Origin of the sequence: Streptomyces sp. NPDC046712 (assembly GCF_040645695.1) — a bacterium.
In the GTDB taxonomy this organism is placed as follows: domain Bacteria; phylum Actinomycetota; class Actinomycetes; order Streptomycetales; family Streptomycetaceae; genus Streptomyces.
In genome coordinates, this window is record NZ_JBEYYW010000002.1 from 343,136 (window position 1) to 453,972 (window position 110,837).

Sequence of the window (110,837 nt, forward strand, 5' to 3'; positions counted from 1 at the left end):
GCGCGGTTCCTGGGGCACGAGCCCCACCTGCCGGATCAGCTCGCGCGGATCGGTCCGGTGCGGGACCCGGCCGCCGACGAGGACGGTGCCGGAGGTGGGCGCGATCATGCCGACGAGGGTGTTGAGCAGGGTGGACTTGCCGGCGCCGTTGCGTCCCATGAGCGCGACGGTCTCGCCGGGGGCGAGGTGGAGGTCGACGCGCCGGAGCGCCTCGACGCGACCACGACGGACGCCGAGGGCGCGGACGTCGACGAGGGCGGTGGGGGCGGGGGCGGGGGCCTGGGCGCGGCTGGGCTGCCGCCGGAAGCGGAGGATTCCCCCACCCCACCCCTTCCCGAAACCCTGCCGGGGGCTGGGGACTGGTTGATCTCCGGGGGCTTCCGCCCCCGCCCCCCGCCGAGCGGCAGCTTCGCGCCGCAGGGGGTGGGCATCCGGCCCGGTGGGTGCGGCGGCTTCGCGCCGCTGTGGCTGGGCTTCCGGCGTGGTGGGGTCGGTAGCTTCGTGCCGCTGCGGCTGGTCATCCGGCTTCGCGGGCTCGGCCGCTTCGTGCCGCAGGGCAGTCGGTGCCGCCGGTGCGCCTGGGGCTTCGTGCTCCGTCGGGTGGTGGTGGGGGGCGGGTGAAGTCAGCCCCGGCGGCGTTTGAGGCGTGGGGGGCTGGGGGTGGAGGCACCGGTTGGCGTTCCTCGGTGCCGCGGTCTCCAGGGCGGTGCGCAACGTGCTCGCTCGGCGGCGGGCGTCGCGGACTGTCAGGGGGAGGGGGGTCCAGCCCGCCAGGCGGCCCAGGGCCACCACCGGGGGGTGGACCGGCGAGACGGACATGATGTCGGCGGGCGGGCCCATGACCCCGTCCGGCAGCAGAAGAACCTGGTCCGCGTACTGGACCACCCGCTCCAGGCGGTGCTCGGCCATCAGGACCGTCGTGCCCAGGTCGTGCACCAGGCGCTGCAGCACCGCCAGGACGTCCTCCGCCGCCGCCGGGTCCAGCGCGGACGTCGGCTCGTCGAGGACCAGGACCTTGGGGTGCGGGGTCAGCACCGAGCCGATCGCCACCCGCTGCTGCTGGCCGCCGGAGAGCGTGGCGATCGGCCGGTCGCGGAGCTCCGCCAGGCCCAGCAGGTCCAGGGTCTCCTCCACCCGGCGTCGCATCACCTCCGGCGCGAGGCCCAGGGACTCCATCCCGTACGCCAGCTCGTCCTCGACCGTGTCCGTGACGAAGTGCGCGAGCGGGTCCTGGCCCACCGTGCCGACCACGTCCGCCAGTTCACGCGGCTGGTGCGTCCGGGTGTCCCGGCCCGCGACCGTGACCCGCCCGCTCAGCGTGCCGCCCGTGAAGTGCGGGACGAGCCCCGACACCGCGCCGAGCAGCGTCGACTTGCCGACCCCCGACGGACCGACCAGCAGGACCAGTTCGCCCTCCGGGACCGTCAGGCTCAGGTCCTTCAGGGTGGGCGCGCCGGCGTCCCCGTACGTCACCGAGACGTTCTCGAACCGGATCACGAAGACTCCTTGGGTACAGGGGCGACGAACGCGGGCACCAGGCCCACCAGCAACGACACGGCGGGCCACAGCGGAAGCTCCGGTGCGACGAGCGGGACGACGCCGGGGTGCAGCGCCTCGTACGCGTAGCCGTTCGCCCAGATCATCAGCGCCGCCACCGCAACGCCCGAGCCGGCGACCAGCCATGCCCGCACCCCCCACCGGTCGGGCCGGTACCGGGTCCGTACGGCCCGGCGCCCGCCCAGCCGGAGCCCCGCCATGGCCGCGACGAGACCGGCGACGACCAGCGGCAGCCCGTACGCCGCGCCCTGCGCCGCCAGCAATCCGTACGACCCGGCACACACCCCGAGCAGTCCGCCGAGCGTCAGCACGTTCGTCGTCCGCCGCACGGCCGCCGGCACCTGGGCCGTACGCCCGTACCCGCGGGCGTCCATCGACGCCGCCACCGCGATCGACCGCTCCAGCGCGCCCTCCAGGACGGGCAGGCCGATCTGGAGCACCGCCCGGATCCCGCCCGTGGGCCGCCCCCGCAGCCGACGGGCCGTGCGCAGCCGCACCACGTCCGCGACCATGTTCGGCGCGAACGTCATCGCCACGACGACGGCGACCCCGGCCTCGTACAGCGCGCCCGGCAGCGACTTGAGCAGCCGCGCCGGATTGGCGAGCGCGTTCGCGGCGCCCACGCAGATCAGCAGGGCCGCCAGCTTGGCCCCGTCGTACACCGCGAACACCACCTGCTCGGCGGTGACCCTGCCACCGATCCGTACCCCCTGGGCCCACTCCGGCAGCGGCACCTCCGGCAGTGCGAACAGCTCGGTCGTCCCCGGGATCGACGAGCCGAGGGCGACCGAGAAGACCACCCGCAGGAACACCACGAACAGACCGAGCTTCACGAACGCCCCGTACGAGCGCGCCCAGGGGGCGTCCGTACGGCGGGCCGCGACGACATAGCCCGCGACCGCGACGATCATTCCGAGGAGGAGCGGGTTGGTGGTACGGGAGGCGGCCACGGCCAGTCCGAGCGCCCACAGCCACCAGGCGCCGGCGTGCAAGGCGTTGGAGCGGTTCGCCTCGGGGGCACGGATCATGCGCGGCGGCGCGCCTTCCAGACCGCGGCGCCACCGAGCGCGAGCACGGCCGCCCCGCCCACGACGATCCCGGCGGAGGGACCGCCGTCCCCGTCATCCGCCTTCTGGGTGGCCGACAGCGTGGGATTCGTGGCGGGCGTCGCCGCCGGTGCCGACGGCTTCGACTCCGCCACCTGCTCGCCGCAGCCCTTCGCCGGATACCCGGCGATCCCGCAGAGCAGGGCCGCGCTGTCGTACCGCAGAGGCTTCACCACCGCGGCCAGCGCCTCCGCGCCCGTCGCGTCCTCGCGGACCTGCGCGCAGCCGGTCTTCAGCGCCGGAGCGGGCGGCGTCTCGCCCTCGGGGGCGTCCGCCGCCGAACCGAAGTCGACGACGACCGCGATCCGCTTGGTCTCCGCCTTCTTCTCCACGCCGCCGCAGATAGTCGTGAAGGCGGGAGCGGCGGAGGGCCGGGACGCGTCGGCGGAGTCGTTGCTGAGCGCGAAGCGGAAGCCGATCGCATCCCCGTCCGCGGGCCGGGCGGTCGCCGGGCCCTGCGTCGCGTACGCCCAGGTCCCGCTGCCGTCGCTCTCCCAGAACGACCAGTACCGGTAACCCGCGGCCTGCGCGGGAGCGGCGACGGCCAGCGTCAGGACGACGGAGCCGGCGGCGCCCAGGAGCCTGGCCGCGATCCTCACTTCTTGCGCCCGCTCAGCAGGAAGCCGATCCCGACGCCGACGACCATGCCGATGCCGATGATCCACCACAGGTCGAAGGAGCCGGAGTCCCCGTTCCCCTCGCTCGCCGACGGGGTCGCGGACGGGACGGTCTGCGGCGCGGGGCCGGTGGCGTTCAGCTCCTTGACGAGGTCGACGGAGCCGAAGGCGCGCGGGTCGGTGCGCATCGCGTTCGCGGCGAGGACCAGCTGGGCGTAGGCGGCGGGGCCGCTCTCCTTCGCCCAGGCGGCGGAGTTCTGCTGCAGCCAGGTCAGCGCCCCCTCCGCCTCCTTCGTGGCACCGCTCGCGGCGAGCGCGACGACGGCGTCGGCGGTGTTGCCGTAGTCGGGCAGCTCGGTCGGGTCGGTGGCGCCGGGCATCGGCGGCGTGTTCAGGTGACCGGTCCCGGCGAGCGCTCCGGCCAGGTAGGACGCGCCGTTCCGGGCGGCCCGCTCGACGGTCGGCTTGGCCAGGTCCGTGCAGGTGGGCGCCTGCGCGGGCGTCACGGAGCGGGCGGCGACGCTCTTGCCGATGCCGGCGAGCGCGGCGGCCGCGGTGGCGTCGGCGTTGGCGAGGAGCTTGCCGTTCTTCTCGGGCTGGTACGCGAAGGCACCCGCCCCGTCCTGTGTCGCGCACGGGATGGCGAAGGAGAGCAGCGCGTCGTACGGCGTCCTGCCCTCGGCGGACTTCACCTCGCCCGGCTTCTGGCCGAGCGCGGCGAGCGCGCCGATCACGATGGAGGTGGAGTTGGCGTCGCTCGGGCTGCCGGGGTTGTAGCCCCAGCCGCCGTCCTTGTTCTGTACGCCCTTCAGCCAGCCCGCGGCGGCGTCGACGGCCTTGCCGATCTTCTCCTGGTCCGTGCTGCCGGGCTTGACCGCGGAGAGGGCCTGGACGGCGACGGCGGTGGCGTTGGTGTCCAGCATCGTCGCCGGGTCACAGGGCTTGGCCGGGTCCGGGCGGTACGAGGCGAAGGCGCCGCTCTCGCACTGCTGGCCGCTCAGCCAGGCCACCGCCTGCTCGGCCGGCTGCACCCCTTGGGTCCGCTGCGCGATGAAGGCGAGCGACTGGCGCCAGACACCGTCGTACGTCGGGTCCTTCGTGCCGTAGAGACCTGCGGGTATCACGGGCGCGGGAGTGGGCGTGGGCGACGGTGCGGCGGTCGCGGCGGGAGCCACGACGGTGCAGAGCACCGCGGCGGCTGCGAACGCGGCGGCGCCGCGGCGGACGGTGGTCATGCGTGCTGGCCTCTCCTGGGGCCGGGCACCGGCACGCTCAAGGCACCAGGCTCGGCTCCGTATTCCTCGACGGTGCCGGCGGTCACGTCCCGCGCGGGGCATTCCGACTGACCACCAGGGGTGGCTCACGGTTGCGGGTCAGTGCCGGATTTGCACCGGCTTCCCCCCGTACGGGCATGATGACGACTCGCACACTCTACCGGCCCGTACCCCGCCCGCCCGGTGGGTGAGCGGCTTCACACGCTCCCGTCCCGGGGGCGGTGCCGCTGTGCCATGCTGACTGACGCTCACGTGACGGGCGTTCACGTGGGGGACGACGTGGATGGCGTCTCACGGGGGTGTGGCATGCAGCCGTTGACCACGACCGATCCGCGCCGGGTGGGCGCGTACCGGCTGCTGTACCGCCTGGGGGAGGGCGGCATGGGCCGCGTCTACCTCGGCCGGTCGCCTGGCGGCCGGACGGTCGCCCTCAAGGTGGTGCACGGGACGATCGCCGGCGACCCGGGCTTCCGTCGGCGCTTCGCCCGCGAGGTCAGGGCCGCCCAGTCGCTCCGAGGGGCCGGGACCGTGCCGGTCCTGGACGCCGACCCGGAGGCGGAGGTGCCCTGGCTCGCCACGGCGTACGTACCGGGGCCCGCGCTCTCCGACGCCGTCATCGGCCACGGGCCGCTGCCCCAGGAGGCCCTGTGGCGGCTGCTCTCCGGACTCGCGAAGGCGCTGGAGGGAGTGCACGGGGCGGGTCTCGTGCACCGGGACGTCAAACCGTCCAATGTGCTGCTCTCCCAGTCGGGGCCGCTGCTCATCGACTTCGGCATCGCCCGGTCCGCCGACGAGACCGCGCTGACCGGGACCGGTCTGGTCGTGGGGTCGCCCGGCTACATGTCGCCGGAACAGGCGGAGGGCCGGACCGTCGGCCCCGCGGCGGACGTGTTCTCCCTGGGAGCGGTCCTGGCTTTCGCGGCGACCGGGCGCGGGCCGTTCGGCGGCGGGTCGGTGGCCGAACTGCTGTACCGGCTCGTGCACCACGAACCGGACCTCGACGGGGTCGGGGGCCGGTTCGGGGAACTGGCCCGGCACTGCCTGGCCAAGCGGCCCGAGGACCGTCCGACGGTCACGGAGCTCGCCGCCGGGACCGAGGAGCGGGCGGGCACGGGCCCCTGGCTGCCGGCGCCCGTGGTCGCCGCCATCGCGCAGAAGGCGGAGGAGCTGCTCAACGCGGAGGCGGAGGAGCTGGAGGAGGAAGCGGAGCACGTCGTACGGCAGCGGGCGTCCGGGGCGGTGTCCGGACCGGCTCACCAGTCCGCGTCTGGACCGGCTCACCAGTCCGCGTCCGGGGCGGCGTCCGGACCGGCTCACCAGTCCGCGGCGGGGGCGGTGGCCGGGTCGGCGCACCAGCCGGCCTCCGGGCCGGACGCGGTGGCCACCACCGCGCTTCCCCCGCACACCCCGCCGCCGACAGCGGTCCTTCCCGGCCGGCCGCCGGCCGGGCCGGCCCGCGCTCGTGCCGCGTCGTCGGCCGCGTCCTCCCGGCGGAAGGTCGCGATCAGGGCCCTGACCATGGGTCTCGGCAGACCCCTCTACGGGCTGTTCTTCCTGATCCCGGTCGTCGTCCTTCTCATCGGAGGCTTCGACCTGCTGGACCGGGCGGCGCAGTACCCCTCCGAATCGGAGCAGCAGAGCGGCGCGCACCAGTGGGCCATGAACGACGACTGGTGGCGCTTCCCCGTGACGCTCGTGCTGTTCGGCGCGATGGCCTGGCTCCACGTCTACCGGAAGCGGCTGATGACCGTGCCGCCCGTCAGGGTCCGGCTGTGGTCGGCCGGGATCGGCCTGTACTGGATCGCCCTGATCGCGGGCACGACCCTGCACCTGACATGGTTCATGATCGTGCACGAGGGCATGTCCTACGAGGCCGGTGAGCACCCCTTCATCTGGGTGGCCATGCCGATGATCATCATCGGGGCGGGGGTCTCGCCCGTCCTGCTGATCGCGTCCGTGCTCCGGATCGTGAGGGCCTGAGCCGCCCGTCGTCACGGCGCGCGTGCCGTCGTCGGGCCGGGGGCTCACACCGCCACGTACGCCACCGGATCCGTGCCCTGCGCCACCTCCGCGCGGCCCAGCTTCACCAGCCGTCGCACATGGGCCTCGGCCTCGCTGACCGCGATGTTCCTGGAGCCGTACGGGATCTGCTCCCAGGGCCTGTTCCACTCCATGCGCTCGGCGAGCTGCCACGGTGTGAGCGGGGTCGCCAGCAGGCCGAGGAGGCCGGTCAGCCGTTCCTCGTGGTGGTCGAGCAGTTCCCGCACCCGGCCGGCCGCGTCCGCGAAGGCGTACTGGTGGGCGGGGAGCACCTCGGCGACGCCGAGCCGCCCGATCCGCTCCAGCGAGTCCAGGTAGTCGCCCAGGGGGTCGGTGACGGTGGAGTCGTCCGGGTCCTCGTAGAGGCCGATGTGCGGGGAGATGCCGGGCAGCAGATGGTCGCCGGAGAAGAGCCGGCCGTGGCCGGGCAACCGCGCGGGGTGCTCCTCCTCCAGATGGAGGCAGACGTGGCCGGGTGTGTGACCGGGCGTCCAGATCGCGCGCAGCCGCCGCCCGGCGAGGTCGAGCAGCTCGCCGGGAACGATCTCGCGGTCGGGGAGGGCCGAGCGGAGCCCGGGCAGGGTCCGGGTCCGGCCGGCCGAGCGGGCGGCGAGGAGCGGGGCGATGTGCTCCTCGGGCGCGCCGACCGTGGCCAGTTTGCGGGCGAGGTAGCCGAGCCAGGTGCCGGGCTCGGACTCGCGGGTGCGGCGGACGACGGCGGTGTCGGCGGCGTGCATCGCGATCCACGCGCCGGACTCCTCGCGGACCTTGCCCGACAGGCCGTGGTGGTCGGGGTGGTGATGGGTGATGACGACGCCGTGGACGTCCCGTACGGATGTGCCCAACGCGGCGAGCCCGTCGGAGAGTTCGGTCCAGGAGGCCGGATCGTCCCAGCCGGTGTCGATCAGAACGGGGCCGCGGTCGGTGTCGAGCACGTGGACCAGGGTGTGGCCGAGCGGGTTGTCGGGGATGGGGACCTGGATCGACCAGACGCCTCCGCCGTGTTCGGTCACCTGCGTCATCGACTCCCCGATCCCGCTGCTCGAACCCACGATTACTGGAACGCGTTCCAATAGTCGCCCAAGTCTACTTCCTTGCAAAGAGGTTGGGCCCCGACACCGACCAGGTCGGCGCCGGGGCCCCGGGGGCCGGTACGGCTCAGGCGCCGTTCACGGTGTTGATGACGCCCACGGCGTTGGCGTCGTGCGTGGCGGAGAACAGGTCGTCGGTGACGCGCTCCCCGGTGGTCGCGTCCTCGTGGACGTGGCTGTTGGAGCCGATGATCTGCGGGTTGTAGGCCAGCAGGCCGATGAACATCGGGCCGCCGCTGGCGCCCTTGCCCATGTCGCAGTCGATCTTCAGCCGGTCGTCCGTGGGCCACCACGGGTCGGCGTCCTCGGTGTTGCCGCGGCAGTACATCATCCGCTCGGCGTCCATGTCCGTGCGGTGGTAGCCCTCGCCCGGGTAGCCGACGGAGAAGACGTCGTCGTAGTCGGTGACGTTGCCGAACTGGTAGCCCAGCGCGCCGATCGCGTCCTGGATGTTGCCGTACAGGGAGTCGGGCTTCAGCACGACGGCCGCCATGTCGCCCTCCTGGTAGTCCCGGTAGGCCGTCCAGTCGTTCGGGGCGTACAGGTGGTCGTAGTACCAGGTGCCCCAGGGGCGCTGGCCCTCCGCGGTGCCGTCACCCTTGTAGCCGGGGACGAACTCGATGTTGGTGAACCAATTGGTGCCGCCGCCCCCGGTGCCCAGGTGCACGCAGTGGCCCGCGGTCCAGAGGGTGTTCTTGTTGTTCGAGACGATGACCGAGGCGGTGCACGTCCCGTTGGTGCCGTCGGGCTTCGTGAAGAACAGCTTGCCGACCACCACGTTGGGGATCGAGGTGGAGTACGGCACGTCCTGCGCGACGGCGACCTCGGTCGCGGCGGCGGAGGCGGTGGAGGAGGTCTCCGCGGTGGAGGTCGTCGAAGACGTCGCCGCGACCGGGGAGATCTGCGGGCTCGTCGCGGGCCGCGCCGCGTCGGCGACCGCGGTGACGGCCGCGAGGTTCGCGCCGGAGGGCGTCGCGGGGAGGCGGTCGGCCTTCTCGCGCTTCGGGCCGGCCTTGAGCATCGGCTCCGGGTTCGCGAGGGCTTCCCTGGTCCGCTCGGGCGTCCAGTAGGCCTTGATCTCCTTCACCGACTGGGTGCTGACGTGCTTGTCGACCCGGGAGTTCGTGGGGGCCGGGGGCTTCGCGGCGCCGTCCTGGGCGGTCGCCGAGGGGGTGAGCAGGCCTCCGAGGAGGGCTGCGGAGCACGCCGCCACGGCGGCTGCGCGGTGCAGTCTCATGTGTTTCTTTCCGTCGGTCACGCACAGAATGGCGTGAGCATGTCACTCGATGGCCGGGCGGGTGAGGGCGCGCCCGGGTGGGGGTTCAGGGGGGCGGAGGGGAGGGAGGGGCTACCAGCAGTCGGGGTCGAAGAGCCCGGACTTCCAGGAGGCGCATGCGCTCACGCCCATGTCGTCGGCCGCCGGGTCCGCGAACCTGATGCGGTCCCGGGACCATCCGCGCTCGATCTCCTGGGTGCTCATCGCCGTGGTGTCGGGGCGGTTCTCGCCGTGCGCGGCGAGAAGCTCGCCCCAGGCGTGGATCATCTCGTCCCTGGTCGGCGGCGCCGCGGTGTGGGTGTCCACCGCCGCGTCCATCTCCTCGGCCGACACCGCGAAGCCCAGGCATCCGCAGGCGACGAGGGCCAGCACCGCCGCGAGGACCACTCCGCGCCTGCTTGCCATGCCCCACCTGTCGTCTGTCCGATTCCGCCCTGGAGTCGATCAAGCTATCCCGGGCATGTCGAGGTTCTGTGGCCGTTCCGTGCGGGCGAAGTCGATCTTCGGGGTGGACCTTGCCGTGGACTCCTGGGACTGGAACTGGTATCAGTTCTGATGCGGCGTCAGATAATGCCGCCGGGCCGGATATCGCGACGCGCGGGAGGCAGCAGGCATGACCGAGCTTGTGGAGCACGGAAAGCTGTTCATCGGCGGGAAGTTGGCCGATCCGCTCGGCGGCGACGTCATCGAGGTGATCTCGCCGCACACCGAGCAGGTCATCGGCCGCGTGCCGCACGCCTCCGAGGCCGATGTCGACCGGGCCGTCGCCGCCGCCCGCGAGGCCTTCGACCACGGCCCCTGGCCACGGATGACCGTCGAGGAGCGGATCGAGGTCGTCACCCGGATCAAGGACGCCATCGCCGTACGCCACGAGGAGATCGCCCGCTCGATCAGTGCGCAGAACGGCTCCCCGTACTCCTGGAGCGTCCTCGCGCAGGCGCTCGGCGCGATGATGGTCTGGGACGCGGCGATCACCGTCGCGCGCGACTTCCCGTACGAGGGGCAGCGCGCCGGTGTCCTCGGACCGATCCTGGTGCGGCGCGAGCCGGTGGGCGTGGTCGCGGCGGTCGTGCCGTGGAACGTCCCGCAGTTCACCGCCGCCGCCAAGCTCGGCCCCGCGCTCCTCGCGGGCTGCACGGTGGTCCTCAAGCCGTCCCCGGAGTCCCCGCTCGACTCGTACATCCTCGGTGAGATCGCGACCGAGGCCGGGCTGCCCGAGGGCGTGCTGTCCATCCTGCCCGCCGACCGGGAGGTCAGCGAGTACCTGGTGGGGCACCCGGGCGTCGACAAGGTCTCCTTCACCGGTTCGGTCGCGGCCGGAAAGCGCGTGATGGAGGTGGCCTCCCGCAACCTCACCCGCGTCACGCTCGAACTCGGCGGCAAGTCCGCCGCCGTCATCCTGCCCGACGCCGACGTGGCCACGGCCGTCGCGGGCATCGCCCCGGCCGCCTGGATGAACAACGGCCAGGCGTGCGTCGCCCAGACCCGCATCCTCGCCCCGCGCAGCCGGTACGACGAGATCGCCGAGGCGTTCGCCGCGGCCGCGGGCGCCCTCGTGGTCGGCGACCCGCTCGACCCGGCGACCCAGGTGGGCCCGCTGGTGGCGAAGCGGCAGCAGCAGCGCTCGCTCGACTACATCGGGATCGGCCAGCAGGAAGGCGCCAAGATCCTTGCGGGCGGCGGCCGTCCGGCCGGCCTCGACCGCGGCTGGTACGTCGAGCCGACCCTCTTCGGGGGCGTCGACAACACGATGCGGATCGCCCGCGAGGAGATCTTCGGGCCGGTCATCTGTCTCCTTCCGTACGGGGAGGAGAGCGAGGCGCTCCGGATCGCCAACGACTCCGACTACGGGCTCAGCGGCAGTGTCTGGACCGGGGACGTGGAGCACGGCATCGACTTCGCGCGGCAGGTGCGGACGGGCACGTTCAATGTGAACACCTTCAGCCTGGACATGCTGGGGCCGTTCGGCGGCTACAAGAACTCCGGTCTGGGAAGGGAGTTCGGCCCCGAGGGCTTCGGCGAGTACCTGGAGCACAAGATGATCCACCTGCCGGCCGGGTACGAGGGGCAGGCTGGTGCCTGATGGGCGACCGCTGGCACGTGGAGGTCGACCGCGGGGTGTGCATCGGCTCCGGCATGTGCGTGAACCACGCCCCGGACGGCTTCCGCCTCGACACGGCCCGTCAGTCGCACCCGCGCGAACCGGAGTCCGACGCGAACGAGAAGGTGCTCGCGGCGGCCGAGGGATGCCCCGTGGAGGCCATCTCGATCACGCTCCTCGACGGCGGGGAGCCGGTCTTCCCGCCCGAGGAGTGATGTCCCCGGATTCCCAGGCCTGTGTGACACTCCTGCGGCATACGGACAACAGGGGTGGGACACATGCGAAGGACGTGGCGGGCGACCGTCTGCGGGGCGGCGACGGCTCTGGCGCTGTCGATGACGGGCTGTGGCGCGGAGGAGGAGGCCGGGCCACCCGCGTCCACTGCCTCATCCGCGCCGGGCAAGGAGAAGGGGTTCGGCAGGGCAGCGGCGCAGGCCGACATCGACGCGGCCACCTCCGCCGCCGGTCTGCCGGCCTCCGGGCGGCCCGAGCCGCTGCCGTCCTCCACCCCGGCCGGGGCCACGGAGAAGGACAGGCTCAAGGCGCGCGCCGCGGCGTGCTCGGCCCACTGGATGGGCGCGGGGCCGGAGGTGGGCGAAGGCGGCGATCCCCGGGCGAAGTTCGACGCGACCGTCGCCGCACTGGGGGAGCGCGGCTGGCGGGTGACGACGAAACAGCGCGAGGACAAGCTCGGGAAGGAGGGCACCATGGTCAGCCTCACGCTCAAGAAGTCCGGCTGGTCGCTGATGGGCCGTCACACCGCGGGAGCGCTGGACATGGTGTCCTTCCAGGCGACGGAGGACGCCTGCATGAACGGGTTCACCGAAGCGGAGTGGAAGCTGATGCTGAGCGCCGACAGGTAGCGGTGCGGGCCGGAGGTGCTTCGGCCGACCGTTCTCACGTGCAAAAATCTTCACCTGATCACGGGGGCAACAGGCCCGCGTGCACCCAGGATTGGGAGAGTTGTGCGCAAGGCGATGTGCGTGGCCGCGGCCGCCGGTGTGGTGCTGCTGGTCGCGGGTTGCGGTGGCGAGGGCGGCTCGGGCAAGAACAAGGGCGGCTCGTCCTCCAGCACCTCCGGTTCCACCACCGGGGGTTCGGAGGCGGGCGGCGGCGACAGCCCGGACGCGGCCGCGGTGGAGAAGGAGATCGAGACCGCCGCCACGGCCGCGGGCTTCGTCCAGGACGCCTCGGGCGAGGACGTCCCGGAGGGGCTGAAGGGCTGCATGGTGTCCTGGACGGCCGACGCGGAGAAGGCGGCCGACCCGAAGAAGTCCTACGACGCCACGGTGAAGACGCTGTCCGGCGGCGGCTGGAAGGAAGGCCAGGGCACGGAGCAGGGCGGGTCCACCATCAAGACGCTGAACAAGGGCACCTGGTCGCTCAAGGCCAGCAACCACGGCGCCGCCGGCTTCTCGATCGTGATGTTCATCGGCACGGACAACACCCCGCAGTGCGAGGCCCTGTTCAAGGCCGACCTGGAGAAGAACAAGAAGCCGTAACGGCTCGCTCACACCGTCCCGCGGCCCTCCGGGGCCGCGGAGGCGGTCGCCGGCGCGTTCGGTGCGGTCAGGTCGATCAGCCGGCAGACCGTCTCGATGTCGATCTTCACCTGTGCGATCGAGGCCCGCCCCGACAGCCAGGTGATCAGGGCCGAGTGCCAGGTGTGCTCGATCACCCGGACCGCCGACAGCTGCTGCGGCGTCGGGTTCTCCAGCCCCATCGCGTCCAGGATGATCGCCGTCGTCAGCCGCGAGACCGTGTCCACCTCGGGGCTCACGCTCCGGTCCGCGAACGTCAGGGCCCGCACCATCGCGTCCGCCAGCTGCGGCTCCCGCTGCAGCGCCCGGAACGCCCGCATCAGCGTCTCCGCCACCCGCTCCGCCGAGCTCTCGCCCGCCGGCGGACGCTTCCGCAGCGTCGTGTGCATGTGCTGGAGCTGGTCCTGCATCGTCGCGACCAGCAGATGGATCTTGGACGGGAAGTAGCGGTACAGCGTGCCCAGTGCCACCCCGGCCGCCTCGGCGACCTCCCGCATCTGTACGGCGTCGAAACCACCCCGCCCGGCGAGCTGCGCGCTGGCGTGCAGGATGCGGCGGCGGCGCGCCTCCTGGCGCTCTGTCAGGGGTGGCGAGGCAGGTCTGTCTTCCGACGTCATGAGGTCCCGTTCCGTGCGGTGGGGAAGCGACAGTATGGCGGGGCTCCGGCCGTGGCGCGAATCACCTGATCCGGCTCTTACAGCGGGGCTACCTGCCGGTAGATTCTGTGCTCCTTGAACGATCAAGAACGATCAAGTCTGAAACTTGTTCTAGATTAGCGCGAGCGGTTACGCTCCCGCGAAACGCAAGCTCGAAGGGGGCCGCGAGTGACCGCTGAGGCCATAGAAGCAGGCCCCCGCCGGGGCGCCGCTCCAGGCGCCCCCGCCGACGGTGACCGTCCGTTGCGGATCGCTCTCCTCACGTACAAGGGGAATCCCTTCTGCGGTGGTCAGGGTGTCTATGTCCGGCACCTGTCCCGCGAGCTCGCCCGCCTCGGCCACCACGTCGAGGTCATCGGCTCGCAGCCGTACCCCACCCTCGACGAGGGCGTCCCGCTCACCGAGATCGCCAGCCTCGACCTCTACCGCTCGCCGGACCCGTTCCGTACGCCGAAGCGGAACGAGTACCGCGACTGGATCGACGCCCTCGAGGTCGCCACCATGTGGACCGGCGGCTTCCCCGAGCCCCTCACCTTCTCCCTGCGCGCCCGGCGGATGCTCGCCGCCCGCCGCGGAGACTTCGACGTCGTCCACGACAACCAGACGCTCGGATACGGACTGCTCGGCGGCCCCAAGGCCCTCGGCGCCCCGCTCGTCACCACGATCCACCACCCCATCACCGTCGACCGGCAGCTCGAACTCGACGCCGCCGCCGACTGGAAGCGCCGCGCCTCCGTCCGCCGCTGGTACGCCTTCACACGCATGCAGAAGCGGGTCGCCCGCCGCCTGCCGTCCGTGCTGACCGTCTCCGGCACCTCCCGGCAGGAGATCGTCGACCACCTCGGCGTACGGGACGACCGCATCCAGGTCGTCCACATCGGCGCCGACACCGACCTGTGGTCCCCCGACCCGTCCGTCGCCGAGATCCCCGGCCGGATCGTCACCACCTCCAGCGCCGACGTCCCGCTCAAGGGCCTGGTCCACCTCGTCGAGGCCCTCGCCAAGCTCCGCACCGAGAACCCGGCCGCCCACCTCGTCGTCGTCGGCAAGCGCGCCGAGGACGGGCCGGTCGCGCAGGCCATCGAACGGTACGGACTCGAGGACGCCGTCGAGTTCGTCAAGGGGATCACGGACGCCGAGCTCGTGGACCTCGTGCGCTCCGCCCAGATCGCCTGCGTGCCCTCCCTGTACGAAGGCTTCTCGCTGCCGGCCGCCGAGGCCATGGCCACCGGGACCCCGCTCGTCGCCACCACCGGCGGCGCGATCCCCGAGGTCGCAGGGCCCGACGGCGAGACCTGCCTGGCCGTGCCCACCGGCGACGCGGGCGCCCTGGCGGCGGCCCTCGCCCGGCTGCTCGGCGACGCGGACCTGCGGGCCCGGCTCGGCGCCGCGGGGCGCGACCGCGTGCTCGCCAACTTCACCTGGGCGCGCGCGGCCCAGGGCACCGCGGACCTCTACCGCGAGGCCATCGCCGCACAGCGGAGAACCGCCCGCGACGGTGCCCTCCGGTGACCGCCGCCCCCCGTCTTCGCCGCCTCCACCCCCGCACCGCCACCCCTCCGGAAGGGCAGACCCCGTGCTGACCGTCGACTTCACCCGCTTCCCGCTCGCCCCCGGCGACCGCGTGCTCGACCTGGGCTGCGGTGCGGGCCGGCACGCCTTCGAGTGCTACCGGCGCGGCGCCCAGGTCGTGGCCCTCGACCAGAACGGCGAGGAGATCCGCGAGGTCGCCAAGTGGTTCGCGGCGATGAAGGAAGCCGGCGAGGCCCCGGCCGGAGCGACCGCCACCGCGATGGAGGGCGACGCGCTCAACCTGCCGTTCCCGGACGAGTCCTTCGACGTCGTGATCATCTCCGAGGTCATGGAGCACATCCCCGACGACAAGGGCGTGCTCGCCGAGATGGTCCGGGTCCTCAAGCCCGGCGGCCGGATCGCGATCACCGTCCCCCGCTACGGCCCGGAGAAGATCTGCTGGGCGCTCTCCGACGAGTACCACGAGGTCGAGGGCGGCCACATCCGCATCTACAAGGCGGACGAGCTCCTCGCCAAGATCCGCCAGGCCGGCCTCAAGCCGTACGGCACCCACCACGCCCACGCGCTGCACTCGCCGTACTGGTGGCTGAAGTGCGCCTTCGGCGTGGACAACGACAAGGCGCTGCCGGTGCGGGCGTACCACAAGCTCCTGGTCTGGGACATCATGAAGAAGCCCGCCCTGACCCGGGTCGCCGAGCAGCTGCTCAACCCGGTCGTCGGCAAGAGCTTCGTGGCGTATGCGACCAAGCCGCATCTGCCGAAGGCCGACGCCGCGGAGGCCGGCGCCGCTGAGACCGACGCCGCAGAGGCCGGCGCCAAGTGACCTCTCCCGAGCGGATCGCGGAGCACCTGCTCCTGCCCGGGGTCCTCACCGCCGAGCAGGCCGCCGAGACCGTCGCAGGGATACTCGCCGTCCAGCGCGAGGACGGGGCGATCCCGTGGTTCCGGGGCCACCACCTCGACCCGTGGGACCACACCGAGGCCGCCATGGCGCTGGACACGGCCGGCGAGCACGCCGCAGCCGCCCGCGCCTACGCGTGGCTGGCGCGCCACCAGAACCCCGACGGCTCCTGGTACGCGGCCTACCACGACGGCGACCCCGCGAACGTCACCGACCGGGGCCGTGAGACCAACTTCGTCGCGTACATAGCCGTCGGCGTCTGGCACCACTACCTCGCGACCGGCGACGACGCCTTCCTCGACCGGATGTGGCCGGTCGTCTACGCCGCCGTCGAGTTCGTCCTCGCTCTCCAGCAGCCCGGCGGGCAGATCGGCTGGAAGCGCGAGGAGGACGGCACGCCGGTGAACGACGCGCTCCTCACCGGGAGTTCCTCCATCCACCAGGCGCTGCGCTGCGCGCTCGCCATCGCCGAGGCACGCGAGGAGCCCCAGCCCGACTGGGAGCTGGCGGCCGGCGCGCTCGGCCACGCGATACGCAGCCACCCCGAGCGCTTCCTCGACAAGTCCCGCTACTCGATGGACTGGTACTACCCGGTCCTCGGCGGCGCGCTGACCGGCTCGGCGGCCAAGGCCCGTATCGACGCGCACTGGGACGAGTTCGTCGTCCCCGGGCTCGGTGTGCGGTGCGTGCTGCCCAATCCGTGGGTCACCGGCGGCGAGAGCTGCGAACTCGCCCTCACCCTCTGGGCGATGGGGGAGTCCGACCGGGCCCTGGAGATCCTCCAGTCCATCCAGCACCTGCGCGCCGAGGGCGGCATGTACTGGACGGGGTACGTCTTCGAGGGCAGCCGGGCCGTGTGGCCCGAGGAGCTCACGACCTGGACCGCGGGCTCCCTGCTGCTCGCCGTGGCGGCGCTCGGCGGCGACGAGGCGACGGTGGCGGTCTTCGGCGGAGAACGGCTGCCGAGCGGTCTGGAGCCCGACTGCTGCGGGTGAACTTCCGGGCCGCCCCGAGCCCACGGGCTCGGGGCGGCCCCTGAGGCTCTTGGGGCGCGTAGGAAGGTCAGTGGCGGCGCAGCAGGCGCCCCGCCACCATGTGACCGACGACGAGGTACACCACGGCGGCAAGACCGTAGCCCGCCACCACCCGCGCCCAGGCCTCGTCGAAGGTGAACAGGTCGTGCGACCAGCCCGCCAGCCAGCGGGCCACGTCCTGGACGAACTCCACGAGGCCGTTGCCCCGGTTGGCGCCCAGCAGGTACATCAGGATCCAGAGGCCGATGATCGCGGCCATGACATCGGCGACGACGCTGATCACCCTCGCCGCTTGCGTGGTGTTACTCCGTCCGGAAGTCATACGACTCGCCTTGCCGCGCGTTGCCGTCCGAAACCCGTTCGGACTCGCCCGGGTGACCGAGCGTCGGGCCGGGGCGAGTCCGGCGCCGAACCCGCAGACGTGCGGCCCGGGGCCATCCCCCCTGGACGGCCCCGAAGCCGCACGCGCGCGTGCGTCAGCCGGCGGACGGTGTCCAGTCATCCTCGCCGAACACACCGAGGACACCGCCGTAGGCCATGGACCCTGCGGTGGCCAGAGCCAGCGGAACGCCCACCCACAGCGTCGTCGTCCTGCGTCTGCGGTGCCGTGCCTTGTCGCGGTTGTTGCTCACGTTGCTTCCGTTTCGCGTGGGGGATCGGTTCGCACGTGAGTCGCCGTCGAGGACGGAAAGGTCGCCGCGCACCGGGCGAGACTCCCGGACGCTCCCTAGGAGTTGAGTTCCGCGAGCAGCCGCAGGGTGGCGAGGTCGGGAGCCGTGACCAGAAGGTCCGTGACCGGTCCCTTCCGCCAGACCTCCAGCCGTTCGGCGATCCGCTCCCGGGGCCCGACGAGCGAGATCTCGTCCGCGAAGGCGTCCGGGACGGCGAGCACGGCCTCCTCCCGGCGCCCGGCCGCGAACAGCTCCTGGATGTGCCGGGCCTCGGACTCGTACCCCATGCGCGCCATCAGATCGGCGTGGAAGTTCCGGGCCGCGTGCCCCATGCCGCCGATGTAGAAGCCGAGCATCGCCTTGACGGGCAGCAGCCCTTCGGCCGGATCGTCGCAGAGCTGGGCGCGGACCATGGGGGCGACGAGGAAGGACTCCGGGAGCCGCTCCGGGAGCGCGTACACCTCTCCGTACCGCGTCGGCGACCAGTACAGCGGCAGCCAGCCGTCGGCGATCCGGAGCGTCTGGGCGATGTTCTTGGGCCCCTCGGCGCCGAGGAGGACGGGGAGGTCCGCCCGGAGGGGGTGGGTGATGGGCTTGAGGGCCTTCCCGAGCCCCGTGCCGTCCTCGCCTGCGTACGGATGGGAGTGGAAGCGCCCGTCGAGCCTCACGGGCCCCTCGCGCCGCAGGGCCTGGCGGATCACGTCCACGTACTCCCGCGTCGCGGTCAGCGGACTGCGTGGGAACGGCCGGCCGTACCAGCCCTCGACGACCTGCGGCCCGGAGAGCCCGAGCCCGAGCATCATCCGGCCGCCGGAGAGATGGTCGAGCGTGAGCGCGTGCATGGCGGTGGCGGTGGGCGTCCGGGCGGCCATCTGCGCGACGGCGGTCCCGAGCCGGATGCGCGAGGTGTGGGCGGCGATCCAGGTCAGCGCGGTGAACGCGTCGGACCCCCACGCCTCGGCGGTCCAGACGGAGTCGTACCCGAGTCGCTCGGCCTCGCGCGCGAGTTCGAGATGGGCGGGCGAGGGGCCGCGTCCCCAGTAGCCGAGGGCGAGTCCGAGACGCATGGCACGGTGCCTTCCTGACGATCCGTCAGTTCACTTCCCGGGGACTGTACGACAACGGCCCCCCGCCCGGAAGGGCGAGGGGCCGCTGGGGTGGAACGCTCAGCCGCGCTGGATGCCGGTCGTGTCCTGGAGGACGCCGCGGCGGCCGTCCTGGGTCTGCGCGATCAGGCCGGGGCCACGCTGCTCGACCGCCAGGTACCAGGTACCCGGGGCCAGCTCGGCGATCGGGGTCGGCGAGCCGTCCTCCGCGTACAGCGGGCGGGCCACCGGGACCGCGAACCAGAACGGCGCGAAGTCGCCGGCGGGCTGCTGCGCCTGGGCCTGCGTCGGCTGCGGGGCCGGGGCGCCGGCCTGGGCCTGCGGGTCGGGCTGCTGCTGGCCGGGGTACGGCTGGGGCTGCCCGCCGTACGGCTGCTGCTGGGCGCCCGGGTAGCCGTAGCCGCCGGGAGCGCCCGGCTGGCCGGGCTGACCCGGCTGGACGCCGTACGGCTGCGGGGTCTGCGGCCTCGGGGCGGGCATCAGCGGGGCCTTGAGCGCGGGGACCAGCGGGGCGGCGACGGCGGCACCGGCGAGGACCAGGGAGGCGATCAGGCCGAGGACGAGGCCGGCGCCGGCGTTCACCGACTCGAAGATCCACATCAGCATGTTCCAGGCCGCGGCCACCGTGAACGCGGCACCGACCTGACCCAGCTCGAGGCCGGCGACCTTGCGGGGCTGCGGAAGCGCGTGCGAGACCACGACCAGGGCGGCGCCCGCGATACCGAGGAGGAAGGCACCCCAGCCGAGGGGGGAGAACTCCCAGGAGAACGGGGAGTCGACGTTGTCGCAGAAACTGCCTTCACAGCCGGAGTAGCCGAGGAACGAGGCGATGAACAGCACCACCGCTGCACCGATCACCACGCCATCGCCTCGAGTGAGGGAGCGGATATTCACGTAAGAGTCCTTCGTCGGGTCGTCTCGTCGGGGTGGCGCGAAGCACGGGGGCGGCCCCATCGTACGGAGCGAATCTATCGCCCGTCGGTTCTACCCCTTGAGGTAGGTCCCGATGCCGTCCGCGATTCCCTGCGCCGCCTTCTGGCGCCACGCCGCATCGGTGAGGAGTGCGGCATCCTTCGGATCACGCATATTGCCGCATTCGACGAACACCTTGGGGACGGTTGAGAGATTGAGTCCCCCGAGGTCCCCGCGTACGTCCAACCCGGTGCCGGAGCCGAGGTAGTTGGCGGGCGCCGTGCCGGTCGCGCGGGCGAAGTGGCGGGCGACGGCCTCGCCGAGCGTACGGGACGGGCCGACGATCTTCGAGGTGTCGGCGCCGCCGGAGCCGACGCGGGCGGGCAGGATCACGTGGAAACCGCGGTGGCCGGTGGCGGAGCCGTCGGCGTGCACGGAGACGACGGCGTCGGCGTGCGCCTCGTTGCCCTTCCGTGCGCGTTCGTCGATGCAGGGCCCGTAGGGGCGGTCGGCATCGTGGGTGAGGACGACCTTCGCGCCCTGGGCCTCGAGGAGATCGCGCAGACGATGTGAAACATCGAGGGTGAACGCGGCTTCCGTGTAGCCGGCGTCGGTGGAGGTGCCCGTGGTGTCGCATTCCTTGCGACCTGTCCCGATATCGACCTTCTGGTTGATTTCCCGGGAATGACGGAAGTTGCCGGGATTGTGGCCGGGGTCGATGGCGACGGTCCGTCCGGCCAGCGGGCGGGCCTGGGGCCGGGCCCGGGCGGGGGCCGGCGTCTGGGTGGAAGAGCCCGACGACCGGGCGTCCGTCGCCTTGGCGTCCGCGGTCTTCGGGGGCTGTGACTCTCCGCCGCATCCGGCGAGGACGGCGCAGGCGGCGAGGGCGCTCGCGAGGGCGCTGATCTTCCGGTGGTCGTACGGCACCTTGCGACTCTAACGGGAGGCGCCGCCGGACAGTCCTTCGACGCGGGGCGACTGTGAAGGGACTGTGGCGGGTATGGGGAAGGTGAGTGCGGCGGTGAGGGGCATCACGCACGGACCACGGGGGGCACTGTGGCGGGGGAAGAGCCGAACGACGCACGTCCGTCGAACGAACCGGGGGTCTCCGAGACGCCTTGGGCGTACGGGGCGCCCGGAACGCCGGGGGCACCGGGAACGCCGGGGGTGCCGGCGGCACCGGGATCGCCAGGAACACCGGGAATGCCGGGGGCGCCCGGGGCGGGGGCTTGGGCGGGGGCGGCGATACCGCCACCGCCCGCGCAGCCGCCGGGAGTGCCGGCACCAGGAGGCCCGGCGCCCGACCCCGGACCGCCCGCACCACCGCCCGAGTCGAACCCGGCGCAGGCCGTCCTGGTCGGGCTGCTCAACCTGTCCTGCCTGGGGCTCGGGTACGCGCTGCTCAAGCAGTGGGTCCTCGCCGCCGTCTGCTGGGCGGCCACGGCCGTCCTTCTGCTGGTCGCGCTGCCCGCCGACGTGGACGGGGTGCCCACGGGCCTCCTCGCCGGGTACGGCGTGTTCCTGCTGGCCGCGGCCGCCGACGGCGCCCGGCGCGGCCTGCGTGCCCCGCTCGCCCTCGGTCCCGGAACGAGCGCCGCGCCCCGGCGCCTCGCGCTCCCGGTGGCCCTGGCGCTCGTCCTGCTCGCCGTGCCGGTGGGCGGTTCGGTGGCCTACGGCGTGGCGCGCGACGAGGCCGTGGAGCAGTCGCTCCTGGACCGCCTCGCCGCGGCCGACGCGCAGGTGAAGTCCGTGGCGGGCCAGAGCTTCAACGGAGCCGAGCACACCTACCGCAAGGCGCTCGCCGTGTACCAGGACCTCGGCACGAAGCACGCCGGCTCGCGGGCGGGGAAGCTCGTCCCCGACCGGATCGGGGACTACTACACGGCGGTCTCGGCGCCGTACGAGCAGAAGAAGTACTGCGAGGCCGTCCCGGGCCTGAAGCATCTGCGCGCACTGCCGGAGACGGTGGACCGCAGCCTGCTCGACGGCCTGACCGGCAAGGCCGACGACCCGCTCGCCCACTCCTGGTACGCGTGCGGAATCGCCGGACTCGGCGTCGCGGGCGTCGAGGCGACGGCCGGCGAGCACCTGAACGCGCTCCTCTCGACCTTCCCCGAGTCCTCGTACGCCCGGCAGGTAGAGCCCAAGGTCGCGGAGGGCATCAGGACCCGCTCCGCCGCGATCGCGGGCGGCACCACCGACCCGTGCGCCGCGGTCGCCGAACTGCGGCGCTACGGCACCACCGTCGACCTGCTGCCCCGCGCGACCTTCGCCGGCGTCTCGCGGCAGCACGGCGAGGCGGTGCGGAACGGCGACTTCGCCTGCGGGGTCGAGCAGTTCAAGGACAAGGAGTACACGCGGGCCGTCGAGACGATGACGCAGTACGCCAAGGACCACCCGGACAGCCCGCAGGCCGGACAGGCGCGGAACATAGCGATCGCGGCCGAGATCGCCCAGGAAGCCCCGGCGGCCGGGAAGCAGCTGCCTCCGGCCAAGGCCCCCGGCGGCTCCCGGATGGTCATGGTCGTGAGCAACGACGGCCCGGGAGAGGTCGAACTCCTCTACACGGGACCGGTCACCGGCCGCGTCACGCTCAAGGCGTGCGGCACGTGCACGGCGTACCAGGGCAGCCTCAGGCTCGGTGCCGCGAAGCCCAAGGTGTGCACCGGGCCGTCGTCGAAGTACCCGAAGGCGACGCTCCTGCTGCCCGCCGGCGACTACCACTTCCTCCAGAAGCGGCCGCGGTCGTCCGGCTCGCTGTCCGCCGGGGACAAGGCGAGCACGGCCAAGATCGAACCGGGGTACAGCTACACGAACTGCCTGTACGTGACCTCCGGGTACGGCATCTAGGGCCTGTCCGACCCTGATCCGCCGGACAGGCCCTAGCGGCGGCGCAGGACGCGGAGGGAGTCCGTGACGGAGATCTCCTCGAAGTCGCCGGACTCCAGGGCCCGGAGGTAGATGCGGTACGGCGCCTGGCCGCCGTCCTCCGGGTTCGGGAAGACGTCGTGGATGACGAGGAGGCCGCCGACGGCGACCTTCGGCGCCCACCCCTCGTAGTCCGCCGTCGCGTGCTCGTCCGTGTGCCCGCCGTCGATGAAGACGAGGCCGAGCTCGCCCGCCCACACCTTCGCCACCTGCGGGGACCGCCCGACGACCGCGATCACGTGCTCCTCCAGACCCGCCTTGCGCAGCGTCCGGCGGAAGGTGGGCAGGGTGTCCATCACGCCGACCTCGGGGTCCACGACGGTCGGGTCGTGGTACTCCCACCCCGGCTGCTGCTCCTCGCTGCCCCGGTGGTGGTCCACGGTCACCGCGACCGTCCCGGCCTCCCGGGCCACGTCCGCGAGCAGGATGGTGGAGCGCCCGCAGTACGTGCCGACCTCGAGCAGCGGCAGCCCGAGCTTCGCGGCCTCCTCGGCGGCGGCGTACAGCGCACGCCCCTCGTCGAGGGGCATGAAGCCCTTGGCGGCCTCGAAGGCGGCGAGGATCTCGGGCGCGGGCATGGGTGCTCCTACTGGTCGGTACGCGGCTCTGGGCAGCCATGGTGCCCTACGCGCCGCACGTGAACCACACCCGCTTCCCGCCTCCGCGCACCGGGTGTGGGGCGGGTCTCCGCGAAAGCTCAGTATCTGACCTTCCGTCAGAATGAAACGTGTTCTAGTGTGCCGCGCATGGGCATCGGAATCACGCAAGAGCAGCGGGAGTTGGCCCGGTCCGTGCGCGGATGGCTCGCCCGGGCCGTGCCGTCCGAGGACATACGCAAGCTTCTCGACGCGCCCGTCGACACCGTCACCGGGCGCCCCGCCCACTGGGGCGGCCTCGCCGAGCAGGGGCTCCTCGGGATCCATCTGCCCGAGGAGTACGGGGGAGGGGGCGGCGATCTCGTCGATCTGGCCGTCGTCCTGGAGGAGGCCGCGAGGGCCCTGCTCCCCGGGCCGTACCTGCCCTCCGTCCTCGCCGGCGAGATCCTGGCCCGGACAGGGCAGGGGGGACTGGCCGCCGCCCTCGCCGCCGGGGAGCGCATCGGGGCCGTCGCCCTCGCGCCCGGTGGACTGACCGCGGTCGAGACCGAGGGCGGGCTGCTCCTCGACGGGGCAGCGCCACCCGTCCTCGGCGCCGCCCACGCCGACCTGCTGCTCCTCGCGGCGACCACGGCGCGAGGCACCGTGTGGGCCGCCGTGGACGCCGACACCCTCGCCGTACGCCCGCACGAGAGCGCCGACCCCACCCGGCCCACCGCCGAGGTCACCGCGGCCGGTGCGCACGTGCCCGCCCACCGGGTCCTGACCGTCGACTCCGCCCTCGTCACGGATCTCGCCGCCGTGCTGTACGCCGCCGACGCCTGCGGGAACGCCGCCCGGGCGCTGGAGACGGCCGCGGAGTACGCGAAGGTGCGCGAGCAGTTCGGGCGGCCCATCGGACAGTTCCAGGGGGTCAAGCACCTCTGCGCGGAGATGCTCGTACGGGTCGAGCAGGCCCGTGCCCTCACCTGGGACGCGGCTCGCTCCACCCGGGAGGAGTCGCGCTCCCTGACCGCCGCGCTCGCCGCCGCCACCGCCCTCGACGCCGCCTACGACTGCGCCAAGGACTGCATCCAGATCCTCGGCGGCATCGGCTTCACCTGGGAGCACGACGCCCATCTCTCGCTCCGCCGGGCCCTCGTCGCCCGCCAGCTCCTCGGCCCGGGCGACACCCACCGCGCACAGGCCGTTCGCCTGGCGGCCGGCGGGGCCCGGCGCGAGCTCCGGCTCGAACTGCCACCCGAGGCCGACGTGTTCCGCGCGGAGGCCCGGGACGCGATCGCTCCCGCCGTCGGCCTCGACCCCGGCGGCGCCCGCCGCGCCCTCGCCGCCACCGGCTATGCCGCCCCGCACCTTCCGCCGCCGTACGGCCTCGGCGCGGGGCCCCTCCAGCAGCTCGCCGTCCAGCGGGAGCTGGCCGACGCCGGCATCACGCTCAGCGGGCTCGGGATCGCCACCTGGGTCGTCCCGTCCCTCCTCGCGTACGGGACCGCGGACCAGCGGGAGCGCTACCTCGCTCCCACCCTGCGCGGCGAGCTCCTGTGGTGCCAGCTGTTCTCCGAGCCCGGCGCCGGGTCCGATCTCGCCTCCCTCCGTACCAGGGCGGAACGCACCGACGACGGCGGCTGGCGGATCAACGGACAGAAGGTGTGGACGAGCGCCGCCCAGTGGGCCGACCACGGCATCCTGCTCGCCCGGACCGACCCGGACGCCCCCAAGCACCGCGGACTCACGTACTTCCTCGTCGACATGAAGAACACACCGGGGATCGACATCCGGCCGCTGAAGGAGATCACCGGCGACTCGCTCTTCAACGAGGTGTACTTCGACGACGTGCTGCTGCCGGTGGACGCCGTCGTCGGCGAGGTGAACGACGGCTGGAAGGTCGCCCGCAACACCCTCGGCAACGAACGCGTCCACATGGCCGACCAGGTCGCCTTCGACTCCGGCCTTGAGGCGCTGATCGACCGGGCCACCGAGGCCGACAGCACCGTACGCGTACGGATCGGGGCGCTCGCCGCCGAGGCGCACGCGCTCGCCTGCATCGGACTGCGGACCACGATGCTCCAGGTCTCGGGCCTGGAACCGGGTGCGGGCGCGTCCGTCCGCAAGCTCGTCCAGACCGTCCACCAGCAGAAGGTCGCCGAGCTCACGCTCGAACTGCTCGGCCCCGAGGGCGCGGTGCGGGAAGGGGCGGGGGAGCGGGCCGTCCACGGGCTGCTGATGTCCCGCTGCCTGACCATCGCGGGCGGCACCACGCAGGTCCAGCTCAATGTCGTCGCCGAGCGACTGCTCGGCCTGCCCAGAGACTGAGGGGAACCGAAGATGGGGAAGGCGTACATCGTCGGCGTCGGGATGACGAAGTTCGAGAAGCCCGAGACGCGGGACTGGCAGTACTGGGACATGGCGCGCGAGGCGGGGACGGCGGCGCTCGCCGACGCCGGGATCTCGTACGCGCAGGTGGAGCAGGTGCCCGTCGGCTACTGCTTCCAGGCGTCGACGGCCGGGCAGCGCGCCGCGTACGAACTCGGCCTGACCGGTGTCCCCGTCTACAACGTCAACAACAACTGCGCGACGGCCTCCACGGCGCTGATGATGGCCCGGCAGTTCGTGGAGGGCGGGGTCAGCGACTGCGTCCTGGCGCTGGGCTTCGAGAAGATGGCGCGGGGGGCGCTGGGCGGAGGGTCCGACGGGAACGACTTCAAGACGTCACCGGTGGCCCGGCACTACGGGATCATGGCCGCGGGCCACGGCTTCGAGATGAGTCCTCCCACCGCGCAGATCTTCGGGAACGCGGCCCGGGAACACATGGAGCGGTACGGGACGACGGAGGTGCAGCTCGCCGCCGTCGGCGCCAAGAACCACCGGCACTCGGCCGACAACCCCAACGCCCAGTTCCAGGACGTGTACTCGGTCGACGAGATCCTCGCGGCCAAGACCATCCACCGGCCGCTGACCAAGCTCCAGTGCTCACCCACCTCGGACGGCTCGGCGGCGGCGGTCGTGGTGTCGGAGCGGTTCGTCGTGGCACATGGGCTGCACGACAAGGCGGTCGAGATCGCGGCCCAGGCGATGACGACGGACACGGAGGACTCCTTCTCCTCCGGCTCCTGCATCGACGTGGTCGGCCGCCCCATGTCCCGCGCGGCGGCCCGGCAGGTGTACGAGCGGTCCGGCCTCGGTATCGAGGACGTGGACGTGGTGGAGCTGCACGACTGCTTCTCCATCAACGAGCTCCTGACCTACGAGGCCCTGGGCATGTGCGAGGACGGCGCGTCCGGCAAGCTCGTCGAGTCGGGGGCGACGACGTACGGCGGGCGGTGGGTGGTGAACCCGTCCGGCGGGCTGATCTCCAAGGGCCACCCCTTGGGCGCCACCGGCCTCGCCCAGGCCGCCGAACTGGTCTGGCAGCTACGGGGCGAGGCGGGCGCACGACAGGTCGAGGGCGCCCGGGTCGGCCTCGCGCACAACATCGGGCTCGGCGGCGCGGCGGTCGTGACGATGCTCCGGAGGTCGTAGGGCTCCGGGGGCGCAGGATTCGCGGCGGCCCGGGCGTAGCAATCCGTGCCCCGGCCGTCCCGGGAGCGCAGGGCCTGACCCGCTCAGAGCCAGCCCTGCTGCCGGGCCGCCCGCACCGCCTCCATGCGGTTGCGGGTGCCCGTCTTGCCGATGGCCGACGAGAGGTAGTTGCGGACGGTCGACTCGGACAGGTGCAGCGTGGTGGCGATGTCGGCGATCGTCGCGCCGTCCACGGACGCTCCCAGGGCGTCCCGTTCGCGGGCGGTCAGCGGGTTCGGGCCCGCGCTGAGCGCGGCCGCGGCGAGGGCCGGATCGACGACCGTCTCACCCCGCAGGACCTGGCGGATCGCCACGGCCAGCTCCTCGACCGGGCCGTCCTTCACGAGAAAGCCGGCCGCCCCGGCCTCCATCGCACGGCGCAGGTAGCCCGGGCGCCCGAAGGTGGTGAGGATCAGAACCCGGCAGTCGGGGACCTCGTCGCGCAGGTCCGCGGCCGCGTCGAGACCGGAGCGGCCGGGGAGTTCGATGTCGAGCAGAGCCACCTCCGGCCGACTGTTCAGCGCCGCGTCCACGATCTCGTCGCCCCGGCCCACCTGGGCGACGACCTCGATGTCGGGCTCCATCCCGAGCAGCAGCGCCAGCGCGCCCCGCATCATGCCCTGGTCCTCGGCGAGCAGCACTCTGATCATCCCGTGGGCTCCCACTCCTGCGACGCCTGGACCTCCACGGGGAGTTCCGCGGTGACCCGGAACCCTCCGCGCGGGGCGGGTCCCGAGTCAAGGGTGCCGCCTGCGGCCGCGACCCGCTCGCGCAGACCCTTCAGACCGCTGCCCGTGGTGGCGACGTCGGCGCCCCTGCCGTTGTCCGTGACGGTCAGCCGGACCCGTTCGGGGGTGCCGCCGACCTCGATCTCGCAGCGGGTCGCCCCGCTGTGCCGGAGGGCGTTCGTGGCCGACTCCCGGACGACCCAGCTCAGCAGCGCCTCCGTCTGAGGCTCCAGGGGAGGGCCGGACTGGCGGACCACCGGCTCGATCCCGCCCGAGGACAGGGCGTCGCGGGCCCGGTCCAGCTCGGTGGCCAGGCTGCCCTCGCGGTAGCCGGTGACGGCTTCCCGGATCTCCGTCAGGGCCTGACGGCCGACGGACTCGATGTCGGCGACCTGCCCGAGCGCGGCGTCGATGTCACGTGGCGCGAGTCGGCGGGCGGCCTCCGACTTCACCACGATGACGGACAGGGTGTGTCCGAGCAGATCGTGCAGATCGCGGGAGAACCGCAGCCGCTCCTTCTCCACCGCCGTCCTGGCCAGCTCCTGCCGCGTCTCGCGCAGCTCCCGGACGGTCTCCGACAGGGCGAAGATGGCGGCCGTGACCATGGCCGAGATGAACGTGCCGTAGGCCACGTTGATCGCACCCCAACCGTCCCGTATCCCCGAGACCACGGCCGCGGTGACACAGAGCGGGAAGACCACCTGGGGCAGCCGCCGGCCCCGTATGACCGAACCGGCGGCAAGGCCGAGCAGCGGGAAGTACAGCAGGTACGGCCCGCCGTAGACGATGCCGAGCGCCAGGGTGACGACGGCCATCGCGGCCAGCAGCCACCAGGTGACGGCCGCCTCGCGCTTGCGCCGGTCGAAGGCCCGGAAGACGACCGCGATGTAGAGGGAGTTGAAGGCGAGCAGCCCGAGGCCGGTGAACAACGGGTTGGACGACTTGCCCTGGAAGAGGTGGGACACCGCTCCCATGCCCATCAGCAGCCAGGGCAGCATCGACAGTCCGTTGGGCGGGCCCATCCCCTCCGGTGCCCACTGCCTCTTTCCCCTCCCGCGCATGGTCCCCCTCCTCACGCCGTCCTCGCGGAGCGACGGTACGAGACGACCGCGTACGCAGCGAAGAGCAGGGCCCATGTCCCGATCACGGCGATCGCCGCGAGCCCGGGAGCCGTGCCCTCCGTCATCGTCCGGCCGAGTTCGGCGAATCGGTTGGTCGGCGTGTACGAGGAGAGCGTGCGCAGCCAGTCCGGGAACAGCTGCGCGGGGAACCAGAGGCCGCCGACGACCGCCAGGCCGAGGTTGCATGCGAGGTTCACGACACCGGTGGTCTGGGCGGTGAGCCGGTAGCCGTTGCCCATGCCGAGGAGGGTGAAGGGGAGCGCGCCGAGCCAGAGGGCGAGGACCACGGCGCACCACTGCCAGGGGGCCTCCATCCGGACGCCGTTGACGAGCGCGCCGGCGAGGAGGACGGCGGCGATGGAGGGCAGCACGATCACCGAGCCCGTCAGCGCGCGACCGATGACCACCTGGCGCGGTGTCATCGGTGTGACGCGCAACTGGCGCAGCCAGCCCAGGGACTTGTCCTCGGCGACCCCGGTGCCGACCGAGAGGGCCGCGCCGAGGGCTCCGTACGCCGCCATGCCGACCATGGACGCGGTGCTCCACTCGGCCTCGTTCGTCCCGAGGTTGGTGAACAGGAGGTACATCAGGACCGGCATCCCGATCCCGAAGACCACGAATCCGGTGTCGCGCAGGGTGCGGCGGACTTCCAGCCGTATGTACTCGGTGATCATCGGACCGTCTCCAGGGTGTGCTGGGTGAGGGTGAGGAACGCGTCGTCGAGCGAGACCGGGGCGACCTCCAGGCCCCGGATCGCGTCCATCGCGGCCAGAGCGCGCACGGTGGCGTCGGGCTCGTCCGTGCGCAGCCGGGCGCGGCCGCCGCGTATCTCGACGCCGGTGACGCCGGGCAGGAGCGTGAGCCCCTCCGTGGGGCCACCGGCCAGGTCGAAGGAGACCAGGCTGCCGCCGGCCGCCCGCTTGAGCTCCGCGCTCGTGCCGTCGGCGAGCACGCGTCCGCGGTCGATGACGACGATCCGGTCGGCATGGGCGTCGGCCTCCTCCAGATAGTGCGTGGAGAACAGGACCGTGTTGCCCCGGCGGGCGTAGCCGCGCATCGAGTCCCAGAACGCCTGGCGGGCCTCGACGTCGAGCGCGGCGGTCGGCTCGTCGAGGACGATCAACTCCGGGTTTCCGGCGAGTGCGAGGGCGAAGCGGACGCGCTGCACCTGGCCGCCGGAGAGCCGGTCGACGCGCCGGCCGGCCAGCTCGGTCAGACCGGCCAGTGCCAGGGCCTCCGCGACCGGCAGCGGGGCGGGGTAGGTGCGGGCGACGAAGGAGACCAGCTCGCGGACGGTGACCCGGGGGACCGGCCGGCCCTCCTGGAGCATCGCGCCCACCCGCCCGGCCGCGACGGCACGGGCCGGGGCCGCGCCGAAGAGGGAGACCCGGCCGCCGTCGGGCTCGTCGAGCCCGAGCAGCAATCCGATCGTGGTGGACTTGCCCGCGCCGTTGCGGCCGAGCAGCGCGACGGTCTCGCCGCGCCGGACGGTCAGGTCGATGCCGTCCACGGCGCGGACTCCGCCGAATGTCTTGGTCGTGGCCTCGAAGACCACCGCGGGCTCGTTCCTCATGCCTTCGAAGCTACGGATCGGGGCCCGTCCCGCGGCAGGAGTGAATGTACCGACCTCCCAGGGACAAATGTCCTGGGCCTCCTGCCGGCGGGCCGCCCGCCGACCGGGAGGCCGCTCACCGGCCGAGCAGCCCGAACTGACGTACCGTCAGACATGCTCGTCGGAGGGGTTCTCAACTCATCCGCGCTCGGCTATACATGAGGATCACCGACCTAGAACGCGTTCTAGAACGGGCGCGTACGGGACGGTCCCGCACGGCCTCGGTGCGGCCGACGGTGCGGACGGTCGCACCGAGGTCTTCCCTCTTCACGGATCCTCCGGGATCTCCAAGGAGCAGCATCCCGATGCCCATTGACGCCGCCAAGGCCGTGGCCGCCGAGCCCCGCAGCGCCGAGATCGCCTGGGACCACAAGGACGTCCAGCTCTACCACCTCGGCCTCGGCGCCGGCACCCCCGCCACCGACCCCGACGAGCTCCGCTACACCCTCGAATCCCGGCTGCACGTCCTGCCCAGCTTCGCCACCGTCGCCGGCGCCGGCATGGGGGTCGTCGGCGGGCTGTCCGCGCCCGGCATCGAGGTCGACCTCGCCGCCGTCCTGCACGGCGGACAGTCGATCACCCTCCACCGGCCCATCCCCGTCAAGGGCAGGGCCGTCACCACCTCCCGCGTCGCCGCCGTCCACGACAAGGGCAAGGCCGCCGTCCTCGTGCTCCGCTCCGAGGTCGCCGACGACGACGGACCGCTGTGGACCAGCGACGCCCAGATCTTCGTACGGGGAGAGGGCGGCTGGGGCGGCGACCGCGGGCCCTCCGAGCGCCTCGAACTCCCCGACCGCGAGCCCGACAAGATCGTCGAGCGGGCGGTCCGCGAGGACCAGGCGCTGCTCTACCGGCTCTCCGGGGACTGGAACCCGCTGCACGCGGACCCCGAGTTCGCCAAGCTGGCCGGGTTCGACCGCCCCATCCTGCACGGGCTCTGCACCTACGGAATGACCCTCAAGGCGGTGGTCGACACGGCGATCGGCGGGGACGTCGCCCGGGTCCGCTCGTACCGCACCCGCTTCGCCGGGATCGTCTTCCCCGGCGAGACCCTGCGCATCCGGATGTGGCGTCAGCAGGACAACGAGATCCAGGTGTCGGTCACGGCCGTGGAGCGGGACGACGCCCCCGTACTCGCCGACACCGTCGTCAATCATTCGTGAGGGGAGCCGCACCATGCGCGCAGCCGTACTGCACGAGATAGGCCAGGACAAACTCGAAGTCCTCGACGACGTCGAGGCGGTGGGCTTCGGCCCCGGCAAGGTGAAGATCCGGGTCAGGGCGACCGGCCTGTGCCACTCCGACGTCTCCGCCATGAGCGGCGTGCTCCCGCAGCCCGCGCCGTTCATTCCCGGCCACGAAGGCGCGGGCGAGATCCTCGACGTCGGCGACGGCGTCACCGGGCTGAGCGAAGGGCAGCGCGTACTGCTGTGCTGGCTGCCCGCCTGCGGGACCTGTCCGGCCTGCAAGCGCGGCCAGACCCAGCTGTGCCTGGCCGGATTCATGAACGCCGGCACACCCAACTTCCGCAGGCCCGGAGGGGAGGTCTTCGGCTTCGCGGGGACCGGCACGTTCACCGAGGAGGTCGTCGTCGACGCCGGCTGCGCCGTCCCGATCCCCGACGACGTGCCCTTCGACATCGCCGCCCTGATCGGCTGCGGCGTCACCACCGGACTGGGCGCCGCCATCAACACGGCGCAGGTGGAGGCCGGTTCCTCGGTCGCCGTGATCGGCTGCGGCGGCGTCGGCATCTCCGCGATCCAGGGCGCCAAGCTCCAGGGCGCCGCCCAGATCGTCGCCGTCGACCCCGTCGAGTCCCGGCGCGAGGCGGCCCTGCGCTTCGGCGCCACGGAGGCCGTCGCCCCCGACGCGCTCGCCGACGCCAAGCAGCGGATCACCGCGGGCGAGGGCTTCGACTACGTCTTCGAGGTCGTCGGCAAGTCCGCCACCGCCCGCACCGCGTACGAGACGACCCGGCGCGGCGGCACGCTCTGCGTGGTCGGCGCGGGCGCGCTCGACGACTTCCTGCAGCTCAACATGTTCGAGCTGTTCTTCGACGAGAAGAAGATCCTGCCGTCGATGTACGGGGGCGGTGACGTGCTGCGCTCGTACGAGCGGGCCATCGCGCTCTGGCGGGCGGGCCGGATCGACCTGGAGTCGCTGATCACCCACCGGGTGCCGCTCTCCGGGATCAACGAGGCGATCGAGCAGATGCGTACGGGTGTCGCGCTGCGTACCTGCATCGAGATCTGAGAGGACCACGACACATGTCACTCCCCCTTGAGGGTCTGTCCGCGATCGTCACGGGCGCGGGCCGTGGTCTCGGCCGGGCCGAGGCGCTGGAACTCGCCCGCCTGGGTGCGTCCGTCGTCGTCAACGACTACGGACAGCCGGGGCGGGACGGCTCCGGCGAGGCGTCGGCCGCCCCCGCCGAGGAGGTCGCCGCGGAGATCCGCGCGGCGGGCGGCCGGGCGATGGCGCACCTGGGCGACGTCGCCGACTTCGAGACCGCACGGGGTCTTGTCGACCTGGCGGTCGGCGAGTTCGGGAAGCTGGACGTCCTGGTCAACAACGCGGGCATCCTGCGGGACCGGATGGTCTTCTCGATGAGCGAGGAGGAGTGGGACTCGGTGATCCGGGTCCACCTCAAGGGCCACTTCAACACCACCCACTTCGCGGCGGTGCACTGGCGGGGGCGGGCGAAGGCGGGGGAGTCCGGCGTCTACGGCCGGATCGTCAACACCTCCTCCGAGGCGTTCCTCGCGGGCTCGGCGGGCCAGCCCAACTACGCGGCGGCCAAGGGCGGGATCGTGGGCCTGACGACGTCGACGGCGCTGGCGCTGGCGAAGTACGGGGTCACGGCGAACGCGATCTGCCCGCGGGCGCGGACGAGGATGACGGAGGACGTCTTCGCCGGCTTCTCGGAGCCGGCGGCGGGGGAGCTGGACGCCTTGGCGCCGGAGCACGTGGCGCCGCTGGTCGGCTATCTGGCCTCGCCGGCCGCGGCGGCGGTGAACGGCCAGCTGCTGGTCGTCCACGGCGGGATGGTCGCGATCGTGGACCGGCCGAGGGTGGCGGCGAAGTTCGACACGGCGAAGGACGCGTTCACGTACGAGGAGCTGGACGGGCTGCTGTCACCGCACTACGCGTCACGTCCGGCGGGTGAGACCTTCGCCGCTGCCGAGGTCCTGGGCCTGAAGAAGGGCTGAGGAGGGGGCGGGAAACAGCCGGCCCCGGGGGGATCCCCCCGGGGCCGGCCGTTTCAACTGCCTCTACTGCGCTTCCGCGTCGCGGCGGTGGCGGCCGTGGGGAGAGGACTGCGAGTCCTCCGACGGCGCCGCCTCGCCGCGATGCTTTCCGGAGCCGTGCGGCTCCGTCCCGTCCGTACGTGCTTCCGACATGGTGGAACTCACCCCGTAATGATCGCTGTTTTCGTGCGGCCGAGAGTCTAGCCAGCGGCTTTACGGTCGGCGAGGGGTGCCTGCTGAAGTGGGACGGGGCGGCAGACTCGCGGCTCCACGGTGACCGTGACCGGCTCCGGATCCGGCGGGACCTCCAGGCCGACGAGCCCGCAGGGAGTCTCCTCCGTCGCGTACGGGAGTCGTAGCACGGCGTCCGCCGTCCAGACCCCCGATCCGGCCAGCCACCCCGCCGGGGCGGCCAGTTGGTGCATCCGGCGATCCGCCGGGCGCCACATCCCGACCCAGCTCCCCGCCGCCGCGTCGATCCGCAGCGCGACCTCGCAGCTCTCCGGCAGCAGCACCTGCCCCGGCTGCACGGCGAACGGGGTCACCGCCGCGTCGTCGAGCCGCAGGCAGTCGGGGAAACGGATCGGCAGCAGACTGCCGAGGACGCCCCAGCCCAGCCTCTCGTGCCCCGGTGACGGAGCGTCCGAGCGGATCAGCAGCAGCCCGCTGTCCGGGTCGGCCATCAGCAGCCGGTCGTCGCTCTCCTCGGTGATCTGCAGCAGCGGCGTCACCTCACCGCCGCGCTCCAGGTCGACCGCCACCGCCTTGACCGGGCCGTCGTCCAGCCGCCGGTCGAGGGCGAGCATCCGTCCCGTACGGTCCAGCCAGACCCCGCCCGTGCAGCGGCCCTTGACCTCGGCGACCTGCTCGGGGCCGAACGCCCCGCCCGCCACCAGCCAGATCGTGGTGGTGTCCGCCCCGACGCACATCGCGTACCCGCAGATGCCGTCCGGCGAGGGCGGCAGCAGGGTGAGGTTCTCGGACTCGACGGCTCCCAGGGAGAGTTCCCCCGTCCCGGGCCCTGTGGGGTACAGCAGCGAGAACGTGTGCCGGTCGCCGTCCACCCGGCGTCCGGTCAGCACCCGCCCGTCCGCCAGCGGCAGCAGCTGGGTGTGGGGATCCTCGGGCTGGTCGAGAGGAAGGGGTACGGCATACGGCTCCGGCCCGTCCAGGGTCCACCGCTCCGCGTACAGGGCGTCCCCCGCGCCGGTGAGCCGTGCCGCGTACGCCCCGTTCGCCGTGATCGTGAACCGCGCCGGCCACACCGCGCCGCCGCCGTCCTCCGCCGCTGTCTCGATGGCACAGGCTGTCATCGACTCGTCACCTCCGGCCACCGAAGCTAGTTTTCGCACTTCCTGCCGAACAACACGAGCCCGGTCACTTCACACATAAGGGTGGCCGTGAATCGATTCTGCTGAGGGGAGGGGGGCGGTTGTGCTGGAGAGAAGGGAGGGGCATAGGGTAAGGCGACCCTAAGTGGAGTCTGTGACTCCGGGTGCGGGGCCGGGTGGGGGACCCGATCCGTACCGGTTTCCGAGCCGCCGTCCCCGTACTCGTACAGGAGAACCCCTCATGTCCTTCCGCCGCCGCGGCACCGCCGCAGCCCTCGCCCTCGCCGCCGCGGTCTCCCTCGCGGCATGCGGAAGCGGCGACGGCACATCGGGCGCCACCTCGGAAAAGAAGGAAGGCGCCGCCAAGAAGGACGTCGCCACGGGCGGCAAGGACTTCGGTGACGCGGCGGCCAAGACGGCGGCCATGGGGACGGACGCCAAGGCCGGCCAGTTCCCGCGCACCCTCACCCACGCGCTCGGCACGACCGAGATCAAGTCCGCCCCGAAGCGGGTCGTCGTCCTCGACGTCGGCGAGCTCGACAACGTCGTCTCGCTCGGCATCAAGCCCGTCGGCTACGCCCCCGCAGAGGGGGACGATGGCATTCCCACGTATCTGCAGAAGGACGCCGGCAGCCCCAAGTCCGTCGGCACCATCAACAATCTCAACCTCGAGGCGATCGCCAACCTGGAGCCCGACCTGATCCTCGGCAGCCAGCTGCGCGCCGCGGACAAGTACGACGAGCTCTCGAAGATCGCCCCCACCGTCTTCTCCATCCGCCCCGGCTTCACCTGGAAGGAGAACTACCTCCTCAACGCCGCGGCCCTGGACAAGACCGCCGACGCGAAGTCGAAGCTCGCCGCCTACGAGACCAAGGCGAAGCAGCTCGGTACGGACATAGGCCCGAACAAGCCGACCATCTCCATGGTCCGTTACCTCCCGGGCAAGATCCGCCTCTACGCCAAGGCGTCCTTCATCGGCACCATCCTCCAGGACGCGGGCCTGCCCCGGCCCAAGAACCAGCAGATCGACGACCTCGCCGCCGAGGTCAGCCCCGAGAAGATCGACCAGGCCGACGCCGACTGGATCTTCACCGGCGTCTACGGCGACCCGAAGGCCACCAAGCGCGACACCGCCCAGGCCAACCCGCTGTGGAAGAACCTCCAGGCGGTCAAGGCCGGCCAGGCCAAGGACGTCCCGGACGAGACCTGGTACCTGGGCCTCGGCGTGACGGCGGCCGACAGCGTCCTGGACGACCTGCACGGCTACCTCGTGAAGTAGGCGGCGAAACCCCTGGCGCCGACCGGCGGCGCCAGGGCTCCGCTCGGCGACGATCACCGCGACCGACGATGGAGCAACCCCGACGGCGGCCGGCCACCTCCGCGAGAGCGGCGCCGGTTCAGGCGCAAAGGGGAGCCAGGTAGCCTTGCCCTCGTGCCCCGTCTGTCTGAAGTCATCGCCGCGCTCGACGCTCTCTGGCCGCCCGAGCGGGCGGAGGAGTGGGACGCCGTCGGCACGGTCTGCGGCGACCCCGACGCCGAGGTCACCCGTGTCCTGTTCGCCGTCGACCCCGTCCAGGAGATCGCCGACGAGGCGATCGCGCTCGGCGCCGACCTGATCGTCACCCACCACCCGCTCTATCTGCGCGGTACGACGACGGTCGCGGCCTCCCACTTCAAGGGCCGGGTAGTGCACACGCTGATCAAGCACGACATCGCCCTGCACGTGGCGCACACCAACGCCGACACCGCCGACCCCGGGGTCTCCGACGCCCTCGCCGGCGCCCTCGACCTGCGGATCATCGGGCCCCTGGTCCCCGAGAACAACCTCGGCCGGATCTGCGAGCTGGACCACCCCGAGACGCTGGCCGAGTTCGCGGCCCGCGCCGCGAAGCGGCTGCCCGCGACCGCGCAGGGGATCCGGGTCGCCGGAGACCCGCAGATGACGGTCCGTCGGGTCGCGGTCAGCGGCGGCTCCGGCGACAGCCTCTTCGGCGCCGTACGGGCCGCGGGCGTGGACGCCTTCCTCACCGCCGACCTGCGCCACCACCCGGTCTCCGAGGCTACCCAGGCCGCACTCACCTCCTCTGGGCCGATCGGCCTGATCGACGCCGCCCACTGGGCCACCGAATGGCCCTGGTGCGAGCAGGCCGCCGCCCAGCTCGACGAGATTTCCGACCGCCACGGCTGGGACCTGCGCGTCCACGTCTCGAAGACGGTCACCGACCCCTGGTCCTCCCATCACACCTCCCCTGGAGCCCCCAACTGAACGCCGCGCCCGCCGACCAGATCCGACTCCTCGACGTCCAAGCCCTGGACGTCCGTCTCCAGCAGCTCGCCCACAAGCGCAAGTCCCTGCCCGAGCACGCCGAGATCGAGTCGCTGACCAAGGACCTCACCCAGCTGCGCGACCTGCTCGTCGCCGCGCAGACGGAGGAGAGCGACTGCGCCCGCGAGCAGACCAAGGCCGAGCAGGACGTCGACCAGGTGCGCCAGCGCGCCGTACGGGACCAGCAGCGTCTGGACTCCGGTGCCGTCTCCTCCCCGAAGGACCTGGAGAACCTCCAGCGGGAGATCACCTCGCTCGCCAAGCGCCAGGGCGACCTGGAGGACATCGTCCTCGAGGTCATGGAGCGCCGTGAGTCCGCCCAGGAGCGGGTGGCCGAGCTGACCGAGCGGGCCTCCGCCGTCCAGGCCAAGGCCGACGACGCGACCGCCCGCCGCGACGCGGCGCAGGCCGAGCTGGACGGCGAGGCGGCGTCGGTCGGCAAGGAGCGGGCGCTCGTGGCCGCTTCCGTCCCGGCCGACCTGCTGAAGCTCTACGAGAAGCTGCGCGAGCAGCAGGGCGGGATCGGCGCCGCGCGGCTGTACCAGCGCAAGTGCGAGGGCTGCCACATCGAGCTGAACATCACCGAGCTGAACGAGGTCCGGGCGGCTGCGGCGGACGCGGTCGTGCGGTGCGAGAACTGCCGTCGGATCCTGGTCCGCACCTCGGAGTCCGGCCTGTAATGACGGCCATCAGGGAAGTCGTCGTCGAAGCCGACGGAGGCTCCCGGGGCAACCCGGGGCCCGCCGGGTACGGGGCGGTGGTCCTGGACCCGGTGACCGGTGAGACGCTCGCGGAGCGGGCCGAGTACATCGGCGTCGCGACGAACAACGTCGCCGAGTACAAGGGCCTGGTGGCCGGTCTGAAGGCGGCGCGTGAGCTGTTCCCGGACGCCAGGGTCCATGTCCGGATGGACTCCAAGCTGGTCGTCGAGCAGATGTCCGGCCGCTGGAAGATCAAGCACCCGGACATGAAGCCGTTGGCGGCGGAGGCGGCCCGGGTCTTCCCGGCGCACCAGGTCCGCTACGAGTGGATCCCGCGCGAGCGGAACAAGCACGCGGACCGCCTCGCGAACGAGGCGATGGACGCGGGCAAGCGGGGCAGGCAGTGGGAGCCCTCGGCCTCCTCCGCGGCCCTGGACGCCTCGGCGGCGCGCAACGCGGCGACGGCACCCTCGGCGCCCCCAGGCGACGCGACGGCGGGCGCGGCCCGCGCGCGAGCGGCGCTTGCGGGTGCGGCTTCCGGTACGGGTACGGGCGCCACTGCGGGGCGCTCGGCTGCCGCCGGGGTCACCGCCGCGAGCACCGGAGCCGGGCCCGACGACGGCCTCTTCCCCGCCGACGAGACGATCGCGGCCCAGGCCCGTGCCTCGCTGGCCGCGGCCGGCGCGGCCGAGCGCGAGTCCGCGGCGAGCGGTGACTTCGAGGCCGAGGCGGGCCTCCTCGGACACGTCGGCCGCGCGGCCCACGGCCGCGCGGCGGAGCCCGGCCTCGCCGGGGCGCAGCCCGCACAGGGAGGTGCGCAGGCCCCGGCCGGTGCTGCCCACGGCCGTACCGCCGAGCCCGGCCTTGCCGGGGCGCAGGCCCCGTCGGCCGGTGGGTCGGCGGCCGGGCCGGGGCTGGTTCCGGCGCCTGCCACGGCCGACGGCGGTTCCGTCGCGGCCGGTGCCGAAGGCGCCACCCGTACCAGTGGTGCCGCCGCACCGGGTTGGGGGGCGCCCGACATGGGGGCTCCTGCCACGTTCGTGCTGCTTCGGCACGGGGAGACCGCGCTCACGCCCGAGAAGCGCTTCTCGGGGAGCGGGGGCACCGACCCCGAGCTGTCCGCCGCCGGGATGCGGCAGGCAGAGGCCGTCGCCGCCGCGCTCGCCGCGCGCGGGACGATCCAGGAGATCGTCAGCTCGCCGCTCAGGCGCTGCCGCCAGACCGCCGAGACCGTCGCCGCTCGCCTCGGCCTCGACGTGCGCATCGAGCAAGGACTGCGCGAGACGGACTTCGGTGCCTGGGAAGGGCTGACCTTCGCCGAGGTACGGGAGCGGTACGCCGAGGACCTCGACGCCTGGCTCGCCTCGCCCAAGGTCGCGCCGACCGGCGGCGGCGAGAGCTTCGCGACCGTCGCGCGCCGCGTCTCCGCGACCCGGGACCGGCTGACCGCCGCGTACGCCGGCCGCACCGTCCTCCTCGTCACCCACGTCACGCCCATCAAGACCCTGCTGCGGCTGGCCCTCGGCGCCCCGCCGGAGTCGCTGTTCCGGATGGAGCTCTCGGCGGCCTCGCTGTCGGCGGTGGCGTACTACGCGGACGGCAACGCCTCCGTACGGCTCCTGAACGACACCTCGCACCTGAGGTGACCCGCAACGGCGGCGGAGGGGCGGGGTCACGGAAATCCGTGGCCCCGCCCCTCGTTCCGTAGCACCATCGGCGCCATGACGTGGCACATCACCGAGGACGCCGACGCCTTCCGCGCCGCCGCGCACGAGCACTTCGCCGCCGACCCGGCGCGCAACACCGTGCTGCTCACCCTCAGCGAAGGCGCCCGTCGGCGGCCCATCGAGTCCGCGCGGTACGGCTGGTGGACCGAGCCGGGCGGGAAGGTCACCGGTGCCTTCCTGTTCACGTTGCCCCACGAGCCCGCGCTCGGACCGATGCCGGTGGAGGCGGCCCGCGCCCTCGTCCACGTGCTGCCCGACGCGGCCGAGGTGACCGGCGTGCGCGGCGAGCGGGAAACGGCCGAGGCGTTCGCCGCGGAGCTGTGCGGGGGATCGGGCGGCCGAGGGTGGACGACCACGCGCCGGATGCGGCTGTACCGGCTCGGCGAGCTCACCCCGCCGGACCCCGCCCCGCCGGGCCGGGCACGGACGGCGTCCGCCGAGGACGTCCCCCTGGCCGTGGCGTGGATGCGGAACTTCGCCCGCGACATCGGGGAGGACGCGGATGTCGACTACACCCCGAACATCGAGCCCCGCGTCGCCGACGGCCGCCTCCACCTCTGGGAGACGGAGGACGGCCCGGTGTCGATGGCGAGCATCTCGCCGATCGTCGCGGGCCAGGCCCGGGTCTCACCGGTGTACACACCGGCCGGACTCCGTGGTCGCGGGTACGCGGGCGCCGTCACCGGCGCGGTCAGCCGGGCCGCCCTGGACGCGGGCGCGGAGCAGGTGCTGCTCTTCACGGACCTGTCCAACCCCACCAGTAACGCGCTCTACCAGCGGCTCGGGTACCGCCCCGTGACCGACCACGTGGGCCTGACCGTCTCCTGACGGGCTGTCAGCCTGTTCGCCTGCTCTCCTGTCCGCCTGTCAACGAGTCCGCAGCTCCGCCGCCTCGCGCGCCAGCGACTCGATCCGCGCCCAGTCGCGGGCCGCGAGCGCGTCGGCGGGAAGCATCCATGTGCCGCCGACACAGCCGACGTTCGGGAGTGAGAGGTACGAGGGGGCGGAAGCCAGGGAGACGCCGCCGGTCGGGCAGAACCGGGCATGGGGGAGAGGGCCGGAGAGGGACTTCAGATACGGGACGCCGCCCGCGGCCTCTGCGGGGAAGAACTTCATCTCGCGCACCCCGCGCTCCAGGAGCGCAACGACCTCCGAGGTGGTCGAGACGCCCGGCAGGAACGGCACGCCCGAGGACGTCATGGCGTCCAGCAGGCTCTCCGTCCAGCCGGGGCTCACCAGGAAGCGCGCGCCTGCTCCGACCGCGTCCGCGACCCCGGCCGCCGAGATGACCGTGCCCGCGCCGACGACCGCGTCGGGGACCTCGGCGGCGATCGCGCGGATGGCGTCCAGCGCCGCCGGGGTCCGCAGGGTCACCTCGATCGCGGGCAGTCCGCCCGCTACCAGTGCGCGGGCCAGGGGTACGGCATCGGCGGCGCTCTCGATGACGACCACCGGGACGACGGGGGCGAGGTCGAGGACGGAGGGCAACGCGGAGGTCATGGCCTCATCCTGCCCCCGCCCGGCAACACGCGCAACGAGCGTTGCGCACTGTGCAACGCACGCCCTGTTCCGTCTCTAGTGGATCTCCTCCACCAGCACGTCCAGCACCCCCGCCTTGCCCTCCTCCACCACGTACTTCAGATCCCGCAGCGCCTCCACCAGCTCCACCGGATCCTTCGGGGCCGCGCCCGCCTCCAGCAGGCTCCGGACGATCCGCCCCTTCGTCGCCTTGTTGAAGTGGCTGACCACCTTCCGGGTCGGCGCGTGCAGCACCCGCACCGTCGCCGTCCGGGCCGCCACCTCCCCCTTCGGCTTCCACGCCGAGGCGTACGCCGAGGACCGCAGGTCCAGGACAAGCCCGTCCCCGGCGGCCTCCGGCATGACGGTCGCCATCGCACCCCGCCAGTGCGCGCCCAGCGCCCCGAGCCCCGGCAGCTTCACGCCCATGGAGCAGCGGTACGACGGAATCCGGTCGTCCACGCGCACCGCGCCCCACAGCCCCGAGAACACCAGGAGCGACGCCCGCGCCCGCTTCCGCGCCGCCGCGTCCAGCGTGGCCAGACCCAGCGCGTCGTACAGCACTCCCGTGTAGATCTCGCCGGCCGGTCGCGCCCCCGCCGTCCGCAGTTCCGTGTTCTTGGCGATCTCGCCGCGCAGCCCCTCGCTCAGACCGAGCACCTCGCGCGCCTTCTCCTCGTCGGCGGCGCACAGCTCGACCAGCTCGTCCAGGACGGCCGCCCGCGCCTCGGCCAGGCCCGGCAGCGACAGGGACTCCGGCTTGAGCGGCGTCCCACGCCCCGATGCGGCCTTACCCTCCGACGGCGGCAACAGCACGAGCACGGTGGTTCTCCTTCGTACGTACGGGGCTGAACATGCGGCCCCAGAGGACTGGGGGTGCGGCCCCAGAGCGTTCAGCCTACAAAGTGCCGGGCCCGGCTCCCCGGCCTACGCTCGGTCCATGCCACGTCGTCGCATTCACGTGACCGGCGCAGCCGAGGACCTGCGGGCCGCGCTGCGCGCACTCAGGACCCGGCTGCAGGTTCCGACGAAATTCCCGCCGGAGGTCGTCGCCGAGGCGGAGGCGGCCGCGGCGAACCCGCGGCTGCCGGACTACGACGCCACCGACATCCCCTTCTTCACCATCGACCCGCCGGGCTCCCGTGACCTCGACCAGGCCATGCACCTCGCCCGTCGGGAGGGCGGCGGCTACCGCGTCCACTACGCCATCGCCGATGTCGCCGCGTTCGTCACCCCTGGCGGCGCCGTCGACAAGGAGGCCCACCAGCGCGTCGAGACCCTCTACTTCCCCGACGAGAAGATCCCGCTGCACCCGCCCGTCCTGTCCGAGAACGCCGCCAGTCTGCTGCCCGACCAGATCGTGCCCGCCCTGCTCTGGCGCTTCGACCTGGACGCCGACGGCCGCCAGGTCGCCGTCGACGTACGCCGTGCGCGGGTCCGCAGCCGTCTGAGGCTCGACTACGCCGGCGCCCAGCAGCTGATCGACTCGGGCAAGGCGGAGGAACCGCTCGCCCTGCTCAAGACCGTGGGCACGCTCCGCGAGGCCCAGGAGGCGAAACGCGGCGGGGTCTCCCTCGATCTCCCCGACCAGGAGGTCGTCGAGACAGGCGACTCGTACACCCTCGTCTATCACGCCCCGCTCCATGTCGACGGCTGGAACGAGCAGATCTCCCTGCTCGCGGGCATGGCCGCGGCCGATCTGATGATCGGCGCGGGCACGGGGATCCTGCGCACCCTCGGCGCCGCCCCTGACGGGGTCGAGAAGCTGCGCCGCTCCGCGGAGGGGCTGGAGATCGACTGGCCGCACCACATGTCGTACGCGGAACTCATCCGCATGCTCGATCCGGACAATCCCCGGCACGCCGCCTTCCTCTGGGACGCCACCGGCCTCTTCCAGAACGCTGACTACATCCAGTTCAAGAACGGCACTCTTCCTGACTCCGTGGTCCATGCCGCCATCGCCGACGAGTACACCAACTGCACCGCGCCCCTGCGCCGCCTGGTCGACCGCTATGTGGGCGAGCTCTGTCTGGCAGCCGTCGACGGCCAGGCGCCACCCGCGTGGGTGAAGGACGCACTGACGGATCTGCCGGACGACATGGAGAAGGGGCGCGGCAAGGAGGTCGACAGGGAGAGCATGAACGTCGTCGAGGCGGCGCTTCTGAAGGACCGGGTCGGCCACGTCTTCGACGGATTCGTGATCGACGTGAGGGACAGCGCGAAGAAGAACGGTCTCGTGCATCTGAAGGATCCGGCCGTGGTGGGCACGGTGAAGAGCCCGCAAGGGCTGCTGAAGGAAGGGACGCGGGTGAAGGTGAAGCTGACGAAGGCGAACCCCGAGGACCCGGACAGGGACAAGGTCCTCTTCAAGCACGTGCCGCAGTGAGTCACGCCGTAGCCGGTGAGTCACGCCGGAGTGAGTGACTCACTCGCCCGTCACGGCGGGAGTGGATGACGTGCGAGTGCGTCACGCGTCCGCGACGGCCCGCGTCAGCGCCCGGTGCAGCGCGCGGGCGTCGTCGGCGTGACAGCGCACGATCCGTACGGGCCGGGGCCCGCCCAGGAACCGGGGCGCGTCGACCGGCTCGGTCAGCTCGATGGTGAGAGAGGTCTGCGAGGCGACGGCCAGGTCGAGTTCCCCTTCCGTCTTCTCGTGCGAGAAGAGCAGCTCGTGCCGGACCGTGGCGATCCGGTCGAGCGGAATGCGGAGATCGAGGTGCGCGGCCTTCCGCAGGCGGAGCGTGTCGGCGGTGAGGACATGAGGCCGGGTCACGGAGGCGGCGTGCACCCCGAGGACGAACAGCACCCCCGAGTACACGTCCAGGACCAGCACGATCGCGTGGACCACGGGCCAGTCGGCGAGCAGGTACGACATGCCGACGGTCTCGACGAGACAGACGAACGCGAAGCCGTACATGAGGGCGGCCTGATCGCGGGCGTGGCCGAAGGCCATATCGCCCGCGCGGATGCCGTGCCGACGGCGCGCCACCCACAGCGCGAGGCTCGCCATCAGCCGCAGCTCGTGCCCCACGAGTCGCCGTACGGGCGTGGGCACGAGCTCGCCGAGGGCTTCCCGCGCGGAGAGTCCGTTCCGCCGGAGCCGTAGGAACACGGCGCCGCTCACGACGAGGAGCAGCAGGCAGGCGAGCTCGGCGGCGGCGACGGCGGGCGCGGGTATCCGTACGCCGGCGACGAGACAGGCCAGGAGTACGACCTCGGCGGGAAGGGAGGCGTAGGCGAGCCCGCGCAGAAGCCGGATCGCGGCGGTCATCGGGCACGCTCCTGGACCAGGACGAGGGCGTGGTGGACGGCGGCGGTCTGGGCGGGGGAGAACTCACCGAAGAAGGTCTCGGTGAACCGCCCCTGCGGCAGACCCGGCCCGTCGAGCCGCGCCACCACCTCGTCCGGCAGCAGGTCGGCGAGCGCCTGCCCCGCCTCCGCCACCCGCGGGTCGGCCGGGTCGGCGTCGGCGAGGGCGTCGAGCCGGGCGTACACGTCGTGAGCGCGCGCGACGGCCTCCGGATCCTCCGTCATGGTGCGCATCGCGCTCATGAGCTTCGCCCGCTCCTCGTCCGGCGCCACGGTGTCGAGCAGGGCGAGCACCTCCCGGTCCTTGGCGGCCATGGGGGACTCCGGGACCTCTCCCAGACCCGCGAACACGTCGGCCAGCTCGGCCGACACGGGCCCCTCGGCGGTCAGCCGACCGGCCCGCGCCTCCCCGAGCAGCTCGGCGAGGCGCGCCCGCCGCTCGCGGATCACCGCCTCCTGTCGCCCGAGATCGGTGTCCAGCTCCTCGAGGACCTCCACCAGCTCCCGTCCCTCGTCGTCGACGAGGACGTCCCGCACCTCGTCGAGCCCGAGGCCGAGTTCGGTCAGCCGCCGGATCCGGGCGAGCAGGACGGCGTCGCGGATGCTGTACTCGCGGTAGCCGTTGGCCCGCCGTACGGGCTCGGGCAGCAGCCCGAGATGGTGGTAGTGCCGCACGGCCCGCGGGGTGACCCCGACGAGGGCGGCGATCTCGCCGATTCGCATGAGCCCAGTACAAACCCTGACGCTGCGACAAGGTCAAGCGGACGCGACACGGCGGGTAGCATGGTCGGCACGGCAGACGAGCCGGGCGGGCGGCCGCGTGGGGATCTTCGGATCCTCCCGAGGAACGTCCGGGCTCCACAGGGCAGGGTGGTGGCTAACGGCCACCCGGGGTGACCCGCGGGACAGTGCCACAGAAAACAGACCGCCGGGGACCTCGGTCCTCGGTAAGGGTGAAACGGTGGTGTAAGAGACCACCAGCGCCTGAGGTGACTCAGGCGGCTAGGTAAACCCCACCCGGAGCAAGGTCAAGAGGGGTCGTCCTCGGACGACTCTGCGCGAACGCTCGAGGGCTGCCCGCCCGAGTTCGCGGGTAGACCGCACGAGGCCGGCGGCAACGCCGGTCCTAGATGGATGGCCGTCACCCCGACGACCGCGAGGTCCCGGGGCACAGAACCCGGCGTACAGCCCGGCTCGTCTGCCTCACATCCTTCGACACGTAGGCCCCCACCGGAGAAGACGGTGGGGGCCTACGTGTCGACCGGCTAGCTGTCGCAGGCCACTCCGTCGCCGTCCCGGTCCAGGTCTCGGAGGCAGGGCCGCCGGTGCCGGGCCTTGAGCGATCGGGCCGGGGCGGACCCGGTGATCATGCCTCCAGCGAGCGTTCCGCCACCCGGCGCACGTGACCCGCGAAGACCTCGGCCGCGTCCGGAGTCAGTGTCCGGAGCGCCACCATCGCCGTGATGATCACGTCGCACAGCTCGGACTCGACGTCCTGCCAGGTGTGCGACGCGCCCTTGCGGGGGTTCTGGCCCGTCGCGCCGATGACGGCCTCGGCCACTTCGCCGACCTCCTCCGAGAGCTTCAGGACGCGCAGCAGGACGTCCTGTTCGGGCGGGAGGGTGTGGTGCGCGGAGATCCAGGCCGTCAGTCGGTCGATGGTGTTCCAGGTGTCGGTCATGAGGCCGAAGCCTGCCAGTCCGCTCGCCCAGGTGGCCGACTCCGGCCACCGCCGCGCGCCACACTCCCGGCCCGGGTCCGCGGGGATCGGGGCGGCGCGGTGTACGGGTAGTGCCATGACCATCCCCGTGGACAAGCTCAGCGACCCGGCCGTGCGTGCCTTCGTCGCGGCCCTCAACGCCAACGACCGTGACGCCTTCCAGGCCGCCCTGGCCCCCGGCGCCTCCATGTCCGACGACGGTTCGGACCGCAACCTCGACGAGTGGACCGAGAAGGAGATCTTCTCCTCCCGCGGCCACATGGAGATCGAGTCCGTCAAGGACGACGGGCACTCCCTCGTCGCCCGTTTCCGCAACGACACCTGGGGCGAGATGCGGACCCGCTGGCGCTTCGTCGTCGAGGGCGGGAAGATCGCCCGCTTCGAGACCGGACAGGCCTGAGGGTCGACTTGTCCTTCACCGACGACGAGATCGCCTATCTGCGGTCGCAGCCCCTCGCCCGGCTGGCTACGCTGTCCCCCGACGGCCGGCAGCCCGATGTGGTCCCGGTCGCCTTCGAGTACGACGGCGGCGCCTTCTGGGTCGGCGGGACCGGGCCCGCCATCGGCAGGACCCGTAAGTTCCGCAACATCCGCGCGGGTCACCGCGAGGTGGCCCTCGTCGTCGACGATCTCGTCTCCTTCGACCCGTTCGTCGCCCGTTCCGTACGGGTCTACGGCCGGGCCGAGGACCCGGTCGAGCGCGTGGGGCTGGTGGGTCCCGGCCTCTATGCGCGCATCATGCCGACCGTCTCCTGGAGCTGGAACATCGAGGGGCGCGCCAAGGGCGAGGACGAGGTCTGGTACCCGGCGCGGCGGACGGTCCATCAGGTCCCGCCGAGCGCCTAAGCCTCGGGACGCACCCGGCCCTACCCGCGGCGGTTGTCGGGGTGCATCCGGCCCGCTACCCCGTCCGGTGTCGGGGCGCACCCCGCCCCGCTACCCCCGTCCGATGTACGGCATGGTCGTCGCCATGACCGTCGCGAACTGGATGTTCGCCTCCAGCGGCAGGCCCGCCATGTGCACCACCGTCGCCGCCACGTCCGCCGCGTCCATCACCGGCTCCACCGCCAGCTCGCCGTTGGCCTGCAGAATCCCGGTCTGCATCCGTGCCGTCATCTCCGTCGCCGCGTTCCCGATGTCGATCTGACCGCAGGCGATCCGGTACGGGCGCCCGTCGAGCGACAGCGACTTCGTCAGACCCGTCATCGCGTGCTTCGTCGCCGTGTACGCGATCGAGTGCGGGCGCGGCACATGCGCCGAGATCGAGCCGTTGTTGATGATCCGGCCGCCCTGCGGGGACTGTGCCTTCATCGCCCGGAACGCCGCCTGGGCGCACAGGAACGAGCCCGTCAGGTTCACGTCGACCACCGAGCGCCAGGTCTCGTGGTCAAGGTCCTCGACCGGGACCCCGCCGCCCGCGAACGTCCCCGCGTTGTTGAAGAGCAGGTCGACCCGGCCGAACCGGTCCCGTACCGCCTCGAAGAGGGCCGTCACCGCCTCCGGTGACGTCACGTCCGTCGGGACGCACAGGACGTCGTCGGAGGAGACGGACGCGGCCGTCTCCTCCAGGGGCTCCCGCCGGCGGCCCGCAAGCGCCACCGACCAGCCCGCCTCCGCCAGGGCCCGCGCCACGCTGCGGCCGATGCCCGAACCCGCTCCCGTCACCACTGCGACGCGCGACTCAGTACTCATGGGCGCGCAGCGTACGGCAGACGTGTGCCCCATGAACTCATCCGTCCGACACGTGGATGTTCTGTACCCGACAACGTGATGTCGCCCCGCCCCACTCGAATACCGGACGGACAACATCCGCCTGGGGAGGGGTACATGACACACGTTCACCAGCACGGCGACGAACTGCGCGCCGCCGCCCGCCACTTCGGCCGCCGCCGCTTCCTCACCGTCACCGGAGCCGCCGCCGCGCTCGCCTTCGCGGTCAACCTGCCGGCCGCCGGCAGCGCGAGCGCCGCCGAGCTGAACCCCGCCGGAATCACCGAGAACCCGTTCACCCTGGGGGTGGCATCCGGTGACCCGCTGCCCGGCTCCGTCCTCCTCTGGACCAGACTCGCGCCCCGCCCCTTCGAGCCCGACGGCGGACTGCCCCGCTCCCGGGTCGCCGTCCGCTGGGAGCTCGCCCACGACGAGCGCTTCGCCCGGACCGTCCGGCGCGGCAAGGCCACCGCGCACCCCGAGTTCCAGCACAGCGTCCACGTCGAGGTCGACCATCTCGACCCGGATCGCATCTATTTCTACCGGTTCCGCGTCGGCGACTGGATCAGCCCCGTCGGCCGCACCCGCACCGCGCCCGCCGCCGGCGCCCGGATCTCCGGGCTCACGCTCGCCGCCGTCTCCTGCCAGGCGTACCACGACGGTTACTTCACCGCGTACGGACACCTCGCCCAGGAGGACGTCGACGTCGTCTTCCACCTCGGCGACTACCTCTACGAGTACGCCGTCAACGCCACCGGCGGCGCCCGCGCCTACACCGACCGACGCCTGCCCGCCGTCTTCAACCGGGAGACGATCACCCTGGAGGACTACCGGCTGCGGTACGCCCTCTACAAGTCGGACCCCGACCTGCGGGCCGCGCACGCCGCGCACCCCTTCGTCGTCACCTGGGACGACCACGAGACCGAGAACAACTACGCGGGCGAGATCCCGGAGAACGACGTGCCGCCCGAGGAGTTCCTGCTCCGCCGCGCCGCCGCCTACCGTGCCTACTGGGAGAACCAGCCGCTCCGGAAGCCCCAGCAGCCCGAGGGCCCCGACATGCGGCTCTACCGCCGCCTCCGCTTCGGCCGGCTGGCCCAGTTCGACATCCTCGACACCCGCCAGTACCGCTCCAACCAGGCGTACGGCGACGGCTGGCAGGTCCCCGGTCCCGAGTCCGAGGACCCGAGCCGCACCATGACCGGCGCCACGCAGGAGCGGTGGCTGCTCGACGGCTGGCGCGCCTCCGACGCGCGCTGGAACGTCCTCCCGCAGCAGGTCGTCTTCGCCGAGCGGCGGAACGTGCCGACGGCCGACTTCAAGCTGTCCATGGACTCCTGGGACGGCTACCCGGCCTCCCGGCAGCGGATCCTGGACGGAGCGGCGGCGGCCGGGGTGGAGAACCTGATGGTGCTCACCGGCGACGTCCACGTCGGCTACGGCCTCGACATCAAGGCTGACCACCGCGACCCGGCGTCCCGGACCCTCGGCACCGAGATCGTCGCCACCTCCATCGCCAGCGGCAAGGACGGCGCCGACCGGCCCGCCAACTACGACGCCCTCACCACGGCCAACCCGCACATGAAGTTCTACAACGGGCGGCGCGGCTATGTGACGGTCGCGCTGGGCGAGCGGAGCGCCCGCGCCGACTTCCGTACGGTCTCGGCCGTGACGACCCCGGGCGCCCCGGTCACCACGGCCGGCTCCTTCGTCACGGAGGCGGGCGACCCGGGTCTCAAGCCGGCGTGACCGCCAGTTCGGACGGATAGTGGACGCCGACGCGGTCCCGTACCGCGTCGAGCGTCCGCATCACCGCCAGCGAGCCGTCCAGGGGGACGAGCGGGGACTCCGTCTCGCCCGCGCGCAGGCACCGCATCACCTCCGCCGCCTCGTGCCGGAAGGTGATCCGCTCGCCCTCGCCGACGTACTCCTCGGGCTCCCGGCCGGCGCGGTGCAGGGTGAACCCCGACGGAGCGAAGAAGCCGTGCGGGATGTCGATCCGGCCCGCCGTGCCCGTCACCGACGCCGTCCGCGGGGTGTCCGCGACGACCGAGCAGGAGAGCGTGGCCACCGCACCCGACTCCCAGCCCAGCAGGATCCCCGTGTTCAGGTCGACCCCCTCCGCCGAGAGCCGCGCGTGCGCCTGTACGGAATCGGGCTCGCCGAGCAGCAGCTGCGCGAACGAGACCGGGTACACGCCGAGGTCGAGCAACGCGCCACCGCCCAGGGCCGGGTCCAGGAGCCGGTGGCCGGGCGTGAGGTCCGCCGCGAGCCCGAAGTCCGCCTGGACCGAGCGGACCTCCCCGATCGCCCCGTCCCGCACCAGCTCCGCCACGCGCCGGATCAGCGGGTTGCAGTACATCCACATGGCCTCCATCAGGAAGAGGCCACGGTCGCGGGCCATGGCGACCAACTCCTCGGCCTCCCGCGCGTTCAGCGTGAAGGCCTTCTCGCAGAGGACCGCCTTGCCCGCCTCGAGGACCAGCCGGGCGGCCGGCCGGTGCGCGTGGTGCGGGGTCGCCACGTACACCACGTCCACGTCCGGGTCGGCGGCGAGCGCGGCCCATCCCCCGTACGCCCGCGGGATGCCGAAGCGGTCGGCGAAGGCCCGTGCCGAAGTCTCCGTACGGGAGGCCACGGCCACCACCTCCGCGTCTTCCGTCGTCAGCAGATCGGTGGTGAACTGCGCCGCGATCCCGCCCGTCGCCAGCACGCCCCACCGCACGGTCCTTCCCATGCCCACCCCAAAAGGTCTCGACCACTCCGGACGAGCTGAGAGCATAGGGAAGGTTTCAACGAAACGGAGAGCAGTCGATGCCGGAGAGCGGCCAGACCACGACGCAAGGACACATACCCACCACCCCCGTCGCCGCCGTCCGGCGTGCGGGGCTGCTCGTCACCCTGGTTCTCGGTGGACTGACCGCCGTGCCACCGCTCTCCATGGACATGTACCTGCCGGCCCTGCCGGAGGTCACCGAGTCGCTGCGCTCGCCCGCCGCGACCGTCCAGCTGACCCTCACCGCTTGCCTCGCCGGCATGGCACTCGGCCAGCTCGTCGTCGGCCCCATGAGCGACAAATGGGGCCGCCGCCGGCCACTGCTCATCGGCATGATCGTGTACGTGATCGCCACCGCGGTCTGCGCCTTCGCGCCCACCGTCGAGCTGCTCGTCGCCTTCCGGCTGCTCCAGGGCCTGGCGGGCGCGGCCGGCATCGTGATCGCGCGGGCCGTCGTCCGTGACCTGTACGACGGCGTCGAGATGGCGCGGTTCTTCTCCACCCTGATGCTGATCTCCGGCGTCGCCCCGATCATCGCGCCGCTCATCGGCGGCGAGATCTTGCGGATCACCGACTGGCGGGGCGTCTTCCACGTCCTCGCCGTCATCGGCGTCCTGCTCACCGTGGTGGTGTGGAAGTTCCTCGCCGAGACCCTGCCGCCCGAGCGGCGGCACGCGGGTGGGGTGGGAGAGGCGCTGCGCACCATGCGCGGGCTGCTCGCGGACCGGGTCTTCACCGGCTACATGCTGGCCGGCGGGCTCGCCTTCGCCGCGCTCTTCGCCTACATCAGCGCCTCGCCGTTCGTCGTGCAGGAGATCTACGGCGCCTCGCCGCAGACCTTCAGCCTGCTCTTCGGCCTCAACTCCATCGGCCTTGTCGCCGTGGGTCAGATCAACGGCAAGCTGCTCGTCGGACGCGTCAGCCTGGACAAGGCGCTGGGGTTGGGCCTGAGCGTGATCCTGCTCGCCTCGGTGGCGCTGGTGCTCATGACGAGCGGCGTGTTCGGGAAGGTGGGCCTGGCCCCGATCGCGGCGGGTCTCTTCGTGCTGATGGCGGCGATGGGTCTCGCGATGCCCAACACCAACGCGCAGGCGCTGATGCGGACCCCGCACGCGGCCGGCTCCGCCTCCGCGCTGCTCGGCACCTCCTCCTTCCTGATCGGTGCGGTCGCCTCGCCGCTCGTCGGGATCGCCGGCGAGGCGACGGCCGTGCCGATGGCGGTGGTCCAGCTGGCGTGCGCGATCGCCTCGCTCGGCTGCTTCCTCGGCATGTGCCGCCCGTGGCAGTCCCGGGCCGCCGCCGCGGAGGGCAGCGCCTGACACGCCCCGCCGTCCGCCCCCCCTGGTGCCCTCCGGCCGTTCCTCCGAGGCCCACCCGGACCCCGTCGGGGGCGGCCGACCGCCCTGCGTATGCGCCCGCCCCCTGGCTCACCCGGGCCCCGTCGGGCGGCGGCCGACCGCCCCTCCGCGCCCCGCCTAAAATGTGGAGGTGAACGCCTCCCCCTCCCTCGCCTCCGGTGACACGCTGCGCGCCGCCCTCGCCGGGCTCCTCGGCGGGCTGCCGCCGCGCCAGGCGGCCCAGGCCGTCGACCGGCTGATCGCCAACTACCGCGGGACCACCCCGACCGACGCCCCCGTGCTGCGCGACCGCTCCGACGTCGCCGCGTACGCCGCGTACCGGATGCCGGCGACCTTCGAGGCGGTACGGGCGGCGCTCGACGCGCTGCGGGACGCGGCGCCCGCGTGGGAGCCGGCCACGCACACCGACATCGGCGGCGGCACGGGAGCGGCGAGCTGGGCGGTCGCCGAGGCGTGGGACGGCCTGGCGCGCACAGCGGTCCTGGACTGGGCGGAGCCGGCGCTCGCGCTCGGGAAGGAGCTGGCCACCGGGGTGTTCGAGGCGGAGTGGCGGCGGGCCCGGATCAGCGGGGCCCTGAAGCTCGACGCGACGGACCTCGTCACCGTCTCGTACGTCCTGAAGGAGCTGACCGAGGCCGACCGCCGGGCGGTCGTGACCGAGGCAGCGCGCGTGGCGCAGGCCGTCGTGATCGTCGAGCCCGGCACCCCCGACGGCTACGAGCGGATCATCGCCGCCCGCACGCTGCTCGTCGAGGCGGGGCTCACCGTGGCCGCGCCGTGCCCGCACAGCGGGGCGTGCCCGATCGAACCCGGCGCGGACTGGTGCCACTTCGCGGCGCGGGTGAGCCGGTCGTCGCTGCACCGGCAGGTGAAGGGCGGCTCGCTGCCGTACGAGGACGAGAAGTTCAGCTACGTGGCGGCGACCAGGTTCCCCGTGGCGCCGGCGCTGTCCCGGGTGACCCGGAAGCCCCAGATCCGCAAGGGCCAGGTCCTGCTCGAACTCTGCGGCGCGGAGGAGACGGGCCTCACGCGCGAGACGGTCACGAAGCGCCACGGGGCGCTGTACAAGGCGGCGCGGGACGCGGAGTGGGGCGACGCCTGGCCCCCGGAGTAGGGACCGGGCGCCGCCCGCGGCGATGTCAGGAGCGCAGCTCCTGCGTACAGCACTTCACGCTGCCGCCGCCCTTGAGGAGCTCCGTCAGGTCCATGCCCAGTGGCTCGAAGCCGCGGTCGCGCAGCGGGGCGAAGAGCCCCACCGCCGCCTGGGGGAGCAGGACGTGGCGGCCGTCACTCACCGCGTTCAGGCCCAGCGCCATCGCGTCGCGCTCCGTCGCGAGCAGGGCGTCGGGGAAGAGGCGGGCGAGGACACGCCGGCTGCCGGGGGAGAAGGCGTCGGGGTAGTACATGATCTCGTCGCCCTCCGTGTCCAGGACGCACAGCGCCGTGTCCAGGTGGTAGTAGCGCGGGTCCACCAGCTCCAGGCCGATGACCGGGCGCCCGAAGAACTCCTGCGCCTCGTGGTGCGCCAGCGGGCTGGAGCGGAAGCCCCGCCCGGCCAGGATCCACGACGAGGTCACCGCGAAGTCGCCCTCGCCCTCGTTCACGTGCTCCGGCACCCGCACCTCGTGGTAACCGTTCCTGCGGAACCAGTCCAGATGCGCCGCCGCCTCGTCCGTACGCTCCGGATAGGCGAACTTCGCCCCCAGCACCCGGCCGTCCACCACGGTCGCGCCGTTGGCGGCGAAGACCATGTCCGGCAGGCCGGGGTGCGGGTCGAGCAGCTCGACGGTGTGGCCGAGCGAACGGTAGCGGGCCTGCAGGTCCTCCCACTGGGCGAGGGCGAGCGGCAGGTCGACCGGTTTCGTGGGGTCCATCCAGGGGTTGATGGAGTACGTCACCTCGAAGTGCGTGGGTGGGCACATCAGATAACGGCGGGGCGAAGCCTCGCGCGGAGTCAGGCGCAATGAGGGCTCCTCACGGACGGAAATGAGATGGTCGGACGGAGCCCATGGTCCGCCCTCCACCGGCTCGGCGCAGTGAACCGTTCGGGTGGTTCGACGGAACATCATGTAGCGAGACGTTGCGTCTCGTCGCCTGCTAGATTGGGCTCATGTCCGACACCAAGGCCCCCGACGCCTCCCGCCGCAGCGAACGCTCCCGCCGAGCCATCTTCGACGCGGCCCTCGCCCTCGTCTCCGAGGCCGGCTACACCAAGACCACCATCGAGGGCATCGCCGCCCGCGCCGGCGTCGGCAAGCAGACCATCTACCGCTGGTGGCCCTCCAAGGCCGCCGTCCTCCTCGACGCCTTCCTCGACCTCGCCGCCCAGGCCAACGAGGCCCTCGGTGGCGACGCAGACAGTGAGATCCCCGACACCGGCGACCTCGCCGCCGACCTGAAGTACGTGCTGCGCGCCACCGTCGACGAGCTGAACAATCCGACGTACGACGCCCCCTCCCGCGCCCTGGCCGCCGAGGGAATCGTCAACGCCGAGCTCGGCGCCCGGTTCGTCGAGCAGCTCCTCGAACCCCAGCTCCAGTACTACGTACGCCGCATCGAGGCCGCTCAGGAGGCCGGGGACATCGACCCCGCCGTCGATCCCCGCATCGCCCTCGAACTGCTCGTCGGCCCGCTGAACCACCGCTGGCTGCACCGCACGCTGCCGCTCACCCACGCCTACGCCGACACCCTCGTCGACTACGCGCTGCGCGGACTCGCACCCCGCGCGTAACCCCCGCACCACCCGGGCGCAACCCCGATATGTACCCCGGTTCCGTACTCCGGTCACCCAAGGCGCAGGATGGTGGGACGATGGGCAGAGCCGAACGGGCGAGCACAGGTGTGAGGGGATAGATGGGCGACGGTATCGGCCGCTACCGCGGCACGGAGAGCAAACTCGCGCAGTGGCTGCGCAGGCGTCCCAAGCGCACCGCGGCGGACGACGAGAGCCACCGCCTGAAGCTGCTCCTGGCCACCGCCGCCGCCGGACTGCCCCTCGCCCCCGCCGCGTACCCCGTCGGCTACCGCTGTTCGTGCGAGCGCATCGGCTGTCCGACCCCCGCCCGGCACCCCGTCTCCTTCGCCTGGCAGACCCAGTCGACCACCGACCGCGCCCAGATCGAGCGCTGGGCACTGGGACAGCCCGAGGCGAACTTCATCACCGCCACCGGCATGGTCCACGACGTCCTCGACGTCCCCCTGGAGGCCGGCCGCGCCGCCCTGGAGCGACTCCTCGCCCAGGGCGTCGACGTCGGGCCCGTCGCCGAGTCCGCCGAGAGCGCGGGCGACGGCGGCCGGATGCTCTTCTTCACCGCCACCCGCGGCACCCCCGAGGACGAGGACGAGTGGTGGCCCTGCGAGCTGGACTGCCACCCCGAGACCATGGACGAGCACCCGGGGCTGCGCTGGCACTGCCGCGGCAGCTACGTCCTCGTACCGCCGGCCCGGCTCATCGGTGACGAGGAGGAGCAGCCGACCCTCGCCTGGGTGCGCGGCCCCGAGCACGCCCTGCCCGACCCGCTGAACCTCCTGGAGACCCTCACCGACGCCTGCGCGCGGCACGCCGCCGAGCGGGGGGAGCAGCACACCGGTCACGGGGTCGCCTGGCCGCTCGGCCGCCGCTGAGCGAGGACCGCTGCGAAAGCTGCGACCCCGGCGAAAGCTGCGACCCCGGCGAAGGCGACGACCGCGGCGGGCGAGTGCGGAGGCGCCGACCGCGGTGACCCGGCGGAGGCCACGACCGCTGCGAGCGCGTGCGGAGGGGCTACCGGACTACGAGCCCTTCGCCCCCGTCACGCCCTGGATCCGGCCCGCGACCGTGACCCCGTCCTCCTGCGTGCCCGCCGGCCTCACGAGAACGATCTGGCTCGACACCCACTCCTTGGTGACCGTGTTCTTCACCTCGCCGGTCATCAGGGCCTTCACATCGGGAGTGACCTTCGGGCGGTAGCCCTGCGCCGCGGTCTGCCGCTCGAAGTAGCGCGTCGCGAAGAAGACCAGCGCTCCGCCGTCCTCGGTCGTGAGGCCCAGCGGCGCGAAGTCCCCGGCGTCCGTGACCTGGTCGATGTACTGCGTCGCCAGACCCGCCCGCTTCGCGCCCTTCTGCCGCTGCTCCCGCCACTCCGTGGTGTGCGGCCCGGCCGCGAACTGGCCCTGCTCCCCGCCGCCGAGGAACGAGACATAACTCCGGCCCAGGTCCTTGGGGGCGACCGCGAGCTCGGCGGAGTCCGCTGCGACCGGCACCGCGTACCCCGCGGCGTCCTTCTTGAACGCCGGGATCTCGTCCGGGGTCAGGATCGCCAGATAGGCGACCTCCCACAGTTGCTCGGAGCCGTTGCGCACGAAGACCAGCAGCCAGCGGTTGTCGCCGCTGCCCTGGTCGGTGTCCCGGTTGGAGTCGGTGTCCGCGACGAACCAGCGCGGCCAGCCCGCCTTCCTGGGCAGCACGAACTTCGCGTCCGTCAGCTCCAGCGGCTGGTGGTTGGGGTTGCCGCCGGGAGTGGTGATCGAACGGGACGTCAGACCGGCCTGGTTGATCGCCCCGAGCGGGCCGGTGACCCGGCCCGCGTCGAGGGCCGGGTCGTACGCCTTGTCGGCCTTGTTGTAGGCGTCGGTGAAGTCCTTGAGGGCCTGCTCGGCCTCAGCCTTCGTCGCCGCCGGCAGGAGCTCCCGCTCGCCGTGCACCGTCACGCAGCCGCTCGCCGTCAGTGCGAGCACCGTCGCCGCCGTCGTCGCGACGAGTCCCCTCGACGGTCGCCTCAGCCTTGTCATCGATCGCCTTCTGCTCCTCCACCGGCACGGACGGACCCGACCCTACCGGGGCCAGGAACAGTGCGAGCGTCGGGATCAGATAGAGCGCCCACACCGTGACCTGAAGGACCGTCGGGTCGGGCTGGAAGTTGAAGACGCCCTTCAGGAGCGTTCCGTACCAGCTGTCCGGCGGGATCGTGGCCGAGACGTCGAAGGCCTTGTTCGCGAGCCCGTCCAGGAAGCGCGCCTCCTGCAGGTCGTGCACGCCGTACGCGAGGACACCGGCCGCCACCACGACCAGCATGCCGCCCGTCCAGGTGAAGAACCTCGCCAGGTTGATCCGCAGCGCGCCGCGGTAGAACAGCCAGGCCAGCAGCACGGCCGTCGCGATGCCGAGCAGCACCCCGATCAGCGGCGCGGACGTGCCGTCGGACGAGGCCCGCACCGACGCCCACACGAACAGGGCGGTCTCCAGACCCTCGCGGCCGACCGCCAGGAAGGCGGTGGCGACCAGCGCGCCCGTGCCCATCCGCAGCGCCGCGTCCAGCCTGCCGTGCAGCTCCGCCTTGAGGTGCCGGGCGGTGCGCCGCATCCAGAAGACCATCCACGTCACCAGGACGACGGCGAGGATGGAGAGCGTGCCGCCGAGCAGCTCCTGCGCCTCGAAGGTCAGCTCCTGCGAACCGAACTCGAGGCCGGCGCCGAAGGCCAGCGCGATGCCGACCGCGACCCCGATGCCGATCCAGATCGGCTTCAGGGCGTCACGGCGGTCCGTCTTCACCAGGTACGCGATGAGGATGCAGACGACCAGGCCGGCCTCCAGGCCCTCGCGCAGGCCGATCAGATAGTTGCCGAACATGCCGGTCCCTCCCTGGTTATGCGAACAGTGCCCGGCCCCACCAGTCGTCCTTGTCGCGGACGCCCGGCGGGACGGCGAACAGGGCCGAACCCACGTGCTGGATGTACTCGTTGAGGACGTCCGCGCGGGCCAGCGAGGTCTGCACCGGGATGAAGCCGGTACGGACGTCCCGCTGGTACGCGAGGAAGAACAGGCCCGCGTCGAGGCGGCCGAGACCGTCCGTGCCGTCCGTGAAGGAGTAGCCACGGCGCAGGATCGTCGCCCCGTTGTTGGAGTCCGGGTGCGCGAGCCGGACGTGCGCCTCCGGCTTCATCGCCTTCAGGAAGGGCTCGTCGTGCTCCTTGGCCTTGCCGACGGGCGCGCCTTCCTTCTTGTCGCGGCCGAAGATGTCCTCCTGCTCCTGGAGCGAGGTGCGGTCCCAGGTCTCGATGTTCATCCGGATCCGGCGGGCGACGAGGTACGAACCGCCGGTCATCCAGGCGGCCGCGCCCGGGGCGTCCTTGGCCGCGACCCACACGTGCTTGTCGAGCGCGGCGGTGTCGGTGCCCGCGATGTTCCGCGTGCCGTCCTTGAAGCCCATCATGTTGCGCGGGGTCTGGGCCTCCGGCGTCGTCGAGGACGTCTTGCCGAAGCCCAGCTGCGACCAGCGCACCGCGACCTTGCCGAAGCCGATTCTGGCGAGGTTGCGGATCGCGTGCACCGCGACCTGCGGGTCGTCCGCGCACGCCTGGACGCACAGGTCGCCGCCGCTGCGGGCCGGGTCCAGGTTGTCGCCGGGGAACTTGGGCAGGTCGACCAGCGCGCCGGGCCGCCGGTCCTTCAGCCCGAAGCGGCCGTCGAAGAGGGAGGGCCCGAAGCCGATGGTGAGGGTGAGCCGGGAGGGCTTGAGGCCGAGGGCCTCGCCCGTGTCGTCCGGCGGGGCCTCCGGCAGACCGCCGTAGGCTCCCTCGCCGACCTCGTGACCGGCCGTCATGCGCTCCGCGGCCCGCGTCCAGTCCTTGAGGAGCTGGACGAGTTCGGCCCGGTCCGCCGTCTTCACGTCGAAGGCGGCGAAGTGCAGCCGGTCCTGGACGGCGGTGGCGATGCCGGCCTGGTGGGCGCCGTGGAAGGGAACGGCCGAGCCGCTGTCGGCGACGGGCGCGGTGCTGTCCCCGGTACGGGTCAGGGCGACGGCCCCGCCGGCTGCGGCGGCGCCGAGCGCGAGCCCGGCGCCTCCCCAGCCGAGGAGCGTGCGCCGCGAGGTCGAGGTGCTCTCCGGAGGCGTGCTCTCGTTCGCGTCGGACATGTCTGTCTCTCCTCGTTCCCCTACTTCACAACCGCGGCGGCGAGCTTGGAGAGCGGCTCGGCCAGCGCGTTGACGCCGTCCGACAGCTCCTTGCGCTCGGCCTTGCCGACCTTGTCGTACGAGGTGAAGACGTAGCCGCTCTTGTCCGTGCGGTACTTGTCGAGGAGCGTGTTCAGGGCCGCGAACTGCTTGTCGAGCTCGGCGACGAGCTTCGGGTCGTTCTTCGAGGCGACCGGCTTGAGCAGCTCGAAGGACTTCTGCGCGCCCTCGACGTTGGCCTTGAAGTCGACCAGGTCGGTGTGGGAGTAACGCTCCTCCTCGCCGGTGACCTTGCCGGTGGCGACCTCGTCCAGGAGCTCCTTGGCGCCGTTCGCCATCGAGGTCGGGGTGATGTCGGCCTTGCCGACCCGCTTCACCCAGTCCGCGAGGTCCTTGTCGAGGGTGTCGGCGAGCTTCTTCTCCGCGTCGCCGATCTTCTTGTCCTGCCAGAGCGCCTTCTCGAGGCGGTGCCAGCCGGTCCAGTCCTTCGCCGGGTCCTGACCCTCCTCCAGGCCGTCCTCGCGGACGTCGACCTTCGGGTCGATGTCGCCGAAGGACTCGGCGACCGGCTCGGTGCGCTCCCAGCCGATACGGGAATCGGCGTACGCCTTCTTCGCGGCCTCGATGTCGCCGGCACGGACGGCGTCGGTGAAGACCTTCACCTTCGGCAGGGTCTCGTCGGCCTGCGCCTGCACGTACTGGCGGTAGGCGGCGACGGCGGCGTCCATCTCGGGGGAGCGCTTGGCGGCCGCGGCGCCTCCGGTGACGGTGACCTTCTGGCGGATGCCGTCGCCCTTCATGCCGGGCTTGCAGGCGATCTCGTAGTCACCGGCCTTGACCTCGGCGGTGATGGTGGCCTTGGTGCCGGGGCCGATGTTCTCGCGCTCGGTCACGATCCGGTCGTCCGGGTACAGGATGTAGACCTCGGTGACCTTCGTGCCCTTGTTCTCGACGGCGAGCTTCACGTGACCGGCGGGGAACTCCTTGTCGGACACCTCGCAGGAGTCGTCCTTCGCGACGACCTGGATCGTGCCGTCGGACGAGTCGGAGGAACCGCTCTTCTCGGCGCAGCCCGTGACGGCGGCCAGAGCTGCCGCGGTGGCGGCGGCGGTGACGACGGACAGACGGACGGGTCGCATAGGGGCTCCAGGAAGGGCGGGGACAAGGTGAGGCGGCCCTAACTTAACCGAGGCTTACCTCAGGCAAACAGGGGCGTCCAGTGATACGGCTCTCACGTTCGCCGTCCGGGCACGGCTAGGTCACGGCGCTCTCATCGGTGCCCCATGGCCAGGTCAAGTGCCGGTCAAGGCGCCGGTTTTGTCGGTTTCGGCGTCGAATGTTCCATCAGCCGGGCACCGCCATCGACGCCGCCTGCCCCGCTAGCGTGCGGGACATGTCCATGCGCCTGCGCCGAGAGAACCTTCCCGGGGCCCTCGTCCTGCACGTCGAGGGTGGCCCGCTCGAACCGCCGCCCCTGCGCATGGAGATGACGGACGGCCGTCGGATGCTGCTGCGCCAGGACGACCGCCCGGTTCTGCTCGCGCGGGTGGACGAGGACCGGGGCGGGGTGCGCGTCCACCGCCGCGAGGGCTACCGTTCGCCGCTGCCGCCGATCCGCGCGGACGAGGCCCGGCGAGGGCCCGACTGGGCGCACCGGTACGCGGGTTGGCTGGAGGCGGCGGAGGAGAGCCCGCTGCACGAGGGGCGTTGGGTGCTGACGGCCCGGGAGGTGTTCCCACCGTACGTCTGGCGCGGCGACCTCCTGACGGCGTGGCCGGACGGCCATCTGGACTGGAACGACGGCTGGAACGGCGTCATCCCGCTGAGGCCGCCGTCGGCTCCGGACGCACCGCGCGTCAAGGCGTACCGCAAGCAGGCCAGGGACGGCAGCCTCGCCCCGGTCCTGCTGTGGTGGGTGACGGCGTTCGACGGCTGGCTGCTGCTGGACGGCCACGACCGCGCGGTGGCCGCGCTCGCCGAGGGGCGGGACCCGCGCACGATCGTGCTGGCCCGTGGAGAGGACGAGGACCGGATCGCCGAGCTCCTCGGGCCGGTCCCTGGGGAATGCGAGCGCCTGTCGGCGCGCCGCTTCCGTGGCCCCGACCCGGAGCGGCAACGCGCGGCGTTCGCGCACGGCCTTTCCTCGTTCGCCGCGCACGTCCCGTACGACGAGGCACGTACCCGCGCCTGGCCGATTCCGGGTGGTGCCGCCGAGTGGGACGCCTGGATGCTTGAATTCCGCCATGAACACGACCGTGACGAGTAGCGCCACCGACATCGACGTCCTGCGCGTCTTCTGCGCGGGCGACGGCCGGTACGGCAACACCCTGGGTGTCGTCCGCGACGGGCGCACGCATCCGGACGAGGCGTCGCGGCAGTCGCTCGCCAAGGAACTCGGCTTCAGCGAGACCGTGTTCGTCGACGACCCGGAGCGCGGGGACGTCGACATCTACACGCCCGGTGTGCGGCTGCCCTTCGCCGGTCATCCGCTCGTCGGCGCGGCCTGGCTGCTCGACCTGGAGGTCGTCCAGCCGCCGGCCGGCGAGGTCTGGGTGCGTGGGGACGGGGAGTTCACCTGGATCGAGGCCCGCGCGGAGTGGGCGCCGCCGCGCACCCTGCGGCGGTACGGATCGGCCGCCGAGGTCGACGCGCTGGACGTGCCCGAGCCGGGGGAGTGGATCTACGCCTGGGCGTGGGAGGACGAGGCGGCCGGCCGGATCCGGGCGCGGGCGTTCCCGGGGCGCGGGGACGGCATCGACGAGGACGAGGCGACGGGCGCCGCTGCCCTGCTGCTCACCGCCGAGCTGGGCCGGGCCCTGAACATCACACAGGGCCGTGGGTCGCAGATCCTGACGGCCCCCGGCCCCGACGGCCTGATCGAGCTGGGCGGACGGGTCCGCCTGGAGCGGACCCTCACCCTCGCGCGCTGAAACTCACCCTCCCGCGACGACGTTCCCGCTCACGCGCTGAGCGGGAACTCGCTTCCCAGCTCCCGGAACACCGCGCCGTTGAAGTCGAAGGCGCGCTTGCACTCGTCGATGATCCGCTGCTTCTCCAGGTCGTCGGCGTTCACACCGTCGAGCAGCTCGCGGTATCCGCGCTTGAAGGCGGCGGGGTTCGCGATCTCGTCGAAGACGTAGAACCGGACGCCGTCGCCCTTGCGCGCGAAGCCCCAGGTGCGCTCGGCCTTGTCGCGGATGATCTGGCCGCCGGAGAGGTCCCCGAGGTAGCGGGTGTAGTGATGCGCCACGTAGCCGGCGGGCCAGTCGCGCGCGCACTCCGTCACGCGTGCGGCATAGGCGGCGGTGGCGGGCAGCGGGGAGAGCCCGGCGCGCCAGTCCGGGCCCCGGAGGTGGGCGAGGTCCTGCTCCAGGGCGGCGGTGCGGAACAGCTCCCGCTGTATGAAGGGCCCGGCGACCGGGTCGCCCTTCAGGGCCTCGGCCCCGTCCTCCAGCGCGCGGTACACGAACCAGAGCTGCTCCGTGTACCGCGTATAGGCGTCGACGGCGAGGCGCCCGCCGAGGAGGTCGCTCATGAAGGTCGACGTCTCGGCCTCGGTGTGCTGTTCGTGCGAGGCAGTGCGGATGAGCGTCGAGAAGGGCGTGTCCAAGGCGTGCCTCCGGGACCGATGGGGACGGGAACCTGCTGAGATACTGCTACTTAGGTTTACCTAAGTCAACTGGTTCCCGACGACCTGTCGGTAAAACGCTACCCCGGGACGGGCTCAGGGCAACGTAAGGATTTCGGCCCCGCTGTCCGTGACGACGAGCGTGTGCTCGAACTGCGCCGTCCGCCTGCGGTCCTTGGTCACGACCGTCCAGCCGTCCTCCCACATGTCGTACTCGTGGGTGCCCAGCGTCAGCATCGGCTCGATCGTGAAGGTCATGCCGGGCTGGATGACGGTGGTGGCGTGCGGGGAGTCGTAGTGCGGGATGATCAACCCGGAGTGGAAGGACGAGTTGATGCCGTGCCCGGTGAAGTCGCGCACGACGCCGTAGCCGAAGCGCTTGGCGTACGACTCGATGACCCGGCCGATGATGTTGATCTGGCGGCCCGGCTTGACCGCCTTGATGGCCCGGTTCAGGGACTCGCGGGTGCGCTCGACGAGGAGACGGGACTCCTCGTCCACGTCGCCGCAGAGGTAGGTGGCGTTGTTGTCGCCGTGCACCCCGTTGATGTACGCCGTGACGTCCAGGTTCACGATGTCGCCGTCCTTGAGGACGGTGGAGTCCGGGATGCCGTGGCAGATGACCTCGTTGACCGAGGAGCAGAGCGACTTCGGGAAGCCGCGGTAGCCGAGGGTGGAGGGGTACGCCCCGTGGTCGCACATGAACTCGTGCGCGACCCGGTCCAGCTCGTCCGTGGTGACACCCGGCGCGATGTGCTTGGCGGCCTCCTCCATCGCCTGCGCGGCGATGCGGCCGGCGATCCGCATCCGCTCGATGGTGTCGGAGTCCTGCACCTCGGGCCCGGTGTACGGGGTGGGGGCGGGCTTCCCGACGTACTCGGGACGGCGGATGGCTCCCGGAACGGAGCGGTGGGGGGAGATCTCCCCCGGTACGAGCAGCGACTGGCCAGACATGTCAGCGAGTCTAACGACCGCGTCTGGGGCAGCATGGCCTCAGAGGAAGGAGCCGACGATGGCCCTGTTCAAGAAGCGCACGGTGGGCAAACCGGGCGAGTGGTACTACTGCCTGCAGCACGGCAAGGTCGAAGAGGGCCCGGAGTGCCCGGCCAAGGACCGCTTCGGCCCGTACTCCACCCGCGAGGAGGCGTCCCACGCGATGCAGAGCGCGCAGGATCGCAACCTGGAGTGGGACACCGACCCGAAGTGGCACGACACTCCGAAGCTGGAGGAGCCGCCGGACTAGAGGGCCTGTCCGGCCGCAACCGCTGGACGGCATCTAGCCCTTCGGGGGTGGGAATTGCGCGGTGGCGAGGACGGAGCCGTCCGCGGCCAGCAGCTGGGCGCCGGTCACCGTCGCGGGGTCCACGTCCGCCGGCGCGCCCCAGTAGCCGTAACCGTCCTTGAGCGCGAACGAGCCCACGCCGACCGTGGTGCCGTCTGCGCGTTCCAGGCGGCAGCGGACCGTGGCGTCGCCGCCCTGTTCGAGGTCGACGGCCATGTAGACCCAGCCCGGCGAACCGGGGTGGGCGAAGATCCGGCCCACCGCGTGGTCGCCCTGGACGAGGGCCGCCTCCAGCAGAGCCCCCTGCTCCTGGACCTGTGACGTGGGGGCGGGTCCCGCGTCGACCGCCGTGCCGACCGCCCAGCCGCCGAAGCCGCACGCCAGGGCCGCGGCGGCCGCGGCGGCGGCGAGCCGGAGCCGCCGACGCCGCGACGGTCGAGGGCGCGGCTCCGGACCCGACGGGGTCAGCCGGTTCGTGACGCGGGTCTCGAAGCCGACCGGCGGCTCCGTACCCGGCAGCAGACCGAGCAGACCGTCACCGACGAGCGTGAGCTGCTCGATGTCCTCCCGGCAGCCCGGGCAGCGGTCCAGGTGGGCGACCGCCTGAGCCCGCTCCTGGGCGGGGAGGATCCCCAGGGCCAGCTCGGCGCCGAGCTCCCGCAGCCGATCGCAGGTCATGTCGCTCATGGCCGGGCCACCCCCTCGGCGCCCAGGATCGTCCGCAGCTTGCCCATCGCGGCCCTGATCCTCGTCTTCGCCGTGCCCAGCGGAATGCGCTCGAACTCGGCGATCTGCTGGGCGGTCATCCCGTAGATCCCCGCCATCACCAGCGCGCGGGCCTGTTCCCGTGGCAGCGCCGCCACCGCGGTCCGTATCCGCTCCGCGGTCTCGTCGGCGAGCGCCCGCTGCTCGGGGGTCTCGGTCACGATGTCGAGCAGAGCGTCCAGGTCCTCGGGCGCCACCGGACTGGCCCGCCGCGCCCGTACCGCGTCGATCGCGAGGTTGTGCGCGATGGTCGTCAGCCAGGTCTTCACGGATCCGCGGCGGGAGTCGTAGACCTGGGCATGCCGCCACGCCCGCTCGAAGGTCTGCTGCGCGATGTCCTCGGCGAGCTGGGGATCGCCGACGACGGCGATGGCGACGCCGAACACGGTGCGCTGGAAGCGGCGCACGAACGCCACGGCGATCTCCGGGTCACCCGTCGTCAGGCCGGAGAGCAGTGCCTCGTCCGGTGCGCGTCCGAGGGGAAGGCCCATGCGCTGCATACCAGTGGATACGGTCCGGCTCCCCGGAGGGATTGCCCCGGACCGACGGGAAGTCACGTCTTCATTCTCCTCCGCCCCTTCCGGTCGGTCCGTCGTTCGATCCCCCGGACCACCCCTCGGCGCCGCTGGGCAATCCATCGGCGGGCCCCATCCGTATCCCCTGCCGTACGGAACTTCCGCGGAGGGCCGAGCCATGACAGCCACGACAGGGACACGTGTCCGCACCCGGAACCGCATCGTGCTCGGGGTCGCGGCCGGTGGCCTGACCGCCGTGCTCGCGGCCTGCGGCGGGGGAGACGGTGACGGCTCGACGACGACCACGCCCCCGGACCGGACCGCCGAGCCTGGACTGACGCGGGTCGACGCGGATCTGACCGACTTCCGCGTCACGCTGTCGCAGCAGACGTTCGAGCCGGGCGTCTACACCTTCGTCGCCAAGAACAACGGCCACCACGACCACGCCCTGGAGATCGAAGGCCCCGGTGGCGAGAACCGCACCGAGACGCTCGCACCCGGCGCCTCCGCCACGCTCGAGGTGACCCTGCAGTCCGGCACGTACGAGGTCTACTGCCCCGTCGGCGGGCACAAGGACCAGGGGATGAAGACGGAGATCACCGTCGGTGACGCGGAAGCGCCCGTGAACGAGACACCGTCCCCGGGCAATGGCTACTGACGGCAGTGGCCACTGACCGCGCGGCCGCCACGATCGCCCCGCGCCCGACCGGCGGAGCCGCGGCGCGTCATGCCGACGGCTGCACCGCCCCGGGCTCCTGCGCGCCCTCCGCCTCCTGCTGCGCCTTGCGGCGCAGGGCGTCCTGGTCCGTGCCGGAGTCGTAGGTGAGGAGCTTCGGAAGGGCCAGGCAGAGCAGGCCCACCGAGGCCACGCAGGCCACACCGCCCGTCCAGATCGCCGCCCGCGTCCCCGTCCAGCCGGCCATCGCGCCCGCGCGGACCTGGCCGAGCTGCGGCCCCACGCTGTAGGAGAGGACCTCGATGCCGGCCAGCCGGCCCCGCAGCTCCTCCGGGATCGTCTGGTTCCAGATCGTCGAGCGGCCCAGGCCGCTGAGCATGTCGCCCGCGCCCGCGAAGCCCAGGCAGAGCAGTACCAGCCAGATGTTCGAGAACCAGCCCGCGGCCGCGATCGCCAGACCCCAGCCCGCCGCGCCGAACACCACGAGCAGCCCGTGTCTGCGGACCTTCGAGGTCCAGCCGCTGGTCAGACCGAGCACGAGCGAGCCGACCGAACCCGCCGCGTACATCAGGCCGAGCGACCAGTCCGCGTCCAACTCGTCCGCCAGGAACGGGAAGATCGTGTTCGGGAAGGCGAACAACATGGCGGCGAGATCGATCACGTACGTGCCGAGCAGCACCGGGCGCGACCACGCGTACCGCGCCCCCTCCGCGATCCCGCGCAGCGAGGGCTTCTCCGCGTCGTGCGCGGGCGGGGCCGGGGACAGCCGACGGCACAGCAGTACGGAGACGGCGAAGCCGGCGATCGTCACGCCGTACGCCGTCGCGTGACCCGCGTACGCCACCACGAGGCCCGCGAGTGCCGGACCCGCGATCGCGCCCATCTGCCAGCGCAGCGAGTTGAGCGCCGCCGCGGCCGTCTGCTGGTCGTGCGGCACGATCCGGGCCATGAGGGAGTCGAGCGCGGGTCGCTGGAGCCCGGCGAGCGCGGAGACACCGGCCGCGACGACGTACAGCGGCCAGAGCATCGGCTCGGTCAGGAGCGAGTTGAGGAGCAGGATCAGGGCGAGCAGCCCGAGCCCCGCCTCGGTGGCGACGATGACCTTGCGGCGGTCGACGGCGTCGGCGAGCGCGCCGCCGTAGAGCCCGAACACGACCAGCGGGACCAGCTCGACGGCCCCCATCGCGCCCACGGCCAATGGCGAACCGGTCAGGTCCTTGATCTGCAGGGGGAGCGCGATCAGCGCCATGAAGCTCGCGAAGTACGTGACGAGCCCCTGGATCCACAGCAGCCGGAAGTCGGCGGAAGAACGCCAGGGCGCCGGATCGGGCAGCACGGAGGCGAGCGCGGAGCGGAGCTTCCCGGCGGGGGGCGAGGGCGAGGTCACGAGGGGCCATGCTCCGTCGGCCCGCCGCGAGCGGCAACCGAATTTGGGCCGCGACGGCCCGCAAAGGCCCGGCTGGGCGGCGGGCGCGGCTCGGCGGGCGCGGCGCTGGGAAGGGGTGCCGCGAGCGGTCGCGGCCGTCGTAAGCCGCCGCGGCCCGTCGCGTGCCGTGGCGAGACGTCCGGCCGGGCGGCCTGGCCGGGCCTTGAAGGGTGCCGCCCGCTACCAGCGGGTCGGTGGCGGGGCCGTGAGGTGGTCGGCGAGGCGGGACAGGCGGTCCCGCAGGCGGCGCCGACCGCGCGGCGAGGGAAGGCTGTTCTCGCCGGCCGCCGCGCTCACCAGATGCTGCACCGTGTCCAGGTCGACCTCCGCGTCCGTGGCCACCGTCAGCGTCTCGTGGGCCAGGCCGTGGACCTCCGGGTCGCCGTCGTCCAGCGACATCACCGTCGCCCCCGCCCTGCGGGCGTCGTGGACCCGTTCCAGAAGCCCCGCGTCGGGCCGCTCCGGCGCCACCATCAGCAGCGTCGCCCCGCGCCCCGCCGACTCCAGGCGCCCGAGCCCCACCGCCAGATGCGCCGGATCGCCCGGCCGCACCTGGTGGCGCACCAGCGTGGGCGCCAGCTCCGGCTGCCCCGACCAGGTCGCCTCGTCCACCAGATGCGCCGCCAGATGCCAGGGCTCGTACCCCGCCGTCCCCACCAGGAGCAGCCCGCCCCCGTGCGGGACGACGGAGGACCGGAGCGAGCCCGCGAACCCGCGGGCCGCCGCCGGCCACTCGGTCCCGGCCAGAACTTCCCGCAGCAGCGCGACGCGTACGGCATCCATGGGGCCGCATCCTGCCGCAGCCGATGCCCCGCGCGTGGCCGGTTGCCGAGGATCCACCCGTACGGGAGTCGCACAGCCGCGACCGGCCAGTAATGTCGAGGCCATGACTACGACTGACAGCAAGCCCGCTCCCAAGGACCCCTGGGACCTTCCCGACGTGTCCGGTCTCGTCGTCGGCGTCCTCGGCGGCACCGGCGACCAGGGCCGCGGTCTCGCGTACCGCCTCGCGAAGGCCGGCCAGAAGGTGATCATCGGCTCCCGCGCCGCCGAGCGCGCGCAGACCGCCGCCGACGAGCTGGGCCTCGGCGTCGAGGGCGCCGACAACGCCGAATGCGCCCGCCGCAGCGACATCGTGATCGTCGCCGTCCCGTGGGACGGGCACGCCAAGACCCTGGAGTCGCTGCGCGCCGAACTCGCCGGCAAGCTCGTCGTCGACTGCGTCAACCCGCTCGGCTTCGACAAGAAGGGCGCCTACGCCCTCAAGCCCGAGGAGGGCTCCGCCGCCGAACAGGCCGCGGCCCTGCTGCCCGAGTCCCGGGTCGCCGCCGCCTTCCACCACCTCTCCGCCGTCCTGCTCCAGGACGCCGCGATCGACGAGATCGACACCGACGTGATGGTCCTCGGTGAGGAGCGCGCCGACGTCGAGATCGTCCAGGCGCTCGCCGGCCGCATCCCCGGCATGCGCGGCGTCTTCGCCGGCCGGCTGCGCAACGCCCACCAGGTCGAGTCGCTGGTCGCCAACCTGATCTCGGTCAACCGCCGCTACAAGGCCCACGCGGGCCTGCGCGTCACCGACGTCTGAACCGGCGCCCGAGCGGTCGGGGGCATGGGGGACACTGGACGGGCACCATCAGCCGTACCCGGACAGGAGCCGCCCCCCATGCCCCGCCTCGCTCTCTACGCCCTCGCCGTCTGCGCCCTCTCCGTCGTCGCGGCCGTCGTCTCCTTCGCCGCGGGCAGCTGGCTCGGCGTCGTCTGGGTGCTGCTGGCCGGCCTCTCCTCCAACATGGCCTGGTACTACGTCCGCCGGGCGAAGGCCGAATCGGCGAACGCCTAGGGGACAGGTCCTAGACCTGGCAGAGCTCCGGCGTCTCCTGCCAGAACCGGTAGAGGTTCGAGCCGCAGTAGCGGGAGATCTCCGGCACGCCGAGCGCCCGCATCAGCGCGTCGATCGTGTCGAAGAACGCGCCGTTGATCGCCGGGACGAAGAGCAGCGCGATCACGATGAAGAAGCCGTACGGCGCGTACGGTTCGATCTGCCGCTTCACCTTGTACGACAGCCAGGGCTCGATCACCCCGTAGCCGTCGAGGCCCGGCACCGGCAGGAAGTTCAGGAGCGCGGCCGTCACCTGGAGGAACGCCAGGAAGGCCAGCGCGAACTGGAAGGAGAGCGGGACGCCGTCCAGCGCGTCCAGCCAGAACGGCGCCGTGCACACGACCGCGAACAGGACGTTCGCCAGCGGCCCCGCCGCCGAGATCAGGCTGTGCTTCCAGCGGCCCCGAACCCGGCCCTGCTCGATGAAGACCGCGCCGCCCGGCAGACCGATACCGCCCATGATCACGAAGAGCACCGGCAGGATGACGCTCAGCACGGCATGGGTATAGGCGAGCGGATTGAGCGTGAGGTACCCCTTCGCCCCGACCGTGATGTCCCCGCCGTGCAGGGCGGTGCGGGCGTGCGCGTACTCGTGGAGACAGAGCGAGACCACCCACGCCGAGGTCACGAAGAGGAAGATCGCCAGGCCGGGGGAGGCCGCGAAGCCGGTCCACACGGCCCAGCCGGTGACCGCCATGACGGCGAGGATCGCCAGGAAGACCGGGCTGATCCTGCGCTCGTGGCTACGGGTGGTGGCCGTGGTCATCGGTGGGACTCCCTGGGACGCGGCGGGGTGTGTGCGGGAAACGTGCCGGGGCGGGGGTGAGTTCCTGCGGTGATCCCCGGCTCACGGAGAATAGAGCCTGTGTACTACTCCGTCCTCGGCCCCACCCAGGTCCACACCGCCCACGGGGCTCCCGTCGCCCTCGGCGGGGCCCGGCTGCGGGCGCTGCTGACCGTCCTGGCCTTGCGGGCGGGCCGCACCGTGCCGGTGGGGGTCATGGTTGCCGAGGTCTGGGACGGCGCCCCTCCGGCGGACGAGATCGCCGCGCTCCAGGCCCTGGTGGGGCGGTTGCGGCGGGCGCTCGGCCGGGACGCCGTGGTGTCGGACGAGGGCGGCTACCGGCTGGCGGCCGGCCCCGAGGACGTGGACGCGCACCGCTTCGAGCGGCTGGTGGGCGAGGGCGTACGGGCGCTCGGCGCGGGCGAATCGGCCAGGGCGGCGGAGCTGCTCGACGAGGCGCTCGGCCTGTGGCGGGGGCCCGCGCTCGCCGATCTGCCGGACCGCACGGCGGAGGCCGCCCGCTGGGAGGCCCGTCGGATGGACGCCCGCCGGGCCCGCTTCACCGCCGCCCTCGCGCTGGGGGAGGGCGCGTCGGTCCTCCCCGAACTGGTCGCCCTCTGCGAGGCGCACCCGCTCGACGAACCCCTCCAGGCCCTGCGCATCCGGGCCCTGCGTGACACGGGCCGCGCGGCGGAGGCCCTTGCCGCTTACGAGTCCGTCCGCCGCGACCTGTCGGCCCGCCTCGGCACGGACCCCTCCCCGGCACTGCGCGCGCTCCACGCGGACCTGCTGTCCCCCACCCTGGACGCGCCCGGTGCCCGACCGGACCTTCCCGGGGCGGACGCCGGTGCCTCCGGACGGGACGAGGCCGAGCCCCTCGGCGGGGCAGGCCGGGGTCAGGGCGGCTCCGCCCCGGCGGAGCACGGTTCGCCGGGAATCGGCGGGGCGGACCGGGGGCCCGCGTGGCCCGGCGACGGGCTTGCTCCCGGCGGGGCACATGCGCCCGGCCGGTCACGTGCGCAGGGCGAGGGTGAGGCGTACCAGGAGCGGAGACAGTCAGGCATCGGGGCAGTCGGCTCGGCGGCTGCCGGGCTGGACCGGGGCACGGAGGCGGCCCGGCCCGCGCCCTCGCCCCGCCCCGGCAATCTCCGTGCGCGGCTCACCAGTTTCGTCGGGCGGGACCAGGACATCGCCCAGCTCCGGGACGACCTGCACCGCAGCCGGCTCGTCACCCTCCTCGGACCCGGGGGCGCCGGGAAGACCCGGCTCTCGCAGGAGGGGGCCGAGCGCGCCGCCGACGCCGGGGCGTGGCCGGACGGCGTCTGGCTCGCCGAGCTCGCGCCCGTGACCGACCCCGAGGCCGTCACCGAGGCCGTGCTCGGGGCCGTCGGGGCGCGCGAGACCGTACTGCGCGGCGCGGGCGCGGAGGAGCTGCGCGGCACCGACACCCCGCTCGGACGCCTCGTCGAACACTGCGCCTCGCGCCGGCTGCTGCTCATCCTCGACAACTGCGAACACGTGGTGGACGCGGCGGCGGGCCTCGCGGAGTCGCTGCTCGCCCGGTGCCCGGGCGTGACGGTCCTCGCCACGAGCCGCGAACCCCTCGGCGTCCCCGGGGAGTTCCTGCGACCGGTGGAGCCGCTGCCGCCGGAGAGCGCGCTGCGCCTGCTCGGGGAGCGCGGGGCCGCGGCCCGGCCCGGCTTCGACCCCGCCGACGACCCCGAGGCATGCGCCGAGATCTGCCGGCGCCTCGACGGTCTCCCGCTCGCGATCGAGCTGGCGGCGGCCAGGCTACGGCTGCTGACACCACGCCAGATCGCGGGCCGCCTCGACGACCGTTTCCAGCTCCTCACCTCGGGAGCCCGTACCGTCCTGCCTCGCCAGCAGACCCTCCGCGCGGTCGTCGACTGGTCCTGGGACCTGCTCGACGCACCCGAACGGGCCGCCCTGCGCCGCCTGTCCGTCTTCACCGGCGGCTGCGACCTGGACGCGGCGCAGTCGGTGTGCGGCAGCGCCCCGGCCGACGTCCTCGACCTCCTCGGGTCGCTCGTCGACAAGTCCCTCGTCGTCGCCACGCCCGCCGACGACGGGACGATGCGCTACCGCCTCCTGGAGACCGTCGCCGAGTACGCCGGCGAGCGGCTCGACGAGGCGGGGGAGCGGGCGGCGGTCGAGCGGCGGCACCTCGTCCACTACCGCGAGCTCGCCCGCGTCACCGACCCCCGGCTCCGCGGCGGCGGCCAGCTCCGCGCCATGACCTGGTTCCGGACCGAGTACGAGAACCTGCGCACCGCCCTGCGCCGCGCCGTCGCCGCACGCGACGAGCACGAGGCGCTCGCGCTCGTCCACTGCCTGCTCTGGTACTGGCAGATGCGCGATCTGCGCTCCGACGCCCTGCACTGGGCCGAAGCCGTCGCCGCCCTCGGGCCCGACCCCTTCGGGCCGGACGCGCCGCCCGTCGTCCCGCTCTCCGAGCCCTGCACCGCCGCTCCGCCGCCGTTCGGAGACGAGCAGCTGTGGGAGGCCCGTCGCGGGGTGCGGCTGGTCGAGCTGCTCAACATGGACTACCAGACCGGCCGGTGGACCACCCCCGAGGGCGGCGCGCGGCTGCGCCGGATCACCGACATGTACCGCCCGGGGCTGCCGCAGACCTGCCGGCTCCCCGGCTTCTTCGCCGTCTTCGCCGTGCTGCTCACCGGCGAGGTCGGCCGGATGCGCGAGCGCCTCGACGCCACCGTCGAGGCGTGCCGCGCCCACGGCTACGACTGGGAGCTCGCCAACGCCCTCCAGCTGCGCGCCAACATGCTCGCCAACCGGGCCGACTCGGCGGGCGCGGCGAGCGCGGACGCCGACGAGAGCTTGAAGATCTTCGTCCGTCTCGAGGACGACTGGGGCGCCGCCGAGGCTCTCTCCTCGCGCGGCGAGGCCCGCGAGAAGCGCTGCGACTTCGAGGGCGCGGCCCAGGACTTCGCCGCCGCCATCGAGTACGCCGAGCGGATCGGCGCCCAGTCCCAGAAGACCCTGCTGCGCGCCCGCTACGCCGACATGCTCACGATGACCGGACGGCCCGAGGAGGGCGAGGCGATCCTGCGGGAGGTCCTGGAGACCGGTCACCCCGGGCATGAACCGATGCTCGCCGCCCGGATCTTCCTCGCGATCCTCCTCGGCCGCACCGGTCGTACCGTCGAGGCGCGCGAGCATCTGCACGCACTGCTAAGGGAGTTCGACTCCGTCACCCTCTCCATCTTCGAGGGATTCACCCTCGGCAGCCTGGCCTGGCTGGACAACCTGGACGGGCGGTACGCCGCCGGGCTCCCGCACGTGCGGGAGGCCCTGGAGCGTTCGCGTGGCGCCCTGTCGATGGCGGTCGCCCCGCAGATGCCCGCCGTCCATCTGGTCACCGCCGGCTGGGCCTTGAGCGGTCTCGGCGGCGCCGACGCGGTGCTCGGGGCCCGGCTCCTCGGCGCCCGGCGGGGGCTGCTCCCGGCGGGCCATCCTCTCTCCCCGCTCGAGCGGGAGAGCCTGGAGGAGGCCACCCGGCTGTCCCGGTCGGTACTCGGTGACGAGGCGTTCGAGGCCGCGTACGCCGAGGGCGACGGCCTCTCCCTGGAAGAGGCCGTCGCCCTGCTCGACAGCGCCGACGCGATCAACGGGCGCGGCTCGGGGGTGTCCGAGTCCTGAACCCCCGTACGGCTCAGGTCTTCTTGCGGAACTTGGCGACCGCCAGCGGCGCCGTGACGACCGTGATCACCAGCGCCCAGCCGAGGGTCCACCACACCGACTCGGCGACCGGACCGCCGTTGATCAGATTGCGGGCGGCGTCGGCGAGGTTGGAGAGCGGGTTGTAGTCGGTGAAGGTCTCCAACCAGCCGGGCATCGAGGTCGGCGGGGCGAAGATCGAGGAACCGAACTGCAGCGGCATCAGGACGAGCATGGCCATCCCCTGGACGGCCTGGGCCGTCTTCATGGTGAGACCGAGCAGGATGAAGATCCACATCAGCGAGGCGCCGAACACCATCGACAGACCGATCGCGGCGAAGAGGTCGAGAACCGAGGTCTTGATCTCCAGGCCGAGCAGGAAGCCCGTGCCGAGCAGGATCGCGGTGGCGACCAGCATCCGGCCGACCTCGACGACGATCTTCGCGATGAGGACGGAGGACCGGGCGATCGGCATGGTGCGGAACCGGTCCATCACCCCCTTCTTGAAGTCGTCGTTGACGCCCACGCCGACGGCCATGGAGATGTTCATGCCCATCATCGCCATCAGGCCGGGCGTCACGTAGTTGACGTAGTCGTCGTTGTTGCCCTTGCCGGAGATCGCGCCGCCGAAGACGTACACGAACAGCAGGATGAAGATGATCGGCATCAGGACCGCGTCGAACATCGACTCCGGATCCTGCTTGATCTGTAGCGCGTTGCGCCGCACCAGGGCGCCGATGTGGCGGAGGTTGGCGCGCAGGCCGATCCGGCCCTCGCCGCCGGGCGCCGTGCGCACCGGGGACGGCCCCGGTGCGTCGACGGGAGCCTTGGTGAGCTGTGTGGTCGTCGTGGTGCTCACGCGGCGACCTCCTCGGGGGTCGTGTCGGAAATCGTGGTCTTCTCGCCCGTGATGGCGAGGAACACCTCGTCCAGACTGGGCAGATGGGTGCCGATGTGCGCGATGCCGTACCCACGCGTGCCCAGCAGGCCCACGACGGCGGTCAGCTGCTCGTCGCTCAGGATCGGGACGTACAGCACGCCCTCGTCGGGGACGACGGTCGAGCCGGCGATGCCGTCCAGGCCCGACTCGCGCAGCGCCGCGGCCATCGCGGGCAGGTCGGCCGCGTCCATCGGGCGGATCGTGAGCGTGCGGCCGCCGACGCGGGCCTTCAGCTCGTCGACCTTGCCGTTGGCGATGACCTTGCCCCGGTCGATGACGGTCAGCTCGCTCGCGAGCTGCTCCGCCTCCTCCATGTACTGCGTGGTGAGCAGCACGGTCACGCCCTCGGCGACCATCCGCTTCACCTCGTCCCAGACCTCGTTGCGGGTGCGCGGGTCGAGGCCGGTGGTGGGCTCGTCCAGATAGAGGACGGCGGGCTGTCCGATCATCGAGGCGGCGAGGTCGAGCCGCCGGCGCATACCGCCGGAGTAGTTCATCGCCGGCCGCTTGGCGGCCTCGGTCAGCGAGAAGCGCTCCAGCATCTCGTCGGCGCGGCGCCGGGCGTCCTTGCGGGAGAGGTCGAGCAGCCGCCCGATCATGTACAGGTTCTCCCAGCCGGACAGCTTCTCGTCGACCGAGGCGTACTGGCCGGTGAGGCCGATGGTGCGGCGCAGCTGGCGGGGCTGCTTCACCACGTCGTAGCCGGCGACGGTGGCGGTCCCGGAGTCCGGGAAGATCAGGGTGGACAGGCAGCGGACGAGGGTGGTCTTGCCGGCCCCGTTCGGGCCGAGCACGCCGAGGACCGTGCCCTCCCGGACGTCGAGGTCGACCCCGTCGAGGGCCTTCGTCTCGCCGTAGTGCTTCACGAGGCCTCGTACCTCGACGGCGTTGTGTGCGGATCGCGTCATGGCCACCATCAGAGCAGCCGCCACCGACAACGCACCGACAGAAGACCGACAGCCCGCCGACACGATGCCGGCGGGCTGTCGTTCTTCCGCTGCCCAGGGGATGTCCGGCTCTCGTCGGCCGGACACCCTCTAGTGGAAGGTGTGCTCCTCGGCGGGGAACGCCCCGCCGGTGACGTCCTCCGCGAAGGCGCGCGCGGCGTCGCCGAGCGTCTCGCGGAGGTTGGCGTACTGCTTGGTGAACCGCGGCACCTTCCCGCCCGTCAGACCGGCCATGTCGGTCCAGACGAGGACCTGGGCGTCGGTGTCGGGGCCGGCACCGATGCCGATGGTCGGGATGTGCAGCGAGCGGGTGACCTCGGCAGCCAGTTCGGCCGGTACGAGCTCGAGGACGACGGCGAAGGCGCCCGCGTCCTGAGCCGCCTTGGCGTCGCTGAGCAGCCGGTGTGCGGCCTCGTCGCCACGGCCCTGCACCCGGTAGCCCATCGTGTTGACGGACTGCGGGGTCAGGCCGAGGTGGGACATGACCGGGATCCCGGCCTGGACGAGCAGCTCGGTCTGCGGCAGCGAGCGTTCGCCGCCCTCCAGCTTGACCGCGCCGACGCCCGCGTCCTTGACGAGCCGGGTGGCGTTGCGCAGGGCCTGGACCGGCCCTTCCTGGTACGAACCGAAGGGGAGGTCGCCGACGACGAGGGCACGCTTGGTGCCCCGGACGACGGCGGCCGACAGGAGGGTCATCTCGTCCATCGTGACGGGCACGGTGGTGTCGTAGCCGAGGTGACAGTTGCCCATGGAGTCGCCGACGAGCACGACCGGGATACCGGCCTCGTCGAAGACGGACGCGGTCATCGCGTCGTAGGCGGTGAGCATGGGCCACTTCTCGCCGCGGGTCTTGGCCGCGGTGATGTCGTGGACGGTGATACGGCGCGTGCCCTTGCCTCCGTACAGCGCCTTGCTGCTGTCGGCGGACTGCTTCTGGGCAGGCTGAAGCGTCATGGTGAACGGCTCCTTCGTCATCTCGAGGCGCCCTGACGGCGTCCCCGGATCACGTCCATGGTGGCACCTCGTGCGGTGGCGCGGGAAGTGGGCCGAAGTGGTGCTGTTCACACCGGCGCAACAGGAAGAATTTCGAGGCGTACGTACGAATGTGCGCGTTCTGTCACAGCCGTCCACCCCCGTACCACCTGCAGGAACCCGCCGCGCCGCTCTGTCGTCCCTCGTGGCAGTACGGCAGGCCCGGCATCACCTAGTGTCGACGTCGGGTCACAGAGCAAGGCAGTGAGGACTGAGTGATGGCGCGGGTGGACATGGCGGAGACCGAGAACGGCGGCGCGGGGGACGAGCGCTCCCGGTCCCGGTTCCGGGCGGCGCTCGACCGCTGGCGCGGTGACCGGGGCATCTGGCGCCGCGGGATCCTCCTGGCCGTCTGCGCGGTGCTGCTCACCCTGCTGATGGTGTTCCACGCCGAGATCCCCAACCGGATCGGCAACCTCGGCAGCCTCACCGAGACCTTCCTGCCGTGGCTGGGCGTGCTCGTGCCCGTCCTGCTCGTCCTGGCGCTGCTGCGGCGCTCGGCCACCGCGCTGATCGCCCTGCTCCTGCCGACCGTGGTCTGGGTCAACTTCTTCGGAGGGCTCATCACCGACAAGTCCGCGTCGGGCGGCGACCTCACCGTCGCCACCCACAACGTGAACGCCGACAACCCCGACCCCGAGGGGACCGCCCGGCAGCTCGCCGGGTCCGGCGCGGACGTGGTCGCCCTGGAGGAGCTCAAGGGCGACATGGTCCCGGTGTACGAGCGCGCTCTGGCGAGCACGTACAAGTACCACTCGGTGCAGGGCACGGTCGGGCTGTGGAGCACGTACCCGCTGAGCGATCCGCAGCCGGTGGACATCGGCATGGGCTGGACCCGCGCCATGCGCGCCACCGTCGCCACGCCCCAGGGCGAGGTGCGGGTGTACGTGGCCCATCTCCCGTCGGTACGGGTCAAGCTGAACGCGGGCTTCACCGCCAACCAGCGCGACAACAGCGCGAACCTGCTGGGCGAGGCCATCGCCGACGACCGGCTCCAGCGGGTCATCCTGCTCGGCGACCTCAACGGCACGATGAACGACCGCTCGCTCAACGCGGTCACGGCGCAGATGCGCTCCACCCAGGGCGCGTCGGGCGACGGCTTCGGCTTCAGCTGGCCGGCCTCGTTCCCGATGGCGAGGATCGACCAGATCCTGGTGAAGGGCGTCGAACCGGCGTCCTCGTGGACACTGCCGGAGACGAAGAGCGACCACCTGCCGATCGCGGCGCGCGTCCGCCTCTGACGCGCGGGCGGGGCGAAACCTCCCCTTCACCCGGCGGAAGCCGACGGGAACATTCCACCTGAGAGTATTTGTTCAGTCGAAGAACTATTCGTCTGGAAAGGCTCTCCCATGCCCCTGGCGCTGCTCGCGCTCGCCGTCTCCGCCTTCGGCATCGGCACCACCGAGTTCGTGATGATGGGCCTGCTGCCCAACGTCGCCGACGACCTCGGCACCTCCGTCCCCACCGCGGGACACCTCGTCTCCGCGTACGCGATCGGTGTCGTCATCGGCGCCCCGCTGCTCACCGCGCTCGGCTCCCGCGTCCCGCGCAAGAAGATGCTGCTCCTGCTGATGGCGCTGTTCGTCGTCGGCAACCTGGCCTCCGCGCTCGCGCCCGGCTTCGGCTGGCTGATCGCGGGCCGGGTCCTGGCCGGGCTCCCGCACGGCGCGTTCTTCGGCGTCGGCGCCGTCGTCGCCGCACGGCTCGTACGCGAGGACCGGCAGGCGCGGGCGGTGGCCACGATGTTCCTCGGGCTCACGGTCGCCAACATCCTCGGCGTACCCGCCGCGACGCTGCTCGGCCAGCACCTCGGCTGGCGGGCCACCTTCCTCGTGGTCACCGTGATCGGCCTGCTGGCCATGGCGGCGCTCGCCCGGCTCGTGCCGTACGTTCCCGTCGACGAGCGGCAGAGCCTGGGCCGGGAGGTGCGCGCGCTCGGCCGCCCGCAGGTGCTGCTCGGCCTGCTCACCGCGGTCTTCGGCTTCGCGGGCGTCTTCGCGGTCTACTCCTACCTCGCCTCGATGACCACCGAGGTGATGGGCTTCGGGGAGTCCTCCGTCACCCTCGTCCTCGCCCTCTTCGGCATCGGCATGACGGCCGGCGCGCTCGCCGCGGGCCCGCTGACCGACCGCGCGCTGCGGCCGACGCTGTACGGCTCCCTCGCCGCCCTCGCGCTCGTCCTGGTCGCCTTCCGCTTCACGATCCAGGTGCCGTGGCTGGCCCTCGTGACCGTCGTCGTCCTCGGCGCCGTCGGCTTCATGACGACCACACCGCTCCAGATGCTGGTCATGAACAAGGCCAAGGACGCGCCGACGCTTGCCTCCGCCTCCAACCACTCCGCCTTCAACCTCGCCAACGCGGGCGGAGCCTGGGCGGGCGGCGCGGCCGTCGCCGCCGGCTGGGGCTGGACCTCCCCGACCCTCGTCGGCGCGGGCCTCGCCGTCCTCGGCCTGGCGATCGCCGCCGTGGCCGGACTGCTCGACCGCACGGGCGGTACGGCGGAGGGCGCCTCCCGCGTCGTCGCGGGAAGCGCCCCGGCCGCCGAACGGGCCGTCAGTGGCTCGGGGTCTCCCGCCAGCGGTTAGTGATCGGCAGTCGGCGGTCCTTGCCGAAGCCCTTCGCCGAGATCTTGGTGCCCGGCGGGTACTGGCGCCGCTTGTACTCCGCCGTGTCCACCATCCGCAGCGTCCGGGTCACCAGCTCCTCGTCGAAGCCGGCCGCGACGACGGCCTCCTTGCCCTGGTCGCGGTCGACGTACAGGGCCAGGATCCGGTCCAGGACGTCGTAGTCCGGCAGGGAGTCGGTGTCCACCTGCCCCGGGCGCAGCTCGGCGCTCGGCGGCTTGGTGATGGAGCTCTCCGGGATCGGCGGGGTCTGACCGCGCTCCTCGGCCGCCCGGTTGCGCCAGCGCGCGAGCCGGAAGATGGTCGACTTGTAGACGTCCTTGATGGGTCCGTACGCGCCGACCGAGTCGCCGTACAGGGTCGAATACCCCACCGCCAGCTCGGACTTGTTGCCGGGCGCGAGGACGATGTGGCCCTCCTGGTTGGAGATCGCCATCAGCGTCGTGCCGCGCAGCCGGGACTGCAGGTTCTCCTCCGCCAGATCCGTGAGCCCGAGCGCGCCCATGTAGGCGTCGAACATCGGCTCGATCGACACCGTACGGAAGTTCAGCCCCGTGCGGCGGGCCAGTTCGGCGGCGTCGCCGCGCGAGTGGTCCGAGGAGTACTTGGACGGCATCGAGACGCCGTACACGTTCTGTGCGCCCACCGCGTCGCAGGCGATGGCGGCGACGAGGGCCGAGTCGATGCCGCCGGACAGTCCGATGAGGACCGAGCGGAAGCCGTTCTTGGCGACGTACGCGCGCAGGCCCACGACCAGCGCCGAGTACACCTCCTCGTCGTCGTCGAGCCGGTCCGCGTATCCGCCGGTCAGCTCCGGCTCGTACGCGGGCAGGGGATCCTCGGAGAGGATCACCCGGTCGATGCGCAGTCCGTCGTCGACGATGCCGGTGGGGGCGTCGGGGGAGGCGGCCGGCAGGTCGAGGTCGAGGAGCACACTGCCCTCGGAGAACTGCGGGGCGCGCGCGACGACTTCGCCGTTCGCGTCGACGACGATCGAGTCGCCGTCGAAGACCAGCTCGTCCTGACCGCCGATCATCGCGAGATAGGCGGTGGTGCAGCCCGCCTCCTGAGCGCGCTTGCGGACCAGTTCGAGCCGGGTGTCGTCCTTGTTCTGCTCGTACGGCGAGGCGTTGATCGAGACGAGCAGTCCGGCACCGGCGCTGCGGGCGGCCGGGACCCGGCCGCCCTCCTGCCACAGGTCCTCGCAGATCGCGAGGGCCACGTCGATGCCGTGGACCCGGACGACGGGCATGGTGTCGCCCTGGACGAAGTAGCGGAACTCGTCGAAGACGCCGTAGTTGGGCAGGTGATGCTTGGCGAAGCGCAGCACCACCTCGCCGCGGTACAGCACGGCCGCGGCGTTCTCCGGGGAACCGGCGGGCCGGCCGAGCCGGGGCTCGGCGCGGTCCGAACGGTCGAGGTAGCCGACGATCACCGGCAGCTCCCCGAAGCCCTCGGCGTCGAGGCGCCGGGCGAGCGCCCGCAGGGCGGCCCGGGACGCCTCGACGAAGGACGAGCGCAGCGCGAGGTCCTCGACGGGGTAGCCGGTCAGCACCATCTCGGGGAACGCGACCAGATGCGCGCCCTGCTCGGCGGAGTGCCGGGTCCAGTGGACGATCGCCTCGGCGTTCCCGGCGAGATCGCCGACGGTCGAGTCGATCTGATTCAGAGCGAGGCGTAGTTGAGGCACGCGCCCAGTGTAATCGTCAGACCGACGCTATGTCCTGGTGTACGGGACCGCGACCGGGACTACTTGGTCTTCCCGGTCCAGATCACGTCCTCGTACTCGAGGATCTTCGGCGCCATCTCCAGCTGCATCTCCTGGTCGGCGTCGGCCGGCAGCGAGAAGGCGAAGTCGCTCTTGGCCTGCTTGCCCGGGAGGACGGTGCCCTGGAACATCTCGGTCGCGTCGCTGCCGTCGAAGATCGCGTCGGCCGGCGAGCCCTCCGCGTCGCTCGCGTCCGGCAGGGCGGTGGCGACGTCGAGGGCCTTCTTGCTGCCGTTGACGATCGTGATCGTCACCTGGAACGCGCTGTTGCCCTTGGTGTGCCCGGCGGCGAACTGGTCGGGCTTGTACGCCCGCGGCTTGGAGACGTTGACCTTGACCCCGTCCGGGTAGGTGTGGCTCTGGCCGAACGCGAGCGCCGCCGGGGCGGTCTCGGTGGGCTCGGGGGAGTCGGAGGGCTCGCTGCCGGGGTCGGCGGGGGCCGTGGTGCCCGACTTCAGCTTGTCGTTCTCCTTCTCGATCTCCTCGGCGACGTCCTTCACCGCCGTGGCGAGGACGACGACCCAGACGATCGAGATGACGATGGCGAGGGCTCCGGTGATGACGCCGGTCAGGGCGGAGCCCTTGTTGGTCGCCTCGCCCTTGTTGGCCTTGCCCATGCCGATGATGCCGAAGATGAGGGCCAGCAGGCCCAGGATGGCGCCGAGCCAGAACATGAACGGCACGAGCGCGATGAGGACGCCCACGATGCCGATGACCAGCGCGGCCACCCCGAGGCCGTTGCGAGGCTGCTGCGGGAACGGCGGTGGCATGCCCGGCATTCCGGGCGGCGGCCCGAAGGAGTGAGGGCCGGGGGTGTTCGTGGGCATGGTCATACGGCGTCCTTCGCGGGTGGCTGAAAATCTGACGTTAAGCCAGCCGATCATGGAGAAGCCAGGGGTTTTGTGGACGAAATGTGTTCGTGATCAAGCCCGGGGGTACGGCCTCGCCGAGCCCGGGACCGCCGCTCCACCCCCGACCGCCGGAGCGAGCAGATGCCCGCATAGCATCTGTACCACTATGTCCAGAAGTCGTGTGCGACAGGCCGCCGCCCTGCTGCTGTTGCTCGGCGCCCTCGCGTACACCGCCTGGGTCCTCGAAGTCGTCGTCCGCACCGGGCTCGACCCGGTCCGGACGTACGTCTCCGAACTCGCCGCGGCGGACCAGCCGCTGGGCGGCCTGTTCCGCGCCACCGACCTCGCCGCGGGCCTGCTGGTCCTCGCGGGCGCCCTGGTCGCTCTGCTGCTGCCCGGCCGCCGCCCCTGGACCGTCACCGGCTGGCTCGCCCTCGCCCTCTTCGGCGCCGCCACCGCCCTCGACTCCCGGCTGCCGCTCAGCTGCGCGCCCACCGCCGACCCGGAGTGCGCCGCGCGCGAGACCGCCGGGCTCGTACCGGCCACCCACACGGCCCACACCGTCAGCTCCGGCCTCGCCATGGCCGGGGCCCTGGCCGCCGTGATCGCGCTGACGATCGCCGCCCGCCGCTACGGAATCTGGCGACCCCTCGCCCGCACCGGCCCCCTGCTCGTCGCCCTCGAACTGGCCGCCACCGTCTGGACCCTGGCCGCCGTCGCCGCCTTCGAGGCGGGCAGGGGCACCTTCTCCCTGGGGGCCGGGCAGCGGCTGCAGGTCCTGCTCGTGGCAGTCTGGCTCGGGGTACTCGCCGTCTCCGTGGCCAGGGAGAGAGCTTGAGCGTGTTCGTACGGGTCGGAGGCGTGGCCCACCACGTCCTCGTCGAGGGCGGCGGACCCGTCTGCGTGCTGAGCGCCGGCCTCGGCATGAGCTGGTTCGACTGGGACCCGGTCGTCCCGCTGCTCGCCCCGCACCGCACGGTCGTCCGCTTCGACCGCCCCGGCCACGGACTCTCCGCCCCGGCCGCCGTCCCGCCCAGCGCCACCGGCGAGGCCCACCGCGTCGCCGGCCTCCTCGACGCCCTGTCCCTGCCCGGACCCGCAACCGTCGTCGGGCACTCCATCGCCGGCCTCCACGCCGAGGCCTTCGCCCGGCTCCACCCGGACCGCACCGCCGGGATCGTCCTCGTCGACTCCTCCGTCGAGGAGCACGCCCGTACCCCCGCCGCCCCCGCCCTGCGGACCGCCGCCGCCCGCGGCCTCGGTGCGGTACTCGCCGCCGCCGGGGCCCCGGCGGCCGTCGGCCCGGCCGTCCGCCGCGCCACCGTACGGCTCTCCCGCGCCGCGGGCGGCGACCCGGCACCCGCCGACCTCGTCCGCCGCGTCTACGCCACCTCACGGGCGATGCACGGCGCACTCCTGGAGAACACCCACTACCGCGCGGTCGCGGCCGAACTCCTCGCCCTGCGCGAGCGGTTCCCGCTGCCGCCCGGCCTGCCCGTCACCGTCCTCGCGGCCCCCGACGGCTCCGCCCGCTGGGCCCGCCGTCAGCACGCACTGGCCCGACGGCTCGGCGCCCACTACGAAGCGGTCGAGCCGTCGGGCCATCTGATGATGTGGGACCGTCCGGACGCGGTGGCCCGAGCGGTGCTCGATCAGGATGTGGCGTAGACGCGGGCGCAGAACTCCTTGATCTGGTCGTCGTCCAGATGCTGCGCCAGATCTGCCTCGCTGATCATGCCCACCAGGCGCTTGTTCTCGATCACCGGAAGCCGCTTGATCTGGTGGCCCGTCATCTCGTCGAGGACCTGGCTCACGTCCGAGCCCGCGTCGATCCAGCGCGGGGTGCCCTGCGCCATCTCCCCACAGGTGACCTTCGCCGGGTCATGACCCATGGCGACACAGCCGACCACGATGTCGCGGTCCGTGATGATGCCGCACAGCCGCTCGTTCTCGTCGGCGATGGGCAGCGCGCCCACATTGAGGTCGCGCATCAGCTGAGCCGCGCGGTCGAGTGTTTCGTGCCGGGGGATCCACTTCGCCCCGGAGTGCATGATGTCCTTCGCCGTGGTCATGGGGTGCGTACCTCCGTAGAACGTCGCTGTACGTACGTCCCCGAGCGTCAACCATTGTCCGCGTACGGCGCGGCCCCCGCGACCGCTGGTGGTCACGGGGGCCGGACGGCGGGGTCCTCAGGCGCGCGGCTTCGCGCCCCGCGCCTTCAGCAGGTCCGCCATGAGGGCGATCTCGGACTCCTGGGCGTCGACCATGCCCTGCGCGAGGTTCCGCTCGATGTCCACGGAGCACTTGTCCACGCAGCCCTGGGCCATGTGGACGCCGCCCTTGTGGTGGTCGGTCATCAGCTGGAGGTAGAGGATCTCGGACTCCTTGCCACTGGCCTTCCGCAGCCGGTCGAGGTCGGTCTTCGTCGCCATGCCCGGCATCAGCGCCCCGTCGAGGGGACCGGTGTCGCCGTGCCCGCCCATGCCCATCCAGGCCATCGGCTCGGTGCCCGACTCGACCTTCGGCAGGCCCCACAGGTCCAGCCAGCCCAGCATCATGCCGCGCTGGTTGGCCTGGGTGTTGGCGATGTCGTACGCCAGCCGGCGCACCTCCTCGTCCTGGGTGCGGTCCCGGACGATGAAGGACATCTCGACGGCCTGCTGGTGGTGGACCGACATGTCACGGGCGAAGCCCGCGTCCGCCGAGTCCGACACGGGGGTCGCCGGCGCGTCCTCCCGCTGCGCGGAGGCGACCGTGACGGCGCCCCCGGCGAAGAGCATCGCGAGGACGACGGCGGTGATCGAGGCGCCGTGCGTACGGGTCAGCTTCACTGGGTGGCCCCGACACCACCGGTGCAGGCCGCGCCCGGCTCCGGGGTCTGCGGGCCCTGCACGTACTTGGTGAAGAAGGCGTCGACGCGCGGGTCGCTCGCGCTGTCCACGGACACCTGCTTGCCCCAGGCGCTCAGCATGATCGCGCCGGCCTGGTCGTCGACCGGGCTCATCAGCGAGTACGGGGTCTTGCCGACCTTCTCGGCCAGCTTCTTCACGTCGGCCTCCGCGGCCTTCTTGTTGTACGTGACCCAGACCGCGCCGTGCTCCAGCGAGTGCACGGCGTTCATCTCGGCGATCTTCGTGGTGTAGACGTCGCCGTCGCAGTTCTGCCAGACCTGGTCGTGGTCACCACCGACCGGGGGCTTCATCTCGTACGCGACCGGGGTGGTCACGTGGTTGCGGCCGAGCTTCTTGGCGTCCCAGGACTTCTCGTCCTTGATGGGGGCCTTGGCGGCGGCCTCCTGCCGCTCCTTCTTCTCGGACTGCTCGTTGAGCACATAGCCGCCGAAGCCGACGAGGCTCAGGACGACCACGGCGGAGACGCCGATGGTGATGAAGCGGTTGCGGCGCTCGCGGGCCTGCTCGGCGCGGCGCATCTCCTCTATTCGGGCGCGGCGGTCGGCGTTGGCGGAGCGGTTGGCGGCCATGGTGATGTCGTCCTTCTCGGATGTGGGGTGGTGTGGGGGCGTGAGCCGTGGGGCGGAGCGGATGCTGCCCCTGGCTACGTCCGCAGTACTTGAAGGACGTGCAGGTCCGGCGCACGGGGCTGGGCGTCGGAGCGGGGCGCCCGGCCGGCGTCGTACGACGGTCCGAGGCGCGGGAACCGGCCCTCCGCCTGAGGCGGGGGGTCGAGCGGCGGCGCGGTGAGTATCGCCGGGCTGAGGGAGGGGAACAAGGAGCAGTCGCCGCGGTCGTACGGGCAGACGTACTCTTCGGCCCCGGTGATCCGCTGGTGGTGCGCCTGGGCGGCCTCGTCGTGGGCCACGGCGTCGCCGGCACCCAGACAGACGAAGAGCGCGGCGAGGAGCGTCGCCACGGCACTCACCAGTGCCATGGGACGCGCGCGCCGGGACAGGCGTACGAGTGGAGTGCCCCCCATGGGCGGAGATCGTAGTGGCCGGAGCGCCTGGAGGGGACAGGCGGGGCGACGTGGAGGGGAACACACGCGCGGAATCGGGCGGTCCCCGTTACCTGTGTCACACCCGAGCAGGCACTATGGGTGTGCAACGTGCGCGAAACCATGTGGTGGGATGCTCAGGTGCCCCCCGATGTGCCCGAGGCGGTGGGAACAGGCGGCCTGACCAGCAAAGATGGGTGTGGAAATGGACAAGCAGCAGGAATTCGTGCTCCGGACGCTCGAGGAGCGCGACATCCGGTTCGTGCGGCTGTGGTTCACCGACGTGCTCGGCTTCCTGAAGTCGGTGGCCGTGGCGCCCGCCGAGCTTGAGCAGGCGTTCGACGAGGGCATCGGCTTCGACGGCTCCGCCATCGAGGGCTTCGCCCGCGTATACGAATCCGACATGATCGCGAAGCCGGATCCGGCCACCTTCCAGATCCTGCCCTGGCGCGCGGAGGCCCCGGGCACGGCCCGGATGTTCTGCGACATCCTCATGCCGGACGGCTCCCCCTCCTTCGCGGACCCGCGTTTCGTCCTGAAGCGCATCCTCGCCAAGACCTCGGACCTGGGCTTCACCTTCTACACCCACCCCGAGATCGAGTTCTTCCTGCTGAAGGACAAGCCGCTGGACGGCACGAAGCCCACCCCCGCCGACAACTCGGGCTACTTCGACCACACCCCGCAGAACGTGGGCATGGACTTCCGCCGCCAGGCCATCACCATGCTGGAGTCGATGGGCATCTCGGTGGAGTTCTCCCACCACGAGGGCGCGCCGGGCCAGCAGGAGATCGACCTGCGCTACGCCGACGCGCTGTCCACGGCCGACAACATCATGACCTTCCGCCTGGTCATGAAGCAGGTCGCGCTGGAGCAGGGCGTGCAGGCCACGTTCATGCCGAAGCCGTTCTCGGAGTACCCCGGCTCGGGCATGCACACCCACCTCTCCCTCTTCGAGGGCGACCGCAACGCCTTCTACGAGTCGGGTGCGGAGTACCAGCTCTCCAAGGTGGGGCGTTCCTTCATCGCCGGCCTGCTCAAGCACGCCGCCGAGATCTCGGCCGTCACCAACCAGTGGGTCAACTCCTACAAGCGCATCTGGGGCGGCTCGGCCCGCAGCGCGGGCGCGGGCGGCGAGGCCCCCTCGTACATCTGCTGGGGCCACAACAACCGCTCGGCGCTGATCCGCGTCCCGATGTACAAGCCCGGCAAGACGGGCTCGTCCCGGGTCGAGGTCCGCTCCATCGACTCCGGCGCCAACCCCTACCTGACGTACGCGGTCCTGCTCGCGGCGGGCCTCAAGGGCATCGAGGAGGGCTACGAACTCCCGGCCGGCGCCGACGACGACGTCTGGGCCCTCTCGGACGCGGAGCGCCGCGCGATGGGCATCGAGCCGCTGCCGCAGAACCTGGGCGAGGCGATCGCCCTGATGGAGAAGAGCGAACTGGTCGCCGAGACGCTGGGCGAGCACGTCTTCGACTTCTTCCTCCGCAACAAGAAGCAGGAGTGGGAGGAGTACCGCTCCGAGGTCACCGCCTTCGAGCTGCGGAAGAACCTCCCGGTCTTGTAATCGCAGGTCAGAGCCAGTACCGTCCCGAATCAGTACTCAGGGCCGACGTTCGCAAACCGTCGGCCCTGAGTCGTCTCACTCGTCCTGGGCCGGCTGTGGGCCGTCCGACGTGAAACCGGGCGCCCTGTACAGGTCGTCCACGGCCCTGCGCGTCCGTCCCTCGCTGCTCGGCATGAGGTGCCGCGCACGAGCGGCGGGTGCGGCCCGTCGTCCGAGCCGCCGCTGGTGGGTCGGTGCCGAGCGGCGAGGGCCTGGGGCGCGCGGTTCCACGGCTCTCTCCACCTCCCCGATCCGCCGCCGGCGCGCCGCTAGGCGGCGGCTTCTGTGACGAGGATGGCAGCGGTTGCCGGACCCGGGGTGTCGCTGGTGAGTGCGGCGGTCACGGCTGCCCGGACGGCGCGGGCGACTTCCAGAGGATGGTGCCCGGGCGCGACCGCGAGCTGGACCTGGATATGTCGACGGGGTGGATCGTCCTGTTGCTCCACCTTGACCGGGCGGCCTCCCAGCGGGGCGGTGAGGCGAGCGACGCCTGGCACGGCCGACGCGGCGCCGGCCAGTTCCCCGATGGGCCCCCGCAAGGGCTTTGTTTCGGTCGAGGGGGCGGCGCTTCGCCTGGGTGGAGCTGTCGACGGGGGTGTCTCCGGGCCTTCGTGGAGACCCGTGACGCGCAGATCGACTGCCACGACGGTCAGGCCGAGCCGTTCAGCGGCCTCGTCGAGCAGCGTGGTCCTCAGCTGTTCGGCGGCCTGGTGTACCGGCCGCGTCACGGATCCGGTGAAGGCGGCCTCGATCCTGAGCGGTCCAGGCGGTAGCGCGCTGGCGGGCGGGCGAACGGCCGGTTCGGATACGGGTTCGTGCGGTGCCGGTCCAATGCGCATGCTCTTCAGCGTGACGCCGGGAATTTCAGCGGCCGCGGGCCAGAGGGTCCGGACGGCCGCCTGCTCGGTGATCCATGTCCCGTCTTCGGGCCCTCCGAGCGGGAGCAGCCGACCCAGGTCGAGCTGGTCGCGTACTGCCTGCATCCACGCCTCGGTTTCCACCTGTCCACCCTCTCCCGGGGCTGTTCCTGCAGCTGAGCCGGGACGCTCATGGCGCCCGTCCGACCACCCTGGCTCACGGTCGTCATCCCGCGCAAAAGGCGCTACAAAATAAGGATAAAGCCAAGATTGTCAGGTTCACCCCTTCAGGGAGGAATGGCCTGATGACTGAGAACGACGCAAAGCACGGTGGTGCGCCCGCCTCTCGTGGCCGGACGACCATCGCCGACGTGGTGGTGGAGAAGATCGCCGGAATAGCGGCACGGGACGTGCCCGGCGTTCATGCTCTTGGCAGTGGATTCTCGCGCTCGATGGGCTCGATGCGAGAGCGGATGCCGGGCGCCGGTAGCGGCAAATCCGTCACCCGCGGGGTCGATGTCGAGGTGGGAGAGGTACAGGCGGCGATCGATCTGGAGATCGTTGTCGACTACGGCGTCTCGATCACGGACGTCGCCGGTGAGGTACGGGAGAACGTGATCTCCGCGGTGGAGCGGTTGGCAGGGCGGGAAGTCGTGGAAGTCAACATCATGGTCAGTGATGTGAAGCTGCCCGACGAGGAGGACGAAGGGGAGGAGCGGCAGCGGATCCAGTAGCCGGACGGGTTTCGGCTACTGAGTGAAGGAGCGCGTGATGAGCAGAGCCGTGGTGGGTTTGATCGCCGGAATGGCGCTGGGTTTCGCCGCGTACTTCGGTGACTTCTGGGCTTTCTTGCTGGTTCTTGGGCTCGGCGCCGTCGGACTTGTGGTCGGGCGGCTGTCGGAAGGTGATCTCGAACCGGGTTACTTCGTCCGCCGCCGTGACGACCAGCAGCGGATCCGCGATGAACAGCGCCGGGCTCGGAGAGACTGGCGGCAGTGACCAGGGAAGCCGATCGGCGTTCGGCCGTCGCCCGCGGGGAGCGGGGTGCGACCACGGTCGACGACCGGGTTGCGGCGAAGATCGCTGCTCAGGTGGCGCGCGAGGCCCTGAGTCGGTTCACCGAGTCGGCCGGTCACGTGCCTCCCGGCCGCCGGAGGCCCCGTGTGACGGCGTCCGTGCGGCGGGCACCGGAGCGGAATGGGGCAGGGCGGGAAGGCGATCCCGCCGAGAGCCGACCGATGCTCGGCGAGGTCCGGGCGCGTATCGCTGTGGAGCTGGGCTATCCGTCAGACATCGGGGCTCAGTGCGCTGCGGTGCGCCGAGAGGTCTCCGAACGGCTCAGGGCGTGGGCCGGCATGGATGTGTCCGACCTCGTGGTGTCGGTCGAGAGGCTGTACTCGGTTCACTCGCGGCGTACAGACCAGGAGAGGGTGACATGAGCGCGAACACGTGGCGGCACCCGACCGGCGACAGCGACCTTCCCCCCGATCCTGGAGAGGCAGCTTCGTCCCCGGGGGAACCCCCGGCCCCCGGCGCGACAGAAGCAGACCGTGAATCGGGAAAGTCGCCGCACCGCTTCTGGTCTGCGCGGAGGATCCCCGCGACCATTGTGGCCTTGCCGGCCGTCGCAGCCACCGGACTGCTCCTGTACGACGTGGTCTCGGTGCGGGCTGGCCAGCCCGGGATGAGCTGGCGGCGGCGACTCGCCGATGAGTTGGCCACCCGACCCTTGGACGACATCTGGATGATCGTCGGAGCCGCGGTGGCAATGGCCCTCGGCCTGTGGCTCTTCCTGCTGGCGGTGACGCCGGGGCTGCGCAAGCTGCTGCCCATGCGGCAGCCCACCGGTACCCGAGGAACGGGGGAGGTCCACGCGGGGCTCGACCGCCGTGCAGCCGCCCTGATCCTGCGTGACCGGGCCATGCGGGTGTCCGGTGTCGAGTCGGCTCGGGTCGACGTCGGGCGCCGGAAGGTCAAAGCCCGGGCGCAGGTGCACTTCCGTGAGCTCGACGAGGTCCGAGCGGACCTCGATGCCGCGCTGGGCGAAGCCGTGACCGGCCTGGGTCTCGCCCGGCCACCCACGCTGTCCGTACGAGTCCGGCGCCCGAAGAAAGGCTGAGGTCGATCCCGATGCTCAAGACGGTGAACCGGGTGATGCTGGGGCTGCTCGGCCTTGGACTGTTCGCTCTGGGCGGCGGCGTTCTGCTGGGCGGTCTGGATCTGCAGCGCCACTGGGATTTCGACGTGCCGGGCTGGTGGCCCTTTCGCGGCCCGGCCGATGTAGTGCTGGGCATCGAGGGACGCACCCGGTGGCGGGAAGAGGGCTGGTGGTGGCCGACCGTCATCGCGGTGCTCGCCGTGTTGTTGGTGTTGCTGCTGTGGTGGCTTGTCGCGCTACTACGCAAAGGCCGGCTGGACCAGGTCCTCGTCGACAGCGAGGACGGCGCGACAGCCCAACTCAACGGCCGCGCGCTGGAGGACGTGATCGAGGATGAAGCGCAAGCCCTGGACGGAGTCTCGCGGGCTCATGTCCGACTGACGGGCCGGCGTACTGCCCCGGTCGCACGGGTGCGGCTGTGGCTGGAGCCTCACGCGGAACCGGAGCAGACCCTGGCTCGACTCAGCCGGGAAACGCTCGCACGCGCACGGGACTCGACAGGCCTGGACCGTCTCCCCTCGAAGGTCGGCCTCCGGGAAGTCCGCCACAAGGCCCATCGCGTCGACTAGGCGCCCTTCGCCGCATCCAGGCCGGCGGCTTGCCGAGCCCGCAAGGAGGAAGGTCGATATCCGGGCGTGGCGGCCCCCCGCCGTGTCACCGTCCACTGTGGAGAGTGGGCATGATTCTCAAGCATCCGTCCGACCGCGGAGGCTCGCGGAGCAAGCCGTTCGAGAGGCTGGCCGAGAATGCCTCGCGGTTCACCAGTTCAGCATCGTTCTTCGGGATATGCCTGATCCTGGTCGCCGTGGCTGTCGCGTTGCACGTGATCGGCTTGCCGATCACGTGGCTTCTGTTCGTGGGCGAGGCGATGTCGGCGGTGACCCTGCTCCTGGTGGCGCTGCTGAAGAACTCCGAGCTGCGGGCCGAACGCGCCGTCGAGCGCAAGCTGGACGCCATCGCCGCCGTCCTGCTCGAAGGGGAGAGTGGCGGCACCGGAGAAGCACACCAGAAGCTACGGTCCATCCTTGCCGAGGAGGAAAGCTCCTGAGCTGGGGTGTAGCCGGTTTTGCCGGCAAGGGGAGAAGCCGCCGCCGAGAATCGAGGTCGGAACTCGGGGGTTGCCTGGCAAGCCAGTGCCGCGGGCCGCGCCTACTCGAGTCGTCTTCCGGCACACGGGCGGCCGACGCGTGAGCCGAGTCAACACGGCTCTGCCGTCGGGGCCGGGGCTGTGGGAAGGTGGGCGTGTGACGTCGTTGGAGGATCTCGTCCGGCTGCGCCGGGCACGTGACCTGATGGATCGTGAGTACGCGAAGCCGCTCGACGTGCCCGCGCTGGCGCAGGTCGCGCTCATGTCGGCCGGGCACTTCTCGCGCAGCTTCCGGGCCGCCTTCGGGGAGACGCCGTACAGCTATCTGATGACGCGGCGGATCGAGCGGGCCAAGGCGCTGTTGCGGCGGGGGGACCTGTCGGTGACGGAGGTCTGCTTCGAGGTCGGCTGTACGTCGCTCGGGTCGTTCAGCTCGCGGTTCACCGAGCTCGTCGGCGAGAGCCCGAGCGCCTACCGGGCCCGCAGCCACGACGAGGGCGCCGCCATCCCGGCCTGCTTCGCCAAGATCTACACGCGACCGGTCAGGAACGGAGAAGCGAAGGCCGACCCCCCTCGGTAGCGTGAAACGCATGGACATCACGCTTTCGCAGTGCTTCATCGCCGTCGACGACCACGACAAGGCGCTCGCCTTCTACCGCGACGCCCTCGGTCTGGAGGTGCGCAACGACGTCGCGTTCGAGGGGATGCGCTGGGTGACCCTCGGCGCCCCGTCGCAGCCCGAGGTGAACATCGTCCTCGAACCGCCCCTCGCGGACCCGAACGCCTCGCCCGCCGACCGGGAGGCCATGGCGGAGCTGCTGGCGAAGGGCCTGCTGCGCGGCGTCATCTTCGCCACCGACGACGTCGACGCGACCTTCGAGCAGATCCGCGCCGCGGGTGGCGAGGTCCTGCAGGAGCCGGTGGACCAGCCGTACGGCGTCCGTGACTGCGCCTTCCGCGACCCCTCGGGCAACATGCTGCGCTTCAGCCAATCGCGTTGACGGTCCGTCGGGGCCGGGCGGACACTGCCCCGATGAAGATCGCCTCGTTCGTCACCGGCCGTCTGCTGCTGCACCCGCTCACCGTCGCCGAGGCCGAGCGGATCGTCGCCGCGGCGCCCGCGCGGGAGGACCGGTGGGCACCGGGGTATCCGGCCGACGGGGACGTGGCCGGGGCGCGCGGGTTCCTGGGTGTGTGGGCCGCACAGGGGGACCCGGGGGTGTTCGGGGCGTACGAGATACGGCGGCGGGCCGACGGGGCCGCCGTGGGCGGGATCGGGTTCCACGGGCCGCCGGACGCCGAGCGGTTCGTGACCGTCGGGTACGGGCTGATCCCGGAGGTACGGGGGCTCGGGTACGCCACCGAGGCGCTGCGGGCCCTGCTCGACCTGGCCCGGGAGCAGGGCGTCGCCGGCGCGAAGGGCGACGCCGATCTGGCGAACGTCGCCTCGCAGCGCGTGATGGAGGCGGCCGGGATGCGGTACGCGGGGGAGGACGAGCGGGTGAGGTACTACCGGGTGGAGTTCACCCCGGTCGCCTGAGCGCCGCCGAAGCCGACCCCGCCGGCCTCTCGTGCCTCAGCGTTCCGACAGCTCCGACGGCGCTTCCTGGACCACCCAGCCGTTGCCGTCCGGGTCCTCGAACGACATGAACGAGTTCCAGGTCTCGCCCTTGCCGTCCTCCCAGCCCGTCGCACCGACGTGCCGGATCGGGGTGACGTCCACGCCCCGGTCGACGAGTTCCTTGCGGGCCGCCTCGATGTCGGTGACGCACAGCTGGAGGCCGTGCAGGGTCCCCGGGGCCATCACCTTCGTGCCGGGCATCGACGGCATCCCCTTGAGCATCGCGATCGAACAGCGCGAGCCGGGCGGCGTCGCCTGGATGATGCGCATCCCGGGCGCGACCTCGTCGTCGAGGTCGATCTTGAAGCCGCACTTCTCGCCGTAGAACTCCTTGGCCCGGTCCAGGTCGGTGACCGGGACGGGGACGACTTCGAGCGTCAGGTTCATCGGGGGGTTCTCCTCAGAAACGCCAGCGGGTCTGGCCGAAGGGGTCGCCCTTGGCGAAACCGAACGCCGTGCGGGGCGGCACGGCGAACACCAGGGCGGTCCCACCGTCGCCCACGAACGCGCCGTCGCGCACGTCGAATCGCCAATCCGGTCCGTACTTCTCGACATACGCGCTGGCCAGCGCCTGTAGCCGCCCCTCGTCCGTCACCCGAACGGCCGTACCTTCGACCACCAGATCGAAGCCCTCGCCGAGCGACGCGGACCCGGTGGTGAGGACCACCTCCTGGTTCTCCGCGAGATTGCGCGCCTTGCGTTCGTCGGGCCCCGTGCAGAAATGCAGGGCGCCCTCCGACCACACCGCGATGAGCGGCGTGACGTGCGGGCGCCCGTCCGGGCGGACCGTGGTCAGCCAGTAGACCTCGGCGTCGGCGAGCCGCGCGACGGCCTCGGACCATTCGGCGGGGTGGGCCTTCGGGTCGCTGAAGCGGGGGTCCAAAGTGGTCTCCGGGGCCATGATCTCCTCCAGGGCGGATGCGACATCCTCATAGGGAAGACCGTGCCCGGGCCGGGGACTCATCGCACGGCGGGCGTCCAGTGCAGCTTTCCGTCCAGACCCATCGCCGCCACCCCGTCCACGACCGCGCCGGGAGCACCGGAGAACAGGAACTTCTCCAGCGTCCAGAGCGGCCGGGTGCCCGCGCTCGCCGCCGGGGCCGTCGCCAGGACGCCCGTACGGGAACGGACCGCCAGCATGCCGTGGCCGCCGCCCACCGGGCCGAAGCCGGCGACCCCGCCGGCCAGCTCGGTCACCGGGGAGAGGAGGGTCCCGCCGGAGAGGTCGGCCGTGCGCAGGTCACCGGAGGCCGGCTTGCGGAACCAGAGCCGTATGCCCTGCCCGTCCGGCGCGGGGCCCGCGCTCAGCGCCAGCGTCGTCGCCGGGAGTCCGGTCCGCACCGGTCCCGACAGCGGCCCGCCGGGTCGCTGCTGCGTCCAGGTGAGAACGGTGTTCGCCGTGCCGGCGAACACGTGGATCCGGCCCGCCGCGTCCGTCGTGGCCACCGGGTCGCCGTGCAGGCTCCCGCCCCCCAGCGAACGCCAGGGACCCCAGCCGCCGTGGCTGTCCTGCGCGCGCACGGTCAGCCGGTGCCGGCTGTCGCGCAGCAGCACCGTCGTCCGGCCGGTCCCGTCCACGGCCACGGCGGGCGCGCTGATGTCGGAGGTACCCCGGGCGTCGTTCTTCTCCGGCGTGCCGAGCGAGCGCCACGGCCCGAACGCGCCGCCGGGCGCGGACTGCTCGGTCGTCACCACCTCACGGCCGTACGTCTGCTCCGGGCCGCCGAGCGTCGTACGGGTGCCGAACACGGCCATCCGGCCGTCCGGGAGCCGTACGGAGGTCACTCCGCTGTCCAGGCCGTCGCCCGGGAGCAGGACCGGCCCCTGCCAGTCGCCGGCCGCGCCCGCGGGCTTCTTCCATACCGCGAGGCGCCCGTCGAGCACGGAGAAGGCGTGCAGGCCCCCGGCGGTGTCGCGCTGCACCCAGGAGGTGGAGGTCCCGCGGGCGTAGCGGATGGTCTCGGTCCAGCCCCAGCCGCCGGGGCGGGCGGACACCTTGAGGTCGCCGCACCCGGCGGGGTCGCCGCAGTCGTTGACCCCGTCGATCCAGGCGTACGTCTTCAGGGTGCGCAGCTTCGCGCCGGCCGTCGCGGGGTCGAGGGTGCGCGGCAGCGTACCGACGGGGTACCCGAGGTAGTTCTGGACGCCGAAGTGAGGACGGCCGGTCGTGGCGCCGTACCGCGCGAGGGCCGCCTGCGCGAACCGGGCGCCGTACATGTGGTCCTGGTGGTCGGTGAACGCCCCGGTCTTGGCGTTCCGGCCCGGTGTCGGGTCCTGCATCCGGACGAAGGTGGGCCGGAACCGTGTGAGGAGTCCGGTGAGGGTGTCGATCACCTGCTCCCGCGTGTACGAGAAGTCGGTGCCGACGGGCGTGCCCGCGGCGCGCTGGGTCTCGAGCGACTCGACCCGGCCGTCCCACAGTCCGTGCAGGCTGTGCGGGCGGTCGCCGCTGATGGAGCCGGCCTCGCGCAGCTGCAGCCAGACCAGGCCGATCTGCGGCTTGGCACGCAGGATGTCCAGCTCGGCCTGGCCGCCGCCGGCCGTGGGGATGGCGATCCGGTCCCAGGGGCTGGTGCGGCTGCCGGTGGCCATCTCGGCGTACGCGGCGCGGATGCCGTTCTGCCGGGCCTCGGCGAACCCCGCCTTGTCGGGCGCGGGGCGATGGGGGGCGCGCGCCCGGGCGTTGACACCGTCCGACTCGCCCGACGTCAGATATATGGAGGTCAGGGAGGCGCCCGAGCGTATGGACTGGGCCGTGTCCGGATTCATGAAGTACAGATCGTCGTCCGGGTGGGCCACGATCTGCGTCACGGCGACGCCGGGCGTACGGACCGGCGTCCTGGCGAGATCGGGGGCCGCCGCCTGGCGGGGGGCATGGCCGGTCCCCTTCGGCGCCTCGGTCGCCGGGGCTCCGGAGACGGTGCCGGAGGAGAGGTGGAGCAACCCCGCGAGCGAGCCGCCGACGAGCACGGTCGCCGTCAGGGCGGAGGCGAGCCGGACGCGGGGCGGCAGGGAGGGGCGACGGAGACGGGCGGTCATCGACGGTGTGCGCTTTCGGAGGACGATCAGGGCTTCGGCAGGACTTCGGCCAGGAAGACGGGCTTTCAAGAAGTACGGTTCATCGGCGGCGAATAGTGAGGAATGTGCGTGACATCACCTGTGATGTTCTGCGAAACGAAGGCGTAGAGGGGGCTGTTATGTCCCATTTCGCGAGTTGTGCTCCCCGGGGCGACCGTGTGACCCGCTCCGGATAGGCTCGATTGCGGACCTTGGACGGGTGGACGCGTGGGCGCGTGGAGGGAGCGGCGGAATGGTGACGGTGCCGGGGCGCAGAGGCAGTACCTTCACCCGGCTGCTGCGGCACGGGTTCATCGACCCGTCCGGAGCCGAGCAGCTGCTCGACGCCCCCGGGATGGCCGCGCTGCGCGACGACTCCGTGCTCCTCGACGCACTCGGCGCGACCGCCGACCCCGATCTCGCCCTGCGCGGCCTGGTCCGGCTCGTGGAGGCCCAGCCCGACGAGGAACGTCAGACCCTCACCAGCACGGTGCTCTCGGCCAAGCCCTTCCGGGACCGGCTGCTCGGTGTGCTCGGCGCCTCCGAGGCGCTCGCCGACCACCTGGCCAAGCACCCCCGGGACTGGCAGGCCCTGGTCACCTACGAGGCCGTCGATCTGAACCCCGGTGTCGCCGAGTTCGAACAGGGCCTCGCCGAGGCCACCGACCCGGTCTCCCTGCGGGTCGCCTACCGCCGCTGTCTCCTCGCCATCGCGGCCCGGGACGTCTGCGGCACCGCCGACGTCGCCCAGACCGCCGCCGAGCTGGCCGACCTCGCCATCGCCACGCTGCGCGCCGCCCTCGCCATCGCCCGTACCGCGGCGCCCGCCGACGCGGCCCACTGCCGGCTCGCCATCATCGCCATGGGCAAGTGCGGCGGCCACGAGCTGAACTACGTCTCCGACGTGGACGTGATCTTCGTCGGCGAGCCCGTGGAGGGGACCGACGAGGGCAAGGCGATGCAGGCCGCGACCCGGCTCGCCTCCCACCTCATGCGGATCTGCTCCGAGACGACCGTCGAGGGCACCATCTGGCCCGTCGACGCCAACCTCCGCCCCGAGGGCCGCAACGGCCCGCTGGTGCGGACGCTGTCCAGCCACCTCGCCTACTACCAGCGCTGGGCCAAGACCTGGGAGTTCCAGGCCCTGCTCAAGGCGCGGGCGGTGGCGGGCGACCCGGAGCTGGGCGCCGAGTACATCGGCGCCGTCTCCCCGCTGGTCTGGCAGGCCGCCGAGCGCGAGAACTTCGTCCCCGACGTGCAGAAGATGCGCCGCAGGGTCGTCGACAACATCCCGGCCGCCCAGGTCGAGCGCGAGCTGAAGCTCGGCCCCGGCGGCCTCAGGGACGTCGAATTCGCCGTCCAATTGCTCCAGTTGGTGCACGGCCGGGGCGACGCCACGCTGCACAGCGGCACCACCCTCGACGCCCTCGCGGCGCTCGCCGCCGGCGGCTATGTCGGCCGCGCCGACGCGGCCCAGCTCGACGAGGCGTACCGCTTCCTGCGCGCCATGGAGCACCGCATCCAGCTCTACCGGCTGCGCCGCACCCATCTCGTCCCCGAGGGCGAGAGCGACCTGCGCCGCCTCGGCCGCTCGCTCGGCCTGCGCACCGACCCGGTCACCGAGCTGAACAAGGAGTGGAAGCGGCACGCCTCGGTCGTCCGCCGGCTGCACGAGAAGCTCTTCTACCGGCCGCTGCTCGACGCCGTCGCCCAGCTCACCCCCGGCGAGGCCCGGCTCAGCTCGAAGGCCGCCGGCCAGCGGCTCGAGGCGCTCGGGTACGCCGATCCCGTCGCCGCCCTGCGCCATCTGGAGGCGCTCGCCTCCGGGGTCACGCGCAAGGCCGCGATCCAGCGGACACTGCTGCCGGTCCTGCTCGGCTGGTTCGCGGACTCCGCCGACCCCGACGCCGGGCTCCTGGGGTTCCGCAAGGTCTCCGACGCGCTCGGCAAGACCCCCTGGTACTTGCGGCTGCTGCGCGACGAGGGGGCCGCGGCCGAGAACCTCGCCCGGGTGCTCTCCGCCGGGCGGCTCGCCCCCGACCTGCTGCTGCGCGCTCCGGAGGCGGTGGCGATCCTCGGCGACCCGGAAGGGCTCAAGCCGCGCGGGCGCGACCACCTGGAGCAGGAGATCCTCGCGGCGGTCGGCCGCGCCGACGGCGCCGAGCAGGGGGTCACGGCGGCCCGTGGCGTACGGCGCCGGGAGCTGTTCCGTACCGCCGCGGCCGATCTCATCGGCTCGTACGGCACGGAGGACAACCCCCGCGAGGCCGATCCCGGCGCGCTGGTCGACCAGGTCGGCCAGGCCCTCACCGGCCTCAACGCGGCGACGATCGCGGGCGCGCTGCGCGCCGCCGTGCGCGAAGGCTGGGGCGACACGCTGCCGACGCGGTTCGCTGTCATCGGCATGGGCCGCTTCGGCGGGCACGAGCTCGGCTACGGCTCCGACGCCGACGTCCTGTTCGTGCACGAGCCGCGCGAGGGCGTCGACGAGCAGGAGGCCGCCCGGGCCGCGAACCAGGTCGTCACCGAGATGCGCAGGCTCCTCCAGGTCCCCACGGCCGACCCGCCGCTGCTCATCGACGCGGACCTGCGTCCGGAGGGCAAGAGCGGCCCGATGGTTCGCACGATGAAGTCGTACGAGGCCTACTACCGCCGCTGGTCCCTGGTCTGGGAGAGCCAGGCGCTGCTGCGCGCCACACCCATGGCGGGCGACCCGGAGCTGGGGCGGCGCTTCATCGAGCTGATCGACCCGCTGCGCTATCCGGCCGAGGGGCTCGGTGAGGACGCGGTCCGCGAGATACGGCGTCTCAAGGCCCGGATGGAGACCGAGCGGTTGCCGCGCGGCGCGGACCCGACGCTCCACGCCAAGCTCGGGCGGGGCGGGCTGAGCGACGTCGAGTGGACGGTCCAGCTGTTCCAGATGCGGCACGGCTGGGCCGAACCGGGCCTGCGCACCACCCGCACCCGGGAGGCCCTGGCCGCCGCCCACGCGGCGGGGCTCGTCCCCACGGACGAGGCCCAGATCCTGGACGAGGCATGGGTCCTGGCGACGCGCGTCCGCAACGCGGTGATGCTGGTGCGCGGCCGCCCCGGGGACACGTTCCCCTCGGACGGACGCGAACTGGCCGCGGTCGGGCGGTACCTGGGCTACGGCCCGGGCCACGTCGGCGAGATGGTCGACGACTACCGGCGCATCACCCGCCGGGCCCGGGCCGTCGTCGAGGAGCTCTTCTACGGGGCGTAGCCGGCCGCCCTACGACGACGCCGGACCCGCCAGCATCCCCCTGCAGTGCGCGAGAAACGCCTCGAGTGCCAGATCGAACGCGGAGTCCGCCCGTGCGGGTCCGACGGCCGCCAGCGCCTCGGCCAGCCGCGGGGTCGTCGTGTCGTCCGGAAGCTCCCACATCGCCTCCGGAGCCGCGAGGTCGAGCGCCGAGCCGAGGACCAGGTTCTCCAGGGCCACGATGACGGTCATGACCTCGGCGTTCCCGAAACCGGCCGCCAACAGCCGGACGACCGCGCGTTCGTACTGGGCGAGCACCTTCGGGGCCCGCACCGGCGAGGTCATCAGCAGCGGGATCACCCGGGGGTGGGCGGCGAACGCCGAGCGGTAGGAGCGGGCCCAGGCGGCCAGCGCCGTGTCCCACGGCTCCCGGTCCAGGGTCGAGCCGTCGATCGCGTCGCAGACCCGCTCACGCATCAGCTCGACGACCCCGGCCCGTCCGTCCACGTGGTGATACACCGAGGCCGTCTGCACACCGAGCAGCCTGGCGATCTGGGGGACGCTGAACTCGCCCTGCTCGTCGACGAGTTGGAGCGCCGTCGTGGTGATGCGCTCCCGGTCGAGCAAGGGGGTTCGCGGCCGTCCCATGTACCCGCTCTCTCTGTGAGGTCTTCACGTACGCCGTGACGGAGGCTACATTGCCGCAAACCGAAAGCCTTTAGGTTTCCTTTCGCGGAAGGGCTTCCCCTCCCATGTCCTCACCCACCTCCGACGCGCCCAAGGGGCTGAGAACCGGCACCCTCTCCACCGCCGACATCTCCTTCTTCGTCGTCTCCGCCGCCGCCCCGCTCACCGTGATGGCCGGCGTCGCCCCGATCGCCATCGTCCTCGGCGGCATCGGCGCGCCGGCCGGCTACCTGCTGGCCGGCATCACCCTGGCGATCTTCGCCGTCGGATTCACCACCATGAGCCGCCACGTCAAGAGCGGCGGCGCCTTCTACGCGTACATCACCCGCGGCCTCGGCAAACCCGTCGGCATCGCCGCCGCCCTGCTCGCCATGCTCGGCTACAACGGCATGGAGATCGGCGTCTACGGCCTGCTCGGCACCGCCACCGCCGACACCACCCACGCCCTGTGGGGCATCGACATCCCCTGGCTGCCGGTCTCCCTCGCCGGGCTCCTGCTCATCTGGTACGGCGGCTTCCGCTCCATCGACTTCGGCGCCAAGGTGCTCGGCATCCTGCTCGTCGCCGAGACCGGCATCCTCGTCCTGCTCGCCGGCGGCGTGCTCCTCGAAGGCGGCGCGAACGGGCTCTCCCTCGCCTCCTTCACCCCCGACAACGTCCTCGTCCCCGGCAGCGCGGCCGTCCTCGCCTTCGCCTTCACCGCCTTCACCGGCTTCGAGTCGACCGTGATCTACCGGCGCGAGGCCCGCGACCCGGCCCGCACGATCCCGCGCGCGACCTACATCGCCGTCTGCTTCCTCGGCCTCTTCTACGCCTTCGTCGTGTGGACCGTCATCCAGGCCTTCGGCGACGACAAGGTCGTAGAGGCCGCGGCCGGCGACACCGGCGGGCTCTTCTTCGCCGCGATCACCACCTATGTCGGCGCCTGGGCCGCGGACCTGATGCACGTCTTCATCGTCACCAGCGTCCTCGCCTCGCTGCTCGCCTTCCACAACGCGATCAACCGCTACGGTCTCGCCCTCGCCGAGGAAGGCGTCCTGCCGCCGGTCTTCGGCAAGGTCCACCCCCGCCACCGTTCCCCGTACGTCGCCGGCCTCGCCCAGACGGTCCTCGGCCTCGCCGTGGTCCTCGGCTTCGCGGCCGCCGGAGCCGACCCGTACACCCAGCTGCTGCTCTGGGTGAACACGCCCGGCGGGATCGGTCTGATGGCCCTCCAACTGCTCGCCGCGCTCGCCATCCCGTGCTACTTCCGCCGCGTCCGCCACGACGAAGGGGTCCTGCGCACCGTCGTCGCGCCGGTCGCCGCGGCCGTCCTGCTCGCCGGCGCGATCGTCCTGGTCGTCTCCAAGATCGACGTCTTCACCGGAGCCTCGCGCACCGTCAACACCGTCCTCGTCGCCCTCGTCCCCACCGTCTTCGGCCTCGGGCTCCTCCTCGCGTACCGGCTCCGCCGCACCCGCCCCGAGGTCTACGCGAACTTCGCCGCGGAGCCCGAATCCGCGGAGCCCGAATCCGCGGAGCCCGAATCCGCGGAGCCCGAATCCGCAGAGCCCGCATCCGCAGAGCAGGAAGAAGGAGCGTCATCCTCGTGTCCGCACCCGACCTCGTCCTCGTCAACGCCCATGTCCGCGATCCGGAACTCACCGGCGCCACTGCCGTCGCCGTCCGCGACGGACTGATCACCGCCGTCGGCGACGACACCGACGCCCGCGCCTGGCGCGGCGCGGGGACCGAGACGGTCGACCTCGGCGGCGCCACTCTCACCCCCGGCCTCACCGACGCCCACAGCCACCCCGTCTGGGGCCTGGAGATGTTCACCGGCACCGACCTCTCCGCCGTGCGCGACCTCGAAGAGCTGCGCGCGGTCCTCGCGACGGCCGAGCGCCGCGACGGCTGGATCGTCGGCTTCGCCCTCGACCACAACGTCTTCGGCGGCCGGCCGATCCACCGCGAGCTCATCGAGGACGTCCTCGGCGGCGCCCCCGCCCTCCTGCGGCTCTACGACGGCCACTCCGCCCTCGCGAGCGGGACGGCCCTGAAGGCCGCGGGCATCCACGGGCCGCGCACCTTCGCCCAGCGCTCCGAGATCGTCTGCGACGGCGAAGGGCGGCCCACCGGCCATCTGATCGAGCACGCGGCCATGGACCTCATGACCCCCGTCCTGCCCGCCCAGCCGTACGCAGAGCGGCGCGACCGGCTCGTCGAGCTGCTGAGCTCCATGGCCGCCACCGGACTGACCGGCGCCCATGTCATGGACCTCGGCGGCCATGACGTCCCCGGGCTGCTCACCGCACTGGAGGCCGACGGCGACCTGCCGCTGCGCCTCCGGCTCGCCCCCTGGTGCATGCCAGGCGCCGACCGGGAGGAGCTGGAGGAGCTGGTACGGCTCCAGGAGCGGTCCGGGCGCCTGTGGCGGGTCGGCGGCGTGAAGTTCTTCATGGACGGAACCGTCGAGGGCGGGACGGCCTGGCTGGAACACGCCGACTGCCACGGCCAGGGCACCGACGCCTTCTGGCCCGACCCGGCCGCCTACTCCGCCGCTGTACGCCACTTCCACGAGGCCGGGGTCGGCACCGCCACGCACGCCATCGGGGACGCGGCCGTCCGGCACGTCCTCGACACGGTGGAGGCACTGGGTGGCGGAGGCCCCCGGCACCGGATCGAGCACATCGAGACCGTCCCGGACGGCCAGCTTCGCCGGTTCGCCGCGCTCGGTGTCGTCGCCTCGATGCAGCCCCCGCACACCGCCTACACCCGCGCCGACCACACCGACGAGTGGTCCAAGCGGCTGGGCGACGAGCGGGCGGACCGCGCCTGGCGCTGCCGGGACCTGCGGGACGCGGGCGCGTACCTCGCGCTCGGCTCGGACTGGCCCATCGCCCACCACGACGCCCGTCAGGTCCTGGCCACCGCCCAGGCCCCGCGCGGCGCCGCCTCCGCGCACCACGGCCTGACCGGCCTCATGGCGCTGGAGGGCCTGACCACGCACGCGGCGGTCGCGGCAGGGGAGGAGAGGATCGCGGGCCGGATCGCCCCCGGTCACCGGGCCGATCTGACGGCGTTCACGGTCGACCCCGTGACGGCACCCGCCGACGAGACAGAAAAGGCACCGATCCGGCTCACGACGGCCGGCGGCCGGATCACTTACCGGAGCTGAGCCGCTCCGGCTGCGCCTCGCGGTCCGTCTCCGTCGCCGTCTCGGTCACCGGGGACGGGCCGCCCTGCGCGACCGGTTTCGGGGTTTCCACCAGCTTGGGCAGGCGCTGCGGAAGCGCGCCGTACCAGCAGTAGGAGACGGTGAAGCCGAAGGCCAGGCAGATCATGCCGCCCACGGCGTCCAGCCAGAAGTGGTTGGCGGTGGCCACGATCACGACCAGGGTCGCGGCCGGGTAGAGCAGGCCGAGGATGCGGGCCCAGGGCGCCGAGGCGAGCGCGAAGATGATCAGTCCGCACCAGAGGGACCAGCCGATGTGCATCGACGGCATCGCCGCGTACTGGTTCGACATGTGCTTGAGGTTGCCCGAGGCCATCGAGCCCCAGGTGTGGTGCACCAGGACCGTGTCGACGAAGCTCTGGCCGTTCATCAGCCGGGGCGGCGCGAGCGGATACAGGTAGTAACCGACGAGCGCCACACCGGTCGTGGCGAAGAGGACCGTGCGGGACGCTGCGTAACGGCCCGGCTGCCATCGGTACAGCCACACGAGCACACCGATCGTCACGACGAAGTGCAGGGTGGCGTAGTAGTAGTTCATCGACACGATCAGCCATGTCACCGAATTGACGGCATGGTTGACGCTCTGCTCGAAGGCGAGCCCGAGAGACTTCTCGACGTCCCAGATCCAGTCGGCGTTCTTCAGCGCCTGGGCCTTCTGCTCCGGTACCGCGTTGCGGATGAGCGAGTACGTCCAGTAGCTGACGCCGATCAGCAGGATCTCGAACCAGATCCTGGGACGGCGCGGCGCACGCAGGCGTGCCCGCACTCCGTCACCGTCCGGCATGGGTGACGGGCTGGCCGCCGTCCGGCCTTCCAAACTCTTCACGGTCGCTTCACCCATAGGAGGAGAGTCTGCCAGATCCATTCCCTTCGTCCGATCATCCCTCGGACGGGTTCGGGGCGCACATGCTCCCTCCTGAGAAGGAGCCCGGATCAGTGGTTTCCCTGACCCGGGGCAGAAGCAGTTGAACCACGAACGACCAGCTCGGGCATGAAGACGAACTCGCTGTGCGGGGCCGGGGTCCCCCCGACCTCCTCCAGGAGCGCCCGGACCGCGGCCTGCCCCATCGCCTGCACGGGCTGGCGGATGGTGGTGAGCGGCGGATCGGTGAACGCTATGAGAGGCGAGTCGTCGAAACCGACGACGGAGACGTCCCGGGGGACCTGGAGCCCCTGCTGACGGGCGGCCCGGATGGCACCGAGGGCCATCATGTCGCTCGCGCAGACGACGGCCGTGCAGCCGGCGGCGATCAGGGCCCCGGCGGCGGCCTGGCCGCCCTCCAGGGTGTACAGCGAGTGCTGGATCAGCCCCTCGGACTCCTCGGGGGTGAGGCCGAGCCGCTCCTTCATCCCGCGCTGGAACCCCTCGATCTTGCGCAGGACGGGCACGAACCGCTTCGGCCCCACCGCGAGCCCGATCCGGGTGTGCCCGAGCGCGGCCAGATGCGTCACGGCCAGCTGCATCGCGGCCCGGTCGTCGGGCGAGACGAAGGGGGCCTGCACCTTGGGGGAGAAACCGTTGATGAGGACGTACGGGACGCCCTTGCCGCGCAGCTGGTCGTAGCGCGTCATGTCGGCGGTGGTGTCGGCGTGCAGCCCGGAGACGAAGATGATCCCGGAGACGCCCCGCTCGACCAGCATGTCGGTGAGCTCGTCCTCGGTGGACCCGCCGGGGGTCTGGGTGGCGAGGACGGGGGTGTAGCCCTGGCGTGTCAGGGCCTGCCCGATGACCTGCGCGAGCGCGGGGAAGATCGGGTTGTCCAGTTCGGGGGTTATCAGCCCGACGAGCCCGGCGCTGCGCTGACGCAGTCGTACGGGCCGCTCGTACCCGAGGACGTCGAGTGCGGCAAGCACGGATTCACGGGTGGCCGCGGCCACACCGGGCTTGCCGTTGAGCACGCGGCTGACTGTGGCTTCACTGACCCCCGCCTGGGCTGCGATGTCGGCGAGCCGCGCGGTCATGGGAGTGGACTGTACCGGTCGCACGTCAGATTGCCCACCAAACGCAGGAGTCGGCGGGAACCCGGACGTTGCGCGCATCGGCGACGTGGGCGGTGAACTCCCCGGCGGGGGAGGGGAGTACGGGAGCGGTGCCCCCCATTCCCCCGTTGCCGTCAGGGCCTTCGGCCGCCGGGCCGATGCCCCGCCGGGCTTCGCCGGCGAGCTGCCCGGCGCGCGGGCGTCCGTCCGCCACCGGCAGGACGGACGCGGAGGCCACACGTCCGCCGCCGTCCGGCGAAGCCGGGGCGAACAGCGCCGTGCGCGGGGCCTCGGCCGCAGGGCCGTCGCCCTCCGCGCCGTCGGCGCGCGTCGTGCTGCTCAGCAGGGGCGAGCCGGTGAGCGGCAGGGCCACCGCCCGCGCCGTCGTGTTCAGCGTGACCAGGACGTCGCCGCCCTCCGCGCGGCGGCGGAAGGCCAGCACTCCCTCCGGGGCGTCCAGCCACTCCACCGTGGCGCCCGCGCCGAGGGCCGGGTGCTCCCTGCGCAGGCGGAGGGCCTGCCGGTAGAGCGTCAGGGTGGAGGACGGGTCGGCGCTCTGGGTCTCGACGCTCAGGGCCGACCACTCCGGGGGCTGCGGGAGCCAGGCACCCGCCGGGCCGAAGCCGTACGAAGGGCCGTCGGCGGTCCAGGGCAGGGGGACCCGGCAGCCGTCGCGGAGCCCGTCCTGGCCCTCGCCGCGCAGGAACGCCGGGTCCTGGCGGAGCTCGTCCGGCAGGTCGGTGACCTCGGGCAGGCCCAGTTCCTCGCCCTGGTAGACGTACGCCGAGCCGGGCAGCGCCAGCATCAGCAGCGCCGCCGCCCGGCCGCGTTCCGGGCTCCCGTACCGCGTGGTGTGCCGCACCACGTCGTGGTTGGAGAGGACCCATGTCGTCGCAGCCCCCACCGAGGCCGTCGCGCGCAGCGACGCGTCGACGACCGACCGCAGCGCCCCCGCGTCCCACGCGCAGTTCAGGAACTGGAAGTTGAACGCCTGGTGCAGCTCGTCGGGACGTACGTACAGGGCGAGTCGCTCGGGCGTCGGCGCCCACGCCTCCGCCACCCCGATGCGATCGGGGCCGTACGACTCCAGGAGCCGGCGCCAGCCCCGGTGGATCTCGTGCACCCCGTCCTGGTCGAAGAAGGGCAGCCGCTGGGTGCCGATCAGCTGCGCCTGCTGCCCGTGCCCGATGTCGGGCAGGCCCTCCGCCTTGACCATGCCGTGGGCGACGTCGATCCGGAAACCGTCCACCCCCAGGTCCAGCCAGAACCGGAGCACGGAGTCGAACTCGGCCCGTACCTCCGCGTTCTCCCAGTTCAGGTCCGGCTGCTCGGGCGCGAAGAGGTGCAGGTACCAGGAGCCGTCCGCCACCCGCGTCCACGCCGGGCCGCCGAAGACGGACTCCCAGTCGTTGGGGGGCTGCGAGCCGTCCGCGCCCCGCCCCGGGCGGAACACGTACCGGTCCCGGCCCACCCCCGCGAGCGCCGCCTCGAACCAGGGGTGCCGCTCCGAGGTGTGGTTGGGGACGATGTCCACGATGACCTTCAGGCCGAGCGCGTGCGCCGCGCGCACCAGGTCGTCGGCGTCCGCCAGGTCCCCGAAGACCGGGTCGACCGCCCGGTAGTCCGCCACGTCGTAGCCGCCGTCCGCCTGCGGCGAGGCGTAGAACGGCGTCAGCCACACCGCGTCCGCCCCAAGACCGGCGATGTGCGGCAGCCGCTCCCGTACCCCGCGCAGGTCCCCGATCCCGTCGCCGTCGCTGTCCGCGAAGGAACGGACGTACACCTGGTAGATGACGGCGTCCCGCCACCACTGCGGGCTGCTGCCGCAAGGGCTTGCAAGGACCTGCGGCGACGGTGAGGTGAGCTCGTGGGCCATGTGCGGTGTCCCTCTCGCGTGTTCGGGGTGCCGGGCGTTTTCTTGACCAACGAGGTCAAAGCGGTCATGAAACGGCCCTGCAAGCCATGATGCAAAGGTTTGCAGTCCCCACCGCACCCCGCAAGAGGCCCTCGATCGCTGCTGTCAAGCGACTCGTCGGCAACCTTCAGGACACGCGGGTGTAACGATCGCCGGTCCTTGCAGAAAGTTCTCGCAAGCTCTTTCGGCTCGTTTTCATCCCTGTTACGTTCCTGGCAACCCGGCGCGCCGCGAGGGAGCGGTCGCATGAGGCAGGTTCCAGCCCCTCGTCCCCCCGGGATCAGTTGAAGGAGTTCACATGCGGCGTGGCATAGCGGCCACCGCGCTGGTCGCGGCCCTGGGCGTGACCCTGGCGGCGTGCGGAAGCGGCGACGGTTCTAACGGCGGCGGCTCGAAGAGCTCGGGCGAGCTCTCCGGCACGGTGACCTGGTGGGACACGTCGAGCGTCGGCAGCGAGGACAAGGTCTTCAAGAAGCTGGCCGAGGGCTTCACCAAGAAGCACCCGAAGGTCACTGTCAAGTACGTGAACGTGCCGTTCGGTGAGGCGCAGAACAAGTTCAAGAACGCCGCCCAGTCCGGCTCCGGCGCTCCTGACGTGATCCGCTCCGAGGTCGCCTGGACCCCGGACTTCGCCAACCTCGGCTACCTCGCGCCGCTCGACGGCACCGCCGCCCTGAAGAACCAGGACGACTTCCTCAAGCAGGCCGCGGCTTCCACGAAGTACAACGGCAAGACCTACGGCGTGCCGCAGGTCATCGACTCCATGGGCATCTTCTACAACAAGAAGATCTTCAAGGAGGCCGGTGTCGAGGCCCCGAAGAGCGTCGACGAGCTCAAGTCCGTCGCCGCCAAGATCAAGGAGAAGACCGGCAAGACCGGTCTCTACCTGCGCGGCGACGACGCCTACTGGTTCCTCTCCTTCCTGTACGGCGAGGGCGGCGACCTGGTCAACGCCGAGGGCAAGACGGTCACCGTCGACAACGCCGCCGGTGTGAAGGCGTTCAAGACCGTCAAGGACCTGGTCGACTCGAAGGCGGCGATCACCGACGCCACCAACGGCTGGGACAACATGCAGGCCGCCTTCAAGGACGGCAAGGTCGCGATGATGATCAACGGCCCGTGGGCCGTCGCCGACACCCTCGCGGGCAAGGAGTTCGCCGACAAGGCCAACCTGGGCATCGCCCCGGTCCCGGCCGGCTCGGGCGGCCAGGGCGCCCCGCAGGGCGGCCACAACCTCGCCGTCTACGCGGGCTCCAAGAACCTGGACGCCTCGTACGCCTTCGTCGAGTACATGACCTCCGCCGAGGCGCAGGCCACCACGGCCAAGGAGCTGAGCCTGCTCCCGACCCGTGAGTCCGTCTACATCAAGCCGGACGTCGCGAGCAACGAGATGATCTCCTTCTTCAAGCCGGTCGTCGAGAAGGCCGTCGAGCGCCCCTGGATCCCCGAGGGCGGCAGCCTCTTCGCCCCGCTGCAGACCGAGTACACCAAGGTCCTCACCGGCCAGTCCACCCCGGAGCAGGGCGCCAAGACGACGGGCGACGCCTACCGCAAGCTCCTGAAGGACTGGAAGTAACAAGGAAGCGCGAAGGAAGGCAGGCCGGCTGATGGCGCTGGACACCAGCAGCCAGTCGGCGGTGAAGGCCGCGGGCGACGACGCCCGCGGCCGGCACCGTGGTACTGGCACCCGTGGGAGCAAGACCCGACGCTCCCTCTCCACCCACTGGTACGCCTGGGCGATGATCGCCCCGGTGACCATCGTGATCGCCGTGATCATCGGTTATCCGCTGGGACGAGGGGTCTACCTCTCCCTCACCGACGCCAACGAGCGCAACGTCGCGCGAAGCATCGGCGTCAACCAGATCCCCGCGACCTACGAGTTCGTGGGCCTGGACAACTACACCGAGGCGATCACCGGCGGCCAGTTCCTCGGCACCCTCGGCTGGACGCTGCTGTGGACGGTGTCCTGCGTCTCCGTCACCTTCGCCCTCGGCCTCGCCCTCGCCAACATCCTCAACCGGAAGATCGCCGGCCGCTCCGTCTACCGGATGCTGCTGATCCTTCCCTGGGCGGTGCCCGGCTTCGTCTCCGTCTTCGCCTGGCGCTTCCTCTACGACGAGCGCCGCGGCATGCTCAACCAGATCCTCGCGGGCGGCGGCATCGACGCGGTGCCGTGGCTCAACGACCCCACCTGGGCCAAGTTCTCGGTCATCGCCGTCAACGTCTGGCTCGGCGTCCCGTTCATGATGGTCGCCCTCCTCGGCGGACTGCAGTCCATCCCCGGCGAGCTCTACGAGGCCGCCGAGATGGACGGCGCCAACGCCTGGCAGCGCTTCCGCCACATCACCCTGCCCGGACTGCGGTCCGTGTCCACCACGGTGATCCTGCTGAGCACCATCTGGACCTTCAACATGTTCCCGGTGATCTTCCTGCTCACCCGGGGCGGGCCAGGCGAGGCCACCCAGATCCTGGTCACCCAGGCGTACAAGTTCTCCTTCGAGATCAGCCCCCGTGACTTCGCCCAGTCGTCCACCTGGGGCGTCCTGATCCTGATCCTCCTGATGGCCTTCGCCGCGGTCTACCGGCGAGTCCTCCGCAAGCAGGGAGAAGTCTGGTGACCACCGCACAGACCACCACGGCCAACGTGCCGACCCGCGGCCGCCGTTCGCCGCTCGCCTCGATCGGGCTGCACGCCACCCTGATCGTCGCCTCCGTGATCGCCGTCTTCCCGGTGCTGTGGGTCCTGCTCACCTCGCTGAAGCCGGCGAAGTACGCGACCACGACCGACTTCTTCAAGGAGACGACGCTCGCGAACTACACGGACCTGCTCAAGAACACCGAGTTCCTCACCTGGTTCGGCAACTCGGTGCTCATCGCGGGCCTGACCACACTCCTCGGCGTCTTCATCGCCGCCACCACCGGCTACGCCGTGAGCCGCTTCCGCTTCCCCGGCAAGCGCGGACTGATGTGGACGCTGCTGATCACCCAGATGTTCCCGGTCGCCGTCCTGATCGTGCCGATCTACAACATCATGTCGTCGCTCGGCCTGCTGAACAGGGCGGCCGGCCTGGTCATCACGTACCTCACCATCGCCGTCCCCTTCTGCGCCTGGATGATGAAGGGCTTCTTCGACACCATCCCGCGCGAGATCGACGAGTCGGGCCAGGTCGACGGCCTCAACCCGTTCGGCACCTTCTGGCGGCTGATCCTGCCGCTCGCCAAGCCCGGCCTCGCGGTGACCGCGTTCTACTCCTTCATCACCGCCTGGGGAGAGGTCGCCTACGCCTCCGCCTTCATGGTCGGCGACGAGAACCTCACCCTGGCCGGCGGTCTGCAGAAGTTCGTCAACCAGTACGGCGCCCAGTGGGGTCCGATGTCCGCGGCCTCCGTGCTCATCGCCATCCCGGCCGCGCTGGTGTTCCTCTTCGCCCAGCGGCACCTGGTGACCGGCATGTCCGCCGGCGCTGTCAAGGGCTGAGCCCTGAGCACCCCCCTTCTACGTACCTCCTTACCTCCCAAGGAAGACATGACCCAGCACCTCGCTGCCCCCGCCGCCGCCCCGACCACCGGCACGCACACGGGCTGGTGGAGAGACGCGGTGATCTACCAGGTCTACCCGCGCAGCTTCGCCGACGGAAACGGCGACGGCATGGGCGACCTGGAGGGCATCCGCGGCCGGCTGCCGTACCTGAAGGAGCTCGGCGTCGACGCCGTCTGGCTCAGCCCGTTCTACGCCTCCCCGCAGGCCGACGCCGGCTACGACGTCGCCGACTACCGGGCCATCGACCCGATGTTCGGCAGCCTCCTCGACGCCGACGCGCTCATCCGCGAGGCGCACGAGCTGGACCTGCGGATCATCGTCGACCTGGTGCCCAACCACTCCTCCGACCAGCACGAGTGGTTCCAGCGCGCGCTGCGCGAGGGTCCCGGCTCCCCGCTGCGCGAGCGCTACCACTTCCGGCCGGGCAAGGGCGAGAACGGCGAACTGCCCCCCAACGACTGGGAGTCCATCTTCGGCGGCCCCGCCTGGACGCGGGTCGAGGAGGCGGA

The 110,837-nt window shown here is 72.0% G+C and carries 108 protein-coding genes, 1 other RNA gene, 1 pseudogene and 1 riboswitch (2 of these 111 running past the window's edge); of the genes and pseudogenes, 55 read left to right on the top strand and 55 right to left on the bottom strand.

The features are described from left to right. The 4 genes in view from ABZ939_RS03845 to ABZ939_RS03860 are tightly spaced (each overlapping or abutting the next) and all read right to left on the bottom strand, a layout consistent with a single transcriptional unit that may run on beyond the window. Positions 1-1,497: the 5' portion of an ATP-binding cassette domain-containing protein gene (locus tag ABZ939_RS03845; RefSeq protein ID WP_361848780.1), read on the bottom strand. The gene continues 489 nt to the left of window position 1, outside the view; only the first 1,497 of its 1,986 coding nucleotides appear in the window; the start codon lies at positions 1,495-1,497; its stop codon lies off the left edge, out of view. After that, positions 1,494-2,585 carry an energy-coupling factor transporter transmembrane protein EcfT gene (locus ABZ939_RS03850; RefSeq protein ID WP_361848783.1) on the bottom strand — a complete coding sequence of 364 codons (1,092 nt, stop codon included), beginning with the start codon at positions 2,583-2,585 and terminating at the stop codon, positions 1,494-1,496. Before ABZ939_RS03850 ends, ABZ939_RS03845 begins: the two co-directional genes overlap by 4 nt. Beyond that, complete coding sequence (locus ABZ939_RS03855) at positions 2,582-3,262, bottom strand: SCO2322 family protein (protein WP_361848786.1); 681 nt, start codon at positions 3,260-3,262, stop codon at positions 2,582-2,584. Before ABZ939_RS03855 ends, ABZ939_RS03850 begins: the two co-directional genes overlap by 4 nt. Continuing rightward, the gene (locus ABZ939_RS03860; protein WP_361848789.1) at positions 3,259-4,515 is read right to left on the bottom strand and encodes a prenyltransferase/squalene oxidase repeat-containing protein; all 1,257 of its coding nucleotides are present in this window, start codon (positions 4,513-4,515) and stop codon (positions 3,259-3,261) included. Before ABZ939_RS03860 ends, ABZ939_RS03855 begins: the two co-directional genes overlap by 4 nt. 75 nt (positions 4,516-4,590) lie before the next feature. Then, positions 4,591-4,722, bottom strand: a riboswitch (cobalamin riboswitch). A gap of 138 nt (positions 4,723-4,860) precedes the next feature. Between ABZ939_RS03860 and ABZ939_RS03865 the strand changes: the two genes are divergently transcribed. After that, entirely contained in the window at positions 4,861-6,534 is a 1,674-nt protein-coding gene (locus ABZ939_RS03865) for a serine/threonine-protein kinase (RefSeq protein WP_361848792.1), read from the top strand. 44 nt (positions 6,535-6,578) lie between these two features. Here ABZ939_RS03865 and ABZ939_RS03870 read toward each other — a convergent pair whose 3' ends face one another. The 3 genes from ABZ939_RS03870 to ABZ939_RS03880 all read right to left on the bottom strand — a co-directional run bounded on the left by ABZ939_RS03870 (position 6,579) and on the right by ABZ939_RS03880 (position 9,366). After that, complete coding sequence (locus ABZ939_RS03870; protein ID WP_361848795.1) at positions 6,579-7,616, bottom strand: MBL fold metallo-hydrolase; 1,038 nt, start codon at positions 7,614-7,616, stop codon at positions 6,579-6,581. 136 nt (positions 7,617-7,752) lie between these two features. Continuing rightward, positions 7,753-8,922: a hypothetical protein gene (locus tag ABZ939_RS03875; protein WP_361848798.1), complete on the bottom strand. Its 1,170-nt coding sequence runs from the start codon at positions 8,920-8,922 to the stop codon at positions 7,753-7,755. A gap of 111 nt (positions 8,923-9,033) precedes the next feature. After that, the gene (locus tag ABZ939_RS03880) at positions 9,034-9,366 is read right to left on the bottom strand and encodes a hypothetical protein (RefSeq protein ID WP_361848801.1); all 333 of its coding nucleotides are present in this window, start codon (positions 9,364-9,366) and stop codon (positions 9,034-9,036) included. 208 nt (positions 9,367-9,574) lie between these two features. Between ABZ939_RS03880 and ABZ939_RS03885 the strand changes: the two genes are divergently transcribed. The 4 genes from ABZ939_RS03885 to ABZ939_RS03900 all read left to right on the top strand — a co-directional run bounded on the left by ABZ939_RS03885 (position 9,575) and on the right by ABZ939_RS03900 (position 12,564). Next, on the top strand, positions 9,575-11,044 hold the full coding sequence (locus ABZ939_RS03885) for an aldehyde dehydrogenase (protein ID WP_361848804.1): 1,470 nt from the start codon (positions 9,575-9,577) through the stop codon (positions 11,042-11,044). After that, positions 11,044-11,277: a ferredoxin gene (locus ABZ939_RS03890; RefSeq protein ID WP_361848807.1), complete on the top strand. Its 234-nt coding sequence runs from the start codon at positions 11,044-11,046 to the stop codon at positions 11,275-11,277. The genes ABZ939_RS03885 and ABZ939_RS03890 overlap by 1 nt, the downstream gene beginning before the upstream one ends. A gap of 63 nt (positions 11,278-11,340) precedes the next feature. Continuing rightward, complete coding sequence (locus tag ABZ939_RS03895; protein ID WP_361848810.1) at positions 11,341-11,925, top strand: hypothetical protein; 585 nt, start codon at positions 11,341-11,343, stop codon at positions 11,923-11,925. 102 nt (positions 11,926-12,027) lie between these two features. After that, a complete protein-coding gene (locus tag ABZ939_RS03900; protein WP_361848813.1) occupies positions 12,028-12,564 on the top strand; it encodes a hypothetical protein in 537 nt (178 codons plus the stop codon). 8 nt (positions 12,565-12,572) lie between these two features. On the opposite strand, the gene ABZ939_RS03905 is transcribed toward ABZ939_RS03900, so the two are convergent. Then, entirely contained in the window at positions 12,573-13,220 is a 648-nt protein-coding gene (locus tag ABZ939_RS03905; RefSeq protein WP_361848816.1) for a TetR family transcriptional regulator, read from the bottom strand. A gap of 207 nt (positions 13,221-13,427) precedes the next feature. On the opposite strand from ABZ939_RS03905, the gene ABZ939_RS03910 reads away from it, so the two are divergent. From ABZ939_RS03910 to ABZ939_RS03920, 3 genes are all read left to right on the top strand, one after another. After that, entirely contained in the window at positions 13,428-14,771 is a 1,344-nt protein-coding gene (locus ABZ939_RS03910; protein WP_361848819.1) for a glycosyltransferase family 4 protein, read from the top strand. 64 nt (positions 14,772-14,835) lie between these two features. Beyond that, on the top strand, positions 14,836-15,615 hold the full coding sequence (locus tag ABZ939_RS03915) for a class I SAM-dependent methyltransferase (RefSeq protein ID WP_361848822.1): 780 nt from the start codon (positions 14,836-14,838) through the stop codon (positions 15,613-15,615). Beyond that, positions 15,612-16,688, top strand: coding sequence for a prenyltransferase (locus ABZ939_RS03920; protein WP_361848825.1), 1,077 nt, complete (start codon positions 15,612-15,614; stop codon positions 16,686-16,688). The genes ABZ939_RS03915 and ABZ939_RS03920 overlap by 4 nt, the downstream gene beginning before the upstream one ends. Positions 16,689-16,755: 67 nt before the next feature. Here ABZ939_RS03920 and ABZ939_RS03925 read toward each other — a convergent pair whose 3' ends face one another. From ABZ939_RS03925 to ABZ939_RS03945, 5 genes are all read right to left on the bottom strand, one after another. Continuing rightward, positions 16,756-17,049 carry a hypothetical protein gene (locus tag ABZ939_RS03925; RefSeq protein ID WP_361848828.1) on the bottom strand — a complete coding sequence of 98 codons (294 nt, stop codon included), beginning with the start codon at positions 17,047-17,049 and terminating at the stop codon, positions 16,756-16,758. A 154-nt stretch (positions 17,050-17,203) separates the two neighbouring features. Then, the gene (locus ABZ939_RS03930) at positions 17,204-17,359 is read right to left on the bottom strand and encodes a hypothetical protein (protein ID WP_361848831.1); all 156 of its coding nucleotides are present in this window, start codon (positions 17,357-17,359) and stop codon (positions 17,204-17,206) included. A 95-nt stretch (positions 17,360-17,454) separates the two neighbouring features. Beyond that, positions 17,455-18,465, bottom strand: a complete 1,011-nt coding sequence (locus ABZ939_RS03935; RefSeq protein WP_361848834.1) for an LLM class F420-dependent oxidoreductase — start codon at positions 18,463-18,465, stop codon at positions 17,455-17,457. A 99-nt stretch (positions 18,466-18,564) separates the two neighbouring features. Beyond that, positions 18,565-19,398: a DUF5336 domain-containing protein gene (locus tag ABZ939_RS03940; RefSeq protein WP_361848837.1), complete on the bottom strand. Its 834-nt coding sequence runs from the start codon at positions 19,396-19,398 to the stop codon at positions 18,565-18,567. Positions 19,399-19,488: 90 nt separating this feature from the next. Then, the gene (locus tag ABZ939_RS03945) at positions 19,489-20,343 is read right to left on the bottom strand and encodes an N-acetylmuramoyl-L-alanine amidase (RefSeq protein ID WP_361848840.1); all 855 of its coding nucleotides are present in this window, start codon (positions 20,341-20,343) and stop codon (positions 19,489-19,491) included. A 348-nt stretch (positions 20,344-20,691) separates the two neighbouring features. Between ABZ939_RS03945 and ABZ939_RS03950 the strand changes: the two genes are divergently transcribed. Beyond that, positions 20,692-22,266 carry a hypothetical protein gene (locus ABZ939_RS03950; RefSeq protein WP_361848843.1) on the top strand — a complete coding sequence of 525 codons (1,575 nt, stop codon included), beginning with the start codon at positions 20,692-20,694 and terminating at the stop codon, positions 22,264-22,266. A 32-nt stretch (positions 22,267-22,298) separates the two neighbouring features. Here ABZ939_RS03950 and ABZ939_RS03955 read toward each other — a convergent pair whose 3' ends face one another. After that, positions 22,299-22,922: a class I SAM-dependent methyltransferase gene (locus ABZ939_RS03955; RefSeq protein ID WP_361848846.1), complete on the bottom strand. Its 624-nt coding sequence runs from the start codon at positions 22,920-22,922 to the stop codon at positions 22,299-22,301. Positions 22,923-23,090: 168 nt separating this feature from the next. Between ABZ939_RS03955 and ABZ939_RS03960 the strand changes: the two genes are divergently transcribed. Both ABZ939_RS03960 and ABZ939_RS03965 read left to right on the top strand, forming a co-directional pair. Continuing rightward, complete coding sequence (locus ABZ939_RS03960) at positions 23,091-25,253, top strand: acyl-CoA dehydrogenase (RefSeq protein WP_361848849.1); 2,163 nt, start codon at positions 23,091-23,093, stop codon at positions 25,251-25,253. A 12-nt stretch (positions 25,254-25,265) separates the two neighbouring features. Next, entirely contained in the window at positions 25,266-26,459 is a 1,194-nt protein-coding gene (locus tag ABZ939_RS03965) for a lipid-transfer protein (protein ID WP_361848852.1), read from the top strand. 83 nt (positions 26,460-26,542) lie between these two features. On the opposite strand, the gene ABZ939_RS03970 is transcribed toward ABZ939_RS03965, so the two are convergent. The 4 genes from ABZ939_RS03970 to ABZ939_RS03985 are packed head-to-tail and all read right to left on the bottom strand — an operon-like array spanning position 26,543 to position 29,920. Then, positions 26,543-27,148 (bottom strand): response regulator transcription factor, encoded by a 606-nt coding sequence (locus ABZ939_RS03970; RefSeq protein ID WP_361848855.1) that lies wholly within the window; start codon positions 27,146-27,148, stop codon positions 26,543-26,545. Next, entirely contained in the window at positions 27,145-28,287 is a 1,143-nt protein-coding gene (locus ABZ939_RS03975) for a sensor histidine kinase (protein ID WP_361848858.1), read from the bottom strand. The genes ABZ939_RS03970 and ABZ939_RS03975 overlap by 4 nt, the downstream gene beginning before the upstream one ends. 11 nt (positions 28,288-28,298) lie before the next feature. Continuing rightward, on the bottom strand, positions 28,299-29,018 hold the full coding sequence (locus tag ABZ939_RS03980; protein WP_361849134.1) for an ABC transporter permease: 720 nt from the start codon (positions 29,016-29,018) through the stop codon (positions 28,299-28,301). Continuing rightward, a complete protein-coding gene (locus ABZ939_RS03985) occupies positions 29,018-29,920 on the bottom strand; it encodes an ABC transporter ATP-binding protein (RefSeq protein WP_361848861.1) in 903 nt (300 codons plus the stop codon). Before ABZ939_RS03985 ends, ABZ939_RS03980 begins: the two co-directional genes overlap by 1 nt. A gap of 344 nt (positions 29,921-30,264) precedes the next feature. Between ABZ939_RS03985 and ABZ939_RS03990 the strand changes: the two genes are divergently transcribed. Genes ABZ939_RS03990 through ABZ939_RS04000 form a run of 3 tightly spaced genes read left to right on the top strand, consistent with a single transcriptional unit; the run spans position 30,265 to position 33,168 of the window. Next, the gene (locus ABZ939_RS03990; protein WP_361848864.1) at positions 30,265-31,122 is read left to right on the top strand and encodes a MaoC/PaaZ C-terminal domain-containing protein; all 858 of its coding nucleotides are present in this window, start codon (positions 30,265-30,267) and stop codon (positions 31,120-31,122) included. Between the two features lie 13 nt (positions 31,123-31,135). Then, entirely contained in the window at positions 31,136-32,212 is a 1,077-nt protein-coding gene (locus tag ABZ939_RS03995) for a Zn-dependent alcohol dehydrogenase (protein ID WP_361848867.1), read from the top strand. A gap of 14 nt (positions 32,213-32,226) precedes the next feature. Then, on the top strand, positions 32,227-33,168 hold the full coding sequence (locus ABZ939_RS04000; protein ID WP_361848870.1) for a 3-oxoacyl-ACP reductase: 942 nt from the start codon (positions 32,227-32,229) through the stop codon (positions 33,166-33,168). 239 nt (positions 33,169-33,407) lie between these two features. Here the strand turns inward: ABZ939_RS04000 and ABZ939_RS04005 are convergent, their stop codons facing one another. Beyond that, the gene (locus ABZ939_RS04005) at positions 33,408-34,520 is read right to left on the bottom strand and encodes a hypothetical protein (protein WP_361848873.1); all 1,113 of its coding nucleotides are present in this window, start codon (positions 34,518-34,520) and stop codon (positions 33,408-33,410) included. A gap of 259 nt (positions 34,521-34,779) precedes the next feature. Here ABZ939_RS04005 and ABZ939_RS04010 point away from each other — a divergent pair, with 259 nt between their 5' ends. From ABZ939_RS04010 to ABZ939_RS04030, 5 genes are all read left to right on the top strand, one after another. Then, entirely contained in the window at positions 34,780-35,817 is a 1,038-nt protein-coding gene (locus ABZ939_RS04010) for an iron-siderophore ABC transporter substrate-binding protein (protein WP_361848876.1), read from the top strand. Positions 35,818-35,970: 153 nt separating this feature from the next. Beyond that, entirely contained in the window at positions 35,971-36,804 is an 834-nt protein-coding gene (locus ABZ939_RS04015) for a Nif3-like dinuclear metal center hexameric protein (RefSeq protein WP_361848879.1), read from the top strand. After that, positions 36,801-37,544 carry a C4-type zinc ribbon domain-containing protein gene (locus tag ABZ939_RS04020; protein WP_361849137.1) on the top strand — a complete coding sequence of 248 codons (744 nt, stop codon included), beginning with the start codon at positions 36,801-36,803 and terminating at the stop codon, positions 37,542-37,544. The genes ABZ939_RS04015 and ABZ939_RS04020 overlap by 4 nt, the downstream gene beginning before the upstream one ends. Then, complete coding sequence (locus ABZ939_RS04025) at positions 37,544-39,211, top strand: bifunctional RNase H/acid phosphatase (protein WP_361848882.1); 1,668 nt, start codon at positions 37,544-37,546, stop codon at positions 39,209-39,211. Before ABZ939_RS04020 ends, ABZ939_RS04025 begins: the two co-directional genes overlap by 1 nt. Before the next feature lie 75 nt (positions 39,212-39,286). After that, positions 39,287-40,120 carry a GNAT family N-acetyltransferase gene (locus ABZ939_RS04030; RefSeq protein ID WP_361848885.1) on the top strand — a complete coding sequence of 278 codons (834 nt, stop codon included), beginning with the start codon at positions 39,287-39,289 and terminating at the stop codon, positions 40,118-40,120. Positions 40,121-40,159: 39 nt separating this feature from the next. Here ABZ939_RS04030 and eda read toward each other — a convergent pair whose 3' ends face one another. Beyond that, positions 40,160-40,792: a bifunctional 4-hydroxy-2-oxoglutarate aldolase/2-dehydro-3-deoxy-phosphogluconate aldolase gene (eda, locus tag ABZ939_RS04035; protein WP_361848888.1), complete on the bottom strand. Its 633-nt coding sequence runs from the start codon at positions 40,790-40,792 to the stop codon at positions 40,160-40,162. 75 nt (positions 40,793-40,867) lie between these two features. Next, positions 40,868-41,632 carry a peroxide stress protein YaaA gene (yaaA, locus tag ABZ939_RS04040; RefSeq protein ID WP_361848891.1) on the bottom strand — a complete coding sequence of 255 codons (765 nt, stop codon included), beginning with the start codon at positions 41,630-41,632 and terminating at the stop codon, positions 40,868-40,870. 118 nt (positions 41,633-41,750) lie between these two features. On the opposite strand from yaaA, the gene ABZ939_RS04045 reads away from it, so the two are divergent. Continuing rightward, positions 41,751-43,196 carry an RNB domain-containing ribonuclease gene (locus ABZ939_RS04045; RefSeq protein ID WP_361848894.1) on the top strand — a complete coding sequence of 482 codons (1,446 nt, stop codon included), beginning with the start codon at positions 41,751-41,753 and terminating at the stop codon, positions 43,194-43,196. Between the two features lie 81 nt (positions 43,197-43,277). On the opposite strand, the gene ABZ939_RS04050 is transcribed toward ABZ939_RS04045, so the two are convergent. Further along, the gene (locus ABZ939_RS04050; RefSeq protein ID WP_361848897.1) at positions 43,278-44,081 is read right to left on the bottom strand and encodes a hypothetical protein; all 804 of its coding nucleotides are present in this window, start codon (positions 44,079-44,081) and stop codon (positions 43,278-43,280) included. Further along, positions 44,078-44,842 (bottom strand): MerR family transcriptional regulator, encoded by a 765-nt coding sequence (locus ABZ939_RS04055; protein WP_361848900.1) that lies wholly within the window; start codon positions 44,840-44,842, stop codon positions 44,078-44,080. The genes ABZ939_RS04050 and ABZ939_RS04055 overlap by 4 nt, the downstream gene beginning before the upstream one ends. Before the next feature lie 77 nt (positions 44,843-44,919). On the opposite strand from ABZ939_RS04055, the gene rnpB reads away from it, so the two are divergent. Further along, an RNA gene (rnpB, locus tag ABZ939_RS04060) (RNase P RNA component class A) lies at positions 44,920-45,320 on the top strand. A gap of 165 nt (positions 45,321-45,485) precedes the next feature. Here rnpB and ABZ939_RS04065 read toward each other — a convergent pair. After that, complete coding sequence (locus tag ABZ939_RS04065; protein WP_361849140.1) at positions 45,486-45,800, bottom strand: MazG-like family protein; 315 nt, start codon at positions 45,798-45,800, stop codon at positions 45,486-45,488. A 115-nt stretch (positions 45,801-45,915) separates the two neighbouring features. Here ABZ939_RS04065 and ABZ939_RS04070 point away from each other — a divergent pair, with 115 nt between their 5' ends. Both ABZ939_RS04070 and ABZ939_RS04075 read left to right on the top strand, forming a co-directional pair. Continuing rightward, positions 45,916-46,239 carry a nuclear transport factor 2 family protein gene (locus ABZ939_RS04070; RefSeq protein WP_361848903.1) on the top strand — a complete coding sequence of 108 codons (324 nt, stop codon included), beginning with the start codon at positions 45,916-45,918 and terminating at the stop codon, positions 46,237-46,239. A gap of 8 nt (positions 46,240-46,247) precedes the next feature. Beyond that, positions 46,248-46,685: a PPOX class F420-dependent oxidoreductase gene (locus ABZ939_RS04075; RefSeq protein ID WP_361848906.1), complete on the top strand. Its 438-nt coding sequence runs from the start codon at positions 46,248-46,250 to the stop codon at positions 46,683-46,685. Positions 46,686-46,775: 90 nt separating this feature from the next. On the opposite strand, the gene ABZ939_RS04080 is transcribed toward ABZ939_RS04075, so the two are convergent. After that, positions 46,776-47,531, bottom strand: a complete 756-nt coding sequence (locus ABZ939_RS04080; RefSeq protein ID WP_361848909.1) for an SDR family oxidoreductase — start codon at positions 47,529-47,531, stop codon at positions 46,776-46,778. Positions 47,532-47,666: 135 nt separating this feature from the next. Here ABZ939_RS04080 and ABZ939_RS04085 point away from each other — a divergent pair, with 135 nt between their 5' ends. Further along, positions 47,667-49,298: an alkaline phosphatase D family protein gene (locus ABZ939_RS04085; protein ID WP_361848912.1), complete on the top strand. Its 1,632-nt coding sequence runs from the start codon at positions 47,667-47,669 to the stop codon at positions 49,296-49,298. Here the strand turns inward: ABZ939_RS04085 and ABZ939_RS04090 are convergent. After that, on the bottom strand, positions 49,285-50,286 hold the full coding sequence (locus ABZ939_RS04090) for a Gfo/Idh/MocA family oxidoreductase (RefSeq protein ID WP_361848915.1): 1,002 nt from the start codon (positions 50,284-50,286) through the stop codon (positions 49,285-49,287). The genes ABZ939_RS04085 and ABZ939_RS04090 overlap by 14 nt on opposite strands. Positions 50,287-50,363: 77 nt before the next feature. Here ABZ939_RS04090 and ABZ939_RS04095 point away from each other — a divergent pair, with 77 nt between their 5' ends. Together ABZ939_RS04095 and ABZ939_RS04100 are read left to right on the top strand one after the other, a co-directional pair. Beyond that, entirely contained in the window at positions 50,364-51,644 is a 1,281-nt protein-coding gene (locus ABZ939_RS04095; protein WP_361848918.1) for a Bcr/CflA family multidrug efflux MFS transporter, read from the top strand. A gap of 169 nt (positions 51,645-51,813) precedes the next feature. Then, a complete protein-coding gene (locus tag ABZ939_RS04100; RefSeq protein ID WP_361848921.1) occupies positions 51,814-52,797 on the top strand; it encodes a small ribosomal subunit Rsm22 family protein in 984 nt (327 codons plus the stop codon). Positions 52,798-52,822: 25 nt separating this feature from the next. Here ABZ939_RS04100 and ddaH read toward each other — a convergent pair whose 3' ends face one another. Continuing rightward, positions 52,823-53,647, bottom strand: a complete 825-nt coding sequence (gene ddaH, locus ABZ939_RS04105) for a dimethylargininase (protein WP_361848924.1) — start codon at positions 53,645-53,647, stop codon at positions 52,823-52,825. Positions 53,648-53,793: 146 nt separating this feature from the next. On the opposite strand from ddaH, the gene ABZ939_RS04110 reads away from it, so the two are divergent. Beyond that, positions 53,794-54,414, top strand: a complete 621-nt coding sequence (locus ABZ939_RS04110) for a TetR/AcrR family transcriptional regulator (protein WP_361848927.1) — start codon at positions 53,794-53,796, stop codon at positions 54,412-54,414. 122 nt (positions 54,415-54,536) lie between these two features. Further along, a complete protein-coding gene (locus tag ABZ939_RS04115; protein WP_361848930.1) occupies positions 54,537-55,307 on the top strand; it encodes a bifunctional DNA primase/polymerase in 771 nt (256 codons plus the stop codon). Between the two features lie 147 nt (positions 55,308-55,454). Here ABZ939_RS04115 and ABZ939_RS04120 read toward each other — a convergent pair whose 3' ends face one another. From ABZ939_RS04120 to efeO, 4 genes are read right to left on the bottom strand one after another with little or no spacing between them, the layout of a single operon-like run. Beyond that, positions 55,455-56,399: a hypothetical protein gene (locus ABZ939_RS04120; protein ID WP_361848933.1), complete on the bottom strand. Its 945-nt coding sequence runs from the start codon at positions 56,397-56,399 to the stop codon at positions 55,455-55,457. Further along, positions 56,323-57,291, bottom strand: a complete 969-nt coding sequence (gene efeU, locus ABZ939_RS04125) for an iron uptake transporter permease EfeU (protein ID WP_361848936.1) — start codon at positions 57,289-57,291, stop codon at positions 56,323-56,325. Before efeU ends, ABZ939_RS04120 begins: the two co-directional genes overlap by 77 nt. 16 nt (positions 57,292-57,307) lie before the next feature. Continuing rightward, positions 57,308-58,576 (bottom strand): iron uptake transporter deferrochelatase/peroxidase subunit, encoded by a 1,269-nt coding sequence (efeB, locus tag ABZ939_RS04130; RefSeq protein ID WP_361848939.1) that lies wholly within the window; start codon positions 58,574-58,576, stop codon positions 57,308-57,310. 20 nt (positions 58,577-58,596) lie between these two features. Next, complete coding sequence (gene efeO / locus ABZ939_RS04135) at positions 58,597-59,754, bottom strand: iron uptake system protein EfeO (protein WP_361848942.1); 1,158 nt, start codon at positions 59,752-59,754, stop codon at positions 58,597-58,599. A gap of 254 nt (positions 59,755-60,008) precedes the next feature. Here efeO and ABZ939_RS04140 point away from each other — a divergent pair, with 254 nt between their 5' ends. Together ABZ939_RS04140 and ABZ939_RS04145 are read left to right on the top strand one after the other, a co-directional pair. After that, positions 60,009-60,881, top strand: coding sequence for a hypothetical protein (locus tag ABZ939_RS04140; RefSeq protein ID WP_361848945.1), 873 nt, complete (start codon positions 60,009-60,011; stop codon positions 60,879-60,881). After that, positions 60,859-61,545, top strand: coding sequence for a PhzF family phenazine biosynthesis protein (locus ABZ939_RS04145; RefSeq protein ID WP_361848948.1), 687 nt, complete (start codon positions 60,859-60,861; stop codon positions 61,543-61,545). The genes ABZ939_RS04140 and ABZ939_RS04145 overlap by 23 nt, the downstream gene beginning before the upstream one ends. 29 nt (positions 61,546-61,574) lie before the next feature. On the opposite strand, the gene ABZ939_RS04150 is transcribed toward ABZ939_RS04145, so the two are convergent. After that, positions 61,575-62,225 carry a biliverdin-producing heme oxygenase gene (locus ABZ939_RS04150; protein ID WP_361848951.1) on the bottom strand — a complete coding sequence of 217 codons (651 nt, stop codon included), beginning with the start codon at positions 62,223-62,225 and terminating at the stop codon, positions 61,575-61,577. Between the two features lie 114 nt (positions 62,226-62,339). After that, complete coding sequence (gene map, locus ABZ939_RS04155) at positions 62,340-63,197, bottom strand: type I methionyl aminopeptidase (RefSeq protein WP_361848954.1); 858 nt, start codon at positions 63,195-63,197, stop codon at positions 62,340-62,342. A 58-nt stretch (positions 63,198-63,255) separates the two neighbouring features. On the opposite strand from map, the gene ABZ939_RS04160 reads away from it, so the two are divergent. After that, on the top strand, positions 63,256-63,486 hold the full coding sequence (locus ABZ939_RS04160; protein ID WP_361848957.1) for a hypothetical protein: 231 nt from the start codon (positions 63,256-63,258) through the stop codon (positions 63,484-63,486). Between the two features lie 33 nt (positions 63,487-63,519). On the opposite strand, the gene ABZ939_RS04165 is transcribed toward ABZ939_RS04160, so the two are convergent. After that, the gene (locus ABZ939_RS04165; RefSeq protein ID WP_361848960.1) at positions 63,520-64,212 is read right to left on the bottom strand and encodes a hypothetical protein; all 693 of its coding nucleotides are present in this window, start codon (positions 64,210-64,212) and stop codon (positions 63,520-63,522) included. Next, positions 64,209-64,790: a sigma-70 family RNA polymerase sigma factor gene (locus ABZ939_RS04170; protein WP_361848963.1), complete on the bottom strand. Its 582-nt coding sequence runs from the start codon at positions 64,788-64,790 to the stop codon at positions 64,209-64,211. The genes ABZ939_RS04165 and ABZ939_RS04170 overlap by 4 nt, the downstream gene beginning before the upstream one ends. A gap of 193 nt (positions 64,791-64,983) precedes the next feature. Between ABZ939_RS04170 and ABZ939_RS04175 the strand changes: the two genes are divergently transcribed. Next, positions 64,984-65,463 (top strand): copper-binding protein, encoded by a 480-nt coding sequence (locus ABZ939_RS04175; protein WP_361848966.1) that lies wholly within the window; start codon positions 64,984-64,986, stop codon positions 65,461-65,463. 67 nt (positions 65,464-65,530) lie between these two features. On the opposite strand, the gene ABZ939_RS04180 is transcribed toward ABZ939_RS04175, so the two are convergent. Together ABZ939_RS04180 and ABZ939_RS04185 are read right to left on the bottom strand one after the other, a co-directional pair. Beyond that, positions 65,531-66,868, bottom strand: a complete 1,338-nt coding sequence (locus tag ABZ939_RS04180; protein ID WP_361848969.1) for an MFS transporter — start codon at positions 66,866-66,868, stop codon at positions 65,531-65,533. A gap of 219 nt (positions 66,869-67,087) precedes the next feature. Beyond that, positions 67,088-67,690, bottom strand: a complete 603-nt coding sequence (locus ABZ939_RS04185) for a hypothetical protein (RefSeq protein WP_361848972.1) — start codon at positions 67,688-67,690, stop codon at positions 67,088-67,090. Between the two features lie 103 nt (positions 67,691-67,793). On the opposite strand from ABZ939_RS04185, the gene npdG reads away from it, so the two are divergent. Together npdG and ABZ939_RS04195 are read left to right on the top strand one after the other, a co-directional pair. Then, positions 67,794-68,492, top strand: coding sequence for an NADPH-dependent F420 reductase (npdG, locus tag ABZ939_RS04190; RefSeq protein WP_361848975.1), 699 nt, complete (start codon positions 67,794-67,796; stop codon positions 68,490-68,492). Between the two features lie 24 nt (positions 68,493-68,516). Beyond that, positions 68,517-68,747 (top strand): hypothetical protein, encoded by a 231-nt coding sequence (locus ABZ939_RS04195; protein WP_361848978.1) that lies wholly within the window; start codon positions 68,517-68,519, stop codon positions 68,745-68,747. 10 nt (positions 68,748-68,757) lie between these two features. On the opposite strand, the gene ABZ939_RS04200 is transcribed toward ABZ939_RS04195, so the two are convergent. Continuing rightward, entirely contained in the window at positions 68,758-69,552 is a 795-nt protein-coding gene (locus ABZ939_RS04200; RefSeq protein ID WP_361848981.1) for a site-2 protease family protein, read from the bottom strand. A gap of 99 nt (positions 69,553-69,651) precedes the next feature. On the opposite strand from ABZ939_RS04200, the gene ABZ939_RS04205 reads away from it, so the two are divergent. Beyond that, the gene (locus ABZ939_RS04205) at positions 69,652-73,251 is read left to right on the top strand and encodes a BTAD domain-containing putative transcriptional regulator (protein WP_361848984.1); all 3,600 of its coding nucleotides are present in this window, start codon (positions 69,652-69,654) and stop codon (positions 73,249-73,251) included. A 13-nt stretch (positions 73,252-73,264) separates the two neighbouring features. Here the strand turns inward: ABZ939_RS04205 and ABZ939_RS04210 are convergent, their stop codons facing one another. From ABZ939_RS04210 to panB, 3 genes are all read right to left on the bottom strand, one after another. Beyond that, positions 73,265-74,065 carry an ABC transporter permease gene (locus tag ABZ939_RS04210; protein ID WP_361849143.1) on the bottom strand — a complete coding sequence of 267 codons (801 nt, stop codon included), beginning with the start codon at positions 74,063-74,065 and terminating at the stop codon, positions 73,265-73,267. Positions 74,066-74,124: 59 nt separating this feature from the next. Beyond that, positions 74,125-75,126, bottom strand: coding sequence for an ATP-binding cassette domain-containing protein (locus tag ABZ939_RS04215; RefSeq protein WP_361849146.1), 1,002 nt, complete (start codon positions 75,124-75,126; stop codon positions 74,125-74,127). Between the two features lie 120 nt (positions 75,127-75,246). Further along, complete coding sequence (gene panB / locus ABZ939_RS04220) at positions 75,247-76,110, bottom strand: 3-methyl-2-oxobutanoate hydroxymethyltransferase (protein WP_361848987.1); 864 nt, start codon at positions 76,108-76,110, stop codon at positions 75,247-75,249. 296 nt (positions 76,111-76,406) lie between these two features. Here panB and ABZ939_RS04225 point away from each other — a divergent pair, with 296 nt between their 5' ends. Further along, positions 76,407-77,429: an endonuclease/exonuclease/phosphatase family protein gene (locus tag ABZ939_RS04225; protein ID WP_361848990.1), complete on the top strand. Its 1,023-nt coding sequence runs from the start codon at positions 76,407-76,409 to the stop codon at positions 77,427-77,429. A gap of 108 nt (positions 77,430-77,537) precedes the next feature. Beyond that, positions 77,538-78,773 carry an MFS transporter gene (locus tag ABZ939_RS04230; protein WP_361848993.1) on the top strand — a complete coding sequence of 412 codons (1,236 nt, stop codon included), beginning with the start codon at positions 77,538-77,540 and terminating at the stop codon, positions 78,771-78,773. Here ABZ939_RS04230 and ABZ939_RS04235 read toward each other — a convergent pair. Together ABZ939_RS04235 and ABZ939_RS04240 are read right to left on the bottom strand one after the other, a co-directional pair. Further along, entirely contained in the window at positions 78,742-80,502 is a 1,761-nt protein-coding gene (locus ABZ939_RS04235; RefSeq protein ID WP_361848996.1) for an NAD+ synthase, read from the bottom strand. The two genes, ABZ939_RS04230 and ABZ939_RS04235, sit on opposite strands and share 32 nt — an antisense overlap. Positions 80,503-80,561: 59 nt before the next feature. Next, positions 80,562-81,413, bottom strand: a complete 852-nt coding sequence (locus ABZ939_RS04240; RefSeq protein ID WP_361848999.1) for a DUF4190 domain-containing protein — start codon at positions 81,411-81,413, stop codon at positions 80,562-80,564. Positions 81,414-81,597: 184 nt separating this feature from the next. Here ABZ939_RS04240 and ABZ939_RS04245 point away from each other — a divergent pair, with 184 nt between their 5' ends. Both ABZ939_RS04245 and ABZ939_RS04250 read left to right on the top strand, forming a co-directional pair. Beyond that, positions 81,598-82,269, top strand: a complete 672-nt coding sequence (locus ABZ939_RS04245; protein ID WP_361849002.1) for a DUF998 domain-containing protein — start codon at positions 81,598-81,600, stop codon at positions 82,267-82,269. After that, positions 82,266-83,099 carry an alpha/beta hydrolase gene (locus tag ABZ939_RS04250; protein WP_361849005.1) on the top strand — a complete coding sequence of 278 codons (834 nt, stop codon included), beginning with the start codon at positions 82,266-82,268 and terminating at the stop codon, positions 83,097-83,099. The genes ABZ939_RS04245 and ABZ939_RS04250 overlap by 4 nt, the downstream gene beginning before the upstream one ends. Here the strand turns inward: ABZ939_RS04250 and ABZ939_RS04255 are convergent. The 4 genes from ABZ939_RS04255 to ABZ939_RS04270 form a co-directional block, all read right to left on the bottom strand. After that, positions 83,084-83,503 carry a CBS domain-containing protein gene (locus ABZ939_RS04255; protein ID WP_361849008.1) on the bottom strand — a complete coding sequence of 140 codons (420 nt, stop codon included), beginning with the start codon at positions 83,501-83,503 and terminating at the stop codon, positions 83,084-83,086. The two genes, ABZ939_RS04250 and ABZ939_RS04255, sit on opposite strands and share 16 nt — an antisense overlap. Positions 83,504-83,620: 117 nt before the next feature. Further along, entirely contained in the window at positions 83,621-84,211 is a 591-nt protein-coding gene (locus ABZ939_RS04260; RefSeq protein WP_361849149.1) for a DUF305 domain-containing protein, read from the bottom strand. Between the two features lie 47 nt (positions 84,212-84,258). Beyond that, a complete protein-coding gene (locus ABZ939_RS04265) occupies positions 84,259-84,912 on the bottom strand; it encodes a DUF3105 domain-containing protein (protein ID WP_361849010.1) in 654 nt (217 codons plus the stop codon). 74 nt (positions 84,913-84,986) lie between these two features. After that, entirely contained in the window at positions 84,987-85,364 is a 378-nt protein-coding gene (locus ABZ939_RS04270) for a hypothetical protein (RefSeq protein ID WP_361849012.1), read from the bottom strand. Positions 85,365-85,587: 223 nt separating this feature from the next. On the opposite strand from ABZ939_RS04270, the gene ABZ939_RS04275 reads away from it, so the two are divergent. After that, a complete protein-coding gene (locus ABZ939_RS04275) occupies positions 85,588-86,949 on the top strand; it encodes a glutamine synthetase family protein (protein WP_137989630.1) in 1,362 nt (453 codons plus the stop codon). 308 nt (positions 86,950-87,257) lie between these two features. Here ABZ939_RS04275 and ABZ939_RS04280 read toward each other — a convergent pair whose 3' ends face one another. Next, positions 87,258-87,989: a hypothetical protein gene (locus ABZ939_RS04280; RefSeq protein ID WP_361849014.1), complete on the bottom strand. Its 732-nt coding sequence runs from the start codon at positions 87,987-87,989 to the stop codon at positions 87,258-87,260. A gap of 161 nt (positions 87,990-88,150) precedes the next feature. Between ABZ939_RS04280 and ABZ939_RS04285 the strand changes: the two genes are divergently transcribed. From ABZ939_RS04285 to ABZ939_RS04320, 8 genes are all read left to right on the top strand, one after another. Further along, positions 88,151-88,579 (top strand): Asp23/Gls24 family envelope stress response protein, encoded by a 429-nt coding sequence (locus tag ABZ939_RS04285; protein ID WP_361849017.1) that lies wholly within the window; start codon positions 88,151-88,153, stop codon positions 88,577-88,579. Positions 88,580-88,616: 37 nt separating this feature from the next. After that, positions 88,617-88,844 (top strand): hypothetical protein, encoded by a 228-nt coding sequence (locus ABZ939_RS04290; RefSeq protein WP_361849020.1) that lies wholly within the window; start codon positions 88,617-88,619, stop codon positions 88,842-88,844. A 436-nt stretch (positions 88,845-89,280) separates the two neighbouring features. Next, positions 89,281-89,964, top strand: coding sequence for a DUF6286 domain-containing protein (locus ABZ939_RS04295; RefSeq protein WP_361849023.1), 684 nt, complete (start codon positions 89,281-89,283; stop codon positions 89,962-89,964). A gap of 11 nt (positions 89,965-89,975) precedes the next feature. Further along, the gene (gene amaP, locus ABZ939_RS04300) at positions 89,976-90,572 is read left to right on the top strand and encodes an alkaline shock response membrane anchor protein AmaP (RefSeq protein WP_361849026.1); all 597 of its coding nucleotides are present in this window, start codon (positions 89,976-89,978) and stop codon (positions 90,570-90,572) included. A 110-nt stretch (positions 90,573-90,682) separates the two neighbouring features. Continuing rightward, a complete protein-coding gene (locus ABZ939_RS04305) occupies positions 90,683-91,051 on the top strand; it encodes a low affinity iron permease family protein (RefSeq protein ID WP_361849029.1) in 369 nt (122 codons plus the stop codon). A 196-nt stretch (positions 91,052-91,247) separates the two neighbouring features. After that, a complete protein-coding gene (locus tag ABZ939_RS04310; RefSeq protein WP_361849032.1) occupies positions 91,248-91,670 on the top strand; it encodes a helix-turn-helix transcriptional regulator in 423 nt (140 codons plus the stop codon). 10 nt (positions 91,671-91,680) lie between these two features. Beyond that, on the top strand, positions 91,681-92,091 hold the full coding sequence (locus tag ABZ939_RS04315; protein WP_361849035.1) for a VOC family protein: 411 nt from the start codon (positions 91,681-91,683) through the stop codon (positions 92,089-92,091). A gap of 32 nt (positions 92,092-92,123) precedes the next feature. Continuing rightward, positions 92,124-92,630, top strand: coding sequence for a GNAT family N-acetyltransferase (locus tag ABZ939_RS04320; RefSeq protein WP_361849038.1), 507 nt, complete (start codon positions 92,124-92,126; stop codon positions 92,628-92,630). A 36-nt stretch (positions 92,631-92,666) separates the two neighbouring features. Here ABZ939_RS04320 and ABZ939_RS04325 read toward each other — a convergent pair whose 3' ends face one another. The 3 genes from ABZ939_RS04325 to ABZ939_RS04335 are packed head-to-tail and all read right to left on the bottom strand — an operon-like array spanning position 92,667 to position 95,750. Then, positions 92,667-93,098, bottom strand: a complete 432-nt coding sequence (locus ABZ939_RS04325; protein ID WP_361849041.1) for a VOC family protein — start codon at positions 93,096-93,098, stop codon at positions 92,667-92,669. Positions 93,099-93,111: 13 nt separating this feature from the next. Then, positions 93,112-93,612 (bottom strand): pyridoxamine 5'-phosphate oxidase family protein, encoded by a 501-nt coding sequence (locus ABZ939_RS04330; RefSeq protein WP_361849044.1) that lies wholly within the window; start codon positions 93,610-93,612, stop codon positions 93,112-93,114. Between the two features lie 59 nt (positions 93,613-93,671). Continuing rightward, positions 93,672-95,750 carry a PIG-L family deacetylase gene (locus ABZ939_RS04335; protein WP_361849047.1) on the bottom strand — a complete coding sequence of 693 codons (2,079 nt, stop codon included), beginning with the start codon at positions 95,748-95,750 and terminating at the stop codon, positions 93,672-93,674. Between the two features lie 271 nt (positions 95,751-96,021). Between ABZ939_RS04335 and ABZ939_RS04340 the strand changes: the two genes are divergently transcribed. Then, on the top strand, positions 96,022-99,012 hold the full coding sequence (locus ABZ939_RS04340; protein WP_361849050.1) for a bifunctional [glutamine synthetase] adenylyltransferase/[glutamine synthetase]-adenylyl-L-tyrosine phosphorylase: 2,991 nt from the start codon (positions 96,022-96,024) through the stop codon (positions 99,010-99,012). Between the two features lie 9 nt (positions 99,013-99,021). Here the strand turns inward: ABZ939_RS04340 and ABZ939_RS04345 are convergent, their stop codons facing one another. Further along, a complete protein-coding gene (locus ABZ939_RS04345; protein ID WP_361849053.1) occupies positions 99,022-99,639 on the bottom strand; it encodes a TetR/AcrR family transcriptional regulator C-terminal domain-containing protein in 618 nt (205 codons plus the stop codon). A gap of 104 nt (positions 99,640-99,743) precedes the next feature. On the opposite strand from ABZ939_RS04345, the gene ABZ939_RS04350 reads away from it, so the two are divergent. Next, a complete protein-coding gene (locus ABZ939_RS04350; RefSeq protein WP_361849056.1) occupies positions 99,744-101,357 on the top strand; it encodes an APC family permease in 1,614 nt (537 codons plus the stop codon). Continuing rightward, complete coding sequence (locus ABZ939_RS04355) at positions 101,267-102,835, top strand: amidohydrolase (protein WP_361849059.1); 1,569 nt, start codon at positions 101,267-101,269, stop codon at positions 102,833-102,835. Before ABZ939_RS04350 ends, ABZ939_RS04355 begins: the two co-directional genes overlap by 91 nt. Here ABZ939_RS04355 and ABZ939_RS04360 read toward each other — a convergent pair. The 3 genes from ABZ939_RS04360 to ABZ939_RS04370 form a co-directional block, all read right to left on the bottom strand. After that, a complete protein-coding gene (locus ABZ939_RS04360) occupies positions 102,819-103,733 on the bottom strand; it encodes a phosphatase PAP2 family protein (protein ID WP_361849062.1) in 915 nt (304 codons plus the stop codon). The two genes, ABZ939_RS04355 and ABZ939_RS04360, sit on opposite strands and share 17 nt — an antisense overlap. Positions 103,734-103,825: 92 nt before the next feature. Further along, positions 103,826-104,854: a LacI family DNA-binding transcriptional regulator gene (locus tag ABZ939_RS04365; RefSeq protein ID WP_361849065.1), complete on the bottom strand. Its 1,029-nt coding sequence runs from the start codon at positions 104,852-104,854 to the stop codon at positions 103,826-103,828. A gap of 25 nt (positions 104,855-104,879) precedes the next feature. Then, positions 104,880-106,748: a glycoside hydrolase family 13 protein gene (locus ABZ939_RS04370; RefSeq protein ID WP_361849068.1), complete on the bottom strand. Its 1,869-nt coding sequence runs from the start codon at positions 106,746-106,748 to the stop codon at positions 104,880-104,882. 337 nt (positions 106,749-107,085) lie between these two features. On the opposite strand from ABZ939_RS04370, the gene ABZ939_RS04375 reads away from it, so the two are divergent. From ABZ939_RS04375 to ABZ939_RS04390, 4 genes and pseudogenes are all read left to right on the top strand, one after another. Beyond that, the gene (locus tag ABZ939_RS04375) at positions 107,086-108,363 is read left to right on the top strand and encodes an extracellular solute-binding protein (protein WP_361849071.1); all 1,278 of its coding nucleotides are present in this window, start codon (positions 107,086-107,088) and stop codon (positions 108,361-108,363) included. Positions 108,364-108,394: 31 nt separating this feature from the next. Then, on the top strand, positions 108,395-109,405 hold the full coding sequence (locus ABZ939_RS04380; RefSeq protein WP_361849074.1) for a sugar ABC transporter permease: 1,011 nt from the start codon (positions 108,395-108,397) through the stop codon (positions 109,403-109,405). Further along, entirely contained in the window at positions 109,399-110,265 is an 867-nt protein-coding gene (locus ABZ939_RS04385) for a carbohydrate ABC transporter permease (protein WP_361849152.1), read from the top strand. Before ABZ939_RS04380 ends, ABZ939_RS04385 begins: the two co-directional genes overlap by 7 nt. Positions 110,266-110,313: 48 nt before the next feature. Continuing rightward, positions 110,314-110,837: pseudogene (locus tag ABZ939_RS04390) on the top strand (glycoside hydrolase family 13 protein) (its annotated part continues 1,141 nt past the right edge of the window); the annotation flags it as partial.

Excerpts from the sequence above, each read along its gene's own strand:
- ABZ939_RS03850 (WP_361848783.1), bottom strand. The coding sequence starts at position 2,585 with ATGATCCGTGCCCCCGAGGCGAACCGCTCCAACGCCTTGCACGCCGGC.
- ABZ939_RS03860 (WP_361848789.1), bottom strand. The coding sequence starts at position 4,515 with ATGACCACCGTCCGCCGCGGCGCCGCCGCGTTCGCAGCCGCCGCGGTG.
- ABZ939_RS03865 (WP_361848792.1), top strand. The coding sequence starts at position 4,861 with ATGCAGCCGTTGACCACGACCGATCCGCGCCGGGTGGGCGCGTACCGG.
- ABZ939_RS03870 (WP_361848795.1), bottom strand. The coding sequence starts at position 7,616 with ATGACGCAGGTGACCGAACACGGCGGAGGCGTCTGGTCGATCCAGGTC.
- ABZ939_RS03875 (WP_361848798.1), bottom strand. The coding sequence starts at position 8,922 with ATGAGACTGCACCGCGCAGCCGCCGTGGCGGCGTGCTCCGCAGCCCTC.
- ABZ939_RS03880 (WP_361848801.1), bottom strand. The coding sequence starts at position 9,366 with ATGGCAAGCAGGCGCGGAGTGGTCCTCGCGGCGGTGCTGGCCCTCGTC.
- ABZ939_RS03885 (WP_361848804.1), top strand. The coding sequence starts at position 9,575 with ATGACCGAGCTTGTGGAGCACGGAAAGCTGTTCATCGGCGGGAAGTTG.
- ABZ939_RS03890 (WP_361848807.1), top strand. The coding sequence starts at position 11,044 with ATGGGCGACCGCTGGCACGTGGAGGTCGACCGCGGGGTGTGCATCGGC.
- ABZ939_RS03895 (WP_361848810.1), top strand. The coding sequence starts at position 11,341 with ATGCGAAGGACGTGGCGGGCGACCGTCTGCGGGGCGGCGACGGCTCTG.
- ABZ939_RS03905 (WP_361848816.1), bottom strand. The coding sequence starts at position 13,220 with ATGACGTCGGAAGACAGACCTGCCTCGCCACCCCTGACAGAGCGCCAG.
- ABZ939_RS03925 (WP_361848828.1), bottom strand. The coding sequence starts at position 17,049 with ATGACTTCCGGACGGAGTAACACCACGCAAGCGGCGAGGGTGATCAGC.
- ABZ939_RS03935 (WP_361848834.1), bottom strand. The coding sequence starts at position 18,465 with ATGCGTCTCGGACTCGCCCTCGGCTACTGGGGACGCGGCCCCTCGCCC.
- ABZ939_RS03955 (WP_361848846.1), bottom strand. The coding sequence starts at position 22,922 with ATGCCCGCGCCCGAGATCCTCGCCGCCTTCGAGGCCGCCAAGGGCTTC.
- ABZ939_RS03960 (WP_361848849.1), top strand. The coding sequence starts at position 23,091 with ATGGGCATCGGAATCACGCAAGAGCAGCGGGAGTTGGCCCGGTCCGTG.
- ABZ939_RS03965 (WP_361848852.1), top strand. The coding sequence starts at position 25,266 with ATGGGGAAGGCGTACATCGTCGGCGTCGGGATGACGAAGTTCGAGAAG.
- ABZ939_RS03970 (WP_361848855.1), bottom strand. The coding sequence starts at position 27,148 with ATGATCAGAGTGCTGCTCGCCGAGGACCAGGGCATGATGCGGGGCGCG.
- ABZ939_RS03975 (WP_361848858.1), bottom strand. The coding sequence starts at position 28,287 with ATGCGCGGGAGGGGAAAGAGGCAGTGGGCACCGGAGGGGATGGGCCCG.
- ABZ939_RS03985 (WP_361848861.1), bottom strand. The coding sequence starts at position 29,920 with ATGAGGAACGAGCCCGCGGTGGTCTTCGAGGCCACGACCAAGACATTC.
- ABZ939_RS03990 (WP_361848864.1), top strand. The coding sequence starts at position 30,265 with ATGCCCATTGACGCCGCCAAGGCCGTGGCCGCCGAGCCCCGCAGCGCC.
- ABZ939_RS03995 (WP_361848867.1), top strand. The coding sequence starts at position 31,136 with ATGCGCGCAGCCGTACTGCACGAGATAGGCCAGGACAAACTCGAAGTC.
- ABZ939_RS04000 (WP_361848870.1), top strand. The coding sequence starts at position 32,227 with ATGTCACTCCCCCTTGAGGGTCTGTCCGCGATCGTCACGGGCGCGGGC.
- ABZ939_RS04005 (WP_361848873.1), bottom strand. The coding sequence starts at position 34,520 with ATGACAGCCTGTGCCATCGAGACAGCGGCGGAGGACGGCGGCGGCGCG.
- ABZ939_RS04010 (WP_361848876.1), top strand. The coding sequence starts at position 34,780 with ATGTCCTTCCGCCGCCGCGGCACCGCCGCAGCCCTCGCCCTCGCCGCC.
- ABZ939_RS04025 (WP_361848882.1), top strand. The coding sequence starts at position 37,544 with ATGACGGCCATCAGGGAAGTCGTCGTCGAAGCCGACGGAGGCTCCCGG.
- ABZ939_RS04030 (WP_361848885.1), top strand. The coding sequence starts at position 39,287 with ATGACGTGGCACATCACCGAGGACGCCGACGCCTTCCGCGCCGCCGCG.
- eda (WP_361848888.1), bottom strand. The coding sequence starts at position 40,792 with ATGACCTCCGCGTTGCCCTCCGTCCTCGACCTCGCCCCCGTCGTCCCG.
- ABZ939_RS04045 (WP_361848894.1), top strand. The coding sequence starts at position 41,751 with ATGCCACGTCGTCGCATTCACGTGACCGGCGCAGCCGAGGACCTGCGG.
- ABZ939_RS04050 (WP_361848897.1), bottom strand. The coding sequence starts at position 44,081 with ATGACCGCCGCGATCCGGCTTCTGCGCGGGCTCGCCTACGCCTCCCTT.
- ABZ939_RS04055 (WP_361848900.1), bottom strand. The coding sequence starts at position 44,842 with ATGCGAATCGGCGAGATCGCCGCCCTCGTCGGGGTCACCCCGCGGGCC.
- ABZ939_RS04065 (WP_361849140.1), bottom strand. The coding sequence starts at position 45,800 with ATGACCGACACCTGGAACACCATCGACCGACTGACGGCCTGGATCTCC.
- ABZ939_RS04070 (WP_361848903.1), top strand. The coding sequence starts at position 45,916 with ATGACCATCCCCGTGGACAAGCTCAGCGACCCGGCCGTGCGTGCCTTC.
- ABZ939_RS04080 (WP_361848909.1), bottom strand. The coding sequence starts at position 47,531 with ATGAGTACTGAGTCGCGCGTCGCAGTGGTGACGGGAGCGGGTTCGGGC.
- ABZ939_RS04085 (WP_361848912.1), top strand. The coding sequence starts at position 47,667 with ATGACACACGTTCACCAGCACGGCGACGAACTGCGCGCCGCCGCCCGC.
- ABZ939_RS04090 (WP_361848915.1), bottom strand. The coding sequence starts at position 50,286 with ATGGGAAGGACCGTGCGGTGGGGCGTGCTGGCGACGGGCGGGATCGCG.
- ABZ939_RS04095 (WP_361848918.1), top strand. The coding sequence starts at position 50,364 with ATGCCGGAGAGCGGCCAGACCACGACGCAAGGACACATACCCACCACC.
- ABZ939_RS04110 (WP_361848927.1), top strand. The coding sequence starts at position 53,794 with ATGTCCGACACCAAGGCCCCCGACGCCTCCCGCCGCAGCGAACGCTCC.
- ABZ939_RS04115 (WP_361848930.1), top strand. The coding sequence starts at position 54,537 with ATGGGCGACGGTATCGGCCGCTACCGCGGCACGGAGAGCAAACTCGCG.
- efeU (WP_361848936.1), bottom strand. The coding sequence starts at position 57,291 with ATGTTCGGCAACTATCTGATCGGCCTGCGCGAGGGCCTGGAGGCCGGC.
- efeB (WP_361848939.1), bottom strand. The coding sequence starts at position 58,576 with ATGTCCGACGCGAACGAGAGCACGCCTCCGGAGAGCACCTCGACCTCG.
- efeO (WP_361848942.1), bottom strand. The coding sequence starts at position 59,754 with ATGCGACCCGTCCGTCTGTCCGTCGTCACCGCCGCCGCCACCGCGGCA.
- ABZ939_RS04140 (WP_361848945.1), top strand. The coding sequence starts at position 60,009 with ATGTCCATGCGCCTGCGCCGAGAGAACCTTCCCGGGGCCCTCGTCCTG.
- ABZ939_RS04145 (WP_361848948.1), top strand. The coding sequence starts at position 60,859 with ATGAACACGACCGTGACGAGTAGCGCCACCGACATCGACGTCCTGCGC.
- map (WP_361848954.1), bottom strand. The coding sequence starts at position 63,197 with ATGTCTGGCCAGTCGCTGCTCGTACCGGGGGAGATCTCCCCCCACCGC.
- ABZ939_RS04160 (WP_361848957.1), top strand. The coding sequence starts at position 63,256 with ATGGCCCTGTTCAAGAAGCGCACGGTGGGCAAACCGGGCGAGTGGTAC.
- ABZ939_RS04165 (WP_361848960.1), bottom strand. The coding sequence starts at position 64,212 with ATGAGCGACATGACCTGCGATCGGCTGCGGGAGCTCGGCGCCGAGCTG.
- ABZ939_RS04170 (WP_361848963.1), bottom strand. The coding sequence starts at position 64,790 with ATGCAGCGCATGGGCCTTCCCCTCGGACGCGCACCGGACGAGGCACTG.
- ABZ939_RS04175 (WP_361848966.1), top strand. The coding sequence starts at position 64,984 with ATGACAGCCACGACAGGGACACGTGTCCGCACCCGGAACCGCATCGTG.
- ABZ939_RS04185 (WP_361848972.1), bottom strand. The coding sequence starts at position 67,690 with ATGGATGCCGTACGCGTCGCGCTGCTGCGGGAAGTTCTGGCCGGGACC.
- npdG (WP_361848975.1), top strand. The coding sequence starts at position 67,794 with ATGACTACGACTGACAGCAAGCCCGCTCCCAAGGACCCCTGGGACCTT.
- ABZ939_RS04195 (WP_361848978.1), top strand. The coding sequence starts at position 68,517 with ATGGGGGACACTGGACGGGCACCATCAGCCGTACCCGGACAGGAGCCG.
- ABZ939_RS04200 (WP_361848981.1), bottom strand. The coding sequence starts at position 69,552 with ATGACCACGGCCACCACCCGTAGCCACGAGCGCAGGATCAGCCCGGTC.
- ABZ939_RS04215 (WP_361849146.1), bottom strand. The coding sequence starts at position 75,126 with ATGGTGGCCATGACGCGATCCGCACACAACGCCGTCGAGGTACGAGGC.
- panB (WP_361848987.1), bottom strand. The coding sequence starts at position 76,110 with ATGACGCTTCAGCCTGCCCAGAAGCAGTCCGCCGACAGCAGCAAGGCG.
- ABZ939_RS04225 (WP_361848990.1), top strand. The coding sequence starts at position 76,407 with ATGGCGCGGGTGGACATGGCGGAGACCGAGAACGGCGGCGCGGGGGAC.
- ABZ939_RS04230 (WP_361848993.1), top strand. The coding sequence starts at position 77,538 with ATGCCCCTGGCGCTGCTCGCGCTCGCCGTCTCCGCCTTCGGCATCGGC.
- ABZ939_RS04240 (WP_361848999.1), bottom strand. The coding sequence starts at position 81,413 with ATGACCATGCCCACGAACACCCCCGGCCCTCACTCCTTCGGGCCGCCG.
- ABZ939_RS04245 (WP_361849002.1), top strand. The coding sequence starts at position 81,598 with ATGTCCAGAAGTCGTGTGCGACAGGCCGCCGCCCTGCTGCTGTTGCTC.
- ABZ939_RS04255 (WP_361849008.1), bottom strand. The coding sequence starts at position 83,503 with ATGACCACGGCGAAGGACATCATGCACTCCGGGGCGAAGTGGATCCCC.
- ABZ939_RS04260 (WP_361849149.1), bottom strand. The coding sequence starts at position 84,211 with ATGCTCTTCGCCGGGGGCGCCGTCACGGTCGCCTCCGCGCAGCGGGAG.
- ABZ939_RS04265 (WP_361849010.1), bottom strand. The coding sequence starts at position 84,912 with ATGGCCGCCAACCGCTCCGCCAACGCCGACCGCCGCGCCCGAATAGAG.
- ABZ939_RS04270 (WP_361849012.1), bottom strand. The coding sequence starts at position 85,364 with ATGGGGGGCACTCCACTCGTACGCCTGTCCCGGCGCGCGCGTCCCATG.
- ABZ939_RS04275 (WP_137989630.1), top strand. The coding sequence starts at position 85,588 with ATGGACAAGCAGCAGGAATTCGTGCTCCGGACGCTCGAGGAGCGCGAC.
- ABZ939_RS04285 (WP_361849017.1), top strand. The coding sequence starts at position 88,151 with ATGACTGAGAACGACGCAAAGCACGGTGGTGCGCCCGCCTCTCGTGGC.
- ABZ939_RS04290 (WP_361849020.1), top strand. The coding sequence starts at position 88,617 with ATGAGCAGAGCCGTGGTGGGTTTGATCGCCGGAATGGCGCTGGGTTTC.
- ABZ939_RS04295 (WP_361849023.1), top strand. The coding sequence starts at position 89,281 with ATGAGCGCGAACACGTGGCGGCACCCGACCGGCGACAGCGACCTTCCC.
- amaP (WP_361849026.1), top strand. The coding sequence starts at position 89,976 with ATGCTCAAGACGGTGAACCGGGTGATGCTGGGGCTGCTCGGCCTTGGA.
- ABZ939_RS04305 (WP_361849029.1), top strand. The coding sequence starts at position 90,683 with ATGATTCTCAAGCATCCGTCCGACCGCGGAGGCTCGCGGAGCAAGCCG.
- ABZ939_RS04315 (WP_361849035.1), top strand. The coding sequence starts at position 91,681 with ATGGACATCACGCTTTCGCAGTGCTTCATCGCCGTCGACGACCACGAC.
- ABZ939_RS04320 (WP_361849038.1), top strand. The coding sequence starts at position 92,124 with ATGAAGATCGCCTCGTTCGTCACCGGCCGTCTGCTGCTGCACCCGCTC.
- ABZ939_RS04325 (WP_361849041.1), bottom strand. The coding sequence starts at position 93,098 with ATGAACCTGACGCTCGAAGTCGTCCCCGTCCCGGTCACCGACCTGGAC.
- ABZ939_RS04330 (WP_361849044.1), bottom strand. The coding sequence starts at position 93,612 with ATGGCCCCGGAGACCACTTTGGACCCCCGCTTCAGCGACCCGAAGGCC.
- ABZ939_RS04335 (WP_361849047.1), bottom strand. The coding sequence starts at position 95,750 with ATGACCGCCCGTCTCCGTCGCCCCTCCCTGCCGCCCCGCGTCCGGCTC.
- ABZ939_RS04340 (WP_361849050.1), top strand. The coding sequence starts at position 96,022 with ATGGTGACGGTGCCGGGGCGCAGAGGCAGTACCTTCACCCGGCTGCTG.
- ABZ939_RS04345 (WP_361849053.1), bottom strand. The coding sequence starts at position 99,639 with ATGGGACGGCCGCGAACCCCCTTGCTCGACCGGGAGCGCATCACCACG.
- ABZ939_RS04350 (WP_361849056.1), top strand. The coding sequence starts at position 99,744 with ATGTCCTCACCCACCTCCGACGCGCCCAAGGGGCTGAGAACCGGCACC.
- ABZ939_RS04360 (WP_361849062.1), bottom strand. The coding sequence starts at position 103,733 with ATGGGTGAAGCGACCGTGAAGAGTTTGGAAGGCCGGACGGCGGCCAGC.
- ABZ939_RS04365 (WP_361849065.1), bottom strand. The coding sequence starts at position 104,854 with ATGACCGCGCGGCTCGCCGACATCGCAGCCCAGGCGGGGGTCAGTGAA.
- ABZ939_RS04370 (WP_361849068.1), bottom strand. The coding sequence starts at position 106,748 with ATGGCCCACGAGCTCACCTCACCGTCGCCGCAGGTCCTTGCAAGCCCT.
- ABZ939_RS04375 (WP_361849071.1), top strand. The coding sequence starts at position 107,086 with ATGCGGCGTGGCATAGCGGCCACCGCGCTGGTCGCGGCCCTGGGCGTG.
- ABZ939_RS04380 (WP_361849074.1), top strand. The coding sequence starts at position 108,395 with ATGGCGCTGGACACCAGCAGCCAGTCGGCGGTGAAGGCCGCGGGCGAC.